106 protein-coding genes, 6 tRNA genes and 1 pseudogene (2 of these 113 running past the window's edge) are annotated in these 115,343 nt (G+C 37.2%); 52 read left to right on the top strand and 61 right to left on the bottom strand.

The window, feature by feature from the left end; genetic code table 11:
* Positions 1-88, top strand: the 3' end of a protein-coding gene (locus K6J66_RS04020) for a YkgB family protein (protein ID WP_005658466.1). 542 nt of this gene lie to the left of the window's left edge; 88 of the gene's 630 nt are visible here — the last part of the coding sequence; its start codon lies off the left edge, out of view; the stop codon is at positions 86-88.
* Between the two features lie 178 nt (positions 89-266).
* Here the strand turns inward: K6J66_RS04020 and K6J66_RS04025 are convergent, their stop codons facing one another.
* The 7 genes from K6J66_RS04025 to prlC form a co-directional block, all read right to left on the bottom strand.
* Positions 267-3,350 carry a type I restriction endonuclease subunit R gene (locus tag K6J66_RS04025; RefSeq protein WP_038439135.1) on the bottom strand — a complete coding sequence of 1,028 codons (3,084 nt, stop codon included), beginning with the start codon at positions 3,348-3,350 and terminating at the stop codon, positions 267-269.
* Between the two features lie 221 nt (positions 3,351-3,571).
* Positions 3,572-4,513 (bottom strand): Abi family protein, encoded by a 942-nt coding sequence (locus K6J66_RS04030; protein ID WP_005648766.1) that lies wholly within the window; start codon positions 4,511-4,513, stop codon positions 3,572-3,574.
* 6 nt (positions 4,514-4,519) lie between these two features.
* Entirely contained in the window at positions 4,520-5,707 is a 1,188-nt protein-coding gene (locus K6J66_RS04035; RefSeq protein WP_110442696.1) for a restriction endonuclease subunit S, read from the bottom strand.
* A 210-nt stretch (positions 5,708-5,917) separates the two neighbouring features.
* Positions 5,918-6,460 carry a hypothetical protein gene (locus K6J66_RS04040; RefSeq protein WP_038439130.1) on the bottom strand — a complete coding sequence of 181 codons (543 nt, stop codon included), beginning with the start codon at positions 6,458-6,460 and terminating at the stop codon, positions 5,918-5,920.
* Entirely contained in the window at positions 6,454-7,158 is a 705-nt protein-coding gene (locus K6J66_RS04045; RefSeq protein WP_038439129.1) for a DUF3800 domain-containing protein, read from the bottom strand. The genes K6J66_RS04040 and K6J66_RS04045 overlap by 7 nt, the downstream gene beginning before the upstream one ends.
* 17 nt (positions 7,159-7,175) lie before the next feature.
* Positions 7,176-8,720 carry a type I restriction-modification system subunit M gene (locus K6J66_RS04050; RefSeq protein WP_038439127.1) on the bottom strand — a complete coding sequence of 515 codons (1,545 nt, stop codon included), beginning with the start codon at positions 8,718-8,720 and terminating at the stop codon, positions 7,176-7,178.
* A 231-nt stretch (positions 8,721-8,951) separates the two neighbouring features.
* The gene (gene prlC / locus K6J66_RS04055; protein ID WP_038440226.1) at positions 8,952-10,991 is read right to left on the bottom strand and encodes an oligopeptidase A; all 2,040 of its coding nucleotides are present in this window, start codon (positions 10,989-10,991) and stop codon (positions 8,952-8,954) included.
* Positions 10,992-11,115: 124 nt separating this feature from the next.
* Between prlC and K6J66_RS04060 the strand changes: the two genes are divergently transcribed.
* Positions 11,116-11,478, top strand: coding sequence for a YbaN family protein (locus tag K6J66_RS04060; RefSeq protein WP_005653887.1), 363 nt, complete (start codon positions 11,116-11,118; stop codon positions 11,476-11,478).
* Positions 11,471-13,015, top strand: coding sequence for a peptide ABC transporter substrate-binding protein (locus K6J66_RS04065; RefSeq protein WP_005664364.1), 1,545 nt, complete (start codon positions 11,471-11,473; stop codon positions 13,013-13,015). The genes K6J66_RS04060 and K6J66_RS04065 overlap by 8 nt, the downstream gene beginning before the upstream one ends.
* Before the next feature lie 316 nt (positions 13,016-13,331).
* Here the strand turns inward: K6J66_RS04065 and ribA are convergent, their stop codons facing one another.
* Positions 13,332-13,982, bottom strand: a complete 651-nt coding sequence (gene ribA, locus K6J66_RS04070) for a GTP cyclohydrolase II (protein WP_005629111.1) — start codon at positions 13,980-13,982, stop codon at positions 13,332-13,334.
* Positions 13,983-14,051: 69 nt separating this feature from the next.
* Between ribA and K6J66_RS04075 the strand changes: the two genes are divergently transcribed.
* Complete coding sequence (locus K6J66_RS04075) at positions 14,052-14,777, top strand: phosphatase PAP2 family protein (protein ID WP_014550544.1); 726 nt, start codon at positions 14,052-14,054, stop codon at positions 14,775-14,777.
* A gap of 1,090 nt (positions 14,778-15,867) precedes the next feature.
* On the opposite strand, the gene K6J66_RS04080 is transcribed toward K6J66_RS04075, so the two are convergent.
* The 5 genes from K6J66_RS04080 to K6J66_RS04100 form a co-directional block, all read right to left on the bottom strand.
* Entirely contained in the window at positions 15,868-16,728 is an 861-nt protein-coding gene (locus K6J66_RS04080; RefSeq protein WP_038439124.1) for a Dam family site-specific DNA-(adenine-N6)-methyltransferase, read from the bottom strand.
* 1 nt (position 16,729) lies between these two features.
* A complete protein-coding gene (gene aroB, locus K6J66_RS04085) occupies positions 16,730-17,818 on the bottom strand; it encodes a 3-dehydroquinate synthase (RefSeq protein ID WP_038439121.1) in 1,089 nt (362 codons plus the stop codon).
* A gap of 19 nt (positions 17,819-17,837) precedes the next feature.
* The gene (gene aroK, locus K6J66_RS04090) at positions 17,838-18,380 is read right to left on the bottom strand and encodes a shikimate kinase AroK (protein ID WP_005658483.1); all 543 of its coding nucleotides are present in this window, start codon (positions 18,378-18,380) and stop codon (positions 17,838-17,840) included.
* 284 nt (positions 18,381-18,664) lie between these two features.
* Positions 18,665-20,476 carry an NAD nucleotidase gene (gene nadN / locus K6J66_RS04095; protein WP_005653867.1) on the bottom strand — a complete coding sequence of 604 codons (1,812 nt, stop codon included), beginning with the start codon at positions 20,474-20,476 and terminating at the stop codon, positions 18,665-18,667.
* A 22-nt stretch (positions 20,477-20,498) separates the two neighbouring features.
* On the bottom strand, positions 20,499-21,272 hold the full coding sequence (locus K6J66_RS04100) for a hypothetical protein (RefSeq protein ID WP_005648742.1): 774 nt from the start codon (positions 21,270-21,272) through the stop codon (positions 20,499-20,501).
* 291 nt (positions 21,273-21,563) lie between these two features.
* Between K6J66_RS04100 and rpsP the strand changes: the two genes are divergently transcribed.
* The 4 genes from rpsP to rplS are packed head-to-tail and all read left to right on the top strand — an operon-like array spanning position 21,564 to position 23,549.
* Entirely contained in the window at positions 21,564-21,812 is a 249-nt protein-coding gene (gene rpsP / locus K6J66_RS04105; RefSeq protein WP_005653865.1) for a 30S ribosomal protein S16, read from the top strand.
* A gap of 44 nt (positions 21,813-21,856) precedes the next feature.
* A complete protein-coding gene (gene rimM / locus K6J66_RS04110; RefSeq protein WP_005653863.1) occupies positions 21,857-22,384 on the top strand; it encodes a ribosome maturation factor RimM in 528 nt (175 codons plus the stop codon).
* Positions 22,385-22,421: 37 nt separating this feature from the next.
* The gene (trmD, locus tag K6J66_RS04115) at positions 22,422-23,162 is read left to right on the top strand and encodes a tRNA (guanosine(37)-N1)-methyltransferase TrmD (RefSeq protein ID WP_005661387.1); all 741 of its coding nucleotides are present in this window, start codon (positions 22,422-22,424) and stop codon (positions 23,160-23,162) included.
* A gap of 36 nt (positions 23,163-23,198) precedes the next feature.
* Positions 23,199-23,549, top strand: a complete 351-nt coding sequence (rplS, locus tag K6J66_RS04120) for a 50S ribosomal protein L19 (protein ID WP_005648735.1) — start codon at positions 23,199-23,201, stop codon at positions 23,547-23,549.
* A gap of 109 nt (positions 23,550-23,658) precedes the next feature.
* On the opposite strand, the gene selD is transcribed toward rplS, so the two are convergent.
* From selD to cuyB, 3 genes are all read right to left on the bottom strand, one after another.
* Entirely contained in the window at positions 23,659-24,699 is a 1,041-nt protein-coding gene (gene selD, locus K6J66_RS04125) for a selenide, water dikinase SelD (RefSeq protein WP_080281345.1), read from the bottom strand.
* A gap of 135 nt (positions 24,700-24,834) precedes the next feature.
* Positions 24,835-26,139, bottom strand: coding sequence for an anaerobic C4-dicarboxylate transporter (locus K6J66_RS04130; RefSeq protein ID WP_038439112.1), 1,305 nt, complete (start codon positions 26,137-26,139; stop codon positions 24,835-24,837).
* Between the two features lie 14 nt (positions 26,140-26,153).
* Positions 26,154-26,846 carry a cysteate racemase gene (gene cuyB, locus K6J66_RS04135; RefSeq protein WP_038439110.1) on the bottom strand — a complete coding sequence of 231 codons (693 nt, stop codon included), beginning with the start codon at positions 26,844-26,846 and terminating at the stop codon, positions 26,154-26,156.
* 229 nt (positions 26,847-27,075) lie between these two features.
* On the opposite strand from cuyB, the gene hypT reads away from it, so the two are divergent.
* On the top strand, positions 27,076-27,963 hold the full coding sequence (gene hypT, locus K6J66_RS04140) for a hypochlorite stress DNA-binding transcriptional regulator HypT (RefSeq protein ID WP_038439107.1): 888 nt from the start codon (positions 27,076-27,078) through the stop codon (positions 27,961-27,963).
* A gap of 1 nt (position 27,964) precedes the next feature.
* Here the strand turns inward: hypT and lpxM are convergent, their stop codons facing one another.
* The 7 genes from lpxM to seqA form a co-directional block, all read right to left on the bottom strand.
* Positions 27,965-28,921 carry a lauroyl-Kdo(2)-lipid IV(A) myristoyltransferase gene (gene lpxM, locus K6J66_RS04145; RefSeq protein WP_005661383.1) on the bottom strand — a complete coding sequence of 319 codons (957 nt, stop codon included), beginning with the start codon at positions 28,919-28,921 and terminating at the stop codon, positions 27,965-27,967.
* 46 nt (positions 28,922-28,967) lie between these two features.
* Entirely contained in the window at positions 28,968-29,735 is a 768-nt protein-coding gene (locus K6J66_RS04150; RefSeq protein ID WP_038439102.1) for a TSUP family transporter, read from the bottom strand.
* A gap of 17 nt (positions 29,736-29,752) precedes the next feature.
* Positions 29,753-30,613, bottom strand: coding sequence for a penicillin-insensitive murein endopeptidase (gene mepA / locus K6J66_RS04155; RefSeq protein WP_038439100.1), 861 nt, complete (start codon positions 30,611-30,613; stop codon positions 29,753-29,755).
* Between the two features lie 171 nt (positions 30,614-30,784).
* Positions 30,785-31,858: a chorismate synthase gene (aroC, locus tag K6J66_RS04160; RefSeq protein WP_038439098.1), complete on the bottom strand. Its 1,074-nt coding sequence runs from the start codon at positions 31,856-31,858 to the stop codon at positions 30,785-30,787.
* Between the two features lie 9 nt (positions 31,859-31,867).
* Entirely contained in the window at positions 31,868-35,188 is a 3,321-nt protein-coding gene (gene mscK / locus K6J66_RS04165; RefSeq protein WP_005688089.1) for a mechanosensitive channel MscK, read from the bottom strand.
* Between the two features lie 41 nt (positions 35,189-35,229).
* Positions 35,230-36,588, bottom strand: a complete 1,359-nt coding sequence (gene menE / locus K6J66_RS04170; RefSeq protein ID WP_038439096.1) for an o-succinylbenzoate--CoA ligase — start codon at positions 36,586-36,588, stop codon at positions 35,230-35,232.
* Positions 36,589-36,590: 2 nt separating this feature from the next.
* Positions 36,591-37,184 carry a replication initiation negative regulator SeqA gene (gene seqA, locus K6J66_RS04175; RefSeq protein WP_005648714.1) on the bottom strand — a complete coding sequence of 198 codons (594 nt, stop codon included), beginning with the start codon at positions 37,182-37,184 and terminating at the stop codon, positions 36,591-36,593.
* A gap of 70 nt (positions 37,185-37,254) precedes the next feature.
* Here seqA and K6J66_RS04180 point away from each other — a divergent pair, with 70 nt between their 5' ends.
* The 3 genes from K6J66_RS04180 (at position 37,255) to fur (ending at position 39,124) form a co-directional block, all read left to right on the top strand.
* Positions 37,255-38,037: an alpha/beta fold hydrolase gene (locus K6J66_RS04180; protein ID WP_038439095.1), complete on the top strand. Its 783-nt coding sequence runs from the start codon at positions 37,255-37,257 to the stop codon at positions 38,035-38,037.
* A 94-nt stretch (positions 38,038-38,131) separates the two neighbouring features.
* The gene (gene fldA, locus K6J66_RS04185) at positions 38,132-38,656 is read left to right on the top strand and encodes a flavodoxin FldA (RefSeq protein ID WP_005664331.1); all 525 of its coding nucleotides are present in this window, start codon (positions 38,132-38,134) and stop codon (positions 38,654-38,656) included.
* 27 nt (positions 38,657-38,683) lie between these two features.
* Entirely contained in the window at positions 38,684-39,124 is a 441-nt protein-coding gene (gene fur / locus K6J66_RS04190) for a ferric iron uptake transcriptional regulator (RefSeq protein ID WP_005671209.1), read from the top strand.
* Between the two features lie 107 nt (positions 39,125-39,231).
* On the opposite strand, the gene gdhA is transcribed toward fur, so the two are convergent.
* From gdhA to K6J66_RS04215, 5 genes are all read right to left on the bottom strand, one after another.
* Positions 39,232-40,581: an NADP-specific glutamate dehydrogenase gene (gdhA, locus tag K6J66_RS04195; RefSeq protein WP_038439093.1), complete on the bottom strand. Its 1,350-nt coding sequence runs from the start codon at positions 40,579-40,581 to the stop codon at positions 39,232-39,234.
* Positions 40,582-40,941: 360 nt separating this feature from the next.
* A complete protein-coding gene (gene tatC, locus K6J66_RS04200; RefSeq protein WP_050822847.1) occupies positions 40,942-41,712 on the bottom strand; it encodes a twin-arginine translocase subunit TatC in 771 nt (256 codons plus the stop codon).
* 9 nt (positions 41,713-41,721) lie between these two features.
* Positions 41,722-42,282 carry a Sec-independent protein translocase protein TatB gene (tatB, locus tag K6J66_RS04205; RefSeq protein ID WP_042594568.1) on the bottom strand — a complete coding sequence of 187 codons (561 nt, stop codon included), beginning with the start codon at positions 42,280-42,282 and terminating at the stop codon, positions 41,722-41,724.
* A gap of 3 nt (positions 42,283-42,285) precedes the next feature.
* Positions 42,286-42,513: a twin-arginine translocase TatA/TatE family subunit gene (gene tatA / locus K6J66_RS04210; protein ID WP_005648696.1), complete on the bottom strand. Its 228-nt coding sequence runs from the start codon at positions 42,511-42,513 to the stop codon at positions 42,286-42,288.
* A 211-nt stretch (positions 42,514-42,724) separates the two neighbouring features.
* The gene (locus K6J66_RS04215; protein ID WP_005671199.1) at positions 42,725-43,132 is read right to left on the bottom strand and encodes a MerR family transcriptional regulator; all 408 of its coding nucleotides are present in this window, start codon (positions 43,130-43,132) and stop codon (positions 42,725-42,727) included.
* A gap of 129 nt (positions 43,133-43,261) precedes the next feature.
* Here K6J66_RS04215 and K6J66_RS04220 point away from each other — a divergent pair, with 129 nt between their 5' ends.
* Positions 43,262-44,398 carry an S-(hydroxymethyl)glutathione dehydrogenase/class III alcohol dehydrogenase gene (locus tag K6J66_RS04220; protein ID WP_110442695.1) on the top strand — a complete coding sequence of 379 codons (1,137 nt, stop codon included), beginning with the start codon at positions 43,262-43,264 and terminating at the stop codon, positions 44,396-44,398.
* Positions 44,399-44,406: 8 nt separating this feature from the next.
* The gene (fghA, locus tag K6J66_RS04225; RefSeq protein WP_038439087.1) at positions 44,407-45,234 is read left to right on the top strand and encodes an S-formylglutathione hydrolase; all 828 of its coding nucleotides are present in this window, start codon (positions 44,407-44,409) and stop codon (positions 45,232-45,234) included.
* A gap of 184 nt (positions 45,235-45,418) precedes the next feature.
* Here fghA and K6J66_RS04230 read toward each other — a convergent pair whose 3' ends face one another.
* The gene (locus tag K6J66_RS04230; RefSeq protein WP_038439086.1) at positions 45,419-46,858 is read right to left on the bottom strand and encodes an alanine/glycine:cation symporter family protein; all 1,440 of its coding nucleotides are present in this window, start codon (positions 46,856-46,858) and stop codon (positions 45,419-45,421) included.
* Positions 46,859-47,041: 183 nt separating this feature from the next.
* Positions 47,042-47,956, bottom strand: a complete 915-nt coding sequence (nagK, locus tag K6J66_RS04235) for an N-acetylglucosamine kinase (protein WP_005648688.1) — start codon at positions 47,954-47,956, stop codon at positions 47,042-47,044.
* A 504-nt stretch (positions 47,957-48,460) separates the two neighbouring features.
* Here nagK and focA point away from each other — a divergent pair.
* The 4 genes from focA (at position 48,461) to K6J66_RS04255 (ending at position 53,050) form a co-directional block, all read left to right on the top strand.
* Complete coding sequence (gene focA / locus K6J66_RS04240; RefSeq protein ID WP_005648684.1) at positions 48,461-49,315, top strand: formate transporter FocA; 855 nt, start codon at positions 48,461-48,463, stop codon at positions 49,313-49,315.
* Positions 49,316-49,352: 37 nt separating this feature from the next.
* Complete coding sequence (pflB, locus tag K6J66_RS04245; protein WP_005653814.1) at positions 49,353-51,665, top strand: formate C-acetyltransferase; 2,313 nt, start codon at positions 49,353-49,355, stop codon at positions 51,663-51,665.
* Positions 51,666-51,795: 130 nt separating this feature from the next.
* Positions 51,796-52,536, top strand: coding sequence for a pyruvate formate lyase 1-activating protein (gene pflA / locus K6J66_RS04250; protein ID WP_005691531.1), 741 nt, complete (start codon positions 51,796-51,798; stop codon positions 52,534-52,536).
* A 31-nt stretch (positions 52,537-52,567) separates the two neighbouring features.
* Positions 52,568-53,050, top strand: coding sequence for a surface-adhesin protein E (locus tag K6J66_RS04255; protein WP_015701431.1), 483 nt, complete (start codon positions 52,568-52,570; stop codon positions 53,048-53,050).
* 79 nt (positions 53,051-53,129) lie between these two features.
* Here the strand turns inward: K6J66_RS04255 and K6J66_RS04260 are convergent, their stop codons facing one another.
* Entirely contained in the window at positions 53,130-53,918 is a 789-nt protein-coding gene (locus tag K6J66_RS04260) for an outer membrane protein assembly factor BamD (protein ID WP_038439081.1), read from the bottom strand.
* 107 nt (positions 53,919-54,025) lie between these two features.
* Between K6J66_RS04260 and rluD the strand changes: the two genes are divergently transcribed.
* A complete protein-coding gene (gene rluD, locus K6J66_RS04265) occupies positions 54,026-55,000 on the top strand; it encodes a 23S rRNA pseudouridine(1911/1915/1917) synthase RluD (RefSeq protein WP_038439080.1) in 975 nt (324 codons plus the stop codon).
* A 1-nt stretch (position 55,001) separates the two neighbouring features.
* Positions 55,002-55,736, top strand: a complete 735-nt coding sequence (pgeF, locus tag K6J66_RS04270) for a peptidoglycan editing factor PgeF (protein ID WP_038439079.1) — start codon at positions 55,002-55,004, stop codon at positions 55,734-55,736.
* A 43-nt stretch (positions 55,737-55,779) separates the two neighbouring features.
* On the opposite strand, the gene mnmA is transcribed toward pgeF, so the two are convergent.
* The 10 genes from mnmA to K6J66_RS04320 all read right to left on the bottom strand — a co-directional run bounded on the left by mnmA (position 55,780) and on the right by K6J66_RS04320 (position 64,879).
* Positions 55,780-56,931, bottom strand: coding sequence for a tRNA 2-thiouridine(34) synthase MnmA (gene mnmA / locus K6J66_RS04275; RefSeq protein ID WP_089503503.1), 1,152 nt, complete (start codon positions 56,929-56,931; stop codon positions 55,780-55,782).
* A 116-nt stretch (positions 56,932-57,047) separates the two neighbouring features.
* Entirely contained in the window at positions 57,048-57,308 is a 261-nt protein-coding gene (gene nqrM / locus K6J66_RS04280; protein ID WP_005660836.1) for a (Na+)-NQR maturation NqrM, read from the bottom strand.
* 2 nt (positions 57,309-57,310) lie between these two features.
* Positions 57,311-58,351 carry an FAD:protein FMN transferase gene (locus tag K6J66_RS04285; RefSeq protein WP_038439075.1) on the bottom strand — a complete coding sequence of 347 codons (1,041 nt, stop codon included), beginning with the start codon at positions 58,349-58,351 and terminating at the stop codon, positions 57,311-57,313.
* A 143-nt stretch (positions 58,352-58,494) separates the two neighbouring features.
* A complete protein-coding gene (gene nqrF / locus K6J66_RS04290) occupies positions 58,495-59,730 on the bottom strand; it encodes an NADH:ubiquinone reductase (Na(+)-transporting) subunit F (RefSeq protein WP_005660831.1) in 1,236 nt (411 codons plus the stop codon).
* Between the two features lie 12 nt (positions 59,731-59,742).
* On the bottom strand, positions 59,743-60,339 hold the full coding sequence (gene nqrE, locus K6J66_RS04295; RefSeq protein WP_110442694.1) for an NADH:ubiquinone reductase (Na(+)-transporting) subunit E: 597 nt from the start codon (positions 60,337-60,339) through the stop codon (positions 59,743-59,745).
* A 3-nt stretch (positions 60,340-60,342) separates the two neighbouring features.
* Positions 60,343-60,969 (bottom strand): NADH:ubiquinone reductase (Na(+)-transporting) subunit D, encoded by a 627-nt coding sequence (gene nqrD / locus K6J66_RS04300; protein ID WP_005648665.1) that lies wholly within the window; start codon positions 60,967-60,969, stop codon positions 60,343-60,345.
* On the bottom strand, positions 60,969-61,703 hold the full coding sequence (locus K6J66_RS04305) for a Na(+)-translocating NADH-quinone reductase subunit C (RefSeq protein ID WP_005658177.1): 735 nt from the start codon (positions 61,701-61,703) through the stop codon (positions 60,969-60,971). Before K6J66_RS04305 ends, nqrD begins: the two co-directional genes overlap by 1 nt.
* Positions 61,696-62,931 (bottom strand): NADH:ubiquinone reductase (Na(+)-transporting) subunit B, encoded by a 1,236-nt coding sequence (locus K6J66_RS04310; protein WP_038439071.1) that lies wholly within the window; start codon positions 62,929-62,931, stop codon positions 61,696-61,698. Before K6J66_RS04310 ends, K6J66_RS04305 begins: the two co-directional genes overlap by 8 nt.
* Positions 62,932-62,933: 2 nt before the next feature.
* The gene (locus K6J66_RS04315) at positions 62,934-64,277 is read right to left on the bottom strand and encodes a Na(+)-translocating NADH-quinone reductase subunit A (protein WP_005671165.1); all 1,344 of its coding nucleotides are present in this window, start codon (positions 64,275-64,277) and stop codon (positions 62,934-62,936) included.
* Positions 64,278-64,567: 290 nt separating this feature from the next.
* On the bottom strand, positions 64,568-64,879 hold the full coding sequence (locus K6J66_RS04320; protein WP_005668108.1) for a BolA family protein: 312 nt from the start codon (positions 64,877-64,879) through the stop codon (positions 64,568-64,570).
* A 93-nt stretch (positions 64,880-64,972) separates the two neighbouring features.
* Between K6J66_RS04320 and K6J66_RS04325 the strand changes: the two genes are divergently transcribed.
* Positions 64,973-65,572 (top strand): YajG family lipoprotein, encoded by a 600-nt coding sequence (locus K6J66_RS04325; RefSeq protein WP_038439066.1) that lies wholly within the window; start codon positions 64,973-64,975, stop codon positions 65,570-65,572.
* A 216-nt stretch (positions 65,573-65,788) separates the two neighbouring features.
* Entirely contained in the window at positions 65,789-67,159 is a 1,371-nt protein-coding gene (gorA, locus tag K6J66_RS04330; protein ID WP_038439064.1) for a glutathione-disulfide reductase, read from the top strand.
* A 108-nt stretch (positions 67,160-67,267) separates the two neighbouring features.
* On the opposite strand, the gene asd is transcribed toward gorA, so the two are convergent.
* Positions 67,268-68,137, bottom strand: coding sequence for an archaetidylserine decarboxylase (asd, locus tag K6J66_RS04335; RefSeq protein WP_038440225.1), 870 nt, complete (start codon positions 68,135-68,137; stop codon positions 67,268-67,270).
* Positions 68,138-68,294: 157 nt separating this feature from the next.
* On the opposite strand from asd, the gene yceD reads away from it, so the two are divergent.
* The 11 genes and pseudogenes from yceD (at position 68,295) to hflC (ending at position 77,423) form a co-directional block, all read left to right on the top strand.
* On the top strand, positions 68,295-68,819 hold the full coding sequence (gene yceD, locus K6J66_RS04340) for a 23S rRNA accumulation protein YceD (protein WP_005660861.1): 525 nt from the start codon (positions 68,295-68,297) through the stop codon (positions 68,817-68,819).
* A 22-nt stretch (positions 68,820-68,841) separates the two neighbouring features.
* Positions 68,842-69,012, top strand: a complete 171-nt coding sequence (gene rpmF / locus K6J66_RS04345; protein ID WP_005544470.1) for a 50S ribosomal protein L32 — start codon at positions 68,842-68,844, stop codon at positions 69,010-69,012.
* 22 nt (positions 69,013-69,034) lie between these two features.
* A pseudogene (locus K6J66_RS09605) lies at positions 69,035-69,157 on the top strand (phosphate acyltransferase PlsX); the annotation flags it as partial.
* A gap of 41 nt (positions 69,158-69,198) precedes the next feature.
* The gene (locus tag K6J66_RS04350) at positions 69,199-70,149 is read left to right on the top strand and encodes a beta-ketoacyl-ACP synthase III (protein ID WP_038439062.1); all 951 of its coding nucleotides are present in this window, start codon (positions 69,199-69,201) and stop codon (positions 70,147-70,149) included.
* Positions 70,150-70,722: 573 nt separating this feature from the next.
* Positions 70,723-71,661, top strand: a complete 939-nt coding sequence (gene fabD / locus K6J66_RS04355; protein WP_005660869.1) for an ACP S-malonyltransferase — start codon at positions 70,723-70,725, stop codon at positions 71,659-71,661.
* 16 nt (positions 71,662-71,677) lie between these two features.
* Positions 71,678-72,406 (top strand): 3-oxoacyl-ACP reductase FabG, encoded by a 729-nt coding sequence (fabG, locus tag K6J66_RS04360; protein ID WP_038439061.1) that lies wholly within the window; start codon positions 71,678-71,680, stop codon positions 72,404-72,406.
* A gap of 255 nt (positions 72,407-72,661) precedes the next feature.
* A complete protein-coding gene (gene acpP, locus K6J66_RS04365) occupies positions 72,662-72,892 on the top strand; it encodes an acyl carrier protein (RefSeq protein WP_005544465.1) in 231 nt (76 codons plus the stop codon).
* A gap of 203 nt (positions 72,893-73,095) precedes the next feature.
* Positions 73,096-74,427 (top strand): anaerobic C4-dicarboxylate transporter, encoded by a 1,332-nt coding sequence (locus tag K6J66_RS04370; RefSeq protein ID WP_110442706.1) that lies wholly within the window; start codon positions 73,096-73,098, stop codon positions 74,425-74,427.
* A 59-nt stretch (positions 74,428-74,486) separates the two neighbouring features.
* Positions 74,487-75,194 (top strand): 4'-phosphopantetheinyl transferase family protein, encoded by a 708-nt coding sequence (locus tag K6J66_RS04375; protein ID WP_038439059.1) that lies wholly within the window; start codon positions 74,487-74,489, stop codon positions 75,192-75,194.
* Between the two features lie 121 nt (positions 75,195-75,315).
* Entirely contained in the window at positions 75,316-76,536 is a 1,221-nt protein-coding gene (gene hflK / locus K6J66_RS04380) for an FtsH protease activity modulator HflK (RefSeq protein ID WP_038439058.1), read from the top strand.
* Positions 76,536-77,423, top strand: coding sequence for a protease modulator HflC (gene hflC, locus K6J66_RS04385; RefSeq protein ID WP_005648629.1), 888 nt, complete (start codon positions 76,536-76,538; stop codon positions 77,421-77,423). Before hflK ends, hflC begins: the two co-directional genes overlap by 1 nt.
* A gap of 41 nt (positions 77,424-77,464) precedes the next feature.
* Here hflC and K6J66_RS04390 read toward each other — a convergent pair whose 3' ends face one another.
* From K6J66_RS04390 to siaP, 4 genes are all read right to left on the bottom strand, one after another.
* The gene (locus K6J66_RS04390) at positions 77,465-77,899 is read right to left on the bottom strand and encodes a methyltransferase family protein (RefSeq protein ID WP_038439057.1); all 435 of its coding nucleotides are present in this window, start codon (positions 77,897-77,899) and stop codon (positions 77,465-77,467) included.
* Positions 77,900-78,060: 161 nt separating this feature from the next.
* The gene (locus K6J66_RS04395; protein WP_162626494.1) at positions 78,061-79,188 is read right to left on the bottom strand and encodes an N-acetylneuraminate epimerase; all 1,128 of its coding nucleotides are present in this window, start codon (positions 79,186-79,188) and stop codon (positions 78,061-78,063) included.
* Positions 79,189-79,363: 175 nt separating this feature from the next.
* Positions 79,364-81,214 (bottom strand): sialic acid TRAP transporter substrate-binding protein SiaT, encoded by a 1,851-nt coding sequence (gene siaT, locus K6J66_RS04400; RefSeq protein ID WP_110442704.1) that lies wholly within the window; start codon positions 81,212-81,214, stop codon positions 79,364-79,366.
* Between the two features lie 64 nt (positions 81,215-81,278).
* Positions 81,279-82,268 carry a sialic acid TRAP transporter substrate-binding protein SiaP gene (gene siaP / locus K6J66_RS04405; RefSeq protein ID WP_005691499.1) on the bottom strand — a complete coding sequence of 330 codons (990 nt, stop codon included), beginning with the start codon at positions 82,266-82,268 and terminating at the stop codon, positions 81,279-81,281.
* A gap of 347 nt (positions 82,269-82,615) precedes the next feature.
* On the opposite strand from siaP, the gene K6J66_RS04410 reads away from it, so the two are divergent.
* The 6 genes from K6J66_RS04410 to nagA all read left to right on the top strand — a co-directional run bounded on the left by K6J66_RS04410 (position 82,616) and on the right by nagA (position 88,492).
* Entirely contained in the window at positions 82,616-83,302 is a 687-nt protein-coding gene (locus tag K6J66_RS04410) for a putative N-acetylmannosamine-6-phosphate 2-epimerase (protein WP_005668144.1), read from the top strand.
* Between the two features lie 44 nt (positions 83,303-83,346).
* Positions 83,347-84,249 carry an N-acetylmannosamine kinase gene (locus K6J66_RS04415; RefSeq protein WP_110442703.1) on the top strand — a complete coding sequence of 301 codons (903 nt, stop codon included), beginning with the start codon at positions 83,347-83,349 and terminating at the stop codon, positions 84,247-84,249.
* Entirely contained in the window at positions 84,242-85,108 is an 867-nt protein-coding gene (locus K6J66_RS04420; RefSeq protein WP_075985625.1) for a MurR/RpiR family transcriptional regulator, read from the top strand. Before K6J66_RS04415 ends, K6J66_RS04420 begins: the two co-directional genes overlap by 8 nt.
* Positions 85,109-85,118: 10 nt before the next feature.
* Positions 85,119-86,000 carry an N-acetylneuraminate lyase gene (nanA, locus tag K6J66_RS04425; RefSeq protein WP_005654434.1) on the top strand — a complete coding sequence of 294 codons (882 nt, stop codon included), beginning with the start codon at positions 85,119-85,121 and terminating at the stop codon, positions 85,998-86,000.
* A 456-nt stretch (positions 86,001-86,456) separates the two neighbouring features.
* Positions 86,457-87,269: a glucosamine-6-phosphate deaminase gene (nagB, locus tag K6J66_RS04430; protein WP_061690403.1), complete on the top strand. Its 813-nt coding sequence runs from the start codon at positions 86,457-86,459 to the stop codon at positions 87,267-87,269.
* A gap of 77 nt (positions 87,270-87,346) precedes the next feature.
* On the top strand, positions 87,347-88,492 hold the full coding sequence (gene nagA, locus K6J66_RS04435; RefSeq protein WP_110442702.1) for an N-acetylglucosamine-6-phosphate deacetylase: 1,146 nt from the start codon (positions 87,347-87,349) through the stop codon (positions 88,490-88,492).
* 198 nt (positions 88,493-88,690) lie between these two features.
* Here the strand turns inward: nagA and K6J66_RS04440 are convergent, their stop codons facing one another.
* From K6J66_RS04440 to rnhA, 3 genes are all read right to left on the bottom strand, one after another.
* Entirely contained in the window at positions 88,691-89,794 is a 1,104-nt protein-coding gene (locus K6J66_RS04440; RefSeq protein ID WP_110442701.1) for a porin, read from the bottom strand.
* A 267-nt stretch (positions 89,795-90,061) separates the two neighbouring features.
* Positions 90,062-90,841, bottom strand: a complete 780-nt coding sequence (locus K6J66_RS04445; RefSeq protein ID WP_005692848.1) for a DUF3800 domain-containing protein — start codon at positions 90,839-90,841, stop codon at positions 90,062-90,064.
* A 163-nt stretch (positions 90,842-91,004) separates the two neighbouring features.
* Positions 91,005-91,469, bottom strand: coding sequence for a ribonuclease HI (gene rnhA / locus K6J66_RS04450; RefSeq protein WP_020910000.1), 465 nt, complete (start codon positions 91,467-91,469; stop codon positions 91,005-91,007).
* A gap of 60 nt (positions 91,470-91,529) precedes the next feature.
* Between rnhA and dnaQ the strand changes: the two genes are divergently transcribed.
* The 4 genes from dnaQ to der all read left to right on the top strand — a co-directional run bounded on the left by dnaQ (position 91,530) and on the right by der (position 94,494).
* Entirely contained in the window at positions 91,530-92,300 is a 771-nt protein-coding gene (gene dnaQ / locus K6J66_RS04455; RefSeq protein WP_032823865.1) for a DNA polymerase III subunit epsilon, read from the top strand.
* A gap of 87 nt (positions 92,301-92,387) precedes the next feature.
* Positions 92,388-92,464 (top strand) — tRNA-Asp (locus tag K6J66_RS04460).
* 23 nt (positions 92,465-92,487) lie between these two features.
* Positions 92,488-92,564 (top strand) — tRNA-Asp (locus K6J66_RS04465).
* A gap of 418 nt (positions 92,565-92,982) precedes the next feature.
* Complete coding sequence (gene der / locus K6J66_RS04470) at positions 92,983-94,494, top strand: ribosome biogenesis GTPase Der (protein WP_110442700.1); 1,512 nt, start codon at positions 92,983-92,985, stop codon at positions 94,492-94,494.
* 79 nt (positions 94,495-94,573) lie between these two features.
* Here the strand turns inward: der and K6J66_RS04475 are convergent, their stop codons facing one another.
* Genes K6J66_RS04475 through udk form a run of 4 tightly spaced genes read right to left on the bottom strand, consistent with a single transcriptional unit; the run spans position 94,574 to position 98,183 of the window.
* Complete coding sequence (locus K6J66_RS04475; protein WP_110442699.1) at positions 94,574-95,767, bottom strand: sugar transporter; 1,194 nt, start codon at positions 95,765-95,767, stop codon at positions 94,574-94,576.
* Positions 95,767-96,942: an AsmA family protein gene (locus K6J66_RS04480; protein ID WP_110442698.1), complete on the bottom strand. Its 1,176-nt coding sequence runs from the start codon at positions 96,940-96,942 to the stop codon at positions 95,767-95,769. The genes K6J66_RS04475 and K6J66_RS04480 overlap by 1 nt, the downstream gene beginning before the upstream one ends.
* 3 nt (positions 96,943-96,945) lie before the next feature.
* Entirely contained in the window at positions 96,946-97,533 is a 588-nt protein-coding gene (dcd, locus tag K6J66_RS04485; protein WP_038439041.1) for a dCTP deaminase, read from the bottom strand.
* Positions 97,534-97,541: 8 nt separating this feature from the next.
* Positions 97,542-98,183: a uridine kinase gene (gene udk, locus K6J66_RS04490; protein WP_038439040.1), complete on the bottom strand. Its 642-nt coding sequence runs from the start codon at positions 98,181-98,183 to the stop codon at positions 97,542-97,544.
* 165 nt (positions 98,184-98,348) lie between these two features.
* Here udk and K6J66_RS04495 point away from each other — a divergent pair, with 165 nt between their 5' ends.
* The 3 genes from K6J66_RS04495 (at position 98,349) to fbpC (ending at position 102,684) form a co-directional block, all read left to right on the top strand.
* Positions 98,349-99,389 carry an ABC transporter substrate-binding protein gene (locus K6J66_RS04495; protein ID WP_005668523.1) on the top strand — a complete coding sequence of 347 codons (1,041 nt, stop codon included), beginning with the start codon at positions 98,349-98,351 and terminating at the stop codon, positions 99,387-99,389.
* 163 nt (positions 99,390-99,552) lie between these two features.
* Entirely contained in the window at positions 99,553-101,610 is a 2,058-nt protein-coding gene (locus K6J66_RS04500; RefSeq protein ID WP_005665408.1) for an ABC transporter permease, read from the top strand.
* Between the two features lie 24 nt (positions 101,611-101,634).
* Positions 101,635-102,684 carry a ferric ABC transporter ATP-binding protein gene (gene fbpC / locus K6J66_RS04505; RefSeq protein WP_038439035.1) on the top strand — a complete coding sequence of 350 codons (1,050 nt, stop codon included), beginning with the start codon at positions 101,635-101,637 and terminating at the stop codon, positions 102,682-102,684.
* An 88-nt stretch (positions 102,685-102,772) separates the two neighbouring features.
* Here fbpC and K6J66_RS04510 read toward each other — a convergent pair whose 3' ends face one another.
* Positions 102,773-104,089: an NCS2 family permease gene (locus K6J66_RS04510; protein WP_038439033.1), complete on the bottom strand. Its 1,317-nt coding sequence runs from the start codon at positions 104,087-104,089 to the stop codon at positions 102,773-102,775.
* Positions 104,090-104,322: 233 nt separating this feature from the next.
* On the opposite strand from K6J66_RS04510, the gene K6J66_RS04515 reads away from it, so the two are divergent.
* The gene (locus K6J66_RS04515; RefSeq protein ID WP_038439032.1) at positions 104,323-104,853 is read left to right on the top strand and encodes an inorganic diphosphatase; all 531 of its coding nucleotides are present in this window, start codon (positions 104,323-104,325) and stop codon (positions 104,851-104,853) included.
* A 119-nt stretch (positions 104,854-104,972) separates the two neighbouring features.
* On the opposite strand, the gene K6J66_RS04520 is transcribed toward K6J66_RS04515, so the two are convergent.
* The 4 genes from K6J66_RS04520 to pgsA form a co-directional block, all read right to left on the bottom strand.
* A tRNA-Lys gene (locus tag K6J66_RS04520) sits at positions 104,973-105,048 on the bottom strand.
* Positions 105,049-105,098: 50 nt separating this feature from the next.
* Positions 105,099-105,185, bottom strand: a tRNA-Leu gene (locus tag K6J66_RS04525).
* A gap of 4 nt (positions 105,186-105,189) precedes the next feature.
* Positions 105,190-105,265, bottom strand: a tRNA-Gly gene (locus K6J66_RS04530).
* Between the two features lie 155 nt (positions 105,266-105,420).
* Entirely contained in the window at positions 105,421-105,978 is a 558-nt protein-coding gene (gene pgsA / locus K6J66_RS04535; RefSeq protein WP_005649617.1) for a CDP-diacylglycerol--glycerol-3-phosphate 3-phosphatidyltransferase, read from the bottom strand.
* Between the two features lie 274 nt (positions 105,979-106,252).
* Between pgsA and metC the strand changes: the two genes are divergently transcribed.
* From metC to K6J66_RS04550, 3 genes are all read left to right on the top strand, one after another.
* Positions 106,253-107,443: a cystathionine beta-lyase gene (gene metC, locus K6J66_RS04540; protein WP_038439030.1), complete on the top strand. Its 1,191-nt coding sequence runs from the start codon at positions 106,253-106,255 to the stop codon at positions 107,441-107,443.
* 477 nt (positions 107,444-107,920) lie between these two features.
* On the top strand, positions 107,921-109,282 hold the full coding sequence (mpl, locus tag K6J66_RS04545) for a UDP-N-acetylmuramate:L-alanyl-gamma-D-glutamyl-meso-diaminopimelate ligase (protein ID WP_038439029.1): 1,362 nt from the start codon (positions 107,921-107,923) through the stop codon (positions 109,280-109,282).
* Positions 109,283-109,394: 112 nt separating this feature from the next.
* A complete protein-coding gene (locus K6J66_RS04550; RefSeq protein WP_005653606.1) occupies positions 109,395-109,901 on the top strand; it encodes a DUF2301 domain-containing membrane protein in 507 nt (168 codons plus the stop codon).
* 49 nt (positions 109,902-109,950) lie between these two features.
* On the opposite strand, the gene znuA is transcribed toward K6J66_RS04550, so the two are convergent.
* The 3 genes from znuA to mltA all read right to left on the bottom strand — a co-directional run bounded on the left by znuA (position 109,951) and on the right by mltA (position 113,051).
* A complete protein-coding gene (gene znuA / locus K6J66_RS04555) occupies positions 109,951-110,994 on the bottom strand; it encodes a zinc ABC transporter substrate-binding protein ZnuA (RefSeq protein WP_110442697.1) in 1,044 nt (347 codons plus the stop codon).
* Positions 110,995-111,171: 177 nt separating this feature from the next.
* Positions 111,172-111,942 carry a tRNA cyclic N6-threonylcarbamoyladenosine(37) synthase TcdA gene (gene tcdA, locus K6J66_RS04560; protein WP_005658066.1) on the bottom strand — a complete coding sequence of 257 codons (771 nt, stop codon included), beginning with the start codon at positions 111,940-111,942 and terminating at the stop codon, positions 111,172-111,174.
* Positions 111,942-113,051 (bottom strand): murein transglycosylase A, encoded by a 1,110-nt coding sequence (gene mltA, locus K6J66_RS04565; protein WP_038439023.1) that lies wholly within the window; start codon positions 113,049-113,051, stop codon positions 111,942-111,944. Before mltA ends, tcdA begins: the two co-directional genes overlap by 1 nt.
* A 187-nt stretch (positions 113,052-113,238) precedes the next feature.
* On the opposite strand from mltA, the gene K6J66_RS04570 reads away from it, so the two are divergent.
* Positions 113,239-113,315: transfer RNA gene (locus tag K6J66_RS04570), tRNA-Met, on the top strand.
* A 130-nt stretch (positions 113,316-113,445) separates the two neighbouring features.
* On the top strand, positions 113,446-115,343 hold the 5' portion of the coding sequence (gene rlmKL, locus K6J66_RS04575; protein ID WP_038439021.1) for a bifunctional 23S rRNA (guanine(2069)-N(7))-methyltransferase RlmK/23S rRNA (guanine(2445)-N(2))-methyltransferase RlmL. The gene runs 238 nt beyond the window's last position; only the first 1,898 of its 2,136 coding nucleotides appear in the window; it begins with the start codon at positions 113,446-113,448; the stop codon falls past the right edge of the window.

A 115,343-nucleotide genomic window follows, 5' to 3' on the forward strand; every position in this document is an offset into this window, starting at 1 on the left:
TTTAGTGATTAAAGATATTATTATGATGGCAGGTGGCTTAACAGCTGCAGCAGAGTGTGCAAATCGAATTTTAGCACGTAAAAAATAAGTTTATCGATATAAAAATAAAACAGCTCCAAGTATAAATTGGCGCTGTTTTTATTATCACGACTAGTTAAATATTGACCAGTATGTTTTGTATTATTAATTCATAATTCATAATTCATAATTCATAATGCCTTTATGTCTTAATAAGGTGTCTAATTGTTGATATATTAAATTTAAATCTAAATCTTTCCACCAACCCCTTTAAATTTCTCTACAAATGCAGCAATTTTTTGGAAAATCGTCTGTTTTTTAGTGAGATATTGTGGATTAAGTGGACTCATTTTTGGCAATACTTCATTAAGTGCCGTGCCGTTTTCACTGGCATATTCGCGTTTTAATGAAGTGCTGATATAGCGTTTTGCTGCATCGACATTCAAATTTTCTTCTTGAATTAGGGCTTCTGCTTCTTTTTGTTGCTCATTCTGGGCAAAAAGGAAAAAGGCATCAATCAAGCTTGCTTTATCGGGAATATCATTTAAATTTGTTTGGTTGATAAAATCGACAATCAAGCTCTCTTTCGCACGGTTACCTAAACTTGAACGAACTGTACGGCGGATTTCATCAATTAACACCTCTTTGTCTTGGTTTTTCTTATGATGTTCGAAAATTAACGCAAGAATGTAATCCAAATTGATTTCTTGAGATTTTAATAAATCCACTTCAAACACGACATCATCCCAATTTATCGGCGAATTATCCTTATCATTCCCCTCTTTTCTTTGGCGTAACCAATCGCGAATATCATTATAAGTTGAACGATAATCTTGCTCTGTTCTTACTGGTAAAGTGGGTACTTCAAGCATTTCTGCAATTTGTTCATCATTCACATAATGTACTTGCTTGAATTTTTCCATTGCAATCGGATCATTTAAATCGACCGCTTGTAAGGCTTGCAATGCTGCAAATTCATCGTAATTTTGCAAAATATTTTCAATACGTAAATATTCGCCAAATAATTTTACAAACTCTTTTTTATCTTGCTCTGTTTCGATTTCTGTTGGATTAGGAAAGCGATTTTGCAGCTCTTGAACAACCTCTAAATAACCACGTTGATTGTCATCACCGTTAAAATAGCTGTCATAGCTTTTCTCTAGTACGACATTCTTCGTGTTTTTATCGCCAAATAGTGTGATTGCATCAACGGTATTTTGTTCCAAATCGCGGAAAGTAACAATATTCCCAAAGGTTTTAGTGGTGTCATAAATGCGGTTGGTGCGAGAAAAAGCCTGCATTAATCCGTGATAACGCAAGTTTTTGTCCACGAAAAGCGTATTCAACGTAGGGGCATCAAAGCCTGTTAAGAACATTCCGACCACAATCAGTAAATCCACTTCCTGATTTTTCACACGTTTGGCAAGATCGCGATAGTAATTTTGGAATGATTGACTATCTACGCCATAATTCGTGCCAAAGTAGTGATTGTAATCATCAATGGCTTTTGTTAAAAATTCTTTTGCCGTACTGTTTAGAGCAGTGGGTTCAAAGGTTTCATCTGGAATATCTCCAATCGCATCTTGTTCTTCATTTGCCGCAAAAGAGAAAATGGTGGCAATTCTTAACGGTTTTTCTTGTTCAGTCTGTAGATTTTGTAAAGTTTCGTAATAACGTTTTGCCGCTTCCACACTGCTTACCGCAAACATTGCATTAAAGCCCTTACCTGTGGCGTTCAAGCGGTGGGTTTTCTGTTTAAAATTGTTAAGCAAATATTGCGAGATTTCTTTAATACGCTCAGGGTGTAAAAAGGCTTGTTTCTGCTCAAGTGCGGTCAATTTTTCAGGATCTTTTTCTGTTTCTAAGGCTTTAAATTGTGGGCGGACATCGTTGTAATCGACCTTGAATTTCAGTACTTTGTCATCACGAATAGCATCGGTAATCACATAAGAATGCAATTCCGTACCGAATACACTGGCTGTGGTTTCCGCACCTAAGGCATTTTCAGAAAAAATTGGCGTGCCAGTAAAACCAAATTGATAGAATTTTTTGAATTTACGTTTTAGATTTTTTTGTGCTTCGCCAAATTGGGAGCGATGGGCTTCATCGAAAATAAATACGACTTGTTTTTGATAAATCGGCAAATTCTCTTCCGATTTCATCAAATTATTCAACTTTTGAATGGTGGTTACGATAATTTTGTTATCGTCTTTTTCAATATTGCGTTTAAGCCCAGCAGTACTTTCCGAGCCATTCACGCTATCAGGCGAAAAACGCTGATATTCCTTCATTGTTTGATAATCTAAGTCCTTTCTATCCACCACAAAAAAGACTTTATCAATAAAATCAAGTTCAGTCGCAAGGCGAGAGGCTTTAAAACTGGTAAGCGTTTTACCTGAACCTGTGGTATGCCAAATATAGCCACCACTTTCTTTGTTACTCCAATTTTTGGCGTGATATGAACTTTTGATTTTCCATAAAATCCGCTCTGTGGCGGCAATTTGATACGGACGCATAATCAATAGAGTGTCGGAAACATCAAACACGCAGTAATTTACCAACACATTGAGCAAAGTATTCTTTTGCAAGAAAGTCGCTGTAAAATCCTTTAAATCTTTAATTAAAGTATTTTTTGCCGTTGCCCAATTCATTGTGAAGTCGTAGCTGTTCTTATCGCGTTTGGTGGTATTGGCAAAATAGCGGGTATCCGTGCCATTAGAAATGACAAAAATCTGAATATATTTAAAGAGAGAATTTTCTTTATTGAAACTTTCTTTGCTGTAGCGATGAATTTGATTAAAGGCTTCACGAATCGCCACGCCACGTTTTTTTAATTCAATATGTACAAGCGGTAAACCATTTACCAAAATGGTCACATCATAACGATTGTCATAGCTGCCAGTTTGCTCAAATTGATTGATGACTTGCAGAGAATTATTGGCAAGATTTTTCTTATCTAGCAAATAGATATTCTGAATGCGTCCATTATCGAACACAAAATCATAAATATAATCATCGTGAATTTTTCGGGTTTTCTCAATCAGACTATCACTGGGTTTATCCAAATATTCTTCTAAAAAACGTTGCCATTCCGCATCGGAGAAAATAACATTATTCAACCGTTGTAATTGAACACGTAAGTTTTTAATCAGTTCATCGTGATTATTAAGCCCTTGTAAATACTCATAGCCTTGCGCCTGTAAATCACGAATAAACTCACGCTCAAGGCTCCCTTCCGTTTGATAACCAGCATTAGGTTCTTCCACAAATTTATTATATTGATCTAAAACGATAAAATTATTGGATTCAGCGATGGTTTTGTATTGGGTCATAGTTTTTCCTTAGTATATTTTTCAGTTATTCAGTATTATTGAATAACTTGAGTTATTATAAGTTATTGAATAATAAGATTATTTCTATTGGATATGTTTTCTAGTCGTAATTTTTATAGTTTAAATATTAATCAAGAAAACTTTAGTTTTAACTAAAGAACTTGACCTCGGATCCATATTTTTATACTATGCGTGCCAACAGTTCCCCTGGCTTTGCCAACTCAAGTGGTTGGATTCACAAGGCTAGGGGCCATTTTTTTCCATAGATTCCATTCTTTTAGGTCAATAACTAATCCTGTATCTTTTATTGAAATTGCATTATTTTGCACCTTAGGAAATTCATCAAGAACCGCTAAAAAACGTTCTCCCCACGTTGAATTTGGACAAATAATATCTAACATTCTTTTCATCAAACAAAAATATACGAATACTTGTTTTGTTGAAAGCATTTTCCACTGTGGGTCATTTAGCCCTTTTAATGTTGCATTTACAGGAATAGAACGATTCCATAATCTGCTATGATGTGCAGAAATGTTGCGAATGATGTTAAAAGCGTGAAGATGCGTTTGTAAATGTCTTCCACTTTTTAAATGATATATTTTAGCAATATGGTCTTTATCTTCCTCTTTCATTCCACTATAAAGTTTTGACATTGTGCCAAAATCCCAAACTTCACAGCATACCCAAATAGGCAGATCTTCATATTGTTCTAAATGATGTTTTACAAAACTTGTTTTTCCTTCTCGGCGAATTAAACTATCAAGTCTATCTAACCATTCTGAATGTCGGAAATTAGAATCAAAAAATTCACTTTTTTTGTGGGCGAGCGGATGATATTTTCCTAATTGATAAGCAATATTCACACGCATAGCGACTTCAATTCTTTCTAAAGCATCAAGTGCTAATTGTCGTAATTTTTTATCAAAAAGGTAAAGTTGTTTTACATCAGTAAAAGATGTATTTTCAATAAAGCGGTCTAATTTTTTCTCAGGATTACAAATATCTATTTGGCGAAAAGGATAAAGATAGCCACTAACACGATAATATCCAATGGTTTTTAAATAACCTAAGGCTTTTAAGTCATTCTCAATAACAAGCCCACGTGTTTTTAATTGCGAGAGTTGGTCATCAAAACTTTTCCATTCTTTTAATGTTTTTGGCATATTTTCTTATTGTTTAAAATTTAGTAATAATTCTCTGTAATATTCATACCGCTTTTGGCTTTGTTCAATCGCTAAAGGCAAGCCTTCGGTGATGGAATTGGTTAAGGTTTCAAATTTGTCTAAGATTGAAACGATGCGGTGTTGTTCCTCTAATGGGGGAATAGGAAGAATGATTTTAGCCATATCAGTTGCTGATACATCAATAACTTTTGTTCCTTTGGCATATTTACGTTTTTCATTTGTGAAAAATGATGTTTGCGTAAGATAAACAAAATATTTGCTTAGTATTTTTTCATGATTCGGTTTGAATATTGTTGCATGTCCACCAGTTACGGCTTGTTCTTTCCCTAAGTACACCATTGCTTTTCCAACATCCTCAAAGTTTTCACTGGTATTTGTTATTACAACATCACCACAATCTACTTTTTTCAATTTTTTAGCTAATTCAGGCGAAACAAAAGATTTGGTTTTCGTGGCAAATGTACCATAGTAGGTATAAATTTGACCATAATGAATGGCTGGAACGCCTGTTTCGGTAAAATCTTTCTTCTGTAATCCATTGCCACGAATTAACTCGCCCAAATCAATCAGTTTTATCCATTGGACTACCACCCCCGATAGCTCTAAACTATCAAAAGATAATAATTTTTCTCGATAGTATTCATACTGCTTCTGGCGTAGTATAAGCTCGCTGGTAAGCTCGCTGGTAAGCACTGTCAATGCGTCCAAAATTTTTACGATTTCTGTTTGGACGGAGAGTGGGGGGATGGGGATTGGAATTTGTTGCAGTTTAGCTTTTGTTAATTTTGCACGTTCCTTTCCAGCTAAGAATGGAATGAAATTCATATTAGTTAAATAATGGTATAAAAAACGATTATTTAATTTTTCTTTGCCATTTACTACATGGACGTGGTTATTTGCCCAAAATTTACCTACAGCCCATTGAATAGAGTAATTTTCTAGACTAGCAGAACCATCTTCAGCAATTAATACAAATTCGCCCTCGTGAGTATATCCTTCGACATAATCTTGGATATTATTAGCACCATAATATGGAATATTCCCTGACACTCGTGAGGATGATTTGACTGGTTTTCTTGCATTATTGACGATATTGGCAACTTCATCTAAAGGCTTCCACTCAACCTCAGCCCCATCTAATAATTTTTCTAAAAAAGTGCGGTTGTTTTTCATTGTGTTTTTTATTGTTCCTCGTAGGGTACAACTGTCAACGTTTAGTTGATAGTTGGATTTTAATTTGTCTTGAATACTATAAAATTTCAAACGTCAGAAAACGCTTGCAGAATTGTTGTGGAATAACTATAATCCCCACAGCTCACCTACTCTTTAGTAGAAAGAGGTAGCCGTTCGCCCGGCTTACAATAGGCGACCATTTCTCTATCATTAGAACCATTCGCATTCTTTCAAAGTTTCATCGCCATTTCGGTATTTTTCGTAGCGTTTCTGATAATCATCACGTTTTCCTTGGTGATCGATATAAAAACTTGTCACTAAAAATGAAGAGGATTTACCTAGTTTCTGTAAAATCACAACAAAATCATCTTTATAAGCCCATAAATATAAGCGAATATCTCGTTTTTTGTTACTTTCACGATGATAAAAAAGCTTAATTTTTTCATGAGTATGATTTTCTAGAATCTCCTTCACCCAGCCAATTCTTTCAGCCCGTCTATAATCAGGATAGCGACCACGTGAGCGAAATCTCTTTATACCATTTTCCCAATAGGTTTCTTTTTCTTCTCGTGAGATTAGATGCCAAAAGATTTTTTCTTTATTATCTTCTAAATCATGTGATTTAGGGTCTATATAAATTTTTCTGGCTAAATAAGTTCGATTTTTTACAAAGCTTGAATGGAAAATGGAATATAAATAATCAAATAAATTTTCACTTTCAATTTTATTTAAGTCTAATATCTCATCTAGCATCTTTTTCTTCCCTGTGGTTGCATACGGAAGATATTAAAATGCTTTTCCCAAGGTACAGTAGTGATGTCTAAAGGATGACATAGTTTTTGTTCCAAATATTCTACAAATTGTTGTTTTATCGCACTTTTATGGTCAATATCAGTTCGGTTCTTATAAGCGACAGCCCCGACTAATAAATCACAAAGTTGAATAATTTGTACCTGATAAGATTGCACAATGGTCACTTCTGCTTTTAAATCCCAGTTTGTACCATTTTGTAATACTTCGCATAATTTCTTAGATTTATCTGCACCTAATGTATCCATATAATCTAAATAAATGCGGTAAATATTTTTTTTCTCTAAGAAATCTCGTATTGTGTAATAGAGTACTTTATAGTAAAAATTATTGTGTGAGCCTTCATTGAACACTTTGTGATTTAAAGACTTTTTATTCATTACGACAGTAGTTTTAAAATGAATTTCTTCATTATCTAAAACGAGATCAATTAGATCGCGGTAAAGATTCCATTGTTGTTTATTTAGCTTACTCCATTTTAATTCTGGTAAGTAGTTATGTTTATGTCGTAATGCCTTAATTGATTTACTTAACTCAATTGCTTTCTCTGCTGTGCAGTGAATTGCTCCGATTGCCATAATATCAGAGCCATCATGTTCTAAATGACAACTTTCATCACAAAATATTTTATAAATAGCCATTCTATTTCCTTATCTTATTACCTTTCAATTTCTGCAACAATCTTATCAATCTCAGCACGCAAGCGGTCAATATTGGCTACAGTTTTACGAATTTCCGCATTGAGTTCATCAATATTAATTACTTCGCGAGTGTCTTTTTGTTCCACATAAGAGCTGACTGCAAGGTTGTAGTCATTTTGGGCGATTTCTTCAAAGGATATGGATTTTGCCAAATGCGGCACATCCTCTTTATCGGCAAACAGTTTTAGGATTTGCTCAATATGTTCCTCTTCTAAGATGTTGTTATTGGTGGCAGATTTAAATAAACCGCTGGCGTCGATAAATTGGGTTTGGGTATTGGGTTTGTGCTTGGAAAGCACCAAAATATTCACCGCAATACTGGTGCCAAAAAAGAGATTTGGCGCAAGCGCAATCACCGCGTCCACATAGTTATTATCCACCAAATATTGACGAATTTTTTGCTCGGCACCGCCACGATAAAAAATGCCAGGGAAGGAGACAATCGCCGCCCTGCCTTTGCCTGAAAGATAGCTTAATGCGTGTAAAATAAAGGCAAAATCCGCTTTAGATTTCGGTGCAAGCACACCGGCAGGGGCAAAGCGTTCATCGTTAATCAGTGTTGGATCGTCGGAGCCAGCCCATTTCACGGAGTAAGGTGGGTTAGAAACGATGGCATCGAAAGGTTTATCATCGCCAAATTGTGGTTCCATTAAGGTGTTACCTAAAGCAATATCAAACTTGTCGTAGTTGATGTTATGCAAAAACATATTCATACGGGCAAGGTTGTATGTGGTATGGTTAATTTCCTGCCCGAAAAAGCCTTCTTCAATAATATGTTCATCAAATTGTTTTTTGGCTTGAAGCAAAAGTGAGCCAGAACCTGCTGCAGGGTCATAAATTTTATTGACCGAGGTTTGCCCGTGCATTGCAATTTGAGCAATGAGTTTGGAAACACTTTGTGGGGTGAAAAATTCGCCACCAGATTTGCCTGCATTGGCGGCATAGTTAGAAATAAGATATTCGTATGCATCGCCAAATAAATCAATGTGGTTATCTTCAAATTTGCCAAAATCAAGTTCAGCCACGCCTTTCAAAACAGCCGTTAAGTGGTCGTTTTTATCTTTTACGGTGTTGCCTAGGCGATTGCTGGTGGTATCAAAATCGGCAAATAAGCCTTTAATATCTTGTTCAGACGGAAAGCCCGTCGCTGAGTTTTCAATATCAGTAAAAATCTGTTTTAAATTAGTATTCAAATTAGGATTGTTGCCAGCATTAGCCGCAACATTCTTAAATAATTGGCTTGGGTAAATAAAGTAGCCTTTCGTTTTAATGGCATCTGTTTTAATGTCTGGGGTAATGATTTCATCAGGTAATTGGGCATAATTTACGCTTTCATCGCCTGCTTCAATGTAATTGGCAAAATTTTCGCTAATAAAACGGTAAAAAAGTGTGCCAAGTACATATTGTTTGAAATCCCAGCCATCGACTGAGCCTCGCACATCATTAGCAATTTGCCAAATACGACGTTGAAGTTCGGCACGTTGTTGAATTGCAGCAGCCATAAAATCCTCAGAATATTTTGTGTAATGAGTTGAATAGATATGTGAAAAATTATACAGGAAATTAGTCTATTCTGCGTGAATTTCTATGCGTTTATCTTACAGCTATTTGTAAAAATAATGTCTCGTTTGTAGGTTTTGTTTGGATAAAGTGCGGTTAAAATTTACTATGTTTTTATGTCGAGAAAAATATTTGAGAAAGGGCATGTTGTGCATGCCCTATAGTTTGACGTATTAGTTCATAATTCCTTTATGTCTTAACAACGCATCTAATTGCGGTTCACGGCCACGGAAGCGTTTGAAGAGTTCCATTGGTTCTTCTGAGCCACCACGCGTGAGAATTTCATCTAAGAATGATTTGCCGGTGATTGGGTTGAAAATACCTTCTTCTTCAAAGCGTGAATAAGCGTCTGCTGATAATACTTCAGCCCATAAATAGCTGTAATAACCTGCGGCGTAGCCCCCTGCAAAAATATGGCTGAAGCTGTGTGGCGTTCTTGCCCAATCTACGCCTTTTATGACGGCAACTTGTGATTTCACTGATTTAAGTGTATCCAAAATTTGATTGGTTTTTTCCGCATCAAAGGTGTGATGCAAGCGGAAATCAAAAATCCCAAATTCAAGCTGACGTAAGATAAACATTGCAGCTTGGAAATTTTTCGCTTTTAATAATTGCGTGAGTTTTTCTTTTGGCAACGGCTCGCCTGTTTCGTAATGCCCTGAAATAAACGCCAAAGCCTCTTCTTCCCAGCACCAGTTTTCCATAAATTGACTTGGTAATTCCACAGCATCCCAAGGCACGCCATTTATACCCGCCACATCGGATACATCAATTTGCGTGAGCATATGATGGATTCCGTGCCCAAATTCGTGGAATAGCGTGGTGACTTCATTGTGAGTAAATAACGCTGGTTTATTCCCTATAGGGGCGTTGAAGTTGCAAGTTAAATAAGCCACAGGCGTTTCAATGCTGCCATCCAGTTTACGCTTACGTCCGATACAATCATCCATCCACGCACCGCCACGTTTATGTTCGCGCGCATATAAATCAAGATAGAAACTGCCTCGGAGTTGATCATTTTCATCGATTAAATCAAAGAAACGCACATCTTTATGCCAAGTATCCACGCCTTTGCGTTCCACTGCACGAATATTGAAAATGCGTTTAATTAATTTAAACAATCCTGAAATCACGCGATTTTCTGGAAAATATGGGCGAAGTTCTTCATCATTAATGGCGTATAAATGTTGTTTTTGTTTTTCGCTGTAAAAACCAATATCCCAAGGTGCAAGTTCCGTGACACCAAATTCTTTTTCGCAGTAATTTTTCAATTCTTGCAGTTCTTTTTCGCCTTGTGGTTTGGCACGTTCGGCAAGATGATCTAAGAAATCAAGCACTTGTTGTGGGTTTTCTGCCATTTTTGTGGCAAGTGAGAGTTCGGTGTAAGTATTAAAACCGAGTAATTTCGCCAATTCCACGCGTAATGTAAGAATTTCTTCCATAACTTTACTGTTGTCCCATTTGCCCGCGTTAGGGCCTTGTTCAGAGGCGCGTGTTGCATAAGCACGGTACATTTCTTCACGCAATGCACGATTTTCGCAGTAAGTCATCACAGGCAAATAACTTGGGATTTCTAACGTAAAACGATAACCTTTTAATCCTTTACTTTCGGCAGATTGTTGTGCTGCTTGCAGTGCGGATTCGGGTAAGCCAGCAAGTTCAGCTTCGTTTTCAATGAGTTTTTCCCAACCCATTGTGGCATCTAATACATTATTGCTGAATTGTGAATTGAATTCCGATAAGCGTGCCACAATTTCGCCATAACGTTGTTGTTTCTCTTCGGAAAGCCCGATACCTGAAAGTTCAAAATCACGCAGTGAATTTTCAATGGCTTTCTTTTGTGCAATAGAATAATCGGCAAATTCAGCACTATTTTTTAACGCTAAATAGGCATTATAAAGCCCTTTATGCTGACCAACCCAAGTGCTGTATTCAGAAAGTAACGGCAAGCACGTTTGATAGGCTTCACGTAATTCAGTGCTATTTTTTACTGAATTGAGATGAGAAACGGGCGACCAAGCACGATTTAGGCGATCATTAGTTTCCGTTAAAGGCAAAATGAAATTTTCCCAAGTAAAGTGTGGTTGTTTTAACACTTGTTCTATCGTATTGCGACAATCTTGAATTAATTTTTCAACAGCTGGTTGAATGTGTTCTGGCTTGATTTGTGAAAATGGCGGTAGGCCTTGAATGTTAAGTAATGGATTTGACATAGACATAAATGTTCCTTTTTTTGAAAACTGCTTTTTATGTGACGGCAAATTCTATAATATCAAGGTTGAAAAATCTAAAAAATCAGTAATAATAGTTTGCATTTTCTTTTTTATTAGGAACATTATGAAAATTATTTACATTATTTTAGGTTTTCTTTCACTTGCAATTGGCATCATTGGGATTTTTCTTCCTCTTTTGCCTACCACGCCTTTTTTATTACTTACTTTATTTTTCTTCACAAAAGGTTCAAAACGCTTAGAACAATGGTTTTTAGGCACAAGTATTTATCAAAAACATCTCAAGTCCTTTCATGAAAATCGATCATTAAAGAAAAATACCAAAATTTTTATTTTGACTTTTGCTACCACAATGCTACTAATTGGTTTTTATTTCACGCCAAGTGTAATAGGGCGTAGTGTTATTGTTGCGTTGATTTGTATTAAGTTTTGGTTCTTCTTATTTTGGATTAAAACCGAAAATGAATAATTTGTTCGCCTTGTGCCAACGAAGTGCGGTTATTTTTTCTATTATTTTTACGGTGGTGGCTTGTGATAAATTGGATAGTCCTAAGCCTATTTCGCCACAAATTGAGACACAAAAAAATACTCAATTAGAATCTAACCGAGTTGAATTAAAACGTGGCGTTTATAGCGATTTGACTTTGCAACCTTGGCAAGCACAAAGCGAAGAACAAACTCAATTATTACGAGATCTTTTTGAAGGATTAACAGCTTATGATGTGCAAGGTAATCTTGTTCCAGCTGTAGCAGAAAATTGGCAAACCGAAGACAATAAAACTTGGATTTTCACTTTGCGTGAAAATGCTAAATGGTCAAATGATGAGCCTATCACTGCATCAGATTTTGTACAATCTTGGCAAACACTTTCTCAATCTGAAAGCCCACTTAAAAATTATTTGGCTTTTATGAATCTGAAAAATGCGAAGGCAGTATTGGAAAAAGCGTTACCTGTTGAATCCCTAGGATTGTTTGCTGAAAATGACCGCACTTTACGCATTGAATTAGATAAAGCATCGCCATATTTACCTTCTATGCTGGCACATGTCAGTCTTTTGCCTCACTATGCTAAATCGACTGAAATATTTATCAGTAATGGCGCATATCAGTTACAAAGTCAGGCTGAAAATCAGCATATTTTAACTACCAATCCTTATTATTGGGCGAAAGAAAAAGTGATATTTCAGCAAGTGAAGTATCAAAAAATTTCCGTTGATGCAGATTTGTCTGATTTTGATGTTGTAATGAATCCGAAAAAAGTCGATCAGAATATCCAAGATTATCCGCAACTTTGTACTTACTTCTATGAGTTTAATCTTTCCGATCCTGTGTTACAAAAAAGTGCGGTAAGAAAAGCGATTGTTTCGATGATTTCTACCAATAATTTGGTTGCAGATATTGCTCATCTTTATCCTAACAATACTTTTTTGCCAAAATCTATGCTAGGTGAGCAAGAATCTGTTTGGGAGCCAGTTGTTGCAGAACAGCTCTTTTCCCAAAATCAAATTAGTGAAACTCGTCCATTGAAATTACGTATTCGTTATGATGATTCATCTCTGAATCAAACCATTGCAATGCGATTAAATCATCAATTATCACAATCTGATTTATTACGAGTTGAAAATCAAGGGATGAGCTGGCAAGAATTGCAAACGGCCCGCACAAAAGGCGATTTTCAATTAATTCGTTCTGGCTGGTGTGCTGATTTTAATGATCCTGCAGCATTTCTAAATTTATTCTATTCAAAAAGCCCAGATAACAAAAATGGCTATAAAAATGCGGAATTTGATCGTTTATTTGAAAGTGCAATGACGACGACATCCGAAAAAGTGCGGTTAGAAAATTACGCAAAATTAAAAGGGATAGTTCAACAAGAGCATTTAGTGTTACCCATTTTTCAATATAGTACGCCTGTTTATCTTGCACCGAGTATAATGGGTGATCAAGTAAATTCTGTCGGTGTCATTTACAGTAAAGATTTGTGGAGAAAGGTTCAAAGTCAATAATTGCCCTTGCAATCAAGGAAAGAATTCTTTAAGATTGGAGGCATTGGGGACAACTCCTACATCGTCCCCTTGCGATTATCTTAGATAACTGTACCTGAACAGCTAACTAAACAACAGATAATCAAGAAAATGAAAAAGAGCGTTTTTTTCATTTTACTTACTCCTGATAAGCCCCGATCTTTGGAATACGAGACGGGGTTTCTCGTTTTTAGCAATATGCTAAAAAATCCTTCGATTATTCCGTAACTGAGAGTTTAAATAAAAAAGCCACACTGTTCAATATAACAGTATGGCTTTTTTAACATGTGTTGTTTTATTAAATAATCTCTTCTTGGCAATGTGGACAGGTCATTAAATGTTGTTCATCATTGTTATGCACAATGTAATGCCCCATTTTTTTCGCTTTTGTATCAAGATATTTTGTGTTGTAGCGGTTTTCGCCTACATTAAGCGGTACTCGCTCAACCACGTTGATACCTGCTTTTTTCATGGTTTCTACTTTTTCTGGGTTGTTGGTCATTAAGCGAACTTTTTTTACACCAAGTAGCTCAAACATATCGGCACAGACTTCAAAGTTGCGTTCATCCGCTTTGAAACCTAAAGCAAGATTAGCTTCAATGGTATCCATTCCTTTATCTTGTAAAGAATAAGCACGGATTTTATTAATCAAACCAATTCCGCGACCTTCTTCACGATGATAAATTAAGACACCACGACCTTCTTCTTGAATTTGTTTCAATGCTGTCGCCAGTTGGAACCCACAATCGCATTTTAAGCTGTGAAGCGCATCGCCAGTTAAACATTCAGAATGGATACGTGCTAATACAGGTTCATCAGCATTAGAAATATCGCCCATCACTAAGGCTACATGTTCTTTTTTTGTATCTGGGAATTCAAATCCCACCATTTTGAAAATACCGTATTCAGTGGGTAAATTGGCTTGCGCAACTAGCTGAATTTTTGCCATAAAGTGATCCTTATTCGTAGTCATTTCTGTTAGAATGCGCGCGTTATTTTTTATTATCAAGGGGCGAGCATGTTCAAAAGGCTGTCATTATATACGTTATTACTTTGTCTTGTACCATTTTTTATTTGGGGTATTTCCTATCAGTGGCATGGTAATAGCCAATTAACTGAAGCTGATTATTGGCTTTATTTGCTCACTGAAACGGGTAGCGTACCTTATGCCTTAATCACCTGTGTGTTGTTTACGCTTTTGTTCGCGTTTTTATTTAAAAATCCAAAACAATGGCTATTAGGCGTAATTGTGATGGGGATTTCAGTTATTGCAACTCAAGCCGCAAAAACAGGGGCAAAAGCATTATTTGAAGAACCTCGTCCATTCACCGTTTATCTAGCTGAGCAAACTCATTCAACGCCTGAAAACTTTTATAAAAATGACCGCACTTTGCGTGCTGAAATAGCTAAGAATTTTTATTCGATGGATGCCATTACACCAGCTTGGTTAGTTCATCATTATGAAAATGAAACGGGGTATTCGTTCCCCTCTGGACATACGATTTTTGCGGCAACTTGGCTAATGCTTGCTGTTGGCTTTACCCAATTATTGGGTAACCGTTCTTTTAAAGCAAAATTGCTGGTGGCGGGTATTGCGGTGTGGGGCTTATTGATGTTGATTAGCCGTGTGCGATTAGGCATGCATTACCCAATAGATTTGTTGGTGGCGACATTGCTGGCATGGTTGATTAATAGCATTATTTTTGCCTTTTTGAAGAAAAAGGCGATCTTCGTCATGAAATAGTATTAGGTGCTGACTTATCTATACAAAATTGTGTGTTTCAAACCACCGCTCTATATTTTGAATAATAAATTGGGGAAATAATATTTCTTGTTCTAAGAAAGTTTTATCCATGATGAAATAATTCATGTTTTTTAGATTTATTTCTGAAGGTTTTCTTTGTTTCCCTAATAGGTAATAATAGGTTGTCCACAATACTGGTAAAGAACTATTATTCCAAATATCTTCATATCTTTGAATTGAAGCATCAAACCAAAATCTAAACCAGCAGTGGCGTTTATTTTTATATGTTCCTTTTTGGTTAGGACAGTCTGCTAATGTTAATAGAATATAAGGAATTTGATACTCTTCAAGTTTATCGTATTCCCAAATTTTTTGTTGATTAGCTAATATAATAAATTCAATAGGTTATAAGTTTTTTGCCAAAAAGCTAATTTGACGATAATATTTTTGCCAATTTTTTCTGAATGAATTTTTTAATTCAGTCCATGCGTTTTATTTGGTAATAATGGAAAATATGATTGGTATAAATTGCTTTAGTTTAATTTTATGGGGCAGAATTCGCTTTTTGGGTAATTAGAAAAATTGCTATTAGAGGATGGCACTGTATTGACATTTTTCTCAAATAAAACTTGAGCACAAATAGGGCAGTGGCATTTGGGTCTAGTATCTTTTAAACCTAACGCTTTATTACCAAATTCAATAATGTACTCCTTGACAGTGATTAAAATTTCTTTGCTTGGATGGTTTTGCTTTTTCCATTTTTATCCTATTTGTTATACACTAAAGAATAAAGCATAACAGGCTTAAATTTTGATGAATTATCCACAGTACAAATAAGGCGTTATTAAAATAATTTACATTCTACTATAGGATAATAATTATTCTGATGATTGGATGAGTTTTCTAGATAATCATTCTGATAAAACAAAAGGATTACAGGTAAAATTACAGACTTGTGAGTATTTGGGGTTAGTATCAAAAAAGTATATAGGTACTGTAAGAGATAAATGGTAATACACAATATATTATTTTATTGTGGTTTTAAAATTACGATTTTGGTACTTTTAGTATAAAGTAAGGGCTATTTTTATTATTTACGAGCACCAAATATCGCAATCAATTCTTTCACTTTTACGCGTTTTTCTGAATTCTGACTAATAGAACGTTGAACTTTTACCCGTTTAAATTTAGCACCGTTATAAATTTCACGGGTAAATTTAGTATCGTGATTAGAAATCAATATCGGAATTTGTTTTTCTTTTTGTATAGATTTCGCTAAATCTGCCAAAGCACGTTGCTGTATCAAACCAAACTCATTGCCCGCATAACCAGTAAAATTAGTATCCTGTTGTAGCGGAGCATAAGGCGGATCGCAATAAATCACCGAATCTTTATCTGCCAGTTCAAAAGTTTTTTGAAAATCACAACATAAAAACACCGCACTTTGCGCTTTATGAGCGAAATAACGTAATTCATCTTCTGGAAAATAATGAGTTTTGTAAGCCCCAAAAGGCACATTAAATTCATTTTTGTTGTTATAACGGCATAATCCGTTAAAACCAAAACGGTTCAAATATAAAAAAATAATCGAACGTTCGAAAGGATCCGTAGAAGCATTGAATTGACGACGTTTGGTATAGTAATAATCGGGTGTATTGGCATCATCAGCAAAAAAAATCGGTTTACAAGCTTCAATATAACCATCTACATTTTCTTTAATAATATTGAATAGATTGATTAAATCTGGGTTGATATCTGCCAAAATATAGCGTTCAAAATTAGAATTAAGAAATACTGCTCCAGCACCCACAAATGGCTCAATTAAGCAGTTTTTTTTGTTTGGAAAGGCTTTATTTATATCGTCCGTTAAGCGAAATTTTCCCCCCGCCCATTTTAAAAATGGACGGTGTTTTAACTTAGGTTTTAAAGATTGTTTTTTCGGACGTAACATCTTAATCCGTTTGAGTACAACGACGAATTGCATTTAACACGAGGGTATGATCGGTATCATTCGCCACATAAGCTTGACCTAGAGATTTGAGTAGCACCAGACGTAATTTACCCGCTAGAACTTTTTTGTCACGCATCATATGCGGTAAATAGTCCTCCGGCTGCATCGTATCCGGTGATACGGTGGGCAAATTAGCACGAGCAAGTAATTTTTCAAGGCGAGACACATCTGCAATAGAAATATCTCCAAGTTCTTCAGAAAGCGCCGCTGCCATCATCATTCCCGTTGAAACAGCTTCTCCATGAAGCCAGTTTCCATAACCTAAGTGAGTTTCAATGGCATGCCCAAAAGTATGTCCAAGATTGAGCAATGCACGATCGCCTTTTTCTGTTTCATCTCTCGCGACCACATTTGCTTTAATTTGGCAACAACGAGAAATACAATGTTGAAGTGCCTCAGGATGCAAAGCGACAAGTTCATCAATATGTTGCTCTAGCCATTCAAAAAATTCGTAATCTAAAATGGCACCATATTTGATAACTTCGGCAAGCCCCGCGTTTACTTCACGTTTAGGAAGCGTATTAAGCGTGAGCGTATCAATAATAACCATTGATGGCTGATAGAACGCGCCAATCATATTTTTGCCTAATTCATGATTAACCGCCGTTTTACCGCCCACTGAAGAATCCACTTGTGAAAGCAATGTGGTTGGAATTTGAATTAAACGCACGCCGCGCTGATAACTTGCCGCAGCAAAGCCAGCAACATCGCCAATTACGCCGCCGCCCAATGCAATAATCGTGGTATCTCGCCCATGATTACCTTGCAAAAGTGCGGTGAAAATTAAGTTTAAAGATTCAAGTGTTTTGTATTTTTCGCCATCTGGCAATAAAACATGATCGACTACGCAACCACGTTTTTCCAACGCATAGATGACTGTATCGAGATAAAATTGCGCAACTGTAGAATTCGTTACAATCATCACGCGATCCCCACGTTTAATCGGGTAACTACGTTCATCTTGTAACAATCCGCTACCAATTAAAATAGGATAGCGACGCTCTTGCAATTCCACATTGACGCACAACATAATTTATCCTTAGGTGTGTTTAAAGCGCACCATTTAATCCATTCATATTATCAATTAAATCAACAATTTGATTTACCATTACTTTGGCATTTTGTTCATCAGTTGGCAAAGTGATGTCCGCAATTTCTTCATAAAGCGGATTGCGAATTTTTGCTAAATCTTCCAATACTTGACGAGGATTCTCTGCATCTTGGAGCAATGGACGTTTTTTATCACGTTGAGTGCGTTGGAATTGTTTTTCCACCGTTGTTTCTAAATAAATCACAATACCACGTGCTGATAAATAATTACGGTTTTCCTTAGAAAGCACTGCTCCCCCACCAGTTGAAAGTACAATACCTTGCATTTGTGTGAGTTCGTTAATAATGCGTTCTTCACGTTTTCGGAAGCCGTCTTCGCCTTCCAAATCAAAAATCCAGCTAATATCCGCGCCCGTACGTTCTTCAATCACTGCATCGGAATCAATAAAATCCATATTAAGTTGTTGTGCTAATTGACGACCGATAGTACTTTTACCTGCACCCATTGGTCCTACTAAAAAAATATTACGTTTTTCCGCCATTGTTTTTTATCTAATTAAATTAAAAGTGAAATAAAATTCGATCATTTCTAATGAAAATAAACTGCGTAAAAATGCAGAAGATAGAAAGATCTCCCAAAAAATGGGGTAGATTATCGCAATAAATCACCCTATTTTTCAACCTTTATAGGGAATTTATTTTCCACGAGAAAGCATCTAAATATGGAATAGTTAAAATTCTTAATCATCTATGAAGTCTTCAAACCTAGGACTAATAACAAAAATAGCGCGTTAAATACGCGCTATTTTTAGCCTATTTTTCAATTTTATTTTTTAGGTAATGCATCAGTTGAAGCATTAAATTTCACATTTGATGAAGTGTAAGCCTCAAAGTGCGGATGTTTTTTCATAAATTTTATGAAACTTTCTGCATCAGGCAAGTAGGTATCAACGCCTTCATATTTTGGATCGTTAAATAATTTACCAAAGGTTTTATAACCGTCTTTACCGCCTGCAACATAAGCATTTGTTCCGACAAGATAACGTTTGTTATCATCAATCGGTTCCCATTGTTGGGTTTGTTTATTCAAGACTTCAACACTCACTAAACGTTTACCTTCCGCATTTGGTGTTTCATTCGCTTCATAACGAATACCTGCACCATAAGGGAATGCGCCTGTAGAGCCATCAACCAAAGCAAATTGCATCGCATCTTCAAGCACTTGTTTCACTAACGAACCTTCCATTTTATAGGTATATAACGTATTTCCGAAAGGTAAGAAAGTATAAGCATCATTAAAGGTTACATTGCCCGGTAAAATATCTGCGCGTACACCGCCAGCATTTTGAATAGTTAAATCCACTGTTTTGAGTTCGTTATACATTGTTTCTGCAATAAAACGCGTTGCAATAGAACCTTCTGGATTAGATCCTGCTTTATTTGGGATACGGTTTGCTGAACCACCCGGCATTGCAGAACCAGTGATAACGCCCACAATTTCTTGTGCTAAGCGATCTTTTTCACTTTTATATTTAGCAATAAGCTTATCGGTTTTTGCATCGTGATCATCAAGTGAAATACTTTTCATTGATTTTAAAGTATCAAGTGCTTTTTTACGTTCATCGCCAGTTAATTCAGCCCATTTACCTTCCGAATTTTTCACTTGAAGTTTATGAGAACTCATTAACACGTGAGGAATTTTACGAGTAATAGACGCTATACCTTCAGGGCTGAATTTAACACCTAAATCCCCCACCACGGCAGAATAAGCCCAGCCTTCCATTACAAATACAGGCTCTCCATTTGGATTTTTAAATTCAAGTGGATATTCATAGATTACTGGAAGTTTTAAACTACGTAATTCATCATTTCCGTATAAATAATGTGAATCGCCAGTAACGATCACATCAATATCATTTACTTTTTGAGCAATTTCGATATTTTTTTCACTACCTGCGTGTGAAAGTAGGATAATTTTATTAATTCCTTGCTGTTTTAGCGCATTTGCCATAATTTGTGCGGTAGCAATTTCATCATAGAACTTCACATCCTTACCTGGTGAAGAGGAATTCACTGTTTTATTCACGGTATCTAAACCGATGATGGCAATTTTTTCTCCATCCACAGTGAAAATATCGTAAGGTTTCCATTTGTTATACAAAATTGAACTTTTATCAGGAATCACATTAGCTGAAAGCACAGGGATTTTTAATGGTTCAAGCAGTTTTAATAACCCTTCATTACCCGCGTCAAATTCATGATTACCTAAAGTAAAATAATGAAAATTACCTGCGTTCATCACAGCTGCATCTGCAGAACCACCAAACAGCGTGAAGTAAAGCGTACCAGTAATGGCATCGCCTGCATGCAGTACTAATGGATTTTTGTATTTTTTACGCAATTTGTTAAGTTTTGCATTGACAGCAGAAAAACCACCAATATCCACTTTGGTTTGCTGACCATTTAAATTAATCCGTGTTTCGTGCGGTTCTAAATAAGAATGGTGATCATTGATGTGCAAAATACTTAATTCCACAGCTTTGTGAGCTTGTGGTGCCTCTTTGGCAAGAGCTACACTAGTGAAAAGCATCGCAAATGCACTGAGTGCAAAGGTAGCTGATTTTTTGGATAAAAGCATAAAAACTCCTATTGGTAAGGGATTAATTTAAACCTTCTAGCATTGCTTGAAAGGTTTTGTAACGAATTGCATCATTATTGTGCTGTAAATTTTCTCGAGGTTGATCTAAATACGAGAAATCATCAACTTCCACACCTTTAAATTGGCGATTGAACATCATATTTGCTAAAGCAAGGCGAGACTTAATTTCTGAAGAAGGAGTAATCAAACTAATACGATTTTCAGTAATCGAAAAAATAGTCTGATTCGGAAAATCTTGACGTATTTGTTCAATAATTTTTTGAAATATACCTTTGGCATTCAAAGACAGTAATATAATTTGATCTGCTTTTGCTCCCCGCTCCATTAAAGTCTGAACAAATTGCTCTGAATTATCTGTTTGACGAATATAAATTTTTGCCTGATCATTTGCTAAAAAAGACACCAGTAAGTTTTTCTTCATTTCCTGAATTAAATTAGCATCAACAGTATTTATTGGCTCAAAGTATAAGTAATCAAGAAATTTAGGCGTGAGATTTTTATCTGTTTTAAAAATGCGAGTGAGGATTTTTTCGCTTATTTGGATCTGATTATCAAGAAATTGGGGAGGTAAAGAAAAAAGTGCGGTAAGTTTTTTTTGTAAATTTGTAATTTGTTGTTTGTCTTGTTTAGCTAAAGCCATTGAAAATTGTTGCTTCAAAGCCTCAGCTGATTCAGTGGATATTGATTGATGAGAAGATGGACTAGCTATTACACCTTGTTGAACACCAATAAATGATGCTAATCCAATTAACACAGAATGAAAACTAATTTTCATAATAAACCTCATTTAACTGATATTTTATCAAGCTAAAATACCGCTATACGCGTAAATTTGACCTAAAACAGTTGGATGCCTCGTATTATATCGCAAAACAAAATAAATTGTGAATGATAATTAAAAGGAATACAACCTACTTTATGCATACAAAACTTGCAATTTTGCTTGAAAAGTATAAAATTCGCAGGCTTTTTGTCTATATATACAGAGAAAAAAGTAAGCTATATTCTCAAATCACTTTCGAATTTGAGAATATTCTTTTAGTAATTAAACATTTAGAGGAAGGTTATGGTAACCATTCGTTTATCTCGTGGCGGAGCTAAAAAACGCCCATTTTATCAAATCGTAGTCGCTGACAGTCGTTCACCTCGTGACGGTCGCTTCATTGAACGTGTAGGTTTCTTCAATCCAATTGCACAAGGTAATGCAGAACGTCTTCGCATTAATCTTGAGCGTGTAAATCACTGGGTTGCTCAAGGTGCTTCACTTTCTGATCGTGTTGCGAGCTTGGTAAAAGAAGCACAAAAAGCAGCATAATTTTGCTTTTTGATTTAGTTCTCAAACTAAGATAGGTGAAAAATATGGAACAACAACATATTGAAGTTGTGGGCAAATTAGGCTCAACCTACGGTATTCGTGGGTGGTTGCGTATTTATTCATCAACAGAACAAGCTGAAAGCATTTTTGATTATCAACCTTGGTTTTTAAAAATCAAAGGCGAATGGCAATCAATTGAATTAGAAAACTGGCGTTATCATAATCACGAAATCATCGTTAAATTAAAAGGCGTTGATGACCGTGAAGCTGCACAAATTTTAGCGAATGTTGAAATTGGTGTAGATTTATCTGTTTTCCCAGAACTAGAAGAGGGCGATTATTACTGGCACGATTTAATCGGTTGTACAGTCGTAAACTTAGAAGGTTATACAATGGGAACAGTAACAGAAATGATGGAAACGGGTTCTAATGATGTATTAGTGGTTAAAGCCAATACCAAAGATGCTTTTGGAAAACAAGAGCGGTTAATTCCGTTTTTGTATGAACAAGTAGTTAAAAGAGTCGATCTCACCACAAAAACAATTGAAGTGGATTGGGACGCTGGTTTCTAATCTCAAGTATGCACAAACGTAATGTAGTAGGCTTTTTATGTGGATAGGGGTAATTTCATTATTCCCCGAAATGTTTAAAGCGATTACGGAATTTGGGGTTACAGGTAGAGCCGTAAAACATAATCTTCTGAAAGTTGAATGTTGGAATCCAAGAGATTTTACATTCGACAAGCATAAAACCGTGGATGACCGCCCTTATGGTGGTGGTCCAGGAATGCTGATGATGGTGCAACCTTTACGGGATGCGATTCATACTGCAAAAGCTGCGGCAGGAGAAGGAGCAAAGGTGATTTACCTTTCGCCACAAGGACGTAAACTCGATCAAGGCGGCGTAACCGAGCTTGCTCAAAATCAGAAATTGATTTTAGTATGTGGACGTTACGAAGGGATTGATGAACGGTTGATTCAAACTGAAATTGATGAAGAATGGTCAATCGGCGATTACGTTCTAACTGGTGGGGAATTGCCAGCAATGACATTAATTGATGCTGTTGCGCGTTTTATTCCCGGTGTATTAGGCAAACAAGCCTCCGCAGAGGAAGATTCTTTTGCAGATGGTTTATTAGATTGCCCGCATTACACTAGACCAGAAGTGTTAGAAGGATTAACTGTACCACCTGTGCTGATGTCGGGACATCACGAAGAAATTCGGAAATGGCGATTAAAACAGTCGCTACAGAGAACGTGGCTCCGACGCCCTGAGCTCTTAGAAGGCCTAGCTCTGACTGACGAACAACGTAAGCTGTTAAAAGAGGCGCAAGCCGAGCATAACAGTTAGTTTCAGTTACATCTAGGATCAATAAAGGATCAAACAATGTCTAACATTATCAAACAACTTGAACAAGAACAATTAAAACAAAACGTACCTAGCTTCCGCCCAGGTGATACTTTAGAAGTTAAAGTATGGGTAGTTGAAGGTAGCAAACGTCGTTTGCAAGCATTCGAAGGCGTGGTTATTGCAATTCGTAACCGTGGCTTGCACTCAGCATTTACTTTACGTAAAGTATCTAACGGCGTAGGCGTTGAGCGTGTATTCCAAACTCACTCTCCAGCTGTAGATTCTATCGCAGTTAAACGTAAAGGTGCGGTACGTAAAGCTAAACTTTACTACTTACGTGAACGTTCAGGTAAATCAGCTCGTATTAAAGAGCGTTTAGGCGCATAATTCCATTATATTTAATGATAATCTAAAAAAACCTTGGGATATTCCAAGGTTTTTTGCTATGTGGCTCATGGTAATTTAATTAATCATTAGGATGATCGATTAAAATTCCTTATTTTACTTCAACAACGATATCGGATTCTGATTTAGGTTTCAATTTACCCACTTCATATAAATCAATGCCCGCATCTTTGGCTATGTCAATTACTGTTTGAACGCAATTAGACTCAACTGCCACTAATAAACCACCTGATGTTTGAGGATCACACAAAATCGCTTTTTGTTCTTCCGTCAATACGCCAATTTTATGTCCATAACTCTCAAAATTACGCCCTGTTCCACCGGGTACGCAACCTTGAGCAATATAATCTTTTACACCGTCCAAAGTTTTAATTTTGTCCGAAAAAACTACCGCACTTAGATTTGAACCTTCACAGATTTCAATTAAATGACCAAGTAAACCAAATCCCGTGACATCCGTCATTGCGGTGACGCCATCCACTTGGGCAAATTGACTACCAATAGAATTCATTTGGCACATAGCGGCAGTGGCTAAACCTTGATGTTCTGGTTTTAGTTTTCCTTTTTTCTCTGCTGTCGTCAAAATACCAATACCAATCGGTTTCGTCATATAAAGCTTACAACCTGATTTTGCAGACGTATTACGTTTCACTTTTTCAGTGTCAATCACACCTGTCACAGCTAGACCAAAAATAGGTTCAGGCGAATCAATGGAATGTCCACCCGCCAAAGCAATCCCTGCTTGATGGCAAGCAAAACGACCTCCCTCAACAATTTTCTGTGCAACTTCTGCAGGTAATACATTGGTTGGAAAACCTAAAATGGCAATTCCCATTATCGGCTTACCGCCCATAGCAAAAATATCACTGATGGCATTGGTTGCGGCAATTCGTCCAAAATCAAAAGGATCATCCACAATCGGCATGAAAAAGTCTGTGGTACTGATAATCGCAGTTCCATTACCCAGATCATACACCGCTGCATCGTCAGCAGTTTCATTGCCAACAAGCAGATTTGGATCATAAAATTTTTCCAGTTCTGAATGTAAAATTGTCCCTAACACCTTAGGCGAAATTTTACAGCCTCAACCTGCACCATGGCTGTATTGCGTCAGCCGAATTTTTTCTTCCATTTCTTATTTACCTTATTGAATATCCGTTTTCGAGAATATGCTCTTATATTTACCTGAGATATTATAAGACCTTCTATTATATTTTATCCAAAATAAAATAGGGAGGCTAACCTCCCTACCTAAAATTAGGTTACTTTATTTAACGATTATTGGTGCCCAAGCAAATCCAAATGCAACACCAGCTATAACACCTAATAATGCAGGCAACATAAATGGATGATTGAAAATATATTTACCCACTCTAGTAGTTCCTGTCGTATCCATTTCCATAGCTGCCAATGAAGTAGGATAAGTTGGTAAAAGAAAAATACCAGTAACTGCAACGAAAGATCCTAAAATAGCCCAATTAGGTACTCCTAGTGCAACTGCAAGAGGTATAATTAATGGAGTTGTAGAACCTTGGGAGTATAATAGTGCACAAGTAAAAAACAATACTGGTGCAAGTAGCATTGGGTATGTATGTAATACATCTCCTGCAATTTCTTTAATATTTCCTAAATGAGCATCAACAAATGTAATACCTAATGTAACGATCCCCAAAATAACTGCTACGGAGCTCATTCCTGATCTAAATGTTGAATTTGTAACAACGGCTTCGGGTTTCGTTTTACTTGTTACTAGCATCAAACAAGCCGAAGTGAGCATAACTACAACTATAATATCTCTTGTTCCCATAGCTTTACCACTTTCATACACAGGTCTTAAAGATGGTAGTGTTGCAAATAATACAATAACAACTGTAGCCAATAAGAAAATTAGCACTGAAATCTTAGCTGATTTAGGTGTATCACTTGTTTTATATTCTGTCTTAGAAACTAATCCATTTTTTAAACGTTGTAAATACACAGGATCATCTTTTAACTCACAACCTTGTTTAGAAGCTACAAATGCAGCTACCATTGAAGCCACAAAAGATACAGGTAAACAAACGACCATAACTTGGAAAAATGTAACAGAATTATTTTCCATAATAGTGATCATTGCTGCCATTGCTGCACTAATTGGTGAGCCTGCAACAGCTAGCTGAGATGATACAACCGCTCCCGATAAAACTCTGGATGGTCTAATTCCAGATTCTTTTGCAACTTCAGCAATGACAGGTAATGTAGAAAAAACAATAAATCCAGTACCTGCAAAAATGGTCATTAACCAAGTAATCATTGGCGCAATAAAATTTATATGTTTGGGATTTTTACGCATTAATCTTTCTGCATAATTAACTAAGAATGCCATTCCCCCTGTAGCTTGCAATGTTGCTGCTGAAAGAGATACAGACATTATGATCAAAATAACATCTATTGGAACAGATCCTATTGGTAGTCTTAAACCCAACGTTAAGATAGCAAGTCCAAGACCACCAAATAAACCAATGGCAATACCTCCAAATCTAAGGCCAAGTACAATAGAGGCTAGAACAACAAAAATTTCAACCCAGACCATAATCATCTCCTTAATCAATGAGTTTGATACCAACGAATAGCAGCTCTAACTAATGCTGCTGTAGAATCCTCATAAAGTATAGGTTGCTCTCTCATTGCATTTTTTAGGATCAATGGGATTTCCGTACACCCTAGAATAATTACTTCTGAACCGTGACGAATAAGTTCATCACGTTGTATTAACATTAATTCTTCAGCTTTTTGAATCTCTCCGCTCTTATATAAATAAATACTTTCCATGACCGATTTTTGATGTTCTTCATTGGGAAGAAGACAAATTAATCCATATTTTTCTAATGTTTTCTGATATAGCTTTGTTGCTAAAGTAGCATCAGTAGCAAGAATACCAATCTTTGTTTTACCCATTTGTAGAACTTCATTAATTGTTGAATCAATAATATTTAACATATCAACATGACATTTCTCTTTTAGTTCATCATACCAATAATGTGCAGTATTACAGGCAATTAGGATACATTTAGCACCCGCATTTTCTAACCCATAAATGCGTTCCTCCATTGCAAGTAGTGGTGATTCTCCTCCATGCAAAATGGAAGTTGTACGATCGGGAATATCAGGAATAGACGAAATAACAAGAGGAATATGTTCTTGATCACAATGAGCTGGTGTAAATTGAATAAATTTCTGAAACATATCTGCCGTTGCTGCTGGTCCCATTCCACCTAAAATACCAATAATGTTCTTCATAAGAAAAATTCTCCTATTTATCTTTGGGTTATTTATTTTTAACAAAATCTAATGAAATAAGAGAAATGCAACAAATCGCACGCCAATGCAAATATTGCATAGCATAAATTGCGCACATTACAAATGTACAAAATAATGATTAAAATCAATATGATAAAAAACAAAAAGTGATAAGCTATTACATATTTAAGAATAAGGTATGCAAAATTAGCATAGAGAGAAATAATAAATGAAAAATATTGAAACAAAATGGTTAGAAGATTTTTTAATACTGGAAGATACACGCAATTTTTCACAGGCAGCAGAACATAGAAATTTATCGCAATCAGCTTTTAGCCGGAGAATAATTTCTCTTGAAGAATCTATTGGTGTAAAACTCTTCGATAGATCCTCTGTCCCACTTCAACTTACAGAAGAAGGAAAATTATTTCATTCGCAAGCTAGAAACCTTTTAAAACAGTTACAGTATAATCTTGATGAATTATTAGGGCAGAATACACAAAAAAAACCGAATATAACTTTTGCAGCTGCACATTCCCTATCTTTATCTGTAATGCCAAAGTTAATTCATGATATTGGTCAATCACACCAGAACTTTATTTATTCCGTTGAAGCAATTGATGTTGATCAAACAGTAAAAACTTTGGTTGAAGGAAAAAGTGATTTTATTTTTTCATTTTATGATGATCTATTACGTCAAGAACCTTTTTTATCAAAAGAAATGTTAGAATCAAATCTATATCCTGTAAGTGCATTAAATAAAGATAAAGAACCTGAATTTTCTTTTTCTAAAGAAGAGACTCCGTTACTTAATTATACAAAAAATTCTTATATGGGAAGATTGGTAAATAGAAAACTAAATCTCTACTCACATCTTAATTTTAGAACGATTTTTGTTTCTTCTATGAGTGAGTTATTAAAAAATATGGTTTTAAACAAGCAAGGAATAGCTTGGTTACCAGAGTACTCAATAAAAGAGGAGCTAAGGCAGAATAAACTAGTTATTCTTGATGATAATGAACTGATTATTCCAATAAAGGCATATATCTATCGAATAAATACAAGATTAAATATGTATGCCGAGCAATTTTGGGAATCTCTAGATAATAGAAAATAATCTAATCGTAAAGATCTTCGCCATCTTTCCTTGTACGCAATAATTGCAAAATCCAAACATATTGCTCTGGAGATGGTGTAACAAAAGATTCTATTTCTTCGTTCATTGCTCGGGCTGATTGTTCAGGATCATCACTTAAATTCATTGCAGGATGAATTTCCATTTCATATTTGCCCGTTTCAGCGTTATAACGAGGAAACATTGGAATAACAACGGCTTTAGAAAGTTTTGCCATTTTATTTAACCCTGGCAATGTCGCTTTATAAGTCCCAAAGAAATCAACAAATACGCTTTGTTCCGCCCCAAAATCTTCATCTGGTAAGTAATAACCCATTTCGCCTTTACGAACATGATTTAAAAAAGGTTTAATACCATTTTGGCGTGCATGCATTTTTCCGCCGAAACGTTGGCGTGCAATCGTCCAAAGCCAATCCACCAATGGATTACGGTGTGGATTATACATAGAAGTCATTGGCATGCCTTGAGTGTGCAAAATAATGCCAGATGCATCAATCGCCCAGCCATGTGGCACCATAAGAATAATATTCTTTCCTTCAGCTTTTGCCTGTTCGATATGTTCAAGACCGATAAATTCGCTTCGTTTTTGCAAATGTTTCTTTGAACGGATTGCAATCTCACCAATTCCAAACATAACTTGTGTAACAACCGTAAACATTTTATCAATCACTTGCTCACGTTGTTGTTCAGTCCAATGAGGGAAACAATATTGCAAGTTAGTTTGTGCACGCGTACGCTGTTTCTTTGCTTTATGCCCAATCCAAATACCTAATTTTCCCGCAAATTTATCGCGCAGACGAAAAGGCACAAATGCTAACAACAATAAAAAGAAAATACCAAGCCAAATCCCCCAATATTGAGGCTTTAAATACGACCATGAAAAGTGCGCTTCATAGCCCACTCTCGCCGTCAAACGTAAATTTTGTTGATTATCCGACATAATAAAATGTAATTAATTTTAACCGCACTTTTGCGCGCTTTCCGAATTAAAAATGAAACCAACCCTGATCGTAAATCATTTTAGCCGTCATCATAAAAGACATGATAACAACCATCGGTCGAATCAAGGTTTTACCTTTCGTCATCACCATTTTGGCACCTAAATTTGCACCTAAAATGCTCCCAGCCATCATCACGAAACCCACTTCCCAAAGAATTTGTCCGCCCAATAAGAAAAGCGCAAAAGAAGCAAGGTTCGAAGTGAAGTTCATCACTTTTGCATGTGCCGTCGCTTTCGGGAGATTAAATCCTAGCAAAGTAACACAGGCTAAACTCATGATTGAGCCAGTCCCTGGCCCAAAGAAGCCATCATAAAAACCTAAAAATGGGCTAACTAAAAGACCAAATAACATGTAACTTAAACGCTGTTTTCGATCTTTATCACCTAATTTAGGGGTAAATAAAAAATATAGACCAATGGCTAAAATCAAAAAAGGCAGCATTTTTTTGAGAATCGTCACATCAATTGATTGAATTAATAATGTACCTAGGGCTGAACCTAAGAAAACCCAAATCAAAATAAACCAAATATCGCGTAAATTGACCGCTCTTTTTCGCAAGAAATAAAGGCTTGCGGATAATGCACCGCCCATAGCTTGCAATTTGTTAGTGCCTAACGCCATTGCCGGTGGCATGCCAGTCATAAGCAACGCTGGAATAGTAATTAATCCACCACCGCCAGCAATTGCATCGATAAATGATGCAACAAAACCAACACAAAACAATATTGCTAAAAGATCAATGCCGATATCCATATTGATTTACCTTAATACTATTCTAACCATTCACTCCGATTCGGGGAATTTAAAATTTGTTGGCACAAAAACGGCTCAGGCGGTGTAACTTTAGGTTTGCTCACTGAAGCACCTGGTTTTGGCGGTTCAAACCAAGAATATAATTCGTCTCCACAACCATCACCAGCAGGCACAGGCGCTTGATTTTCACAATAAGATGCATCTGCGGGGCAAGTTAAACGAACATGAAAATGAGAGTTGTGTCCATACCAAGGACGAACTTTGTGTAGCCAACTGCGATCATTGCCAGCGGTTTGACATAATTTTACCTTAATCGCAGGATTAACAAAAATACGTGTGACACTTGGATCTTGCGCAGCTAACTTGATTAAGGTCGCATGATTGCTATTCCATACTCGTTCATCCACTCGTTGCGCCTTTCTATCTACAACTAATAAACCTTTACCATCAGAATTCAGTGCATCGGCGTCTGACATTTCGCCCATTCTTAACCAAATATCCGCATCTAATCCCATCTGATGGCTAGCATGACCCGTTAAAAAACGCCCGCCACCCGGCATGGCAATATCGCCCACTAACATCGTTGGCAACCCAGCAGCTTTAACGCGTTGCCCCAAACGTTCAAGATACTGAATCATATTTGGATGACCATAATAACGATTGCGATTCATACGAATAACTTGGTAACCTTCACCTTTCGGCGGTAATGCTTGCGCTCCAATAATACACCCGTTGGTATAACTACCAATAGGACTTGCTTTACCATCTTCACTTGGAATAGGGCGTTTCACTTTTTGCCAATCTAGAGGAGACGCAACAACGTTCAGAGAGAAAAGTGCGGTAAAAATTATGGTTGTTTTTAATAAAATTTTATTCATTCTAAAGTTTTGCTGTAGGTAAATATATCCTAGGTTTTGCCGTGGGTAAGTATACCCACGGTTAGAAAAATAGTTCCCCTTTGGGGAACTTTACACTTACCCCAAAGGGGTAGCATCAAACTAACCTAGGGTATACCTACCCTAGGCAGAGACTCCCATCTTATACTAAGATTATTTACACTGAGCCTTAAAACGTAAGAGATGATCTAATAAGACAATCGCCACCATAGCTTCCGCAATTGGCACAGCACGAATCCCCACACAAGGATCGTGACGACCTTTTGTTACAACTTCTACGGGTTTACCATTAAGATTGATTGAACGACCAGGAATCGTAATGCTTGAAGTTGGTTTTAGTGCAATAGTGGCGATAATTGGCTGTCCTGAACTAATTCCGCCTAAAATACCGCCTGCATGATTACTTTCAAAGCCATTAGGTGTCATTTCATCACGATGTTCCGAACCTCGTTGCTCAACCACAGCAAAACCATCACCAATTTCGACTCCTTTTACTGCATTAATGCCCATTAATGCGTGAGCAAGATCGGCATCTAAACGGTCAAATACTGGCTCACCCAATCCTACAGGTACATTTTCTGCAATAACAGTAAGTTTTGCGCCAATAGAATCTCCTTCTTTTTTAAGTTCACGGATCAATTCATCGAATTTTTCTACCGCACTTTCATCAGGACAAAAGAATGGATTACTGTTTACCTTTTCCCAATCAATTTGTCCCACTTTCTGCGGAGCAATTTTTATATTACCGATTTGGCTTAAAAAACCTCGCACCTCAATGCCAAAATGTTCGCGTAAATATTTTTTCGCAATCGCTCCCGCTGCAACCCGCATCGCTGTTTCACGCGCTGACGAACGCCCACCGCCACGGTAATCACGGATGCCATATTTTTGCTGATAGGTAAAATCCGCATGACCTGGGCGGAAACGATCTTTAATGTCACCATAATCTTGCGAACGCTGATCACCATTTTTAATGATCATTCCAATACTTGTGCCTGTGGTTTTTCCTTCAAACACTCCCGATAAAATTTGAACTTCGTCATCTTCACGACGAGGCGTAGTATATCGAGATGTTCCTGGTTTACGGCGATCTAGATCTGGCTGAATATCTTTCTCGGATAATTCGAGATTTGGTGGCACGCCATCAACGATACAGCCTAATGCAATACCATGTGACTCCCCAAAGGTTGTCACACGGAAAAGTTGTCCAATTGTATTACCAGCCATAATTTCCCCTTATTTTTTTACATCAACGAAAGGAATTTCTTCACCTGTATCATTATTTTTGATAAATACATCTAATTGATTAAAGGCAATATCAATATTATGTTCTGCAAATAATTCATTAATACGGCGATTAAGGGCATCTGTAGTACTGGTGCGATCTCCAACTTGTTCTACATAAACACGTAACTCGTGATCCAGTGTACTTGCACCAAAAGTTAAAAAATAAGCAGATGGTTTAGGATCGCGTAAAATAGTCGGCTGTTCATCAGCTGCTTGAAGTAATAATTGGCGCACGAGTGTTAAATCAGAACCATAAGCAACACCAACGCTAATCACTAAACGTGTCATAGTGTTAGATAATGCCCAGTTGGTCACTTGACCTGTCACAAAAGATTTATTTGGCACAATCACTTCTTTGCGATCAAAATCAATCAATGTAATTGCACGGATACGAATTTTCGCTACAGTACCGCTCACTTCATTAATGGTAACCACATCGCCAACTCGGATTGGGCGTTCAAATAACAAAATGATACCTGACACAAAGTTTGCAAAAATCTCTTGCATACCAAAACCAAGACCAACAGAAAGTGCGGCGAATAACCATTGTAATTTTGACCAAGACATCCCTAAGGTTGCAAATGCCCAAGCACCACCAATGGCGATAAAAATATAAGTAAGTAGTGTCGTAATCGTATAAGGCGTACCTTGTGAAAGATTCACGCGAGAGAAAATTAATACTTCCAAAATGCCTGAAATATTACGAACCAACACATAAGTAATTCCTACGATAACCAAAGCAACAAGAAGATTAAATAAAGTAATGCTTTCCATTACAGTGCCAGCATCGGTTGTCGTGGTTTGTTGCCAAAGTGTAATTTCACGTAAATAGCTCACTACTGTGACTAAATCTGACCATACATAGTAGAAAATCCCTAATAATGCCGTCCAAATAAAGAGATCTACAAAACGTAATAATTGGCTACGCACATCATTTAACGCCAAACTTTCCTCTGGCTCTCCCACTGCAACCACATCATCAGAGGATATATTTTCATAATTATTTTCAAGTGCTTTTTGACGACGTTTTTCTGCTAAACGGCGATGTGCTAAACGACGAGAAGAAACCGTAATACCACGGTAAATCGTATTGCGTACTAACCACCATACACACCAAGCAATATAAGAATGAATAAAATGCTCAATTAAATTTAAAGCGGTGTAGTAATAGCCTAAAACAATAAGTACGATTAATCCCACAGGAATTAATCTCAAACCAATTTGTACAATTCTTATTAACCAATGATGTTTATTTGTTTCAGGTTCATAAGAGCGAAGTACTCGATTAAAACGAGGGGCAATAATCGCCGCACAGAAAATTAGAGCCGCAATAGTATTAATTTGACCTAACACATCATTAGCTAAACCTGCATCAGTGACATTGCTAAACACAGAAGTATTTAAAAGCAATACAACCACAATAATAATGCGCTGGATAACACCACGAAAACGTTGTGCATTCTCTTTTGAAGATTCAAAATGATTAACAAAAATACCATTTGGACGGAACAATGAAATCCAAAATGTAAAGAACCACCAATAACCCGCCATACTAAATGACCAATGCCAAAATTCTTCTGGATTTTTGAAGAAAAAGAAGCCGATCATTTGGCAAACTGCTAAAAACCAAAGTGTACTAGAAAGCGTTAAAAACGCTGTTAATAACAGGGCAAGTGGAGTACTCCACTGACTATCTGTATCTAAACGATGTATTTCACGATTAATTTTGTTTAATTGTTGTTTAATACGATTTTTAAATTTAAAAATTGCACCGCCTACAATAAATAACCCTAAGAAATACATCAGCAAATAAGGTAAATTGTCATAATTAGTTGGAAAACCTAATTTTTTCAACATACCATTAAACTGTTCAATTAAAGCTCTTGGCAGCATTTTTACCCAATCTAAATTAATAGGATTATTACTTTTCACCCAAAAACTTTGCTGCTCTAATTTAGATTGAATTTGATCACTGATTTGTGTAATTTGCAGTTGTGTTAATTCCAAAGAAATCGCGAGATTTAATTGATTATTTAAAGATCTAATCAGATCAGATGTCATTTTCCGACGCTCAGTTAATAGCGTTTTAACTTGCGTTCTTTCTGCCTCAGTAAATTGTTTTCCATCTTCACTTTCAACTTTATTAATATAGTTATCTAGATCATAAAGTTCATTGCGTTTTTGAGTAATGTCAAAAATATGTACACGCAAATCGGCAATTTGTTTTGATAAACCTTGGATATTTAAGTTAGTCGGTAATTTTTGTTTTTGTTGCTGGATAATACGTGAAAGAACTAACGTGCCTTGTAATGCACTAATTTGTTCATCAATAGTACGTTGAGTTTGAGTGAGGCTATCTAAAATATTCCGCATTCTTAACTCATCTTGAGTTAATGAATTCGCTTTTTCTGTTTGTTGTAATAAATACTGACCAAGCTGTGCATTGCGATCAAGTTCTTTTTGAATGTAATCATTTTGCACAGTTTTTTGCTGTTGCTGAGCTTGTTCTACTTGATTTTGTGATTGCTGAAGATTTTTTTGATTAATGACTTCTTGAATCGCAATAATATTTTGCTGCTGTACTTGCAAACGTAAATTCAATAGGTCATAACGGCTTTGATAGAGTAAAGAAAGCTGATCATTATTTTTTAATAAGTTTTGATTATAACTATTCTTTAAATCAATCAGTTGTAATTCAATCTGATATTGTTTTCGCAATATGCTACCAATATCATTATTGGCTAATTGTTGATTGATTTGCTGTGTGCGTACAACATTTTCTGTTAATGCCGCTTGTGCTCGTTCAGAAATAGAACTTTGCCCTGCCAATTGTGCATTTACTGTGCTTAATGCGTTTTGCGTATCTTGTAATTGATCATTTAACTTAGTGAGACTATTTTGTAAATAGTCCTGTGATTGCGCATTATAATCAGTACTTGTTGCCGTTTCTTGTTGTTTTTTTAATGCTTGAATTTCTGCATTATTCTTTCTAATTTCACTCTCTGAATGGCTTAATGTTGTTTGCAATGCATCATTGATTTTTTGTTGAGCTTGAATTTGCTGCAATAAATCAATTGATGTTTGTAATTCTGCTAACAACCTATTTTTTGCCTCCCCCTCACTCATTTTTTGAGCGTTAGCCAAATCGGCTTTAAGCGATTGCTCCGTTGGTAATACATTTGTTGAATTTGCCGCCAATACTCCTTGCGAAACGCTAAGGGTAAACATTGCCGAGGCAAAAAGTGCGGTAAAAAATGGAGGTATTTTCATAAGTTTCCTAATCATTATTTTTCCCTAATCTAAATGGTAAATTAATTTATCTCATCTCGCTTTGCCAGCCAATCAGCAAGCTGTTTACGTGAGATCTTAATGCCTTTCTCAAGTATCAGTGGCAAAGGATAATATGCAATAGGTTGTTTAAAACGTGCAAGTTTATCTTGTAAAAAAAACATTAAATTTTCAACCGCACTTTTGCTAAAGGGTTCATTAAAATCCACTAAAGCGACAGGACGCTGACCAAATTCTTTGTTTTTTTGTGGTAAAACAAACACTTGATTAACTGAAGAATGTTGAATAATCACTTGTTCAATTTCTTCTGGCTGAATATTTTCGCCACCTGAAATAAACATATTATCAAGTCGTCCGATAATAACCAGTTCGCCCTCTTGCCAAATGCCTTTATCTTTTGTCTGAATCCAGCCTTGGTTATTCGTTAATGGAACAATTTGTCGATCTTTCCAATAACCCATCGCCAAACCTGCACCTTTCAGCCAAATTTCATCATTTACTAAACAATACTCTCTACCTAAGAGCGGTTGCCCTACGCCTTGTTTTCCGTCAGATTTTTTAGCAAAAACTGTCGAAGCCATTTCCGTCATTCCGTAGCCAGAATACGTTTCGATACCGTATTTCACCATTTTTTGTGTAAGTTCTGTCGGAATATGCGCACCGCCCAGTAAAATATGACGCGTAGCAAATGAAATGCTCGGATTTTCCTGTAAATAATCTAATAAACGCTGTAATTGCGTTGGCACAAGAGAAACGTGGGTCGTCTTTAATAATGAAGCATAAAAATCATCTTCTGGGAAATGTAATTGTGCACCGCAATATAACCAACGCCAAACAATACCTTGCCCTGAAACGTGATATAAGGGTAATGAAAGTAACCAAGATTGATTACAATCAAACTTCATTAAGTTACATACCCCTTTTGCATTATCCAAATGCGCTTGGACATTATGCACAACTGCTTTTGGTAAACCTGTCGAGCCAGACGTGAGCGTCATTGTAGCTGGGCGAAAGAAATCAGCTTTTTGTATAACTACGTCAGCTTTTGGAAAATCCCTCAAATCTTCATCATAAAAACAAAAATCGATTTGATAAAACTCACATAATTTTGCAATTTTTTCTTGTGGAAAAGCAGGGTTTATGCCTAAAACTTTTGCACCAAGCTGAATTGTCGCCAGATATAAAAATAAAATTTTCTCTGAATTTTTTCCCACAAAAGCAACCGCACTTTCCGCATTTACGCCTTTTTTTTGTAAAAAAGCCATTGTTTGGTTAATCTTTGTAGTCAATTCTATCCAAGTAAGCGCATCGCCCTGCGTAGTACGCAAAGCGATTTTATTTGAGAAATTAGGTTGAATAGCAAAATCTTGCCAAGGATACATTATTAATTTACCGTGAAATATGATCGCACTTCATCAATCAATGTTTCAGGTAATTCCATAGATTGCATTGCGCCTTCTAGCATTAACATTTTTCGTCCACTATTTGTATTGGTAATAACCCAATAAGGCGTATCTGGAATTTGTTTTGGTTTAGTATGGTTACCCGCCATTAATAATGTCGCTTCATCACGAGCAAAATAAACCCGTGTACGTCCTTGTAAAGATTCCGTTGCTTGCGCAAAACTTTCAGGATTTGTACGATAAAGCACACGTAAAATCGCTAAGAAACGTACAACAGCCTTACTTTCTTCTTGAAATTCAGTTGAATTTAATAAAGTTTGGACTTTTTCTACAATCTGATTAATTGCGGTTATTGATTGCTTTTTTGTTGTTTTGATATTTACTTCTTTCACATTGATAGCCTGTTTTGGCTTTTGATCTGTTTCTGCTGAAGTAATAATTAAATCATTAACAATTGAAGTATGCACAGGTAAACTAAGCAAACGGCGTAAAATATCCGAAGCACTTTCTCCAATAGAGCGGGTTTGGCTCGCAATATATTGGTATAATTCTTCATCTACTTCAATGATCTTCATTTTTATCTCTCTGTTTGCTAAAATTTTTTTCAATTATAACGACTTCTTTACAAATTCTCACGTAAAAATTATGGCAAAATCATTACTCAATTATCAATTTCATCAAGTAAAACAAACGATTAATACACCTGTTTTAATTTTTATTCACGGTTTATTCGGCGATATGGATAATCTCGGCGTTATCGCGAGAGCTTTTAGTGAACATTACAGTATTTTACGTATTGATTTACGCAATCACGGCCATAGTTTTCATTCGGAAAAAATGAATTATCAACTGATGGCTGAAGATGTTATCGCAGTAATCCGCCACTTAAATTTATCCAAAGTGATATTAATTGGTCATTCTATGGGGGGAAAAACCGCCATGAAAATCACCGCACTTTGCCCAGAATTAGTCGAAAAATTAATCGTAATTGATATGTCCCCTCTGCCTTATGAAGGATTTGGTCATAAAGATGTGTTTAATGGCCTATTTGCGGTAAAAAATGCAAAGCCTGAAAATCGTCAGCAAGCCAAACCGATTTTAAAACAAGAAATTAATGATGAAGACGTTGTACAATTTATGTTGAAATCTTTTGATGTTAATTCAGCTGATTGTTTTCGTTTTAATCTTACCGCGCTTTTTAACAATTATGCCAATATTATGGATTGGGAAAAGGTACGTGTATTTACGCCAACTCTTTTTATTAAGGGTGGAAATTCCTCTTATATAAAAATAGAAAATAGCGAAAAAATTCTAGAACAATTTCCTAATGCAACTGCCTTTACGATTAATGGGAGTGGACACTGGGTTCACGCCGAAAAACCTGATTTTGTTATTCGTGCAATTAAACGATTTCTAAATAAGAATTAAGTGGTTTAAGTGAGAATGCTTTTATGATATAGTTCGCCGAATTTGGATAAGTCTTATAATCAATAGATTAAATTTAATATAAAAGGAAATAAAAATGGCAATAGTTGGTCTTTTTTATGGTAGTGATACTGGAAATACTGAAAACATCGCAAAACAAATCCAAAAACAATTAGGTAGCGATTTAATTGATATTCGTGATATTGCCAAAAGTAGCAAAGAAGATATTGAAGCATACGATTTCTTGCTTTTCGGTATCCCAACTTGGTATTACGGCGAAGCACAAGCAGACTGGGATGATTTTTTTCCAACACTCGAAGAAATCGATTTTACAGATAAACTTGTAGGTATTTTTGGCTGTGGCGATCAAGAAGATTATGCGGATTATTTCTGTGATGCTATCGGAACTGTACGCGATATTATAGAGCCACACGGTGCAATTGTGGTAGGAAATTGGCCAACAGAAGGCTATAATTTTGAAGCTTCAAAAGCCTTATTGGAAGATGACACTTTCATCGGATTATGTATTGATGAAGATCGCCAACCAGAGCTTACCGCAGAGCGTGTAGAAAAATGGTGTAAACAAATTTATGATGAAATGTGTTTAGCTGAATTGGCTTAACATTTTTGCATAATAGGAAGAAAAATTATGTCTGAAGAAAATATTAAATTACTCAAAAAAGCAGGATTAAAAATTACAGAGCCTCGCTTAACTATCCTCGCTTTAATGCAAAATCATAAAAATGAACATTTTTCTGCAGAAGATGTTTATAAAATTTTGCTGGAACAAGGTAGTGAAATTGGATTAGCCACAGTTTATCGTGTGCTTAATCAATTTGATGAAGCGCATATTGTAATCCGTCATAATTTTGAGGGAAATAAATCCGTTTTTGAGCTTGCTCCAACAGAACATCACGATCATATTATTTGTGAAGATTGCGGCAAAGTATTTGAATTTACTGATAACATTATTGAACAACGTCAGCGTGAAATCAGCGAAAAATACGGCATAAAATTAAAAACGCATAACGTATATCTTTACGGAAAATGCAGTGATATTAATCATTGTGATGAAAACAATTCAAAATAAATAATATCTAAGGCGACAAAATGTCGCCTTTCTTATATTCAAATTTTATCCGAAAAAATAACCGCACTTTATTACAGTGCGGTTATTTAATTTAACTTTTTTATCTGTTAATAAACGCCTTGAGCCAACATAGCATCAGCTACTTTAACAAATCCCGCTACATTTGCACCAACAACATAGTTAATGTTTTCTTGACCTTCAATTGTGCCGTATTTTTTACAGTTTGCGTGAATATCTAACATAATGCGATGTAATTGAGCATCCACTTCTTCCGCTGTCCAATATAAACGTTGTGAACTTTGTGCCATTTCTAAACCAGAAGTAGCAACACCACCAGCGTTGGCAGCTTTACCCGGGCCAAATAATACATCTGCAGCTAGTAATGCTTCTGTTGCTTCAATTGTTGTTGGCATATTGGCACCTTCAGCCACTAATTTCACACCATTTTTAATTAAAAGTTGTGCATCAGAAAGTTCTAACTCATTTTGAGTTGCACAAGGAAGCGCGATATCAACTTTCACTTCCCAAGGGCGTTTACCTTCAAAATATTGTAAACCAAACTGTTCCGCATAATCTTTCACACGCCCACGTTTTGTATTTTTAATTTCGAAAAGTGCGGCTAATTTTTCAGTAGTAAATCCATTTGGATCATAAACATAACCCGATGAATCAGAACAAGTTACTACTTTTGCACCAAGCGATAATGCTTTTTCAATCGCGTATTGTGCTACATTACCAGAACCAGAAACTGAAACTACTTTACCTGCAAAACTATCGCCTTTTTCAGCAAGCATTGCTTGAGCAAAATAAACTAAGCCATATCCCGTTGCTTCCGGACGAATTAAACTACCACCGAAAGAAAGACCGCGACCAGTGAAAACACAAGCTGATTGGTTTGATAATTTTTTCATATAGCCCGCTAAATAGCCAACTTCGCGCCCGCCAACACCTATATCGCCAGCAGGAACATCTGTATCAGCTCCTACGTGACGATAAAGTTCAGCCATTAATGCTTGGCAAAAACGCATAACTTCAGCATCAGATTTGCCTTTTGGATCAAAGTCCGAACCGCCTTTTGCTCCACCCATAGGCAATGTTGTTAAAGCATTTTTAAAGATTTGCTCAAAACCTAAGAATTTTAAGATAGATAAATTTACTGATGGATGGAAACGCATTCCCCCTTTAAATGGGCCTATGGCACTATTAAATTGTACACGAAATGCTCTGTTTACTTGCACTTGCCCTTTATCGTCAGTCCACGCCACACGGAATTGAAATGCACGTTCAGGCTCAACTAAACGCTCTAATAATGCTTCTGAACGATATTTAGGATTGGCTTCTAAAAAAGGCCAAATTGATGTGAATACCTCGCGAACCGCTTGTAAAAATTCAGGTTGATAACCATCGCGTTGAGCAACTTTTGTTAAAAATGCGTCTAAGGAAGCAACTTTTGACATAATGAATTTCCCTCTTTGTTGATGTTGTGTGTATTGTATTTTTATTGTATTCGCCTCGTGAGGCGCATAGACAATATGCAATGGCTAATTTAATCTTGCAACCATTTTTATAAAGGAAATTTAAAGAAAAGGAAAAAGTAAAGAAATTATCTAAAAAATATCGTATTTATTAGATAAAAAATAAAAAAACGACAGAAAACCATCAGGTAATGATATTTTCAATAAAAATATAGAGCAGACTACAAATCATATTTCTAGTAAATCACTACGAAAATATGTTTTATGAAAAAACAAAATTAGGGTTATATCAATATAATAAAAACGGGGGCAAAGCCCCCATACTATTAACAACTCAATTCATCATTGTGTTTTTTCTGATTCATCATTATTTTTAACCGCATTTTCGTCGTCTTTTGGTTGATAAAATCGAGCGACCAATAGACCGATCTCAAACAGCAAGCACATCGGTATGGCAAGCAAAGTTTGTGAAAAAACATCAGGAGGCGTTAAAAGCATTCCAATAAAAAATGCCGCAACAATAATATAAGGGCGTTTTTCGGAAAGAGCCTTTACAGTGGTAATACCAGTCCAGCAAAGTAGAATAATCGCAATTGGCACTTCAAAACAAACGCCAAAAGCTAAAAATAACGCTAAAGCAAAATCTAAATAACTACTAATATCTGTTGCGATGGTAACGCCTTCTGGGGCTGTTTGTGTAAAGAAGCTGAATACAAGAGGAAAGACGACATAGTAAGCAAAAGCAACACCGCAATAAAATAAAATCGTACTGGAAAATAACAACGGATAAATCATCCGTTTTTCGTGCTGATATAAAGCAGGTGCAATAAAAGCCCAAATTTGATAAAGCAAATAAGGGACAGAAATAAAAATTGCAACAATCGCAGTTAATTTAATTGGCGTAAAGAAAGGAGTTTGAATATTGGTTGCAATCATTGTTGTGCCTTTTGGCATAACAGCCGTTAAAGGTGCAGCAACAAAATGATAAATATCATTGGAAAAATACACCAAAGCAACAAAAACCAACACTACACAAATCACACAGCGTAATAAACGGTTTCTTAGTTCAACAAGGTGCGTAATTAAAGGTTGAGATTCATCCACATTACTCATAAAAACTCGCTATGATTTAGTTTTTGAAGATTGAGATTTTGACGCTGGAGCGATTTCAATATCATCAGGAGGATAATAGCTAGATAAATGTGTGTTCAGTTCTACTTTCTCGTGAGTTTCAAGTGCGGTCAAATCTGTAGGTGTTTTTTCTGCTTCAGATAAAGTTTCCGCAGCCTCCTCAACTGAGATTGCATTTTGAGGCTTTTCTGCATTTTCAGCCGCACTTTTGATTTCTTTGATTTGATCTTCCACCGTTGTACCAGCTTGAGCCGCTTTATCTTCTAGATCTGCTTTCATCTTATCTGCTTGAGCTTTTAATTCTTCCACCGTTTTACTCAATTCTGGTGAAAGGGCTTGCAAGTTAAGGGATTCCGCTTTTTTAATACTATCTTGTAATTCTTGCAATTTTAGCTCTTGTTTCAACTCATTTTGAACGTTAGCAGCTAAACCACGAATTGTTTTTACCCAATCCATTACAGTGCGAATTGCTATAGGCAAACGTTTCGGGCCTAATACAACTAATCCCAAAATCATTAGCAAAATAAGTTCTGAAAAACCAATATCAAACACGGATTAAGCCTGTTCTTTCTCTTTTATATTTTCTTTTTTTGCAGAAGCTGTTTCATTATCTATAGACTTAAATTCTGCATCTTTTACTTTTTCATCTTCTTTCATCGCTTTTTTGAAACCCTTCACTGCTGCGCCAAGATCTGAACCAGCATTTCTTAATTTTTTCGTGCCAAAAATCAATAAAATAACGACTAATAAAATAATCAGTTGAGCGGGGGACAAACCAAACATAATAAACTCCGTTCTGTAAAAAAGAAAAAATTTGGCTCGGAATATACTCTTTTTAGCCATTTAGAACAATAGCTATCGGAGATTATTTTTATGTTATCCTGATCTTGATCACAAAACCTGATTTTTAACTTATTTATGTAATAAAAAAGTTAAAATTTATCTCTCTAAAAGTTGGATTTGTCTTCTAACTCTGTGATTTAACCACTTTTTTTTAGCTTGTTTCAGGAATCTGCGGTAAATTCACGGCTTCCACCGAGCCTAATGCTTTCGCTTTTTGATAAAATGCTAACTTATATTCCAGTAAGTCTAAATAGCGTTTTAATTCGGCAATTTGACACTTCACATTTTCTGTTTGATTTTCAAATAAGGAAAGGCGTTCTTCAATAGTATCGTCGCCAATGATGGTACATTCCGCAAAGCGTTTGATGTCTTTTAAACTCATTCCTGTATTTTTCAAGCATTGTAATAAACTCAACCATTGCAAATCCTTGTCGGTAAAACGGCGATTACCGTATTCATCACGTCCGACATTAGGTAACAAGCCTTCTTTGTCATAAAAGCGTAAGGTGTAGGCGGAAATGCCTATTTTTTCAGCAGCTTTAGCGGTGGTGTAAGTCACTTTTTATTCCCTTTAAACAAAAATGGTAAAAAAACACTTGCTTTAGAGTGAACTCTAAAGTGTAAACTGTTGCTATCTTGCTTACGTAAGGCAACTTTGTCAATGAATAATGAATTAAGAGGAAAAACAATGGAAATTAAACAAATCAATTCAACCATCAAATCTCGTGCGGCGGTGGCATTCGCCCCAAATCAACCCTTACAAATTGTGGAAATCGACGTAGAAATGCCTCACAAAGGCGAAGTGTTAATCCGCAACACTCACACGGGCGTTTGCCATACTGATGCGTTTACGTTATCAGGAAGCGATCCTGAAGGGGTATTCCCTGTGGTGCTAGGACACGAAGGTGCGGGTGTGGTTGTTGCGGTTGGCGAAGGTGTGTTAAGCGTAAAACCGGGCGATCACGTCATTCCTCTTTATACTGCTGAATGTGGCGAATGTGAGTTTTGCCGCTCGGGTAAAACCAACTTATGCGTCTCAGTGCGTGACACGCAAGGTAAAGGCTTAATGCCTGATTGCACGACACGTTTTTCTTATCAAGGTCAGCCGATCTATCACTATATGGGCTGTTCAACCTTCAGTGAATACTCAGTTGTTGCAGAAGTTTCACTGGCGAAAATCAACCCAGAAGCCAACCACGAACAAGTGTGTTTGCTCGGCTGCGGTGTCACCACAGGTATTGGTGCGGTACATAATACAGCAAAAGTGCAAGAAGGCGACTCTGTTGCCGTGTTTGGCTTGGGGGCGATTGGTTTGGCGGTGGTGCAAGGTGCGCGTCAAGCCAAAGCAGGTCGCATTATCGCCATTGATACCAATCCTGCAAAATTTGAGTTGGCAAAACAGTTTGGTGCAACGGATTGTTTAAACCCTAATGATTACGATAAGCCGATCAAAGATGTGTTGTTAGATATTAATAAATGGGGCATTGACCATACCTTTGAATGTATCGGTAATGTAAACGTAATGCGTCAAGCATTAGAAAGTGCTCACCGAGGCTGGGGGCAATCCATTATCATCGGCGTAGCGGGTGCAGGACAAGAAATTTCAACGCGTCCGTTCCAATTGGTAACAGGCCGTGTTTGGAAAGGTTCGGCATTTGGTGGCGTGAAAGGTCGCTCTGAACTTCCGCAAATGGTGGAAGATTCAATGAAAGGCGACATCCAGTTAGAACCGTTTGTGACTCACACAATGCCACTTGATCAAATTAATGAAGCCTTTGAATTAATGCACGAAGGCAAATCAATCCGTACTGTTATTCACTACTAAGGTACGCTATGAAACTAATTGAACAACATCAAATTTTTGGCGGTTCGCAGCAAGTTTGGACACATAATGCCCAAACACTTCAATGTGAAATGAAATTTGCCGTTTATTTGCCAAATAATCCGGAGAATCGACCTCTTGGCGTGATTTATTGGCTTTCTGGCTTAACTTGTACAGAACAAAATTTCATTACCAAATCAGGCTTCCAGCGTTATGCGGCAGAACATCAAGTGATTGTGGTTGCGCCTGATACTAGCCCTCGTGGAGAGCAAGTGCCGAATGATGTGGCTTACGATTTAGGGCAGGGAGCGGGCTTTTATCTTAATGCGACCGAGCAGCCTTGGGCGACGAATTATCAAATGTATGATTATATTTTGAATGAATTGCCTGATTTGATTGAAGCAAATTTCCCTACCAACGGCAAACGTTCCATTATGGGACATTCAATGGGTGGACACGGTGCATTGGTATTGGCACTGCGAAACCAAGAACGTTATCAAAGTGTTTCTGCTTTTTCGCCCATTTTGTCGCCAAGCCTTGTGCCTTGGGGAGAAAAAGCCTTTTCTGCCTATTTAGGGGAAGATCGTGAAAAATGGCAGCAATATGATGCTAGCTCGCTCATTCAACAAGGCTATAAAGTGCAAGGTATGCACATTGATCAGGGCTTGGAAGATGAGTTTTTACCGACACAATTGCGTACCGAAGATTTTATCGAAACCTGTCGCGTGGCAAATCAGCCGCTCGATGTACGCTTCCATAAAGGCTATGATCACAGCTATTACTTCATCGCCAGTTTTATTGGCGAGCATATTGCCTATCATGCGGAATTTTTGAAGTAAGCTAAAGAGCGGTCAGTTTTCAAAGCAGTTTGGGATAGCCGGCACGAGGGCGGTAAAAAGTGCCGGCAATAGTTTATTCAGTCTGAACTAGAAGAACCAAGCCTGAAACAATATCAAAAAATTTCTTTAAATAATAATCTAACTCTTTGGAAAGGTAGATAATCTCTTTCTAGTCATTTTATCTTTATTTCCAAATGCGGGAATCAAATATTTTCTTACGTAATTCAGGGTATTCATCAATTTTAAACTCTGGCGTTTTTCCTTCTTTAAGCTGGCGTTGATAATCCTTCATTAATTTCCATACGATTGGCGACAACATCAAAATTGCGATCAAGTTAATAATTGCCATGACTGCCATTACCGTATCTGCGAAATTCCACACCACATTGCCAGAGCGAACCGCACCGAAATACACGAAAAATAGCACCATTAAACGGAACAAAAATACAAACCAAGGTTTATTTTTTATAAAACGGATATTGCTTTCCGCATAAGCATAGTTACCAATAATAGAAGAATAAGCGAATAACAATAAGATAAACGCTAGGAAATGCACCCCAAATTCACCTATGTGATATTGCAAAGCATTTTGCGTAAGAGAGATACTTTTGAGCGTTTCGCTACCATAATTATTCGAAAGCAAAATAATGACGGCAGTACAAGTACAAACGATCATTGTATCAACAAACACACCGAGCATTTGCACTAAACCTTGGCTAACTGGATGTTTAACGTGAGCTGCTGCAGCCGAATTAGGCGCAGATCCCATTCCCGCTTCGTTTGAGAATAAACCACGTTTAATCCCCATCATCATTGCTTTCGATACCAATGCACCAAACATTCCGCCAGCGGCAGCATCAAAACTAAATGCACTTTGAACAATACGATGAATCACGGAAGGGATCATATCAATATGCATGCCAAGAATAATCACTGCCATAATCAAATAGAAAAGTGCCATCATTGGTACAAGGTTGCTCGAAATAATCGCAATACGCTTAACGCCACCGAAAATAATAAGTGCGGTAAAAATTACTAATGAAATACCGACATATTCCCCTTTCCAATTCCACGCATTACTCGTCGCTTCAACAATGGAGTTCGCCTGCACCGAATTAAAAGCAAAACCAAATGTAAAAATTAATGCAAGCGCAAAAGCCACTGCCATACAACGTGATTTTAAACCTTGCACAATATAATAAGCAGGGCCGCCACGGAATGATCCATCTTTATCTTGAATTTTAAATAATTGAGCAAGGGTAGATTCAGCGAAAGCACTCGACATACCAATAAATGCCGTTACCCACATCCAAAACACTGCGCCTTCGCCCCCTAAGGCGATTGCCGTTGCAACCCCACCAATGTTACCCACACCAACGCGACTCGCAAGACCTGTCGTAAACGCTTGGAAAGGTGTTAATGAACTTCCCTCCACCGAACGACCAAACCACATTTCACGAAGGCTTGCAGGGAATAAACGGAACTGCACAAATCCTGTTGTAATGGTAAAAAATAGACCAGTTCCAAGCAAAATAATAATGGTGGCATCCCATAAAGGTCCATCAAGGTGTGCGACTATCCAAGTTAGCACTTCTTCTAACATTTTTGAAAATTCAAATTCCATAATCATCCCTCAAGCGATAAATAATTTGATTGTATGGCTTTTCAATGAAAAGGCGAGATTTTTTAATAATTTCTCTAGAGAAAAGAAACACAAACAAGAAAAAATCTAATAAATTCACAATATTCTAAATATTTTCCAAAATAAAGGGCGTATTATTTGAATACGCCCCACTAGTTTGTTGAATTATTTGGTTAAAAACAACGCTGCCGCACCACGCACACCACCAGAATCGCCGTGTTTCGCTTTTTTAATTGGCGGAACTTTTGCTGTTCGCATCAAGTGAGGCGGTAATGCTTTTGGTAAGGTCTCATAAAGATAGTCAAAATTAGATAATCCACCGCCGAGTACAATCATATGCGGATCAAATGCCGTAATGATATTGCCAATAGAAATCGCCGCCAACTCAACAAAAAGATTCACAAAATCTACCGCACTTTCATTGCCTTGATAGAACAAATCAATAATTTCACGAGCAGATAATGTTTCGCCTTTCAAATCTCGATAAAGCATTTCAAAACCGCGACCAGACAGATAATTATCCAAACAAGCCTTGTTGCCGCAACCGCATTGATAAATTGGGGCGTTATCCCATCCCAATAATTTCAAAGCATGATAATTTAATTGTAAATGACCAAGCTCTCCCGCCATTCCCACTTGACCTGAATGAACTTTACCGTTTAAGACAAAGCCACCACCAAAACCAGTCCCAAGAATTAAACCAAGTACAGTCGAATATTGCTGATTTTCCGTATCCCATGCTTCAGATAACGCAAAACAATTTGCGTCATTTTCTGCCCGCACTTCACGGCCCAAACGCGTAGACAAATCGCATAAAATTGGTTTATTATCTGCCACACGAATATTGGCAATTTCGGCTAATCCAGTTTGTTGATTAACAAAACCAGGTACGCCCAAACCTACGGTGCCCGCCTCACCAAACTTTTCATCAGCACGATTCACTAAATCCACAATCGTGTTAAGCCATTCTTCATAGTCGGTTTTAGGTGTTGGCACCCGTTCAGAATATAATTTTTCTAATTTTTCATTGAATACGGCAAGCTCTATTTTCGTGCCACCAATATCTAAACCATAATACATAATCTGCTCCTGTATAAAGAAGTGCACTTAAAATTAACCAAAATTTTAACCGCACTTAAATCATTATTTTATGACAAAGATCGCCTTTTTCTTCAAAAAGATCAAAATAATGCTATTAATTACTCAAAATAGCAAGTCTATACACTTAATCTGGTTCGTTTGAAAAAATTCTGAATTTGCCTGTTGTGAATAATCAAGGTTTTGGAAAAGTGGATGATTATCTGGGGGAATTCACGGTATTATGCGAATAAAACAAGTTTCAAATTAAGTGCTTTACTTACTCTGAATGTATGAAATTGAGCGAATATTAATATGGGAATTTTGTCTTTAATTAAACAAACCTTGCAAAATATCAAAGTTTGTTGAAATAATTTTTGCTTTTCTTTGCAATGAAAGGGGAGGAGAGTAAAATAGTGCCAATTATAGAAGTATTTGTAGTCGTAAACTTGTTAAAAGTATTAAATTTTCATCAACTTTTTCAATGTCAATAGTTGGAGTTTGATTATGGCATCAGAAAATCAAAAACTATCTTCTGTTGCACTCACACCTGTTGAAGCAACGGATTATGCAGAAAATACAGCAACTTATAAAGCAAATAAACGTCCATTTTTATCGTTTATGTCTGGTATTAGTGCTGGTGCTTGTATTGCCTTAGCCTTTGTATTTTACACGACAACACAAACTGCTAGTGCAGGCGCACCTTGGGGATTAACCAAGTTAGTAGGTGGGTTAGTATTCTCATTAGGTGTAATTATGGTGGTGATTTTAGGATCTGAATTATTCACTTCTTCTACTTTAACTTTAGTCGCCAGAGTGGGCGGTAGAATCACCACGACACAAATGATTCGAAATTGGATCGTAGTATATTTGGGCAACTTCGTTGGTAGTTTATTTATTGCGGCTGTTATTTGGTTTAGTGGACAAACAATGGCAGCAAATAGCCAATGGGGTTTAACAATTCTTGCAACCGCCCAACATAAAATTCATCACACTTGGTTTGAAGCTTTTAACCTAGGTATTTTATGTAACATTATGGTGTGTGTGGCGGTTTGGATGTCTTATTCTGGTAAGACTGTTACAGACAAAGCATTTATTATGATTATGCCGATTGGTTTGTTTGTTGCATCAGGATTTGAACACTGTGTGGCTAATATGTTTATGATTCCGATGGGAATTATTACCGCACATTTTAGTACACCTGAATTTTGGCAACAAATCGGCGTTGATCCGATGAAATACGCAGATTTAGATTTGTACCATTTCATCGTGAAGAATTTAATCCCTGTAACGTTGGGAAATATTGTCGGCGGGGCAATTTGTATTGGTGTATTCCAACGTTATTTAACCAAAACGCATTAAAGACTTACTTATTTATTAATTAACAAAGGAAATGACTATGTCAGAACTTAATGAAATGCAAAAATTGGCGTGGGCTGGTTTTGCTGGTGGCGATTGGCAAGAAAATGTCAATGTACGTGACTTTATCCAAAAAAACTATACCCCTTATGAAGGCGATGACTCTTTCTTAGCAGGTCCAACCGAAGCAACAACAAAGCTTTGGGAATCTGTAATGGAAGGAATTAAAATTGAAAACCGTACTCACGCGCCATTAGATTTTGATGAACATACACCATCTACCATTATCTCTCACGCACCCGGTTACATTAACAAAGATTTAGAAAAAATCGTTGGTCTTCAAACTGATGAACCTTTAAAACGTGCCATTATGCCATTCGGTGGTATCAAAATGGTGGAAGGTTCTTGTAAAGTTTATGGTCGTGAACTTGATCCAAAAGTGAAAAAAATCTTCACTGAATACCGTAAAACACATAACCAAGGTGTATTCGATGTTTACACGCCAGATATTTTACGTTGCCGTAAATCTGGGGTATTAACTGGTCTTCCAGATGCTTATGGTCGTGGTCGTATCATCGGTGACTACCGTCGTGTAGCACTTTATGGTGTAGATTTCTTAATGAAAGATAAATACGCACAATTCTCTTCTTTACAAAAAGATTTAGAAGATGGCGTAAATCTTGAAGCAACAATTCGTTTACGTGAAGAAATCGCAGAACAACACCGTGCATTAGGTCAATTAAAACAAATGGCAGCAAGCTATGGTTATGATATTTCTAACCCAGCAACTAATGCTCAAGAAGCCATTCAATGGATGTACTTTGCTTATCTTGCTGCAATAAAATCACAAAATGGTGCAGCAATGTCATTCGGTCGTACCGCAACCTTTATTGACGTGTACATTGAGCGTGATTTAAAAGCAGGGAAAATTACTGAAACTGAAGCGCAAGAATTAGTTGACCACTTAGTTATGAAACTTCGTATGGTTCGTTTCTTACGTACACCTGAATACGATCAATTATTCTCTGGTGACCCAATGTGGGCAACTGAAACCATCGCTGGTATGGGTTTAGATGGTCGTACATTAGTAACCAAAAATACATTCCGTATTTTACACACTCTTTACAACATGGGTACTTCTCCAGAACCAAACTTAACCATTCTTTGGTCTGAACAATTACCTGAAAACTTCAAACGTTTCTGTGCAAAAGTATCGATTGATACCTCATCAGTTCAATACGAAAACGATGATTTAATGCGTCCAGACTTCAACAACGATGACTACGCAATCGCATGTTGTGTATCACCAATGATTGTGGGTAAACAAATGCAATTCTTCGGTGCTCGTGCAAACTTAGCGAAAACATTGTTATACGCAATCAACGGTGGTATCGATGAAAAATTAGGTATGCAAGTAGGTCCGAAAACTGCACCAATTACTGATGAAGTATTAGATTTTGATACAGTAATGACCCGTATGGATAGCTTTATGGATTGGTTGGCAAAACAATATGTGACTGCCTTAAACGTAATCCACTATATGCACGATAAATATTCATACGAAGCCGCATTAATGGCATTACATGATCGTGATGTATACCGTACCATGGCTTGTGGTATAGCGGGTCTTTCTGTTGCGGCTGACTCACTTTCAGCAATCAAATATGCGAAAGTTAAACCAGTTCGTGGCGACATCAAAGATAAAGATGGCAATGTTGTTGCAACTAACGTAGCAATCGACTTTGAAATCGAAGGTGAATATCCACAATATGGTAACAACGATAACCGTGTTGATGACATCGCTTGTGACTTAGTTGAACGTTTCATGAAGAAAATTCAAAAACTTAAAACTTACCGCAATGCAGTGCCTACACAATCTGTATTAACCATTACTTCTAACGTAGTTTATGGTAAGAAAACTGGTAACACCCCTGATGGTCGTCGTGCTGGTGCACCATTCGGACCAGGTGCGAACCCAATGCACGGTCGTGACCAAAAAGGTGCGGTAGCATCATTAACTTCTGTAGCTAAACTTCCATTTGCTTATGCGAAAGATGGTATTTCTTATACCTTCTCAATCGTACCAAATGCGTTAGGTAAAGATGCCGAAGCACAACGCCGTAATCTTGCTGGCTTAATGGATGGTTACTTCCACCACGAAGCAACAGTTGAAGGTGGCCAACACTTAAATGTGAACGTGTTAAACCGTGAAATGTTGTTAGATGCAATGGAAAATCCAGATAAATATCCACAATTGACTATCCGTGTATCTGGTTACGCAGTACGTTTCAACTCTTTAACTAAAGAGCAACAACAAGACGTAATTACTAGAACTTTCACAGAGTCAATGTAAAAACATTTTTATTTTTGACCGCACTTTAGCGGGAATATAATATGTATGAGCCTGATTTAAATCAGGCTCATTTTTTATAGACTAAATATTTGGTAAAATTTAGCTATATCTAATTTTAGGAAATTTATGTATGTCAGTTCTTGGACGAATTCACTCTTTTGAATCCTGTGGCACTGTAGATGGGCCAGGTATTCGTTTTATTTTATTTATGCAAGGCTGCTTGATGCGCTGCAAATATTGCCACAATCGTGATACTTGGGATCTTGAAGGTGGTAAAGAAATCAGTGTCGAAGATTTAATGAAAGAAGTCGTGACTTATCGCCATTTTATGAATGCTACTGGCGGTGGTGTCACAGCATCTGGTGGCGAGGCTGTGTTACAAGCAGAGTTTGTACGCGATTGGTTCCGTGCTTGTAAAGAGGAAGGGATTAATACTTGCTTAGATACAAATGGTTTTGTACGTCATTATGATCATATTATTGATGAATTATTAGATGTAACAGATCTTGTTTTACTCGATTTAAAAGAACTTAATGATCAAGTTCATCAAAATCTTATTGGGGTGCCAAATAAACGTACCCTTGAATTTGCAAAATATTTGCAAAAACGTAATCAACATACTTGGATTCGTTATGTTGTGGTTCCTGGTTATACTGATAGCGATCACGATGTGCATTTATTAGGTCAGTTTATTGAAGGTATGACCAATATTGAAAAAGTTGAACTTCTTCCTTATCATCGATTAGGTGCACATAAATGGAAAACCCTTGGGTTAGATTATGAGCTTGAAGATGTATTACCGCCAACTAAAGAATCCTTAGAGCATATTAAAACAATTCTAGAAGGTTATGGACACACTGTAAAATTCTAGAATAAATGTCAGCTAACATAAGGAGCAAATAATGAAAAAAATTATTTTAACATTATCACTTGGGTTACTTACCGCTTGTTCTGCTCAAATCCAAAAGGCTGAACAAAATGATGTGAAGCTGGCACCGCCGACTGATGTACGAAGCGGATATATACGTTTGGTAAAGAATGTGAATTATTACATCGATAGTGAATCGATCTGGGTGGATAACCAAGAGCCACAAATTGTACATTTTGATGCAGTGGTGAATTTAGATAAGGGATTGTATGTTTATCCTGAGCCTAAACGTTATGCACGTTCTGTTCGTCAGTATAAGATTTTGAATTGTGCAAATTATCATTTAACTCAAATACGAACTGATTTCTATGATGAATTTTGGGGACAGGGTTTGCGGGCAGCACCTAAAAAGCAAAAGAAACATACGTTAAGTTTAACACCTGATACAACGCTTTATAATGCTGCTCAGATTATTTGTGCAAATTATGGTAAAGCATTTTCAGTTGATAAAAAATAAAAAAATCTGCACCTTAATTAGTTTAAATTTTATTCAACTTTTAGGGTGCAGAGAGTATTCGATTTTTCTGCAGTTATTGCTATTTTACTGCTGGCACTTTTAAGTCTGGCTCGTTTGGTTTTTCAATTGGTGCAAAAGTTTTATCTTTATTCGCATCAATAATTTTTTGAGTATCATTTGCTAATGCGGTTAAACCCATTTTTTCATAAGCTGCCTGCATCAGAAATAATCCTTCATAAGTTGCTTTAGTATCAGGATATTGTTTTAACATTCCTACCACACGATTTGCAACTGCTACCCACGCTTTACGTTTTGCATAGAATTTTGCAATCTCTAATTCGTGACGAGCCAGTGCATCTTTAATATAAGCCATACGAGCTAAAGCATCTTGTGAGTAAGGGCTATTAGGGAATACACGAACTAAGTTTTGGAAATTAGAAAAAGCGGTACGCATAGAGGTTGTTTCACGTGTAGCACGGTCAATTCCAAAAAAATCTTGAATGAAATTATCGCCTGTTGCTGCATTAGTTAAGCCAGCCATATATACCGCATAGGCTTGATTTGGGCTTTGTGGAAATTGATGTAAAAAGCTATCTACCATCAATAATACTTGCGTATAATCTTGAGTTTTATAATTTGCATAAATTAAATCTAACATTGCTTGTTCTTGATAAACGCTACCTGGAAAACGCTCAGTCGTCGCTTTTAAATAGCGAATGGCTTCAGAGTAACTACCTTCTTGTAATGATGTTGTACCTTTTGTGTATAATTCATTTACCGATGCTTGTTCAACATCTTTTGAACCACTTGAACATCCAATAACCAATGCTGCCACGGCAAGCAATGCCAAAGATTTTATTTTACGCATTGTTTTTTCCTTAATTTTTACGAAAACCAATAAATAAGATACAATTGTCCGCTATTGTATAGAACATTAATCAATAAGCCAACTTTTAAAATTTTTGAGAGCTATTTATGCCACAAATTACCCTTTCGGCTGAAGTGCAGCCAGAACAAATGGGACAACGTTTAGACCAAACACTTGCAGAGTTGTTCCCTGAATATTCTCGTTCCCGATTAAAAACATGGATTGAAGCCGATCTCGTAAAACTTAACGACCGCATTACTAATATTCCGCGTGAGAAAGTGCTTGGAGGAGAGAGGATAGAGATTATTGTTGAAGTGGAAGATGAAACACGTTTTGAAGCAGAAAATATTCCATTGAATATCGTGTATGAAGATGATGATATTATTGTGATTAACAAACCAAAAGATCTTGTGGTACACCCCGGTGCTGGCAATCCAAATGGAACTGTACTCAATGCGTTACTCTATCATTATCCACCGATATCAGAAGTACCTCGTGCAGGAATTGTGCATCGATTAGATAAAGATACAACAGGTCTAATGGTTGTTGCTAAAACCATTCCAGCACAAACTAAGTTAGTGCGAGACTTACAAAAACGCAAAATTACGCGCGAATATGAAGCAGTCGCTTCAGGCATTATGACTAAAGGCGGCACAGTAGATCAACCTATGGCTCGTCATGCAACCAAACGTACTTTAATGGCTGTTCATCCAATGGGAAAACCAGCTGTCACCCATTATCGTATTATGGAAAATTACCGTAACTACACCCGTTTACGTTTACGTTTAGAAACGGGGCGCACGCATCAAATCCGCGTTCATATGGCTCATATTGCCCATCCATTGCTAGGCGATCAAACCTATGGCGGACGCCCTCGTCCACCCAAAAATGCGAGTGAAGACTTTATGGAAGTATTGCGTAATTTCAAACGCCAAGCTTTACATGCGGTCATGTTACGCTTAGCTCATCCAATTACAGGGGAAATGATGGAATGGTATGCGCCATTACCAGATGACTTTGTTGAATTGCTTAATGCCCTCAAAGCCGACTATCTCGAACATAAAGATGAGTTAGATTATTAACATGCAAGCGATTAACCCCAATTGGAATGTTCCAAAGAACATTCATGCCTTTACCACTACTCGTGAAGGGGGTGTGAGCTTAGAGCCTTATTTGAGTTTCAACTTAGGCGATCATGTCGGTGATGATAAAAGTGCGGTAAAAACTAACCGCACTTTATTAGTCGAAAAATTTGGCTTACCACAAAAACCTATATTTTTAACGCAAACACACAGCACTCGAGTACTTCAATTACCTTATTCAGGACAAAATCTTGAAGCGGATGCAGTTTATACAAATGTTCCCAATCAAGTTTGCGTTGTTATGACTGCAGACTGTTTGCCAGTTCTATTCACTACAACATCTGGCAATGAAGTGGCTGCAGCACATGCTGGCTGGCGTGGTTTATGCGATGGCGTACTAGAAGAAACAGTGAAATATTTTCAAGCTAAACCTGAAGATATTATCGCGTGGTTTGGCCCTGCAATAGGTCCAAAGGCCTTTCAAGTTGGGATTGATGTTGTAGAAAAGTTTGTTGCAGTAGATGAAAAAGCCAAACTCGCCTTTCAACCTGATGCAATCGAAGAAGGTAAATACTTGAGTAATCTTTATCAAATTGCAACTCAGCGATTAAACAATCTAGGTATTACGCAAATTTATGGTGGAAATCACTGTACATTCAACGAAAAAGAAAAGTTCTTTTCTTATCGCAGGGACAATCAAACGGGACGAATGGCGAGTGTCATTTGGTTTGAATAAATAGTTTAAAAGCGCATTTTACGCGCTTTTAGTAATCTTTGTTTTATATTCTTTCTGCGATAATACCGCCACCCAAACAAACTTCGCCAAGGTAAAATACGGCAGATTGCCCTGGGGTTACTGCTGATTGAGGTTCATCAAAAATAACTCGAATGATTTCATCATCAATTGGTTCAATCACACAAGGAATATCTTGTTGGCGATAACGCGTTTTCACCGTGCAACGTAATGACTCTCGAATTGGTTCGCGATCAACCCAATGTAATTGGCTGGCAATCAATCCTTTTGAAAATAAACGAGGATGATCGTGACCTTGCGCGACAATAAGTTCATTATTTTCTACATCTTTATCTACTACATACCAAGCCTCATCTCCCGCATTTTTTAGACCACCAATGCCTAATCCTTTGCGTTGTCCCAACGTGTGATACATCAAACCATCATGGCGACCAATAATTTCATCATTTACAGTGCGAATATTACCTGGTTGAGCTGGTAAATAGCGTGCTAAGAAATCCTTAAATTTACGCTCACCAATAAAACAAATACCGGTAGAATCTTTTTTCTTCGCCGTAATTAAGCCAAGATCTTCAGCAATAGCACGAACAATGGGCTTCTCGATTTCACCAACGGGGAATAAACTTTGCCCCACTTGTTTATGGCTTAAAGTATAAAGAAAATAACTTTGATCTTTATTGGCATCTAAACCACGTAATAGTTTTGCATTTTCATTATCTCCCGCTCTACGTACATAATGCCCTGTTGCAATATAATCTGCACCGAGATCTTCAGCTGCATATTCTAAAAATGCTTTAAATTTAATTTCTTTATTACACAAAATATCTGGGTTCGGCGTGTGCCCTGCTTTATATTCAGTTAAAAAATGCTCAAAGACATTATCCCAATATTCTGCCGCAAAATTAATTTTATGTAGTTTGATCCCTAATTTATCGCATACTGCTTGAGCATCTGCAAGATCAGCTGCGGCAGTGCAATAATCTGTATCGTCATCTTCTTCCCAGTTTTTCATAAACAGGCCTTCCACCTGATAGCCTTGCTGTTGAAGAATAAAAGCTGACACAGAAGAATCCACGCCACCAGACATACCACAAATCACTTTTTTTGTCGCATTTCTCGCAAGCTGTTCTTGCGTCAGTTGAGGAAAGTGTTGATTATAAGTATTTGAAATTAACATAGTTCTCCCGTAACTTCGGTTAAGGCGAAGCACATTGGTCATTGAATTAGAAAACGGCAAAATAATTTTGCCGTTAATTTTATTTTGCACATAAAGTGCGGTCAGTTTTGAGCAAGTTATTTCACTTCATAAAATTGCGAGTTATCATCTTTTTTCGCAAATTTTTGCTCATATTCAGCTTTTGCTTGTTCATCGCCTGCATCTAATTTTGATTGAAGCGTGTCGCAAGGTTTATCACAATCACAAGCTTTGTCAATACCAAGGCTAGATAAACCACCGCAGCTGCCTTTTAAACTTTGTTTTTTGATAATAAAGCCGATAGACATCAACAATATAATTGCGACGAAAGCGATTAAAGTAAAAAATAAAGTTTGCATAACTATTCTTTTGTTTCTGTTAATTTTTTGAAAGCAGAGGATGATTTGGTAACAAAACCATTATCTGTTCTAATGATTAAATAAACGGCAAGATTATTTTTCTCAGCCACTTCTAACGCCTTGTCTTCCCCCAGCACAAATAACCCTGTAGATAAGCCATCTGCAGTCATTGAGGTTGGTGCAAGTACCGTAATTGAGGCTAAATGATGCTGAATTGGATAACCTGTTTTCGGATCAATTTCATGAGCAAAGCGTTTGCCATTTTCTTCAAAGTAAATACGGTAATCGCCAGAACTTGCCATTCCCATATTGTTTAATCCAATGACAGCTTCAGCCGCTCTTTCGCCTGTTGTAGTTGGTTTTTCAATGGCAATCTGCCAAGGTTTACCTTCAATATTTTTTCCTTTCGCACGAATTTCACCGCCGATTTCAACCATGTAATTCTGAGCATTTAGTTGTTCTAACTTTTCAGCCACCTGATCAACGCCAAAACCTTTAGCAATTGACGATAAATCTACGTAAACTTGAGGAAGTGCTTTGCTTAATGTCGGTTTTGCACCACTCATATCAAGGGCAATTTTATCAATGCCAACCCAGGCTTGGCGTTCAGCTAATTGTTCTGGTGTAGGTTGCTTTTCGGGGCGTTTTTCAGGACCAAATCCCCATAAATTTACAACTGGACCAACAGTTACATCCAACGCGCCTTCGGTCACTTTATTTAAACGAATCGCTTCAGCTAATACTTTGGCAAAATCTGCTGAAATCTCAATCGGTGTGTTCACTTGGGTATTTTGATTGAAGCGGCTCAATTCCGAATCTTTTTTGTAAGTGGACATTTTCGCATTCACATCTTTTAAGATTGCTTCAATTTCTTCATGCGTCTTTTCAGATGTTGCTTTTATTGAACCATCATCAAGGTATTTAACATGATAAGTTGTCCCCATTGTTTTACCGCTTAAAGAGATAACTTTTGTTTCTTTTTGACAAGCAGCAAGACTTAATGCTATTGCTACCGCTATGATACCGCTTATTAATTTTTTCATCTGGATTTCCTAAATTTGTGAATTACTGGCAAACTCAACAAAACTTACCTGTAATCATAGAAAATTTTTAAAAACATCTTAAATTTTGACCGCACTTTATCACAAAGTGCGGTCAGCTTTTATGATGAATTGATTAACTAAAATCAGCCACCAAAGTCATCTAATAAAATGTTTTCATCTTCAACACCAAGATCTTTCAACATTTTAATTACAGCTGCATTCATCACTGGAGGCCCACACATATAGTATTCACAGTCTTCTGGTGCTTCATGATTTTTCAAGTAGTTTTCATAAAGTACATTGTGAATAAAGCCTGTATAGCCAGTCCAATTATCTTCAGGCAATGCATCTGAAAGTGCCACGTGCCATACAAAGTTTGGATTTTCAGCTTGTAATTGGTCAAAGTCTTCTTGATAGAATATTTCACGTTTAGAACGTGCACCATACCAGAACGACATTTTACGTTTAGAATGTAAACGTTTTAATTGGTCGAAGATATGTGAACGCATTGGAGCCATACCCGCACCACCACCGATAAATACCATTTCTGCATTAGTTTCTTTCGCGAAGAATTCACCAAATGGACCAGAAATTGTGACTTTATCTCCTGCTTTTAATGACCAAATGTAAGAAGACATTTGACCAGGAGGCGCATCAGGTTGGCGTGGTGGTGGAGTCGCAATACGAACGTTAAGCATAATGATACCTTTCTCTTCAGGGTATGAAGCCATTGAGTAAGCACGGATAATATGCTCGTCCACTTTAGAGACATAACGCCATAAATCGTATTTATCCCAGTCTTCGTGGTATTCTTCAGGAATATCGAAATCTTTATAGTTCACCACATGTGGCTCAGCTTCGATTTGGATATAACCACCTGCGCGGAAAGGCACTTCCTCGCCTTCAGGGATCGCTAATTTAAGTTCTTTAATAAAAGTTGCTTTGTTATCGTTAGAAATAACAGTACATTCCCATTTTTTCACGCCGAAGATTTCTTCTGGAAGTTCAACTTCCATATTACCTTTTACATTAACTTGACAAGCTAGACGATAACCTTCTTTTGCTTCACGTTTGTTAATGTGAGAAAGTTCGGTTGGAAGAATTTCTCCACCGCCATTTTTCACTTTAACAATACATTGACCACAAGAGCCACCGCCACCGCAAGCAGAAGACACGAAAATACCTTTACTTGCTAAAGCCCCTAATAATTTGCCACCTGCAGGTAATGTGATCGCTTTTTCAGGATCGTCATTGATGTCGATAGTAATATCACCAGAATCGACTAATTTTGATTTCGCAAATAAGATGATTGCCACTAACACTAATACAATAACCGTGAATGCGGCAATACCGAGTGCAAGAATTACTGAATCGCTCATTGATTACACTCCTTATAATTGAATACCAGAGAAAGACATAAAGCCTAGTGCCATTAAACCAACAGAGATAAAGGTAATACCTAAACTTTTTAATCCAGCAGGAATATCAGCGTATTTCATTTTTTCCGTTAAGCCAGCAAGCGCTACAATCGCTAACATCCAACCTAAACCTGAGCCGAAACCATACACGATAGATTCAGGGAAATTGTAATCACGTTGAACCATGAAAGATACCCCACCAAAGATCGCACAGTTTACTGCGATTAAAGGTAAGAAAATCCCTAATGCGTTATAAAGAGATGGCATAAATTTATCTAACACCATTTCAAGAATTTGCACTAAACCAGCAATAACCCCAATGAAAGTGATGAAGTTTAAGAATGATAAATCTACACCTTCAATTAAAGCATTTTCTTTTAGTACATTTGCATAAATTAATTGGTTTACTGGCACTGCGATACCAAGAACGAAAGTTACCGCAATCCCAAGACCAAACGCAGTGGACACCTTTTTAGATACCGCTAAGAAAGTACACATTCCTAAGAAGAAAGAAAGTGCCATATTTTCAATGAAGACTGCCTTAACAAATAGGCTAATATAATGTTCCATTGATTACTTCTCCTGTTGTTCTGGTTTCCAAGTTCTTAATCCCCAGATCACAAATCCGATGATAAAGAATGCACTTGGTGCAAGTAGGAATAAACCATTTGCTTGATACCAGCCACCATTTTGAATAGTTTCGAAAATAGTCATACCAAATAATTTACCTGAACCGATAAGTTCACGGAAAAATGCTACGATAATTAACATCGAACCATAACCTAAGCCATTTCCGATACCATCTACAAAACTTTCAACTGGAGGGGATTTCATCGCAAATGCTTCAGCACGCCCCATTACGATACAGTTAGTAATAATCAAACCAACGAATACTGAAAGTTGTTTAGATAAACCATAAGCATAGGCTTTTAGAATTTGATCCACTACGATAACAAGCGAAGCGATGATTGCGAGCTGTACAATAATACGAATGCTGTTAGGGATATAATTGCGGATTAGGGAAACAAATAAGTTTGATAATCCAGTTACTAAGGTAACTGCAATCGCCATAACAAAAGCAGTTTCTAATTTTGTTGTTACAGCTAATGCAGAACAAATCCCTAAGATTTGCAATGCAATAGGGTTGTTTTTAGCAATTGGCGCTAACAACAGATCTTTATAACTTGTTTTTCCAGACATTAGTTTGCTCCTGAATGAAGTTTTTCAAGATATGGACCAAAGCCATCTTTGCTGAACCAATAATTAAAGGTACCTTGAACACCATTACCTGTTAAAGTTGCACCAGATAAACCATCAATGCTATGTTCATCTTGTGGAGCTTGACCTTTCACAATACGAATGGCAGGTTGATGTTGCTCATCAAATAATTTTTTACCTTTAAATAGACTTGCCCAGTTTGGATTTTCAATTTCTCCGCCCAATCCCGGTGTTTCTCCGTGTTGATAGTAAGTGATTCCATTAATAGTATTACCATCTGGTTGAACAGATACTAAGCCATACATCACTGACCACAAGCCAGTGCCATAAATTGGTAAAATAACTTGTTGAGTTTGACCCTGTTCATCTTTTACAAGATAAACTTCAGTTGTTTTGCTACGAGAACGAATACGTGCTTTATCCGAATCAGCAGGAATTGCTTGTTGGCTATCATCTGCTTGTTGTGTGTATTCACCCGTTGCTAAATCAACGAAACGCGGCTCAATAAATTTTGCATAAGTTTCTTTTACATTCGTATTTGCTTGTAAAAGACCAGCTACATTTAAAATATTTTTTTGTTTATCGAGCAATTTTTGTTCTTCTTGTGCAGGCTTTAACATTACTGCGGAACCAGCAACAATAATGGAACAAACCAAACTCAGTAGTAGCACAACAAGGATTGTGCCGCCTACGCTGTCTTTATTAAACTTAGCCATTTGTTCTTGCTCTCCGACGTTTGATGTTTGCTTGAACAACGATGTAGTCGAAAATCGGTGCAAATAAGTTTGCAAATAAAATCGCTAACATCATTCCTTCTGGATAGGCTGGGTTTACAGTACGAATTAATACAGCCATTACGCCAATTAATGCACCGTACCACCATTTACCAGTATTAGTAAAAGATGCTGAAACAGGATCGGTCGCCATAAATACCATACCCAATGCAAATCCACCTAAAACAAAGTGCCAATGCCAAGGCATTGAGAACATAGGGTTAGTCTCTGAGCCAATTAGGTTAAACAAGGTTGAGGTTGCAATCATGCCAATCATCACACCAGCAATAATGCGCCAAGCTGCAATGCGAGTGAATACAATAACAGCACCGCCAATTAAAATTGCAAGGGTAGAAACTTCCCCCATTGAACCAGGTAAGTTACCAACAAAAGCATCCATCCAAGTAATTGGAGCGCCTGTTACGGTATGTTGCAATGCACCTTGACCACCTTGTGACCACTGTGAAAGTGCGGTTGCACCAGAGAAACCATCTGCGGCAGTCCAAACCGTATCGCCTGAAATTTGAGCTGGATATGCGAAGAATAAGAACGCACGACCAGCAAGTGCAGGGTTCATAAAGTTACGACCTACGCCACCAAAAATTTCTTTTGCAACAATGATACCAAAAGTAATACCTAATGCGGCTTGCCATAGTGGCAATGTTGGTGGAACGATCAAGGCAAATAAAATGGTTGAAACGAACATTCCTTCATTTACTTCGTGACCACGAACCACAGAGAATAACAATTCCCAAATAGTACAAACGGTAAATACCACTAAGTAAATTGGTAAAAAGAAAATTGCTCCAAGAGCCATTTTAGAGCCCCAAGTTGCATTGGCAGTTAAATCTAAACCTAATGAACTTGCAAGAGCATAGTGCCAATCGTTAGCAATTAGTTGATCTAAATTGCCTAATTGATTTAACGCTGGAATCGCTTGGTTACCCACATTGTACATCCCATAGAAAATCGCAGGGAACAACGCAAGGAAAACCGTAATCATCATACGTTTTGAATCTAACGCATCACGAACGTGAGTGTTTTTGTGCGTTACCGTACCTGGTGTATAAAGCAAGGTATAAATCGATTCAAAGATCGGATAAAGCTTGCTGTATTTACCACTGGGTAAAAACGCGGGTTCCATTTTTTCAAAAAGATTTTTCAAACCCATTTTTAACCTTCCTTCTCAATCTTATCTAAGACTTGACGCAAGATTGAACCGTATTCATATTTGCCTGGACAAACGAAAGAACATAACGCCAAGTCTTCTTCGTCTAATTCCAGACAACCTAACTCTTGAGCGCCATCGGTATCGCCCACGATTAAATCACGTAATAATAATGTAGGTAAAATGTCCAACGGCATGACGCGCTCATAGCTACCGATTGGCACCATTGCACGTTCGCCACCATTTTCTGAAGTAGTAAAATTAAACAATTTTTTACTGAAGTGGCCTAATACGGTACGAGTCACAGAATATTTATTGGCTTGTGGCATAATCCAACCAAAAAATTCTTTTTCATTACCTTCAGCGATTACTGATACTTGCAAAGCATAGCGACCTAAATAATCATGTGAATCTTTTGCTATTTGACCACAAAGAACTGAGCCAGAAATTACACGATTTTTACCCGCACTTAATTCATTTTGGGTTAATTGAGAAAGATTAGCACCGATTATTGTACGTACTAAACGAGGTTCTTTCACTTGAGGACCTGCAAGAGAAATTACTCGTTCTGAATAAAGTTCGCCTGTTGTAAATAATTTACCTACAGCGATCACATCTTGATAATTGATATGCCATACAGTTTTTTGAATACCGACAGGATCAATAAAGTGAATATGCGTCCCTACAAGACCAGCTGGATGAACACCAGTAAAATCATGAATCTGTAAATTTTCAAGATCAGCAGTGGGAATATTAGAATCGCCCGCTTTACATAAGTGTAATGGTTTTGAAGGGAATAGACGACTTAATACGGTTAAACCGTTAGTGAAGTCTTGCGAATATTCTTTTAATACGACAGAGGGATCGGCTGCTAATGGATTGGTATCCATCGCGTTTACAAAAATAGAAGATGCTTCACTTTCAATGGATGGAACTTTACTAAATGGACGAGTACGTAATGCCGTCCATAAGCCAGATTCTATCAAGTTTTGTTTTACTTGTTCAGAAGAAAGTGTATTCAATTGTTCTGTGCTATATTTTGCAAAAGTGATTTTTTCATCACCTTCTACATTAATAACAACAGATTGTAATACCCGTTTTTCGCCACGATTGATTGCAGTGATGGTACCGCTTGCAGGGGCTGTAAAAATTACACCAGGATTTTTTTTGTCTTCAAAAAGTACTTGACCTTTTTTCACAACATCGCCTTCGCGTACCTTCATTGAAGGACGCATCCCCACATACTCCTCACCTAGAATCGCAACTTGATTCACAGCGTTGCCGCTATGGATTACTTGTGCTGGTTTTCCCGCAATTGGGAGATCCAAACCTTTCTTAATTGTAATCATACTATTTGCACTACTTTTCAAGGTTAAAAATACAATTGCTAATATAGTAAAAATACCCTAGAAGCAATCTCACGTTTGAGTGTGACAAACCGCTAAAAAAACATTAATGTCACAAAATAAAAAACTCAAATGGATTGATTTCACAGTTAATAATTTTACCGAGAAATCGAATTTGGACTAAATTAAACGCCTCATTCTAGCGAAAATCTCTGTTTTTCGCTACTTAAACAGAGGGTTTTTTGTTAGAACTTTTTGCGATATATCAAAAATGTTACATTTTTATAACAAAATTAACGCCCAATACCTGCACATTTTGTTGAGTGCGGTACAGTTTCATTTTGTGCTTTCCATTCTTCTGGAGTGAATAAATGTAATGCTAATGCGTGAATACTATGATTTAATTCTTCGTTCAATAATTGATAAATACGCTGATGACGTTGTACTTTTCGAATATTTTTAAAGTCTGCGCTGACAATAACGCATTTAAAATGTGATTCAGAACCTCGATTAGAGTGATGTAAATGGCTTTCATTTTCTATTGCTAAAAAGTGCGGTTGAAATTCTTTTTGAATTTTTTGCTCAATAATTTGTTGAATTGACACTATAAGTTCTCCACAAAAACTAAAATGAAACGCTATACATTAATAAGGAAGTTTGTAAGAATAGCACAATTCTAATTGATTTATGGGGAAATTATGGCATTAGTAAACAAAATTAAAACATTATCATCAGTAGGTATTCTAGCTGCTACATTATTTCTTGCAGGCTGCCAAGCACAATCAAATATATTAGCATTTACACCGCCTGTGCCAAGTGCTTCAATGAATGTTAATCGAACTGCCGTTGTATCTGTTACAACAAAAGATAGCCGCACAATACAAGAGATTGCGAGTTATACGAAACACGGGGAACTGATTAAATTAAATGCATCCCCAAGTGTTACACAATTATTTCAGCAAGTGATGCAGCAAAATTTAATTAGTAAAGGCTTTAGAATTGGGCAATTAAATGGTTCAAATGCGTGGGTAACTGTAGATGTGCATGAATTTGGTACGCAAGTAGAACAAGGTAATCTTCGTTATAAACTTAATACTAAAATTCAAGCGACAGTTTATGTACAAGGTGCGAAAGGTTCGTATAATAAATCATTTAATGTCACGCATTCACAAGAGGGCGTATTTAATGCGGACAATGATGAAATTCATAAAGTGCTATCTCAAACTTTTAATGATATTGTGAACAATATTTATCAAGATCAAGAAGTTGCGGCTGCGATTAACCAATATTCTAATTAATCACATATCTACAGTGAGGAAGATTGAACAATCTTCCTCTTTTTCTATCACGCTATTTCATTCTACATACTAGGCTTCACATAAAATTATTTCAAACTAATCATCTGTTCAAAAGAATAAAAAATATTCATAAAACCAATTAAATCAATTTATAGCATTCTTTATAAAAATTAGGCAAAATACGGAAAATTTTTGAGTTCAAAAAAGGATCAAACTATGACTAAACATTATGATTATATTGCTATTGGCGGTGGCAGTGGCGGTATTGCGTCTCTAAATCGAGCAGCAAGCTATGGAAAAAAATGTGCAATCATTGAAGCAAAACATCTTGGCGGCACTTGTGTAAATGTAGGTTGTGTACCTAAAAAAGTAATGTTTTATGGCGCGCATATTGCAGAAGCAATCAACAATTATGCGCCAGATTATGGTTTTGATGTTGAAGTGAAAAAATTTGATTTTTCAAAACTGATTGAAAGTCGCCAAGCCTATATTAGTCGTATCCATACATCTTATAATAATGTATTAGCGAAAAATAATATTGATGTAATTAACGGTTTCGGAAAATTTGTCGATGCCCATACTATTGAAGTAACACTTGCTGATGGTACAAAAGAGCAAGTAACCGCAGATCATATTTTAATCGCAACAGGTGGCCGCCCATATCGTCCAAACATTAAAGGACAAGAATACGGCATTGATTCAGATGGTTTCTTTGCATTAACCGAATTACCAAAACGTGCTGTTGTTATTGGTGCAGGCTATATTGCTGTTGAACTTTCTGGCGTATTAAACAGCTTAGGCGTGGAAACACATTTATTAGTGCGTCGCCATGCGCCAATGCGTAATCAGGATCCATTAATCGTAGAAACATTAGTGGAAGTGCTTGCACAAGATGGAATTCAATTACATACCAATTCTACCCCATCTGAAATTGTAAAAAATGCAGATGGTTCACTTACTGTAAAATGTGATGGTCAATCTGATGTTACCGTAGATTGCGCTATTTGGGCGGCAGGTCGTGTTCCAGCGACAGATAAAATTGGCTTAGAAAATGCAGGTGTAGAAACAAATGAACACGGCTATGTCAAAGTAGATAAATATCAAAATACTAATGTGAAAGGCATTTATGCGGTAGGCGATATTATTGAAAACGGCATTGAATTAACACCAGTTGCAGTTGCAGCAGGTCGTCGCCTTTCTGAGCGTTTATTTAATAATAAACCGACTGAATATTTAGATTACAGTTTAGTTCCAACCGTTGTATTTAGCCATCCGCCTATCGGCACTGTAGGTTTAACTGAACCGCAAGCGATTGAGCAGTACGGCGCAGAAAATGTTAAGGTATATAAATCTTCTTTCACAGCGATGTATACTGCGGTAACTCAACATCGCCAACCGTGCAAAATGAAATTAGTTTGTGTGGGTAAAGATGAAAAAGTTGTGGGTTTACATGGTATTGGTTTCGGTGTAGATGAAATGATTCAAGGATTTGCAGTAGCAATCAAAATGGGCGCAACAAAAGCTGATTTTGACAATACGGTGGCAATTCATCCAACAGGTTCAGAAGAATTTGTAACAATGCGTTAATTGTTCAAATGAAAGAAGAAAAAGGCAGTAAGGTTATACTGCCTTTAAAGAAGTGAGAAATATCTATTTTCAGGATTTGTTTCTGTCATTTATGGAAATAAATCCTGTTTATTTTTTATATGCCAAGATTTCGCCCATGCGAACAGGTTCATTTACGCTTAAATGATCAGCCAAACGCACTTGATTGGCTTGGAATAAATTAATTACTGTTGAACCAAGTTGGAACCAACCCATTTCTTGACCTTTCAATAATTTGACCGCACTTTCGCCTTCATAAGTCCAAGTTTTCACTTCGTTGTGGCGTGGTGGATTAATTACGCCTGCCCAAGTTGTGCCAATACTTGCAGTGATGGTTGCACCCACTAAAATTTGTACCATTGTGCCAAATTCAGTATCAAATACACAAATCACACGTTCATTACGCGCAAATAAATTTGGTACATGTTGGGCTAAAAATGGATTCACAGAGAATAAATCGCCTGGCACATAAATCATCTTACGTAGCGTGCCATCGCACGGCATATGTACTCGGTGATAATCACGAGGAGAAAGATAAGTAGTGGCAAATTCCCCATTTTTAAAGGTTTCCACTAATTCTTTATCTTCTGCCAATAAGTCTTCTAGGCTGAAAAAATGCCCCTTAGCTTGCAATAAAAGATTATCGTCAATATGACCGCACTCACTAATGCGACCGTCTGCTGGTAAACAAAGTGCGGTTGGATTTTGATTAATTGGACGTGCGTTTTCTTTTAACGGGCGAGTAAAAAATTCATTAAAGCTTGCGTAATCAGAAAATTGTTCTTTTTGCGCAATGCTCATATCAATGTTGTATTTTTTCGCAAAAGCTTTAATTACAAAATGTGTTGTTTTGCCCCATTTTTGTTTAGCAAACCAGCCAGCAATTTGAGTTAAATAAATTTGCGGCATGACATATTGAAATGCCACTTTTAAGCGTTGCCAATAAGAATTTGAAGTCATCATTATCTTTCCTTGTTAAAAAAAGAGGCGTGATTATAGCAATTTTTATCAAAGTGCCAACTTTTTTGATAATTAGAAATTTTTCTCTCGTTATTATCCAATAAAAATGTGATTTCCCTTTGACTATCTTCGCAACAACGGGTAATATTCACGCCCTATGCAAAAGGTAAAACTACCCCTAACCGTTGATCCGGTAAAAGATGCTCAAAGACGGCTTGATTATGTTGGTTATTATTCGGCAAATCAGCTTGAGCGTTTGGCGGAATCAGTGGTAAACGTGCTCAGCGATGCACAGGTAACATTATCGTTTTATGTTGATCCACAAAAATTAGTGGTGATGAAAGGTAAAGTACAGATTGATATCGAGCTTGAATGTCAGCGTTGTAACGAACCTTACAAACAAACATTGGAATGTGAGTTTACTTATAGTCCAGTGGCTAATTGGGATCAGGCTGATGACTTGCCCGAAATTTATGAGCCAATCGAGTTCAATGAGTTTGGCGAAATAGATTTAATTGGCACGGTGGAAGATGAGCTAATTTTAGCTTTGCCGCTTGTACCAATGCATTCATCTGAACACTGTGAAGTGTCCGCGCAGGAACAGGTTTTTGGCGAATTGCCTGAAGAATTGGCAAAAAAACCGAACCCGTTCGCTGTATTAGCTAATTTAAAGCAAAAGTAAATTAAATTTAGGAGTATAGCCAATGGCTGTTCAACAAAACAAAAAATCTCGTTCACGTCGTGATATGCGTCGTTCACACGATGCTTTAACAACTGCTGCTGTATCAGTAGATAAAGCAAGCGGTGAAACTCACTTACGCCACCACGTAACTGCAGACGGTTACTATCGTGGTCGTAAAGTGATCAATAAGTAATTTTTTACTTATAGGTGTTCACTTGAACCGTCTAACCTTGGCGTTAGATGTGATGGGCGGGGACGTTGGTCCCCGTATTACTATCTGCATTCCATTAACATCGGAAAATAATCCGGTGTCGTCTTATCTCTTACTTGGCGATAGTCCATAGATTTTTTTCCTTTTTAATCGCTTATCTTATTGAGTATGAATAGTAGAATTTTATCCACCGGTAGCTATCTGCCGAGTCATATTCGCACAAATGCGGATTTAGAAAAAATGGTTGATACATCAGATGAATGGATTGTCACTCGTTCTGGTATCCGTGAACGTCGTATCGCAGCGGCAGATGAAACTGTTGCAACAATGGGATTTGAAGCGGCAAAAAATGCGATCGAAGCTGCTCAAATTAATCCTCAAGATATTGAACTGATTATTGTTGCAACTACAAGTCACTCACATGCTTATCCAAGTGCGGCTTGCCAAGTGCAAGGTTTATTAAATATTGATGATGCGATTTCTTTTGATTTAGCCGCAGCTTGCACAGGCTTTGTCTATGCTTTGAGCGTAGCTGATCAATTTATTCGTGCAGGCAAAGTGAAAAAAGCCTTAGTGATAGGCTCAGATCTCAATTCTCGTAAATTAGATGAAACAGATCGCAGCACTGTTGTGCTATTTGGTGATGGTGCGGGTGCTGTAATTTTAGAAGCGAGTGAACAAGAAGGAATTATCTCCACCCATTTACACGCTTCAGCAGATAAAAATAATGCTCTTGTTTTAGCTCAGCCAGAACGTGCTATAGAAAAATCTGGCTATATCGAGATGCAAGGTAACGAAACGTTCAAATTGGCAGTTCGTGAACTTTCAAATGTGGTGGAAGAAACACTTTCAGCCAATAATTTAGATAAAAAAGATTTAGACTGGCTTGTGCCACACCAAGCAAATTTACGTATTATTACAGCGACAGCTAAAAAATTAGAAATGGATATGTCGCAAGTGGTGGTAACGTTAGATAAATACGCTAATAACAGTGCAGCAACTGTTCCTGTCGCTTTAGATGAGGCTATTCGAGATGGCCGTATTCAACGTGGGCAGTTACTATTATTAGAAGCCTTTGGCGGTGGTTGGACTTGGGGTTCAGCGTTAGTGAGATTTTAGTTGATTTGATATAATTATTGATGATTTTAAAGTGCGGTAAAAATTGACCGCACTTTTTGTGTTAAATGTCAGGGGTTCGCCTGACGGCGACCTACTTTCTTTTACTCGTGTAAAAGAAAGTAGGCAAAGAAAACACGCCCCAGTTAAATCGCTGTTCTTTGCTTTGTTTCAATTTTCTTAACGGCAATTTGCTGAACTCGCTACGCTCAAACAGACGCAAATTGCCTAAAAATTGAAAGTCGCAAAGGCGATTTATATGGGGCCCCGAATTTATCAGAGCATTATTTAAAAAGTGCGGTTAATTTTAAATTCATTTTAAGAACAAAAAATATTTTGAGTTTTGACCGCACTTTAAATCGGATAAAGAACAAATTGGGTTCCCTTCTTTTCCACCTTTGTGGAATTGAATTTGTAGGAAATTTTCGTCTGTTTGAGCGTAGCGAGTTCAGAAAATTTCCGTTAAGCAAATTCAATGGAACAAAGGAAACAAGGAAAAGTAAGTCGCCATCGGCGAAACCCGATTTTAATTACCGAAGAAGAATTTTCAATTAAAAAACAATAGGACAAAACATAATGAAAAAATTCGCAATGGTCTTCCCAGGTCAAGGCTCCCAAGCTGTCGGTATGCTTGCTGATCTTGCCACTGAATATCCAATCGTTATTGAAACATTTAAACAAGCATCTGATGCGCTTGGTTATGATTTATGGTATCTTGTTCAACAAGGTCCAGCTGAAGAACTTAATAAAACATGGCAAACTCAGCCCGCACTTTTAGCGGCATCGGTAGCCATTTATCGCGTATGGCAAGAGAAGTTTCCTCAATTAAAACCAGAAGTGATGGCAGGCCATAGCTTGGGTGAGTATTCTGCCTTGGTTTGTGCTGGGGTGTTGGATTTCCAAGATGCGATTAAATTAGTGGAATTGCGCGGAAAATTAATGCAACAAGCTGTGCCTGAAGGCACTGGCGCAATGTATGCAATCATTGGTTTAGATAATGAAGCAATTATTAATGCTTGCAAACAAGCAGAGGAAGGCGAAGTCGTATCTGCGGTGAACTTTAACTCACCGGGTCAAGTAGTTATTGCGGGTGCGAAAGCTGCAGTTGAGCGTGCGGCTGCATTATGTAAAGAAGCAGGGGCGAAACGTGCATTGCCGTTAGCTGTGAGCGTACCTTCTCACTGTGCATTAATGAAACCTGCAGCCGAGCAATTAGCGGTAACACTTGATAATATTCAAATTAATACACCAACAATATCGGTATTAAATAACGTTGATGTGAAAGCTGAAACTGAAGGCACCGAAATTCGTACCGCACTTGTTCGTCAGTTATATAGTCCAGTTCGTTGGACTGAAACAGTTGAAAAAATGGCGCAAGATGGTGTTTTAGCGCTTGTTGAAGTGGGGCCAGGTAAAGTATTAAATGGTTTAACCAAACGCATTGTGGGTGATTTACAAGCAATATCTGTAAATGATGTTGCATCATTCAATGCGGTAGAAGAATTTTTAGCGTAAGTAAAAGGAAGAAAAAATGCAAGGTAAAATTGCTTTAGTGACAGGGGCTAGCCGTGGTATCGGTCGTGCGATTGCAGAAGAACTTAGTTCAAAAGGTGCATTTGTAATTGGTACAGCAACTTCTGAAAAGGGTGCAGAGGCGATCTCGGCTTATTTAGGGGATAAAGGTAAAGGTTTAGTTTTAAACGTCACGGATAAAGAATCTATCGAAACCTTACTTGGACAAATTAAAAATGATTTTGGCGATATTGATATTCTCGTGAATAACGCAGGTATTACTTGCGATAATTTATTGATGCGTATGAAAGATGAGGAATGGTTTGATATTATGCAAACTAACTTAACTTCTGTGTATCATCTTTCTAAAGCCATGTTACGTTCAATGATGAAAAAACGTTTTGGTCGTATCATCAATATTGGTTCAGTGGTTGGTTCAACGGGTAATCCAGGACAAACTAACTATTGTGCGGCAAAAGCGGGTGTGGTTGGTTTTTCTAAATCTTTAGCGAAAGAAGTAGCTGCACGTGGTATTACTGTAAATGTGGTTGCACCAGGTTTTATTGCAACAGATATGACAGAAGTGCTTACGGATGAACAAAAAGCGGGGATCTTATCTAATGTTCCAGCTGGACGTTTAGGCGAAGCAAAAGACATAGCTAAAGCTGTTGCTTTCTTAGCTTCTGATGATGCAGGTTATATCACGGGTACAACGTTACACGTGAATGGTGGCTTATACTTAAGCTAAAATTTGACATTGATTTATGGGGGATTTCTAAGCAATAAAATCATAGCCAAAGATTTTAGATAATGCTAAAATCCGACTCGCAATGTAACTTGGTTACGCCTTGAGCGTATGCAAAGGTACGTAACTATATTTGATGTGTGTGTTCACATTGCCTATTTTGTGGTGCGACCAGACCATAAAATAGTTGCAAGTTACTAAAAAATACATACACTAACAGCTCTTTTATGAGTTAAAACTAACAAATAGGAAAAACAAATGAGTATTGAAGAACGCGTGAAAAAAATCATCGTTGAACAATTAGGTGTTAAAGAAGAAGATGTTAAACCTGAAGCTTCTTTTGTTGAAGATTTAGGTGCAGATTCATTAGACACAGTTGAATTAGTAATGGCTTTAGAAGAAGAATTTGATATTGAAATTCCTGATGAAGAAGCTGAAAAAATTACCACTGTTCAATCTGCGATTGATTACGTGCAAAACAATCAATAATTTTAAGTTGGGCGACGTTTTAAGTCGCCTAATTTTTTTCTAATAATCCTCTTTAAAATTACCGCACTTTTTATTTTTCCCTTTCATAAACATTGATCTAAATTATCTTTTACTTAAAATCTTGGTTTAAATTTTAAAAAATAATTTAGTTATATGCCTAAAAAGAAGTATTATTTGCATAGTTTTTCATTTTTGAGGTGTTTATGCTTTACTTAGAATTTTTATTTTTACTATTAATGCTCTATATCGGTAGCCGTTACGGCGGTATCGGATTAGGTGTTGTTTCTGGTATCGGTCTTGCTATCGAGGTTTTCGTATTTCGTATGCCAGTGGGGAAAGCACCGATTGATGTTATGCTTATCATTCTTGCAGTGGTGACTTGCGCATCCGTACTTGAAGCAGCTGGCGGTTTGAAATTTATGTTACAAATTGCTGAACGCATTCTCCGTAAAAATCCAAAACGTGTCACTTTACTCGGCCCATTAGTCGTCTATTTATTAACCTTTATGCTTGGTACTGGTCACTCTGTTTACACAATTATGCCAATCATCGGCGATGTTGCATTGAAAAACAAAATTCGTCCAGAACGTCCAATGGCAGCGTCTTCGGTAGCATCGCAATTAGCCATCACATCAAGCCCACTTTCTGCAGCTGTTGTATTTTATCTAGGTAAAATTACAGCAATGCCCACTTTTGAGCATATTAGTTTATTAGATATTATTTGTGTAACCGTTCCTGCTACTTTAGCGGGTACGATTGTGCTTTCTTTATACAGTATGCGTCGTGGTAAAGAGTTAGAACAAGATCCTGAATATCAACGTCGTTTACAAGATCCAGTATGGCGCGAACGTATTTTAAATACTACCAGTACAACATTGAATGAAACCCTTCCGCAAGGGGCAAAAAAATCTGTTTACCTATTTTTACTTGCTTTAGTTGTGATTGTTGCGATTGCGATGATTCCTGAAATTCGCACTATCGGTAGCGGAAAAGCAATTTCAATGTCACTTATCATTCAAATGATGATGCTTTGCTTTGGCGGTGTGATTTTACTCGCAACGAAAACAAATCCTCAAATCGTGCCAAATGGCGTGGTATTTAAGTCAGGTATGGTAGCAGCGATTGCAATTTATGGCATTGCGTGGATGAGCGACACTTACTTCAAATATGCAATACCTGAATTTAAAGCTGCGATTACTGATATGGTGCAAACTTACCCTTGGACATTCGCATTGGCGTTATTTGCAGTCTCTGTTGTAATTAATAGCCAAGCTGCCACTGCTGTAATGTTATTACCTGTGGGTATAAGTTTAGGTATTCCTGCGCCAATCTTAGTTGGTTTAATGCCTGCAACTTATGCGTATTTCTTCATTCCAAATTATCCGTCAGATATTGCAACAGTAAACTTTGACGTAACGGGTACAACAAAAATTGGTAAATATTATTTTAACCACAGTTTTATGGTGCCAGGTTTAATTGGGGTTGTTGTTGCTTGCTTGGTCGGTGTTTCTGTGGCGGAATTAGTGATTCGCTAATTTACACACAAACTAAATCCTTTTAATATAAAAGCACCTTTGAATGGTGCTTTTATTTTATGACAACCTACATCGCCTACGGCAATATAAATCAACCTTTTTCTTTGGAATCCTTACCCGATGAACTGATTCCAGAAAATCTATATCAAATTGAAACGGATAGCTCGCGTGTTTTTCAGCGTCATCAGTGTCGTCGGCTTGCCCACTTATTACTTTTCCAACTTCTAAAAATAGCAGGAAAATCCACCGCACTTTTATCTCAAATTCATCGTACTGAAAGTGGCAGACCTTATTTTCTTGATGAGCGAATAGATTTTAATATTAGCCATTCTGGTAATTGGGTGGCGGTAATATTAGATATTAGAAAAGAAGAAAAAAGTGCAGTGGGAATTGATATTGAATTTCCTAAAATAAGAAATTTTACGGCGTTGATGGAGCATATTGCACCAAAAGAAGAAATTGATTGGTTTCATCATCAGCAGGATTCTTTGAACGCTTTTTATCGTTGTTGGTGTTTGAGAGAGGCTGTATTGAAATCTCAAGGATTTGGGATCGTAAAATTATCCAATGTTCGTCATTTTCCTGAACAACAAAAAATTTTTTCAGATTATTGTCCGCATGGTCAGTTATGGTTTACTGATGAACTCCCTATTTATTTAGCCGCTTTTGTCAATCATCAAGAAAAATTACCGCACTTTTATGAATGGAATAGAGAAAGTTTACAGATAAAAGAACTTGAAAAATATGTTCTTTATGAAGTGAATTAATCAAAAAAATCCTTATATAAAATCAAGGATTTTTTATTGCCTAAAAAGCCTTGTATTTTCATAGACGTGCCCCATTTATTTAGCTAAACTCTTAACAATTTTTTGACAAATGGAGAATGAAATGTCACAGAACGGTTCAGATCGCGATCCTTGGAGTAAACCAGGGCAAAGCAACGACCAACAGCCGGGAAATTCATCCAATAATAATGGATGGAATAACAATCAAAATCGTGGAAATCAAGAGCAATCTCCGCCAGATATTGAGGAGATTTTTAATAATCTGCTTAAAAAATTAGGTGGTGGAAATAAAAAGAGCGGTCAAAATAATGGCAGTTCTCAAGGCAATACGCCATTTCATTTTGGCAAAGTTATTCCACTTGCTGTAGCGATTGGTGCGATTATTTGGGGCGTAAGCGGTTTTTACACCATTAAAGAGGCTGAACGCGGTGTGGTGCTTCGTTTTGGCGAGTTACATTCTATTGTTCAACCCGGTTTGAACTGGAAACCAACATTTTTAGATAAAGTATTGCCAGTAAATGTGGAGCAAGTAAAAGAGTTGCGTACACAAGGTGCAATGCTGACTCAAGATGAAAATATGGTAAAAGTGGAAATGACAGTGCAATATCGCGTGCAAGATCCTGCAAAATATCTTTTTAGCGTAACAAATGCAGATGATAGTTTGAATCAAGCGACAGATAGTGCATTACGTTATGTTATTGGGCATATGTCTATGAATGATATTTTAACCACAGGTCGTTCTGTCGTGCGTGAAAATACTTGGAAAGCTTTGAATGAAATTATCAAATCCTATGATATGGGACTTGAGGTTATTGATGTGAACTTCCAATCTGCGCGTCCACCTGAAGAAGTAAAAGATGCGTTTGATGATGCAATTAAAGCACAGGAAGATGAACAACGTTTTATTCGTGAAGCGGAAGCCTATGCACGTGAGAAAGAACCGATTGCACGCGGTGATGCGCAACGTATTCTTGAAGAAGCAACAGCTTATAAAGATCGTATCGTGTTAGATGCAAAAGGTGAAGTGGAACGTTTGCAACGCTTGTTGCCAGAATTTAAGGCTGCGCCAGATTTACTGCGTGAGCGTTTATATATTCAGACGATGGAAAAAGTGATGGCAAATACCCCAAAAGTAATGCTTGATGGCAATAATGGTAATAATTTAACTGTGTTACCGCTAGAGCAAATTATGGGCAAAAAATCGGTAACAAGTGCGCCAAGTGCGGTCAATTCTTCGCCTGCTTTTACTGCGCCAGAACGTCAAAATTCTTATCAGCCTCAGCCGACTACCGTTGCGCCGATTCGTCAAGGGAGATTTAACTAATGCGTAGATTTTTATTACCTGTTATTTTCGTGATTGCGGCAGTCGTTTATTCTAGTATCGTCGTTGTAACGGAAGGTACCCGTGGCATTATGTTACGATTTAACAAAGTACAGCGTGATGCTGATAACAAAGTGGTTGTATATGAACCGGGCTTGCATTTTAAAGTGCCTTTAATTGATAGCATCAAAGTTTTAGATGCACGTATTCGTACTTTAGATGGCTCTGCAACACGTTTTGTTACTGTTGAGAAAAAAGATTTGCTAGTGGATTCTTATGTGAAATGGAAAATCAGTGATTTTGGTCGATTCTACACATCTACTGGCGGTGGCGATTATGCTCAAGCTGCAAATTTATTAAGTCGTAAAGTAAACGACCGTTTACGTTCTGAAATTGGTTCACGCACGATTAAAGATATTGTTTCTGGTACACGTGGAGAATTAATGGAAGGGGCAAAAAAAGCTTTAAGTTCAGGACAAGACAGTACGGCAGAATTAGGTATTGAAGTGATCGATGTGCGTGTAAAACAAATTAATTTACCAGATGAAGTCTCTTCTTCGATTTACCAACGTATGCGTGCAGAACGTGATGCAGTGGCGCGTGAACATCGTTCTCAAGGGAAAGAAAAAGCAGCATTTATTCAAGCTGATGTAGATCGCAAAGTGACGTTAATTCTTGCTAATGCAAATAAAACTGCACAAGAATTACGAGGTTCAGGCGATGCAGCTGCAGCAAAATTATATTCAGATGCTTTTGCTCAAGAACCAGAATTCTTTACTTTTGTGCGTAGCTTAAAAGCCTATGAAGCGAGTTTTGCAAATTCTGACAATATAATGATTTTAAAACCAGATAGTGATTTCTTCCGCTTTATGCAGGCACCGAAAAAATAGAGTTTAATTTGATAAAAACACCTTCCTCGTGAAGGTGTTTTTTATAGCCAACGTCTTACTTTTTGTTTGTAACGACGATATTCATCGCCAAATTTATTTTCCAAATAGGCTTCTTCTCGGGCTATTTGAAAGCGATTCATCACTAGTATAAAGACAATCACGCCTAACCAAGCTAAACTATTACCTAACCAAAGCGTCCAAGCAAGCAAAATTAACAGCAAACTTAAATACATTGGGTTACGGCTAAATCGAAATATGCCTGTGGAAACTAATTTTGTTGTGCCTTTAAAGTCACGAGGATTAATGGAGGTTTTACATATAAAGAATTGCATAACGCTGCTTAAAGCAATCAAAAATGAAAGGGAAATAACAAAAACAATCACTGAAAAATGGACAGAATAACTAGCAATCTTTGGCAAAAAATACATTGCTATGGCAATGAATAAACAGAGTAGTGGTGGTGGAATAAATAACATCGCTAAATCTTATTAATAAAAATGCCAGCTCTTTATAGAGCATTTAAAGTGCGGTCAAAATTTGTGTTAATTTTGCTTTAATTACTTTTATTTTGCATAAAGCGGCGATAAATTTCGCCGCTTTTGATTATTATAAATTTTATGCACTATTCTGTGATAAATTATTCGATGGTTAATTTTTTACCGTCATAGCTTATTGCTTTGACGCTAGTTAAAGCCTTACCTCCATCAGTTTCACCGCCAATCAGTAAAACTTTATTGTTGTAAGATACAGAAAAACCATAACCAATATTCATTGGTAATTCCCCAACGATGCGCCATTTACCATTATTCAACGTATAAACTTCGTTATGCCAAGATTTGCTTAAACCTTTATGTGCGTGAAGTTTTCCTTCTTTGAATTGTTTGATTGAACCCGGAAAATTTGCGCCACCAGTGACTAAATAATGACCGTTACTATAGCCTGAAAGTGCACCAGCTAAACCATCTTGTGATTTGCCTTTTGGTGCGGGCAAGTCAGGTAAGTTTTTCCATTGCACACCTTTAGCAGTGAATTTACCTTGATGGGTTTCAGCGGTGCGAAGTCCAGGTTTAATTTCGCCATTGACAACCACGAGATCATTACCTTGAATTGTAAAGGCTGCACCAGCACGACCAGAGAATGGAATGCGACCTTCATTGCGCCATTTGTTGGTTGATGGTTCATAGCTCAATAATTCTGTTGTAAAGAAATAATCTTCTGGACGTTGATCGAAATAAGCTGCTGCGATTTCATCTTTTTTCTCTTTATCTTCTCCTGCTGCCACAGTGTCTTGGAAGAAACCATTAAATATAGAGAGATTAGAGCCGCCTAAAATATAAACTTTATCTCCGTGAGATGCGCCACTTGATCCTACTAAACCACGGGGAGAACGAGTAGGAAGTTTCATCCAAGTATTATCGCTTGGGTTATAGCGATAAGCGTCATTAACGAGTTGAAGTTCGCCTTTTTCATTTTTTTGTAAACCACCGAATACATAAAGTTTTCCATCCACTGCGGCTGCAACAGGTTGATTGCGTTCGCCACCTGGAAATGTAGCAATTTCTTTCCATTGTGCTGAAGGATCTTTTAGGTCTAAGGTATAGAATTTATCGCCACCAGAACCTAATCCCACATAAACTGTGTCGCCAATTAATGCACCTGTTCCTCCTTTGATCCCCACTGGCAAATCAGGATAAGTTTGTGCGTTCGCTGAAAAAGTAAAGGTAGCAAAAAGTGCGGTACATAATGCTGTTTTAGTTAGTTTCATAATAAACCCCATTTTGAGTTGTGTTTACAGTTTTCTATTCATTAAACGGCATTGAATAGGCGTTGATAAAGTGCAGTTATTGCACCCTTTTGTATTGTAAGGTACAGCAGATGTAACTTACGAAAACGATGAAAGCGCGGTTAAAAAATTTAATGTTTTTCAACCGCACTTTTTATTATGGTATCAATAGATTTGGCACAAATGTGATGATTTGTGGGAAAATCGTGATTAATACTAATGTGACGAAAACGGGAATCAAGAACGGTAATACGCCTTTGGTTACCGTGGAAACTGACATATTTCCTACACGAGCAACAACAAAGAGAGCCATTCCCATTGGTGGGGTAAGAATACCAATCATCATATTTAATGTGGTCATTACACCAAAGAAGATTAAGTCAATATTGAATTGCATTGCGATAGGAATAAGCATTGGTAATACTAAAAATTGTAATGCTAGGGCATCAATGAACATTCCAAGAAAAAGTAACAGTGCGTTAATCATTACCAATACGGTTAAAGGCGAATCGGCAACGGCAACAAACACATTAGCAACACGCATTGCGACTTGTTCACGGGCAATCATATCGCCAAAGAAAGTCACGGTCATAATCATTAAGGCGACTACGCCCGTAATTGCCATTGCTTCTATGCAACTATTAAATAAGCTTTTTAAGGTTAATTCTTTATACACAAATTTACCAATAATTACAGAGTATGCGGCTGCAACAATGGCAGATTCTGTTGGACTGAATAAGCCTGAAAAAATACCACCGATAATTAATAACGGCGTTAAGATTGCCCAAAAAGATTGTTTAAAGCTACTGCAAAGTTGTTCTCTCGTAGCTTTTGGTGTTCGTGGATAACCTCGTTTTTTGGCAATGCGATAATTCATTGCCATTAAAGCTAAAGTAATTAATACACCTGGAATAAAACCTGCAATAAAGAGTTTTGCGATAGATTCATTGGCAATTACACCGTAAATAATCATTGCAATACTTGGCGGAACTAATGGCCCAATAATACAAGAAGCAGCAGTAATTCCTCCGCAAATATCATCGTCATAACCAGCATCACGCATTGATTTGATTTCTAATTGACCTAAGCCCCCAGCATCAGCAAGTGCTGAACCTGACATACCAGAGAACAATAAACTTGCACCGATATTAACGTGTCCCATTCCTCCTGTGTAATGACCGAGTAAGGCTTTAGCGAAATTAAAAATACGTTCGGTAATCCCACCTGTATTCATTAGAATGCCCGTTAAAATATAAAACGGCACGGCAAGTAATGGGAAGCTGTCTAGGCTATAGACTAATTTTTCAGTTGCGGCATTTACGACATTCCAACGTGTCATAGAAAAATAAAGTAGAGTAGCAATAAATAAGGACCAACCTACAGGGACACCGATAAACATAATGATGAGCCAAACGAGTAAGGCGACATAGACTGAACTTGAACCGAGTTTTATATAATTGCTAATACGCAATACTTTGAACCAATCTGGCGCGAAAAATAAAATCGCAAATAAAATGACCGCACTTATGATAAAGAAAGTCGCAGGTAAATAGCTTTTCCCTGTCTTAAAGTTTAGGGTTTGCGCTTGGATAAAGCGAAACATCATTAATATTGCGATAACAGGCAGTGCTGCGAAAATCCATTTTTCAGAAATGCCTCCTAAGGCATCAATAGGGAATGATGCGCCGTTAAAAGTACGAATACCGAAATGAATAAATAAGAAAATACATATAAAGACTAATAATTGTACAAACGTATTTGTAAATTTTCTGATTTTTTCGGGCATTAGATTAGTTAAAAAATCAATAAATACGTGTTCTTGTTTTCTCACAGCAACGCTGATACCCAACATACCCACGTAAACAAATAAGAGCTTGGCGAGTTCTTCACTCCAAATTAACGGAGAATGAAAAACTTGGCGTGAAAGAATTTGAGCGATAAGAATACCGAAAATGGCAATAAATAATGTGCCACCCAGCCATTCTTCAAGCTTATTAATATATTTCATACTTCACTCCGTTTAATGAAGAATAAGGGAATGTAGTGTGCCATTACAGCACACTAAAGAGGGATTATGGATTGATTGCTTCAATTTGTTTTAAAGCTGCTTCACCTTTTTGACCAGTTTGTTTTACAAACTCAGCATAATACGGCTTCATTGATGCTTTAAATGGGACAAGATCAGGATGTGTAATTTTCACGCCTTGTTTTTCAAAGAATGTGACTAAATCTTTTTCTCCATCTACGAATAATTTAGTGTGATATTTTGCTGCATTTTCGGCAGCATCTTTTACGACTTTTTGAAGATCTTCAGGGAGTTCTTTATAAGTCTCGTTGCTTACTAAATAAAGTTGGTCATTCAAAATATGATTAGTCATTGCTAAGAACTTTTGCACTTCATAGAATTTTTGTGCTTGCACCGCTGCTAACGGGTTTTCTTGACCATCGACGGCATTGGTTTGTAACGCAAGATAAACTTCAGAAAATGCCATTGGTGTTGGTGATGCGCCAACATATTTAGCATAGGCTAAGTTTGTTGCTGCATTTGGTACACGAAGTTTTAAGCCTTTCATATCTGCAATACTGTTGATTGCACGATTTGAAGTCGTTTGGCGAGTTCCGTTATAAGCTTGGGAAAGTAAAGTCACGCCAAGATCTTTATCCATTTTTTTAATTAAATCTTTACCGAATTCTGTATCGAATAAGGCTTTTTGTGCAACATTGTAGTTGCTAATAACATAAGGTAAGGCAAATACTGCCGCTTCAGGGTAAAACAGCTGGAAGCGAGCAGATTCTGCAAAGGTAAAGTCGAGAGAACCGTCTTTTAATTGTTTTAACATTGCACGGTCATCACCTAATTGTGAACTTGGATAAAGTGAAATTTCAATTTTACCCTGTGATTTTTCTTTGACTTCTTTGGCAAACATTTCTGCCGCTTTATATTCATTTGATGAAGTTCCAGCATTCATACCGAATTTCAAGTCATAATCAGCGGCAAGAACAGCAGAAGATACGCCTAAAGAAATGGCGGTGGCAAGGAAAAGTTTTGTCAATTTCATCATATTCGCTCCTGTGTGAACTTATGTTGGAAAGGGGAATATTAACCCCATAATATGAGAATCAATTTAGGCAAAAAATGTATATTTTCTCCCCAAAAATAGGATTCGAGAGCAATTCTAAGAGTAAAAAAACAAATTTAAAATAGTTTTACGAGTTTTATTTCAAAAATGAGAAGTTGATCACATTTATGAAAAAACACTTCAAAAATATTCTTTAAAATGGCATTTCTTTTTCATATAATAAGGTTAAATGATGAAAATATAAGCATATTACAACTTATAAAAGATTGTTTTGTGTGGATTAAATTAATTTTAAAGTGATTTATTCAGATTTAAATGAGGGGTGTTATATGTCTAAATTATCTTATCAAGAAGTGCTTTCTCAAATTCAATATGGTCTTATTTCTTCTTGCCAACCTGTCGATGATGGCCCAATGGATAAACCTGAAATCGTTTCTGCGATGGCTCAGGCTTCAGTTATGGGCGGAGCTTCTGGCTTACGTATTGAGGGTGTTGATAACCTTAAAGCAACCCGTCCTTTTGTGAATGTTCCGATTATCGGAATTGTAAAACGTGATTTGCCTGATAGTCCCGTGCGTATTACGCCGTTTTTACAAGATATTGAAGATCTAGCCAATGCTGGTGCGGATATTATTGCAGTAGATGGCACTAAACGCCCACGTCCTGTGGATATTGAAAGTGCGGTGAAAAAAATCCACGAAATGGGCTGTTTGGCAATGGCAGATTGTTCTAATTTAGAAGAAGGCTTGTATTGTAAAGCACTTGGTTTTGATATTGTCGGCAGTACGATGTCGGGTTATACAGGTGGTGCAGTGCCAGAAGAACCAGATTATCAATTAGTGAAAGATTTAAAATCAGCGGGTTGTTTTGTGATGGCTGAGGGGCGTTATAACACGCCAGAATTGGCAAAAGTGGCAATTGAAATTGGTGCAGATTGCGTGACTGTAGGTTCAGCCTTAACTCGTCTTGAACATATTGTGAGTTGGTTTGCTAATTCAGTGAAATCTGCAAGATAGTCGTAAGACGTGTGAGAAAAGACTTTACACTATAAGGATAAGTTATGCGTTGTTTAGCACTAGATATTGGTGGGACAAAAATTGCAGCGGCGATTGTAAAAAATGGCGAAATTGAGCAACGTCAGCAAATTCATACACCACGTGAAAATGTCGTGGAGGGAATGCACCAAGCGTTAGGCAAATTGCTTGCTGATTATGAAGGGCAGTTTGATTATGTAGCGGTAGCATCTACGGGGATTATCAATAATGGTATTTTAAGTGCATTAAATCCGAAAAACTTAGGTGGCTTGGCGGAATTTCCACTTAAAGCGAGTATTGCAAAACATACGGATAAACCGATTGGTTTATTAAATGATGCACAAGCTGCGACTTATGCGGAATATCAATTGCAAAATTCTGAACAGGTATCAAATTTTGTTTTTATTACCGTTTCAACAGGAGTTGGCGGAGGGATTGTGCTGAACCAAATTTTGCAGACAGGTTCTCGTGGTATTGCTGGGCATATTGGTCATACATTAGCTGATCCAAATGGTACGATCTGTGGTTGTGGGCGTCGAGGTTGTGTCGAAGCGATTGCTTCAGGGCGAGCAATTGAAGCAGTTTCTTCCCAATGGGAAGATCCGTGCGATCCAAAAGAAGTGTTTGAACGTTTTAGAAAAAATGATGAAAAAGCGACCGCACTTGTCGAGCGTTCTGCGAAAGCCATTGCTAATTTAATTGCTGATTTAGTGATTAGTTTAGATATTCAAAAAATCGCAATTGGTGGCAGTGTGGGATTAGCTGAGGGATATTTATCTTTGGTTGAAAAATATTTACAAGATTTTCCTTCGATATATTGTTGTGAAATTGAAACCGCTAAATTTGGACAAGATGCAGGTTTAATTGGCGCAGCTTATTGGGTAAAAGATGTTTTACTGGATAAGCCTGAAGGAACAATTTATGGCTAAATTGGGAAATGTGTTAAACAAAATTGGCTCACTTTACCAGAGTTTAACTAAATCAGAGAAAAAAATTGCCGATACGATTTTGCGTTCGCCTGATTTGGTCTCTCAATGCTCCCTTTCAGAAATCGCTAAACATTTGCAAGTTGGAGAAGCTACGCTCGTCCGTTTTTGTCGAACCATTGGTTTTAAAGGTTTCAGCGAGTTCAAACTAGAGCTTTCTATTGAACTTGCGACGAAAGATAATCAAGATGAAAGCGTACTTGAAACAGAAATTATGCCAAGTGATGATTCGCTCACTATTGCACAAAAATTGCAAACGGCGGTTGCTAATGTCATGGAAGAAACGATTAATTTACTTGATTTAAAACAGCTTGAAGAAGTCGTTAAAGTACTTAAAAAAGCACGCCGTATTTTTTTATTTGGTGTGGGTTCATCTGGCGTAACGGCTGAAGATGCTAAAAATAAGCTGATGCGTATTGGTTTTCAAGTGGATGCAACAGGCAATAATCATTTTATGTATATGCAGGCGGCGTTACTTACGTCTTCTGATGTGGCAATTGGTTTAAGCCATTCTGGTTATTCTGCTGAAACGGCACATACCATCAAAATCGCAAAACAAAATGGTGCAACAACAGTGGCATTGACGCATAGTTTGCGTTCCCCCGTGACAGAATATGCTGATTATGTTTTGGTAAATGGTAATAAACAAGGCAAGTTACAAGGCGATTCTATTGGCACCAAAATTGCACAGCTTTTTGTATTAGATTTAATTTATGCTTTGTTAGTGCAGGGCGAAGAAGATATTGCCGCTCAAACTAAACAAAAAACTCTCAATGTAATTCTTGAACAACGTATAAAATAGGAGAAAACTTATGCGTGATTTAAAAGGTATTTTCAGTGCATTATTAGTGTCATTTAATGAAGATGGCACCATTAATGAAAAAGGTTTACGCCAAATTATCCGCCATAATATCGACAAAATGAAAGTTGATGGCTTATATGTGGGCGGTTCAACAGGCGAAAACTTTATGCTTTCAACGGAAGAGAAAAAAGAAATCTTCCGCATTGCAAAAGATGAAGCAAAAGATCAAATCGCACTAATTGCTCAAGTGGGCAGCGTAAACTTAAAAGAAGCAGTGGAATTAGGTAAATATGCAACAGAATTAGGCTACGACTGCTTATCTGCAGTGACGCCATTCTATTACAAATTTAGCTTCCCTGAAATTAAACATTATTACGACACCATCATCGCTGAAACAGGCAACAATATGATCGTGTACTCTATTCCCTTCTTAACTGGCGTGAATATGGGCATTGAACAATTCGGTGAACTTTACAAAAACCCGAAAGTATTAGGGGTAAAATTCACAGCAGGTGATTTCTACTTATTAGAACGTTTGAAAAAAGCTTATCCAAACCACTTAATTTGGGCAGGTTTCGATGAAATGATGCTACCGGCAGCCTCACTTGGGGTAGATGGTGCAATTGGTTCAACCTTTAACGTAAATGGCGTTCGTGCTCGTCAAATTTTTGAATTAACCAAAGCAGGTAAACTCAAAGAAGCCTTAGAAATCCAACACGTAACCAACGATTTAATCGAAGGCATTTTAGCGAACGGTTTATATTTAACCATCAAAGAATTGCTTAAATTAGAAGGGGTGGATGCAGGTTATTGCCGTGAACCAATGACATCAAAAGCAACAGCAGAACAGGTTGCAAAAGCAAAAGACTTGAAAGCGAAATTTTTGTCATAAAGATAAAAAATTACTGCACTTATCATGATCCTTTGCCGTAGGGTGGGCTTTAGCCCACCATATATCCAATAAGATTGGTGGGCTAAAGCCCACCCTACGATATGAATAGGATCATTACGGTCAATAATAAAGGAAGGCTAATATGCGTTTTATTCCGTTACAAACAGAACAGCAAGCCAGCAAGAACTTGCCTTCCTCTGTTTATTCCGTTACAAACAGAACAACAAGTCAGCAAGCACTTGCCTTCCCCTGTTTACGGGGGAAGGTGCCCGAAGGGCGGAAGGGGGCAACTTCTATTGCTTTGTGGTAAATTATTGGAGCAAAAGAATTTCTTTTTAAAAACAAGATAGAAAATTACTGCACTTATCATGATCCTTTGCCGTAGGGTGGGCTAAAGCCCACCCTACGATATGAATAGGAGCATTGATTTGTGGCTAATAATAAAGGAAGGCTAATATGCGTTTTATTCCGTTACAAACAGAACAACAAGTCAGTTGTTGGGCTGCACAACATATCATCAATCGTATCAACGATTTTAAACCTACCGCCGAGCGTCCTTTTGTATTGGGGTTACCTACTGGCGGTACACCACTAAAAACTTATCAAGAACTGATTCGACTTTATCAAGCAGGCAAAGTAAGTTTCAAACACGTAGTGACTTTCAATATGGATGAATATGTGGCTTTACCAGAGGAACACCCTGAAAGTTACCACAGCTTTATGTATAACAATTTTTTCAATCATATCGATATTTTACCTGAAAATATCAATATTCTTAACGGCAATACCGATGACCATAATGCAGAATGCCATCGTTATGAAGAAAAAATTAAATCCTACGGCAAAATTCATCTGTTTATGGGGGGGGTTGGCGTAGATGGACATATCGCATTTAATGAACCAGCTTCTTCATTAAGTTCTCGCACCCGTATTAAAACGCTAACGCAAGATACATTAATTGCAAATTCACGCTTCTTTAATAACGATGTTACTCAAGTGCCGAAATATGCTTTAACCATTGGTGTCGGCACATTATTAGATGCAGAAGAAGTGATGATCTTAGCAACAGGACATCAAAAAGCACTGGCAGTGCAAGCTGCCGTTGAAGGCAGTATTAACCATTTATGGACAGTCAGTGCATTACAAATGCACCGTCATTTCTTGCTTGTTTGTGATGAAGCTGCCCAACAAGAGCTAAAAGTGAAAACCGTGAAATACTTTACCGAATTAGAAGGTGCGGTAGTTGGTACGGATTATCAGGATAAATAGAGATCTATTCTTGATCTTTATGTAGGGGCGAATTACATTCGCCCTATAATCACTGATGTTTATATTAGGAACAAAATATGAAATACGCATTAATTAATTGTGTAATTTACACAAAATATGATGTTTTACGTGATTTTGCTGTAATTATTAACGGTGAAATTATTGAAGCAGTGATCCCCCAAGCTGAATTAGAAACAGGTATCAAAACCATTGATTTACAAGGTAATAATTTAACTGCTGGTTTTATTGATCTGCAATTAAATGGCTGTGGTGGCGTGATGTTTAACGACCAAACTAGCGTTGAAACCTTGGAAATTATGCAGGAAACTAACTTAAAATCAGGTTGTACAAGTTTCCTTCCCACTTTTATTACCGCGCCTGATGAAAATATAAAAAGTGCGGTAAAAATTATGCGTGAATATTTAAACAAGCATAAAAACCAAGCTCTTGGTTTACATATTGAAGGGCCTTATCTCAGCATTGAAAAAAAAGGGGTACACCGCCCTGAATATATTCGTGAAATTACGCCTGAAATGAAAGATTTTCTCTGCGAAAATGGTGATGTGATTACAAAAATCACCATTGCCGCAGAAAACCCAACCATTAACTATACGCCTGATTTTGTGAAAGCGGGCATTATTGTCTCTGTAGGCCATTCTAATGCCACTTATGAAGTGGCTAAAGCCGCATTCCACAAAGGTGCAACTTTTGCGACTCACTTGCATAATGCAATGTCGCCAATTAGTTCTGGACGTGCAATGGGCGTAGTGGGTGCAGTATTAGATTCTGATGTTTACACTGGCATTATCGTGGATGGTGTGCATATCAATTACGGCAATGTTCGCATTGATAAAAAAATCAAAGGCGACAAACTTTGTATTGTGACTGACTCTATTGCAGCGGCAGGCGCACCGCCAGAACTAGAAAGTTTTACCTTTGAGGGAAAAACAATTTATATCAAAGAAGGGCGTTGCTATGATGCGAATGGCACAATTGCAGGGGCATCAATCACAATGATGGAATCTATTAAAAATGCGGTAGAATATGTTGAAATTCCTCTTGCGGAAGCCATTAGAATGAGTAACCTTTATCCTGCACGAGCAATTGGTATAGATGATCGTTTAGGTTCGGTAGAAAAAGGTAAGATAGCAAACTTAGCCGTGTTTACGCCAAATTACCAAGTAATCGGCACAGTAGTAAACGGAAAGTGGAAAGAGAATTAAGAGTAAACACTTAAATAGTTAATTGATTTAAAAATCTGTGATATATGTCACAGATTTTTTATTAATATTTTGTTACTTATAAAATAGCCTAAATATTTATACACTTTCAACTTAATCATTTTTTAACTTGATTTTAAGCAAAAAAAAAGCGAATCTTTCGATTCGCCTTGCTTTTAATAATGTATTTCTAACAAATAATTAGAAGTAAACGCGTAAACCTACACCCACTGATTTTTCTTTTTCAGTTTTTTCGGGTTGACCTTTCTCATTTGTTTTAGTTCTTGCGTAAGCACCTTCAATATAGGTTAATACTTGTTTGTGAAGTTTATGATCTACACCGAATAATACTGCTTGTTCATGTGTTTTTTTACCTTGATCTGAAGAATTGCGTTCATATTTGAAGTTGCCATACACATTAGTATCTTCCATTAATTCATATTGGAAACCTGGAGATACGAAATAGCGTTTTTCGTCGTATGCTGCTGCTGCTGGTTTGTGTTGTTTATGGTTTTTAGTTTTTGCATAGCCACTATCTAGCGACACTAATAAGCCTAAATCACTAAAACGATAGCCTAAAGTTGAAAGCACACCCTTTAATTGTTCTTTTCTTTCTGAGGCATTGGACACATTATTTTCTTTATAATTTGTACGACCAAAAGCAATAGCGGCAACAATGTTGTTTGCATCATATTTTGCACCAACCTGAACGCCATTGCTGATTGATTGTTTCTGAACTTCTCCGTTGTTGACGCCAGCATTGTCATACTTTTGTGCTAATAAATAATTCGCGCCTAATACTAAACCATCGATACCTTTAAAAGTATAGCCAGCGGTATTACCATTAGTAGGGACATATTTGCTATTGTTGAGAACACCATATTCTTTATCTTCTGCACTTGTGATGCCATCAGCAATCGTTTTCGCACGACCAAGTTTTACTTCACCCAATGCTTTATTTCCTAAAGTAACATAAGCATATTTGGTTGTAATATCACCGAAGCCATCTCTATCTTCGTGAGTGAAGCCATTGGGACTTGTAACTAAACGAGTTTCTAAATAACCCTGTGCATAGAAACCATCACCGAAGTTATGCGTTGCTTTAATGTGGAAACGTGAACCTTGATTGCGTAATGCACCGTGTTGCTGTTTTTGATCCTTTACAGTGGTATTACTTTGTTCTGCGATAACGCTTAAACGACCACCTAATTCTACCTTAGTCCCTTCGTTGTTATAAACAACAGCCGCGTTTGCTGCTGAAGCTGCGAATGCACCAACGATTAATGCTGCAAGTGTTTTTTTCATAATTTGTATTCCTTATGGTTGTTACTATCTATGATTGAACTTTTTTCCAATAGAATTGTCTTTCAATTGTCTTCCAATAGAATTGTCTAATCACCAAACAAAATAGGCGAGCGACGTGCTGCATCTTCGCAAAAAAAATTTTTTATGTCAATACTCCAAAATTTTAATTTTCTTGAAATCTCATCAAGATCACACTTTTTAAATAAATTTGATTGTTTTTTGTTCTTTTTTTGATTGGTTGTGATTAGATAAATTAAGTTTTAATCTTTACAAAGAGGCGTTTGGAAACGGATACCCTTGGTCATTAGCATTTTCTAGTAGCTCCTTTCTTGTTTCTTCAGAAATATGTTCAATAAGCCCAATTTTGTGCTTGGCATATTGGTAAATATGTGGACTGATTAAATTAAATCCTCTATTGTCTTTGCTTTGGTAATAACGATATATCCAATAGGCGACTAAATCAGCTAGCTGAATAATCCTTGATGCTTTAGAATCAATAAACATTGGAACTTCTGCAAAATTTCTTAGTTTGTCATCCCCTTTGCCTATATGTTTATAGGTGTAGGATAAATCTTGTATCATTCTTTCTGATGTTGAATTATCAAAAATCATAATACCTCTTTGTTTTTGGCTTTGATTTTTGTAATAAATATTTTTTAAAAAACTATCAAATGCAAAAGCAATATCTTTAAATGCTGTTGGAATAATTTTGCTTCTATCGCTGAAAAGTGATTTTTCTATAACTGAAATAAAAATAGGGATTTTACCGTGTTCATGGTCAAGTAAATCTAAAGAATCTACAACAGCTTGAACTCGTTCTGGTACGCTTGCTGCTAACTTCCATCCATCTCGACCACTAAACATTGGGCTGCCGTGTAATTCGCAATGCCTTTCTCCAAAATATCCACTAAAGCGATTTGCGATACTTTCAAGTTTATTATCAACCCAATGTGTTTGACGTTCAAATAAGCAACATCCAGCTAAAACAAAGAAATCACCATTAGGATCATCTATCGATCCTGATTCATCAGCGTATAATAAATACATAAATTTCTCCTTAAAAAAACCCAATAAATTATAAAAATAATCTATTGGGTTAAATTCGGTGAGTTAGGTGAGTCAATCGCTCAGCGTTCTGCATATTATAAAGTCCAGCACTCCTAACTCTTTTGCTAATATAGTCATTTTATGAAAAAAAATCAAGTATGTTTTATTCTTCAAAATACCCCATATCTTCCAATGTCGGATTTCCTGCCCCTTTTTTTGCTAATTCATCGCAAATTTCATTTTCTCTGTGTCCTGCATGACCTTTTACCCATTGCCAATTAATTTTATGACGTTGGATGGATTCATCTAAGGCTATCCATAAATCTTGGTTTTTTACAGGCTTTCCAGAACTTGCTTTCCAATTATTTTTTTTCCAGTTAAAGATCCATTTTGTTATGCCGTTTTTCATATATTGGCTATCACTATAAAGCGTGATCAAGCAAGGTTCTTTTAATGTATTTAATGCTTCAATGACAGCGCGTAATTCCATTCGATTATTGGTGGTTTTGAAATAACCTTTGGAGAGCATTTTTTCATGTTGTTTATAACGTAATACGGCGCCAATTCCCCCTGCCCCTGGATTACCTAAGCAAGATCCATCAGTAAAAATTTCAATCTGTTTTTGCATAACAAAAAGGTTGTTGTGTAGAATGGCAGGTATTTTAATGGAAAGAGATAGGTTGAACAAATGATTAATCCCAATCGCCAAATTGTGTTAGATACTGAAACTACAGGTATGAGTCAGCTCGGTGCGCATTATGAAGGACACTGCATTATTGAAATTGGTGCAGTTGAATTAATAAATCGTCGTTACACAGGTAATAATTTCCATATTTATATTAAGCCAGATCGCCCCGTTGATCCTGATGCGATTAAAGTTCATGGTATTACTGATGAAATGTTAGCGGATAAACCTGAATTCAAAGACGTAGCCCAAGATTTTTTGGATTATATTAATGGTGCGGAATTGCTTATTCACAATGCCCCCTTTGACGTTGGATTTATGGATTATGAATTTCGTAAACTTAACCTTAATGTGAAAACTGACGATATTTGTTTGGTGACAGATACGCTACAAATGGCGCGTCAGATGTATCCTGGAAAACGCAATAATTTGGACGCACTTTGTGATCGTTTAGGTATTGATAATAGCAAACGTACTTTGCACGGTGCGTTACTGGATGCCGAGATCTTGGCGGATGTTTATTTGATGATGACGGGGGGGCAAACAAATTTATTCGATGAAGAAGAATCTGTTGAGTCTGAAGTTATCCGTGTTGTGCAAGAAAAAACGGCGGAAGAAATAAAAAGTGCGGTAGATTTTTCGCACAATTTAAAATTACTTCAACCTACTAATGATGAGCTACAAGCGCATTTAGAATTATTAAAGATGCTTAATAAAAAAAGTGGAAATAATTGTCTTTGGGATAAACGCTTTGGCAATAATAATGTGCATTAATCGTTTGGAATTTAAGCAGGTAAGTAAAATTTAATAAAAAAAGATTGACGAGATTTGTGTTCATCATTAAGATACGCAGCACTTAGCGGAGTGGTAGTTCAGCTGGTTAGAATACCTGCCTGTCACGCAGGGGGTCGCGGGTTCGAGTCCCGTCCATTCCGCCAATTTAAAATCAATATCTTATCTCGGAGTGGTAGTTCAGCTGGTTAGAATACCTGCCTGTCACGCAGGGGGTCGCGGGTTCGAGTCCCGTCCATTCCGCCAATTAAGATAAATAAAGATAGCACCTAAGGGTGCTTTTTTTGTATCTGAAATTTATTCATCCTTGACAAAAATAAAGTAAACTTTTAAGATTTGAAGAACTAGGGAGCTGCTACTCCCTAGTATGTTGTCTTATTAGTAAGCGGTCTGGCTCACTAACAATAAAATGACAACAAGGATAATGAGTTTAATCATTTTCTTATCCTCTTCAAACGTTGCGAAAAAGCGCAACACTCGCTTTCAAGCTGAATCCTTGAAAGCGAGATTATTATAACGTTAAGTTATAGATAAATAAACAGTATTTAGAAAGCCATAGGATTGTATCCTGTGGCTTTTTCTTTTCCTTGTTGAAATCATTTTTTACCAATCCTTTAACTTCCGATATAATAGCCGCCATTTTTGACAAAATAAGAGATTTTTTATGGCAACTCCAGTCGTCGCCCTTGTTGGTCGCCCGAATGTGGGAAAATCCACATTATTTAATCGCCTTACTCGTACGAGAGATGCGTTAGTCGCTGATTTTCCAGGTTTAACTCGTGATAGAAAATATGGTCACGCACATATTGCTGGCTATGATTTTATTGTTATTGATACTGGCGGTATTGATGGAACGGAAGAGGGCGTAGAAGAAAAAATGGCGGAGCAATCTTTGCTTGCTATTGATGAAGCGGATATTGTTCTTTTCCTTGTGGATGCTCGTGCAGGTTTAACGGCAGCTGATATTGGTATTGCTAATTATTTACGCCAACGTCAAAACAAAATTACTGTGGTGGTGGCAAATAAAACCGATGGTATTGATGCGAATTCTCATTGTGCTGAATTTTATCAGTTAGGTTTAGGAGAAATTGAGCAAATCGCAGCCTCACAAGGCCGTGGTGTCACTCAGTTAATGGAACAAGTACTTGCGCCTTTTGCGGAAAAAATGGAAAACGCCGATGAAAATGACCGCACTTCTGAGGAAGAACAAGACGAATGGGAACAAGAATTCGATTTTGATTCAGAAGAAGATACGGCATTAATTGATGAGGCTTTAGAGGAATCGGAAGAAGAACAAGATAAAAATATTAAGATTGCCATTGTTGGTCGTCCAAATGTGGGTAAATCTACTTTAACCAATCGTATTTTAGGCGAAGATCGTGTAGTGGTTTTTGATATGCCAGGTACGACACGCGATAGTATTTATATTCCAATGGAGCGTGATGGACAGCAATATACCTTGATTGATACGGCTGGTGTGCGTAAGCGTGGTAAAGTGCATTTGGCAGTGGAAAAATTCTCTGTGATTAAAACCTTACAAGCGATTCAAGATGCTAATGTTGTATTGCTGACTATTGATGCGAGAGAGAACATTTCTGATCAGGATTTATCTTTGCTCGGCTTTATTTTAAATGCAGGGCGTTCTTTGGTGATCGTCGTGAATAAATGGGATGGCTTAGATCAAGATGTGAAAGATCGTGTGAAATCTGAGCTTGATCGTCGTTTAGATTTTATTGATTTTGCGCGCGTGCATTTTATTTCAGCCTTGCACGGAAGTGGTGTGGGTAATCTTTTTGATTCGATTAAAGAAGCCTATGCTTGTGCCACTCAAAAAATGACGACTTCGCTTTTAACTCGTATTTTGCAAATGGCAACGGATGAGCACCAACCGCCGATGATTGGCGGTCGTCGCATTAAATTAAAATATGCTCACCCAGGTGGTTACAATCCGCCGATTATAGTAGTTCACGGTAACCAAATGGATAAACTACCAGATTCTTATAAACGTTATTTATCTAATTATTATCGTAAGAGCTTAAAAATTATTGGTTCACCCATTCGTCTGCTTTTCCAAGAAGGGGCTAACCCATTTGCAGGACGCAAAAATAAACTTACTCCGAACCAATTGCGTAAACGTAAACGTTTGATGAAGTTTATTAAGAAAGCAAAACGTTAAACGCAAGATAAATAAAACTTAGCAAGATTTAACCGCACTTTTAAAACTCTTTTTGGAGAACTAAAGTGCGGTTATTTTTTTATTTGTTTTGTAGTAGAAGAAAGGTATGGCGATATTTTAAGTGCGTTGTAATAAAAATGATGAGACCGATTAAACCTAATGTTGCGCCTGTATAACCAATTTCATTTAATCCTAAATAGGTTGTCGCAAGGTTTCCAAATAATGCGCCTGCGCCAATTCCTGCATTGAAAATGCCCGAGTAAATAGCCGTAGCAATATCGGTTGCATCTGGTGCAAGTTTTAGTACGCGCATTTGTAGGGAGAGTCCGATACAAGAAATGCCAATCCCCCAAATAAACACAAGACAGAACATTGCTATCATTGTTTCGGTAGAGAAGAGTAGTAGCAATAGTGAGAACATCAATAAGCTCATCGAAACAATAATAAATTTTGTCGGCGCAAATCGGTAGAATCTGTTAAATAATAGACTTGCGGCAATACCAGAGAATCCAAAAACTAATAAAACCACAGTGGCAAAATTTGGATCTAAATGCCCAATATCAATCATAAAGGGTTCGATATAAGTATAAGCGGTAAAGTGTGCTGAAATGACGATTGCCGTTGTTACATAAAGCCAAAGTAATAATGGGCGTTTTGCAAGCAAGGGTAAACTTGCAATAGAGCCAGCATTTTTACTGGGTAAATTTGGCAATAGTCGAATAATTAAAAACATAATGGATAATGCCAGTACTGCAATAATGCCAAAAGTGACCCGCCAACCGACGAGCTGTCCGACAATTCGTCCAATCGGTAATCCTAAGATGGTGGCAAGTGCGGTGCCAATAGCGAGCATTCCTAATGCTTGAGTTTTCTTGTGTTTAGGTGCGATGCGCATCACAAGTGAAGCGGTAATGGACCAAAACACTGAATGGGCTAATGCAATACACATTCGAGCGAGAAGTAATATCCAGAAATTCCAAGCAATGACCGATAAAATATGCCCAACGATAAATATAATGAAAAGTTTGATTAGCAGGCTTTTACGTTCCATATTGCCGGTGGCAAGCATGGCTGGTAAAGACATAATTAGCACCGTCCAAGCATAAACTGTCATCATTAAACCAGTATCGGCGGTTTGCATATTAAAACTTTGTGCAATATCGCTTAACATTGCAACGGGTACAAATTCTGTAGTATTAAAAATAAATCCTGCGCAAGCCATAATAAACACGCGCCACGATTGAATTTTTTCAGCTTTTAAATATAACGACATTAACGTAACTTTTCTTTAATCGCATCAATTAATTGATGGCGGAATTTCTTCGTAAAATTAATTTTGTATTGTGGAGAATTGCAGTTACCAAAAAAATTGATTGGCAGGGTTAAATTTTGATAGCGTTGATCCGTAGAATTTAAATTAATATCCACATTGCATTCCATTCGATTTAAATCAATGATTCCTTTCCCTTGCCCCAAAAGTGCGGACGTTTTTAATTCAATTTTTTCAGCAATAAGTTGATTTTGTTGGAGAAATAATTGTAAGTGAAATTGTTCAAAGCGAGTGTTTAACTCTTTGTTTTTTAACAAATCATTGTTGTAATTAATCGGGAAATATTGCGCTACCATATCCAATAGATTCACGCCAAGAATTTCTCCATTTTGCGCTAAAAAATTTAATTTGCCTTGAATAAGCGAGGAAGATGAAAAGCTGAAATCAAGATCAAAATCAGCGTGTCCACTTAACATTTCTGGCAAATTTAATAGTGCGAATAAGCGTTTAACGGGGAAAGTTTTGCCTGAAAAATTGACCGCACTTTGGTTGCCAATTTGTTGATATTTCAATACAGCTAAACAATCGTTATCGCGTTGTGGTTTTATATAAGTCACTATTTGTTGGTGGGCTGTGTGGGTTTCAATATAACCGATAGGCTGATTGTTTAGGTTTGCATCTACAAATTGAAGTAGGGCTGATTCTGATGTTGAGAAGTCTAAATTTGCTTTGTGGAAAGAAAAATGGAAAGTTTTTGTTTTTCCATAAATAGGTTTATTAAATTCAATGCGAATATGGTTTTCGCCATTCAATATTACTTTTTTTGATAAAAGCTGTTTTAACGAAAAAGGCGAAACCTCTATGGATACATTGACAGGATTTTGTGTGTTTTGAGTTAATTTGAGCTGTTGAATATTCAGTGAATGAAGTGCGGTATTACCATACAAAAGAGGCAAAAAATTAAATTTAGCTTCAATTTTTTGAGCTGAAAATTGCGTAGTTTTTATATTTTCAAGGGAAAGTGCGGGAGAAAATAATGATAAATTGACGGATTGAACGGCAATGTTTTGTTGTGCCAGTTGTTCACTAATGGCACTTTGCACTCGATAAAGTTGAATATATAAAAAAGAAAAGATCGCCAAAGCGACGATCCCTACGACAAGCACGAACTTTTTCATTGATTATTCCTTGTCTTCGTCAATTCGACTGGCTACCGCACTTTGTTGATTTTTATATTTTGCATCTTTGCGGCTACTGTATGGTCGTTTTGCTTCGCCACTTAATACTTCAAAACTTAACGCACCAATGACCATATTTGGGCGTAATGCTAATGGTAATTTCCCTGAATTATAAAATTCCAGCACGATTTTTCCTTCCCAACCTGGGTCAATGCGGTGTGCGGTTACGTGTACCATTAAACCTAAACGCGCTAAAGAAGATCGACCATCTAACCAACCGATAATATTGGCGGGTAATTTCACGGATTCAAGTGTGGTTGCTAACGCTAAAGTACCAGGATGCAAGAAAAATGCTTCCCCGTCTGGGATAATAATTTCATCGCTCATTACCGATTCAAGCTGAGCGGATACTTCTTCTTTCGGGCCGCTTAAATCAATGAAAGGCGCAGAGTGTTCACGAAATACGCGGAAAGAATTACCCAAGCGAACATCAATTGTCGCACCGTTGATCTTGTCATTATTTGGACGAGGTGTTAAAGAAATAATGCCATCATCGAGATAGCGTTCAATATCAGTATCGCAAAGACGCATAAGATTTCCTATTTTTGATTCAATAAATGAAGGATTTGAGCTTTTAACATATTGATTGCAATACGGTTTTTACCACCACGAGGAATGACAATATCCGCATATTGTTTAGATGGCTCAATAAATTGTAAGAACATTGGACGCACAGTTGCACGATATTGATCAATCACTGATTGTAGAGAGCGACCACGTTCTTCCATATCACGTTGTAAACGGCGGATAAAGCAAATATCAAGTGGTGTGTCTACGAATACAGAAATATCGGCTAATTGGCGTACTCTTTCGTCTGTGAGCAATAAAATCCCTTCTAAAATTACGATTCGTTTTGGTGTGAAATGCGTTGTTTCGTTGGTGCGAGTATGTTCTACATAGCTATAAACAGGCACATCTACTGCACTGCCATTTTTTAGATTTTTTAAATGTTGGATAAGTAAATCGCGATCCATCGAGTTTGGATGATCGTAATTCGTTTTTACGCGTTCAGTCATTTCTAAATGACTTTGATCTTTATAGTAACTGTCTTCAGTAATAATACCAATTTCTTGGCAGCCTAATTCATTACAGAGCTCTTTGTGAACAGTGGAAGAGATAGAACTTTTGCCTGATGCAGATGCACCTGTGATGGCGATAATGATACAAGAGGGATTTGACATAATCGTGTTTCGATGTAAGGAAAATTCTTGTAATTATAAAGAAAAGTGCGGTGAATTTCACGTTTATTTTTTCACTTGAATTTTAAAAACTGTGAACTTCATCACTGTATTATTTCTATTTTTTAAGTAGGATTTGAGCATTTTATCCAATAAGGAGTATGTATTATGAAATTCAACAAAATTTCTCTTTCTGTTTCTGCCGCACTTTTAGCTGCTGGCTTGGCTATTTCTGGTTCTGCTAATGCTAAAGGTCGTTTAGTTGTATATTGTAGTGCAACCAATATTTTGTGCGAAACCACCACGAAAGCATTTGGCGAAAAATATGATGTGAAAACATCCTTTATTCGCAATGGTTCAGGCAGTACTTTTGCTAAAGTTGAAGCTGAAAAAAATAATCCTCAAGCGGATGTTTGGTTCGGCGGTACTTTTGATCCTCAAGCTCAAGCGGCTGAATTAGGGTTAATTGAGCCTTATAAATCCAAACATATTGATGAAATTGTAGAACGTTTCCGTGATCCAGCGAAAACGAAAGGTCACTATGTTTCCTCAATTTATATGGGGATCTTAGGTTTTGGTGTGAATACTGAACGTTTGGCAAAATTAGGCATTAAAGAAGTGCCAAAATGCTGGAAAGACTTAACCGATCCACGCTTAAAAGGCGAAGTTCAAATTGCAGACCCTCAAAGTGCGGGTACTGCTTACACTGCATTGGCAACTTTCGTTCAATTATGGGGCGAAAAAGAGGCATTCGATTTCCTAAAAGCGTTACATCCTAATGTTTCTCAATATACCAAATCTGGTATCACGCCATCACGTAACTCTGCGCGTGGCGAAGCGACAATTGGGGTAGGTTTCTTACACGATTATGCTTTAGAAAAACGCAATGGTGCACCGTTAGAATTAGTAGTGCCGTGCGAAGGAACGGGCTATGAATTAGGTGGCGTGAGTATCTTAAAAGGTGCACGTAATATTGATAATGCAAAATTATTCGTCGATTGGGCGTTATCAAAAGAAGGCCAAGAATTAGCTTGGAAACAAGGGGATTCTTTACAAATCTTAACTAACACGACCGCAGAACAATCGCCAACTGCATTTGATCCAAATAAACTCAAATTGATCAATTATGACTTTGAAAAATACGGTGCAACAGAACAACGTAAAGCCTTAATTGAAAAATGGGTTCAAGAAGTTAAATTGGCGAAATAGTTTTCGTAACAATCATAGTCGTGAGTAAGACCCACGGCTAATTATCGTAATAGTAGTTCCTCTTTGGGGAACAGCTTTTTACTCCCCAATAGGGGGGGACTGTAATTATCCTAGGGTATATTTACCCTAGGCGAAAGTCAGGTTTTCTTTACTGCGAGGTTGTATGAACGCAAAAAAACTTTCCATAATGCATTCTGCTTATTTTTGGATTATTTTATCCTTGTTGGCGTTTGCGCTTCTGCCTTCCAATGCTCTTGATTACGGTTTGTTTGAAAGTACTTCAGATGAATATTTAGAGGCAATGGGCTGGGCTTCTTTCAATTTAACTTGGGCTTGGTTCCTGCCTGTAATTGTGTATGGTGCTTTGCCGTTATTGAGATTGCCACAGCAAACCCAAGCAAAAACAGAGCTATTTTTGACCGCACTTTCTGTACTGTTTATGTTTATCAGTGCGACGGTGTACAAAATTAGTATGGGTTATTCTGTGATTGTGTTACTTGTGGGATATACCGCATTAGCAACACTTTCATTGGCAAAACTTAAAGTAATGCAAGGGGATAAGTTTATTATCGCTTCTTTACTTTGCATTATTTTGTTGATTTTCTTCTTTATCGTTTATCCAACATTGGCGATTTTCGTTTCAATGTTTTATGACGGCGATACCTTTGCGCCACAACAAGTGATGCGAATTTTAACGCAGAGCTATATTGTTCGAGTAATTACCAATTCGCTTTTCTTATCGGGCTTTGTGGGCATCGTTTCTACTGTATTTGGTTTAGCCTTTGCACTTTATACTACGCGTATCGCGCGTAGAACGGCATTTATCGGAAAAATTTTCTCTATTTTGCCAATTGTGACGCCCCCATTTGTTGTAGGACTTGGGGTTACTTTAATGCTCGGACGTTCTGGTTATGTAACAGAATTTTTAAGTGAATATTTTGGTTTTTCTAGTCATAATTGGCTTTATGGTTTTAATGGAATTGCGATTGCTCAAATTCTCGCATTTGCCCCTATTTCTTTTATGATTTTAGATGGCGCATTAAAATCAGTTCATCCTTCAATTGAAGAAGCCTCTTATACGTTGCGTGCTAATCGTTATCAAACGTTCTATCAGATTATTTTTCCGTTACTGCGTCCAGCATTAGCAAATTCTTTCTTAATTGTGTTCATTCAATCATTGGCGGACTTTAGTAATCCGTTAGTGTTGGGTGGAAGTTTTGATGTAATTGCCACACAAATTTATTTCTATATTGCGGGTTCACAACTTGATTATGCTTCAGCCAGTACTTTGGGGTCGATGTTATTAATTTTCTCGTTGGCGATTTTTATCATTCAATATCTTTGGATTGGTAACCGCTCTTATGTCACTGTTTCGGGGAAATCTTATCGTGGTGATGTGCAAGAGCTGCCAAATGGCTTGAAATATACCATCATTGGCATGCTTGGCTTCTGGGTAATCTTTAACATGGCACTTTACGGTAGTATTTTCTACGGAAGTTTCACTGTAAACTGGGGCGTAAATTACACGTTAACCTTGAAAAACTATGCCATGTTATTCGGGCAAGGATTGAGCGATGGAGCGTGGCCGTCACTGATCAATACCTTAATTTATGCAGGTATTGCCGCACCATTGACCGCATTCTTTGGATTATTGATTGCGTACATTGTGGTGCGTAAAGATTTCCAAGGTAAAAAATCCCTTGAGTTCTTAACGATGCTTTGTTTTGCTGTGCCGGGTACTGTGGCGGGGGTCTCTTACATTTTAGCCTTCAACAATGCACCACTTTATATTACGGGTACGGGCATTATCGTGATTATTTCAATGGTTATGCGTGACTTACCAATTGGTATGCGAGCAGCGATTGCAGGGTTAGGACAGCTTGATAAATCCCTTGATGAAGCATCGCTTTCTTTAAAAGGGAGTTCGTGGAAAACATTGTGCTTTATCGTATTGCCATTATTAAAACCTGCGTTGCTTTCTGCTTTAGTGACTAGTTTCGTTCGTGCAATGACGACGGTAAGTGCAATTATATTCTTAGTGACTGCAGATACTCGCGTTGCTACCGCATATATTTTAAATCGTGTGGAAGACGGAGAATACGGCATTGCGATTGCATACGGTTCTATTTTAATTGTTGTGATGATGGCAATTATTTTGTTTTTCGACTGGATTGTAGGCGATACGCGTATTTCCCGTTCTAAAGCGAAAAAAATGAATTAACTCGTTAAGTTGTAGGTAAAAATTATGAGTAATAATGATTTCTTAGTATTAAAAAATATCACAAAAGCATTTGGTAAAGCGGTCGTCATTGATAATTTAGATTTAACGATCAAACGTGGCACAATGGTAACATTGTTAGGGCCATCAGGCTGTGGTAAAACCACCGTATTACGTTTAGTGGCAGGATTAGAAAATCCAACATCAGGTCAAATATTTATTGATGGCGAAGATGTAACAAAATCCTCTATTCAGAATCGAGATATTTGTATTGTTTTCCAATCTTACGCGCTTTTCCCGCATATGAGCATTGGCGATAACGTGGGCTACGGCTTAAAAATGCAAGGCATTGGCAAAGAAGAACGCGCTCAGCGTGTAAAAGAGGCTTTAGAGTTGGTGGATTTAGTGGGCTTTGAAGAGCGTTTCGTGGATCAAATTTCTGGTGGGCAACAACAACGTGTCGCATTGGCTCGTGCTTTGGTATTGAAACCAAAAGTCTTATTGTTTGATGAACCATTAAGTAATTTAGATGCAAACTTACGCCGTTCAATGCGTGAAAAAATCCGTGAATTGCAACAACGTTTAGGCATTACTTCGCTTTATGTGACACACGATCAAACAGAGGCCTTTGCGGTATCTGATGAAGTGATTGTGATGCATAAAGGTAAAATTATGCAAAAAGCACCAGCGAAAGAGCTTTATCTCCAACCAAATTCTCTGTTTTTGGCTAACTTTATGGGTGAATCCAGTATTTTCGATGGAAAATTAGAAAATGGCGTGGCGGATATTAATGGTTACTCTGTGCCTTTAAAAGATGCTGTGCAGTTTAATTTACCCGATGGCGAATGTTTAGTGGGTATTCGCCCAGAAGCAATTTATCTTGCTGTAGAGGGCTGCGATGCTCAGCGTTGCGAGATTAAAAGTGCGGTTTATATGGGCAACCATTGGGAAGTGGTTGCAAACTGGGCGGGCAAAGATTTACTGGTAAATTGTAAACCAGAGGATTTTAATGCCAATTTAAAACAAGCTTATGTAAATTTATCTGATCACGGTATTTTCTTATTGAAGAAAGAGTAATCCAAGTATAAAAAAGTGCGGTAAAATTTCACCGCACTTTTGTGATTAAAATTAAGGGGAAGGCTTTTCCCTTTTCTTATTTCTGTTACTAAATCGCCCAACCGCCTGCATAGAATGCAACAAGTACGATTGCAATAATCACAGTACCTACATTTAAGCGTTTAATATCGCCACTCACTATTCTTCCAATTACTAATGCCGCAAAACCTAACATAATGCCTGTTACGATGTTAGCGGTAAGTACGATAAACACTGCACAGATTAATCCGCTCATTGCGCCAACGAAATCATCGAAATCTAATTTGCTTACATTGCCTAACATTAATAAACCAACATACATTAATGCTGGGGCAGTTGCGTAGCCTGGTACTAAGAAAGCTAATGGTTGGAAGAAAAGCATTAATAGGAATAACACACCAACAACGATAGCAGTAATACCTGTTTTACCGCCTGCTGCTGTCCCTGCTGCTGACTCAATATAAACGGCAGCTGGTGCTGTACCGAATAAGCCTGAGAATAAGCTACTGATTGAGTCTGAAGTTAAGGCTTTACCGCCATTGATAATTTGGCCATCCTTATCAAGCAAGTCTGCTTGACCTGCAACTGCGCGAATAGTTCCCGTTGCATCAAATACGGCAGTCATCACCAAAGCAAATACCACAGGCAAGATTGCGGGTTGTAGTGCGCCCATAAAGTCTAATTGTAAGAAGAGAGAATTTTCACCAAAGGTTGGCATTTTGAAAATCTCTCCGCCAAATTTTACATTTGGATCAAAAATTAAACCTACGATAGTAATAGCGATAATTACCCATAAAATGCCGCCTTTAATTTTCATTTTTTCAAGACCAATAATTAACGCTAAGCCAATCAAGGACATCATGACTGGGAATGAAGTGAAATCGCCTAATTTTACTGGTAAGCCAGCTTGGTTGCTGACGACTAAACCAACACCGTTTGCGGCAATTAAAAGTAAAAAGAGTCCGATACCAATGCCTGCTCCGTGAGCGATATTGGATGGTAAATTACGCAAGATCCATGCACGGATACCTGTGGTAGAAATTAAGGTAAACACAACCCCCATTAAGAATACTGCGCCTAGCGCAACGGGAATGGCGACCTTTTGACCAATCACTAAGCTAAATGCTGTAAAAGCAGTAAGAGAAATTGCACAACCAATTGCCATTGGTGCATTTGCCCATAAGCCGATTAAGATAGAGCCTAATCCTGCAACTAAACAGGTGGCAATAAAGACAGATTCCGCAGGAAAACCTGCAGCACCCAGCATATTGGGTACCACGATGACAGAATAAACCATTGCTAAGAACGTGGTTAAACCCGCGATAATTTCTTGACGAACAGTTGAACCACGTTGTTTGAGCTCAAATGTTTTTTCTAAAGTTGGCATAGTGTTCCTTGAAGTTAAGTAAAAAATTGGAAGTAATAAGGTGTGCTATTTTACATCATAAAAACGATAAGTAAACGTTTGCGTGAGTTTTATTTAGGATAAAGTGCGGTCAAAATTATGAATAGTTATGAAATAATCTATTTGCTGATTTTCTCTACAAATGAGACTGCGAGTTCGCAGAAAAACTGCTATACTTGTCGCGTTTTTTAACTTGATAAAATGAAGGAAACAAAATGGCTGATTTTAATCAAATTTTAACGCCAGGCAATGTAGATGCTGGCATTATCAATGTAGTAAATGAAATTCCAGAAGGTAGCTGTCATAAAATCGAATGGAACCGTAAAGTTGCGGCATTCCAGTTAGATCGTGTTGAGCCAGCAATTTTTGCAAAACCAACTAACTATGGCTTCATTCCACAAACTTTAGATGAAGATGGCGATGAGTTAGATGTGTTATTAATCACTCGCCAACCATTAGCAACAGGTGTATTCCTTGAGGCTAAAGTAATTGGTGTCATGAAATTTGTTGATGATGGCGAAGTGGATGATAAAATCGTTTGTGTTCCTGCAGATGATCGTGATACAGGAAATGCTTACAATTCATTGGCAGATTTACCGGCAAACTTAATTAAACAAATTGAGTTCCATTTCAATAACTATAAAGCGCTTAAGAAACCTGGCTCAACGAAAGTAACGCATTGGGGCGATGTAGAAGAAGCGAAAGACGTGATTCGTGAGTCTATTAAACGTTGGAATGAGCGTTAATTAATTAAAGACGTTTGATTGTAAAAGTCCCTGATTCTTTGAGTCGGGGATTTTTTATATGAGTTTCAGAGATTTAGATAATAAAAAAACACCTTTCGGTGCTTACTTTATTTTTAAAGTGGTGGGTCGTGAAGGATTCGAACCTTCGACCAACGGATTAAAAGTCCGCTGCTCTACCGACTGAGCTAACGACCCAATTAGATGATTTTAAAATAAATTTTCAAATCTTTTGATTGGTGTTTAAATGGTGCCCGAAGCCAGACTTGAACTGGCACGCCTCGAAAGGCGAGGGATTTTAAATCCCTTGTGTCTACCGATTCCACCACTCGGGCAAATTGGAGCGGGAAACGAGGCTCGAACTCGCGACCCCGACCTTGGCAAGGTCGTGCTCTACCAACTGAGCTATTCCCGCATTTATCACTAATCAGCACTGCTGCGTGACAACGGGGCGTATTTTACGGATTTATATATTGCTGTCAAACGAAAAAAATAAAAAATATTTTATTTGATTAAAAATAACTCAAATATAGATGGTTATCATAAAAAATAACTGTGTTTTATTTAAATTTATAATTGAATATTATCTAGCAAGCTTCCTTTTGCTACTTGTAAATATTGGATCATTGACCATATAGTTAAAATAGCGGCGATATAAAGTAAGATAATTGCTGCTATTTCCATATAGTTGTTATAACGCCATAATAATCCGCCTAGTGCTAACATTTGCGCTGTGGTTTTCCATTTTCCCCACCAAGAGACTGCGACTTTGCTACGTTCCCCAAGCTCTGCCATCCATTCACGTAATGCGGAGATGATAATTTCACGAGAAATCATAATAATGGCAGGAATGGTTATCCAAAATGTATGTTGATGTTCGACAATTAAAACTAGTGCAGCCACTACCATTACTTTATCAGCAACAGGATCAAGAAATGCGCCAAAGCGCGTGGTCTGTTTCCATTTACGAGCTAGATAGCCATCTAGCCAGTCAGTGACACCTGCAATAAAAAAAATGAGCGTTGTGATGAAAGGAGATGATTCAATGGGTAAATAAAATGCAATCACGAAAAAAGGAATCAAAATGACTCGAAAGATCGTTAGGAAAATTGGGATATTGAATTTCATAGAAAAATTGACCGCACTTTAGCTAAAGATGGTTTATTCTAAATTATCTCTGATGATAAAAAAAGCCACCTAAGGTCGCTTTTTATAAATAATTGATAAAATTAAAGCTCGTTAGCATCTATTTTAGGGATTCTGTGTAGACGTCAGAATTATTTGTTGTTTTCTCTTTATTTTTTCCATTGCCTAATACCGCAGATGAAGTAAAATCAGGTGCGGATAGGAATTGAAACCATAGTTATTTTTGCCCTATAAGTTAATTTAAATAAGGAAATATATGCAAACAAAATATGATCTTTCAACAATGTTTATTCATTCTGGTCGTCAAAAACGTTTTTCACAAGGATCGGTAAACCCTGTTTTACAGCGAGCTTCTTCATTACTATTTGACAGTATTGAAGATAAAAAACACGCTACTCAACGTAGAGCAAAAGGCGAATTATTTTATGGCAGAAGAGGGACGCTAACACATTTTGCTTTACAAGATTTAATGTGCGAAATGGAGGGGGGGGCAGGTTGTTATCTTTATCCTTGTGGTACAGCAGCAGTAACTAATTCGATTCTTTCTTTTGTTAAAACTGGCGACCATGTGTTAATGAGTGGCGCAGCTTACGAGCCAACCCAATATTTCTGTAATATTGTGCTGAAAAAAATGCAGATCGATATAACTTATTACGATCCTCTTATTGGTACAGATATTGCAACGCTTATTCAACCGAATACAAAAGTACTTTTCTTAGAAGCACCGAGTTCTATTACAATGGAAATTCCCGATATTCCGACTATTGTGAAGGCTGCAAGAAAGGTGAACCCTAATATTGTGATTATGATTGATAATACTTGGTCGGCAGGTGTTCTATTTAAAGCGTTAGAGCATGATATTGATATTTCTATTCAGGCGGGTACGAAATATTTAGTGGGTCATTCAGATATTATGATTGGTACTGCCGTTGCGAATGCGCGAACTTGGGATCAACTTAGAGAACATTCCTATTTAATGGGGCAAATGGTTGATGCAGATTCTGCTTATACGACTGCTCGTGGTATCCGTACATTGGGGGTACGATTAAAACAACATCAGGAAAGCAGTATTAAAGTGGCAAAATGGTTGAGTGAGCAACCCGAAGTAAAAACTGTGTACCATCCAGCTTTACCAAGTTGCCCTGGTCATGAATTCTTTTTACGTGATTTTAGTGGAAGCAGTGGTTTATTTTCTTTTGAATTAACCCAGCGATTAACTTCAGAGCAAGTATCAAAATTTATGGATCATTTTCAACTGTTCGCTATGGCTTATTCATGGGGAGGATTTGAGTCTCTAATTCTTTGTAATCAACCAGAAGAAATTGCACATATTCGTCCAAATATTAAACGTAATCTTACAGGTTCATTAATTCGTGTGCATATTGGTTTTGAAAATGTGGATGAACTAATTGCAGATTTGAAAGCTGGTTTTGAGCGAATTGCTTAAAAGTGCGGATAAAAAAATGCCTGTTTTACACAGGTATTTTTTATAGGATTATTTTTGTTCTGACACTAAGCCAATTTTGGAACCGTCAGCAAAATGAATTGAAGTCCCAATAATATCGACTTGAATACTTTTTCCTTGTTGTAAGTGAGGACGAATTTGAGAAAGCACGGCTTCTTCATCGGTTGATAAGGTAACGACTTCATTTGCTTTTGGTGCAACTGTTTTTCCAAATTGTAATGCAGGAAGATTTGCTACATAGAACGGCTGATTATTTTCTTTGTAAATAGTGAGCCATTGTGCTTCTGAAATTGCTTTATCGCTTAAATTTAATTGTTTATTCCCATTGAAGTGGTTAAATAATGGTTCAGTGGCGTTAATTATAGATCATATAGTTTGGTATGGCAGTCTTTTCTTTTGAAAGTTCATAGAAGTTGTTTTATCATATTTTTTGTTTTCCTTAATCAACAGAGAAATACAATGAAACATATTCATATCTTAGGTATTTGTGGCACATTTATGGGCGGTGTGGCGATGATTGCTAAACAAATGGGCTATCACGTAACGGGTTCCGATACTAATGTTTACCCTCCAATGAGTACTTTTTTAGAAGAGCAAGGTATCGAGATTATTCCAAATTATGATGTTGCACAATTACAACCTGCGCCTGATATGGTAATTGTTGGTAATGCGATGAAGCGTGGTAATCCTTGCGTAGAATATGTGTTGGAAAATAATTTGAAATATACATCTGGCCCTCAATGGTTACATGATCATTTATTGCGAGATCGTTGGGTATTGGCGGTTTCAGGTACGCATGGAAAAACAACGACAACAGGTATGCTAACGTGGATCTTAGAACAAAATGGCTTAAAACCAGGTTTTTTAATCGGAGGAATTGCGGGTAATTTTGGCATTTCTGCCCGTTTAGGCACAAGTCCTTATTTTGTTATTGAAGCTGATGAATATGATACAGCTTTTTTTGATAAACGTTCTAAATTTATCCATTACAATCCACGTACACTTATCGTAAATAACATTAGTTTTGACCATGCAGATATTTTTGATGATCTCAAAGCGATCCAACGCCAATTTCATCATATGATTCGAACTATCCCAGCCAGTGGCTTGGTATTAAGTTCGGCGAGTGAACAAAGTGCAAAAGAAACTTTGGCATTGGGATGTTGGTCTCAACAGCAATTTTTAGGCAAAGATAACGAGTGGTTTGCTGAACGTATTACAAATGATGCTTCACATTTTGCTGTCTTCCATCATGGAGAAAAAGTGGCAGAAGTAAAATGGAATGTAGTGGGACAACATAATATGCATAATGCTTTAATGGCGATCGCTGCGGCTCATCATACTGGCATTGCTATTGAAGATGCGTGCAAAGCATTGGGATCTTTTGTGAATGCTAAACGTCGTTTAGAAGTGAAAGGCGAAGTTAATAGCATTACGGTTTATGATGATTTTGCGCATCATCCAGAAGCTATTTTGGCGACTTTAACTGCATTGCGCGATAAAGTGGGTGGTGGAGTTCGTATTCTTGCAGTGCTTGAACCTCGTTCTAACACAATGAAAATGGGGGTTCATAAAGATGACATCGCGCCTGCGCTTGGCCGAGCTGATGAAGTGTTTATGCTTCAACCTGAACAACTTTCTTGGGAAGTGGCAGATATTGCAAACCAATGTGTACAACCTGCTTATTGGAATGCAAATTTAGATCGATTAGTGGATATGATTGTTGCAAAGGCTCAACCTACGGATCATATTTTAGTGATGTCTAACGGCAGTTTTGGTGGCATTCATCAAAAAATTCTTGATAAGCTAAAACTGAAATAATAAAAGTGTGGTTAATTTAGAACCTGTTTTTAAATTGACTGTACTTTTTATTTCTGACTTTTAGGCTATATTTATTTTTAATTTGTAATTCATAAAAAGGAAAATTTATACAATGGCTGATCCACATATTAAATCACCGATGGATTTTTTAGATTATCTGACTGTTATTATTTACCGCACTGGTTTTGTGATAGCGGCGTTGGCTGTTCTTACCGTAAGCTGGTATCCAGATTTATCACTCACATTTATATTAATTGCGGCGACTTGCTGTGCCTCTTCATTACATATTTATCTCAAATCCTTCCGATTGCTTTTTCAATTTGCTACTTGGATAGGATTACTTTTTTATATTAATCATTATCCTGCGTTGGCTCTTGGCGGCGCGTTACTTACTTTAGGTGGTTTGTGTTTTAAAGAATATTTTTGTTTCCGCGTGCCTTTGCTAAATTTACAGCCGATATTTGTGGCTTGCTTGTGGTTTTCGTGGGTGTTAAATAATCTTATTGCACTACGCATTTTTTCTATTATTTCTGGCGTATTACTTTTAGTTTTAGCGATACAAAAATGGCGAATGCCTTTGCATTTTGATATTGGAGATAAAACTAAATATCAAATTTAGCAAAGAAAATGACCGCACTTTTATATGCGGTCATTGTTTTTAGAAAGATTTATTTAGCTAAACATTCCATGTAGCTATCTGCAGTAGATTGCAAGAATGTTGCATAAGAATTTTTACCTAAAGTAACTTTATCGCCAATTGGGTCGAGCTGTCCTACATTGACTTTAGTATTTTTCGCTAAAGACTCAATCACTTTTGGCGTAAATTGAGGCTCTGCGAATAAGCAATTTACTTTATGTTCATCAATTTCTTCTTTAATGTGCGCTAAAGTTTTTGCACCCGGTGCTACTAATGGATTGATGGTAAAGTAACCCGTTTGTTTTAAACCATAAGCATCGTTGAAATAACCATAAGCATCGTGGAAAACGTAGAAACCTTTGTCTTTAACATTTGCAAGTTGTGCCGTAATTTTTTCACTTTGTTCTGCCAAAGTGCGGTTAAAATCTGAAAGATTTTGTGCAATTAACGCTTTTTTATCTGGGAATTGTGCAGTTAATTTATCCGCTACTTTTTGTGCAACAATTTTGCTGATAGCGGGAGAATACCAAACGTGCCAGTTTGTTGTTAAACCCTCGTGATGATCGTGATCATGATGTTCGTGATCGTGTTTATGTTCGTGTTTATGATCATGATCGTGGTTGTGTTTATGCTCGTGTTTATGATCATGATCATGGTCATGGTCATGATCATGTTTGTGTTCGTGTTTATGGTCATGATCATGATCGCCATCTTCATGGAAATGCTCGTGGTGAGCTTTACTTAATAAAGGTTTTACATCCGCAAGATCGGCAATGGTAATCACTTTTTTACGTTCAATTTGGCTAATTGGTTTGTCTAAGAATGAATCAATGTCTTCACCAATCCATACAACTAAATCTGCAGATTTTACTTTTTGAATATCAGATAATTTCAAATTGTAATCATGCGGAGAGGCGCCTGCAGGAACAAGGACTTGTGTACCAGTTACGCCATCTGCAATAGATGAAACAATAAAGCCTAAAGGTTTTACTGATGCTAATACATCGGCATTCGCCATCATTGGCGCACTTAAAAGTGCGGCAGAAACGGCACTAATTTTTAAAAGTTTTTTCATATTTATGTTTCCTTACTTGTTAGTAGTAATTCTCAAAAGGAAAAAAGAGTACGCCTTTTTATATAAATTGCAACGATTTTATAGTAAAAAGAGGGAAAATTTTTCATTTTCAAAGTCAATAGGTTTCATTCAATAAAAAATGCACATTTATGGTCAATGTGCATTTTTAAGAGGTGATTAAGATTTTTTCTTTAGTAATTTATCTATTACACGAGAAACGGCAAAAAAACCAAAGGTTGCCGTAATCATTGTGGCTGCGCCAAACCCATTTGCGCAATTCATTGTGGCTGAAATAGAACAGTCTTCTGTCATTTGTGGGAATATTAAAGGTTGTGTTGAAAATATCGCATCGATACTAAATTTGCGCTTTGGATTTTGGCTAAAATTGTAATCCTTGCGTAAAACTGACCGCACTTTGGCGAGCAGTGGATCTTGAATGGTTTTACTGAGATCGGCAATTTGAATTTGGGTTGGATCAGTTTGACCGCCAGCACCACCAATAGTAATCACATTAATTTTGTTACGTTTACAATAAGCAATCAGCGACGCTTTAGTTTTCACATTGTCAATGGCATCAATCACATAGTCATAGCCTCGGTTGAGATAATCCGATTGATTCTCTGGCGAGATAAAATCATCAATAATATTGACGGTACATTCTGAGTTAATTAATTTTACTCGCTCTGACATGACTTCAGTTTTTAATTTGCCGATTGTGCCGCTCATCGCAGGAAGTTGGCGATTGATATTTGTGACACAAATATCATCCATATCAATTAATGTGAGTTCACCAATGCCAGATCGTGCTAAGGCTTCCACGACCCAAGAGCCGACACCGCCAATGCCAATCACGCAAATATGCGCTTGGCGTAAGCGTGCTAAGCCATCAGGCGTATAAAGTCGCCCAATGCCACCAAAGCGTTGTTCGTAATTATCTATTCTAGCCATTACCGTAATACCCATACTCTACCGTAGTGTTTTGAAAGCCCTGCAATATGTCCCGCTCTAGCACCGATACCACGATATAAGTCAAAGTGATGACCTTTCACTGCGCCGCCTACATCAAGTGCAACCATTAAGTGTAATTTGTGTGTGCCAATCCAGTTTCCGTTATTATCAATGTCGGGTACTTCGACTAAAAGCACAGAACCAGATGGGATAATATTGTGATCTGATGCCACTGAAGCCATTGCTACAAGAGGAACGCCCGAAGAGCCTTTCACTTTGCCACTTGGATCATTTTTAAAGAATACATAAGCTTCATTGCGTTCTAACAAGCTTTGTACACGAGAGGGATTACGATTACTCCATTCTCGAATTGCTTGAATAGACATTTTTTCTTTTGGAATTTCGCCATCTTCTACTAATAAACGCCCGATAGCCGTGTAAGGGTAACCATTTTGTCCTGCGTAAGCAAAATAGTTAAGATTACCATCGCCAAAATCTACATAGCCACTGCCTTGTACACCAAGTAAAAAGTTTTCTAACATTGAATCGCTATATGCTAACTCTAATCCTTTTCCCGCTAATGCTCCCGCATAAATTTGTGCTCGACTTAGACGTTTTTTTACAGGCATACGATAAATTGGATTTTTAAATTGACCTTGTGGGGAATGACGAACATAAAGTATAGGCGAATAATAGCCTGTCATCAGCACATTTTGAAATCCATCAAAGCCACGCATAATTTGTGGTTGGATATTAAATTGAGTGAGTTCATTAATATTTGCTCCAGAAAGAACCCAATTTGTAATCTTTTCATAATTATCGTAAAAATTTGTGGAAAGTTTACTTGAATAATTTTTTATATTGGAAAGCTGTGTTAAAAAATCGCCTTGATTTATTACCGCACTTTGGTTTTCTATATAGGAAACAGGCACAAGAGCGGTTTGCTGATAAGTTCGATTGGTATATTTTGCACCGAATTGTTGAGGATCACTTCCATTTGAGGTGGTTGGAATCTGAGTGTTTTTTGTGTTAGAGGTACAAGCTACCAAAAGTGCGGTAATAATTGAGATAGAAAAAGTTTTGAACCAGAAAGGTTTAAGCATCGACATTTTTTAATTCTAAAGTAAGCTACAATAGGGCTGCATACGCTATCAAAATTTACTGAAAACAACCAGTGTTATTTAGCGGGGTTGATTAATAAAACCACATATTGAACATTTTATTAACAAACAATACATCAAGTTTTGTTTAATTCTTGCAATTCAATTTTAAGCGAGTATAGTACGCCTCATCAGACGCGGGGTGGAGCAGCTTGGTAGCTCGTCGGGCTCATAACCCGAAGGCCGTCGGTTCAAATCCGGCCCCCGCAACCAACAAATTCTAAAGCCCTGATTTAAGAAAATCGGGGCTTTTCTTTTTACAGTTTAACTCGCTATGATGATCTCAATTAGATCATCTTTTTCTATGCTATAATCCCTCAAAATTTTCAAAATCGGTACCTAAATGAAACAATTATTTGCAACGACTTCTCGTGGCTTTGAAGAATTATTAAAAGTTGAACTCACTGAACTTGGCGCGCAAGAGGCAAAAGTGGTTCAAGGTGGCGTTCATTATCAAGCTGATGACGAAACTTTATACCGCACTTTGCTTTGGTCACGCCTTGCTTCACGCATTTTATTTCCTTTGATTGAAACCAAAATTTACAGTGATTTGGATCTTTATGCGGCTGTTTCAGGCTTTAATTGGTTAGCGCAATTTGATGAACGAGTTACATTCTTTGTCGATTTTAATGGAACCAACCAAGAAATTCGTCATACTCAATTTGGTGCGATGCGCGTTAAAGATGGAATTGTCGATTACTTTGAACGTCAAGGTAAAACTCGCCCTGATGTAGATAAAATTCAGCCAGACGTACGTATCCATGCTTATTTGAATCGTGAAAATTTAGTAATTTCTTTAGATTTAAGTGGGGAAGCATTACATTTGCGAGGCTATCGTGAAGATGCAGGTCAAGCGCCTTTACGTGAAACTCTCGCGGCGGCAATTGTTATGCGTTCAGGTTGGCAAGTGGGTTCTCCATTAGTAGATCCAATGTGTGGTTCAGGTACGCTTTTAATTGAAGCAGCACAAATAGAAGCTAAAATTGCACCGCAACTTTATCGTTTACATTGGGGATTTGATTTTTGGAAAGCGCATAATCAATCGGCTTGGGAAAAAGTAAAAAATGAAGCAATTGAATTAGCAGAAGAAAAACAACGTGAAATTCAACCGCACTTTTATGGATTTGACCTCGATCACCGCGTATTAAAAAAGGCGCAGAAAAATGCACAAAATGCAGGTGTTTCACATTTAATTAAATGGCAGCAAGCTGATGTGGCAGCGTTAAAAAATCCTCGTTTAAATGAAGTTGGCACGGTTATCTGTAATCCACCTTATGGCGAACGTTTAGGAACAACACCAGCTTTAATCGCGCTCTATTCTGTATTTGGGCAACGACTTAAAAAAGAATTTTGCGGTTGGAATGTTTCTGTTTTTAGTAGCGAATCCACATTGCTTGATTGTTTGAGAATGCGTGCCAGCCGACAGTTTAAAGCAAAAAATGGCCCACTAGATTGTGTGCAAAAGAATTATCAAGTTTCAGAACGAAAATCTGACGCAATTACAGATGAAAAGGAATTAGAATTTAACCGCACTTCGGAGGTCGCCCCCGATTTTGCTAATCGATTACAAAAAAATATTAAGAAAATTAGCAAATGGGCAAAGCAACAAGGATTAGATGCTTATCGTTTATATGATGCTGATTTGCCAGAATATAATTTAGCTGTTGATCGTTATGCAGATTACATAGTTGTACAAGAATATGCAGCGCCGAAAAATATTGATGAAAATAAAGCGCGTCAGCGTTTGTTAGATGCCGTTACTGCAACTTTGCAAGTGACAGGTGTGGAAACAAATAAGTTGATCCTCAAAGTTCGTCAGAAACAAAAAGGTACAAATCAATATGAGAAGTTAGCCAATAAAGGCGAATACTTTTATGTGAATGAATATGGCGCGCAACTTTGGGTAAATTTGACAGATTATTTAGACACTGGATTATTCTTAGATCACCGTTTAACAAGAAAAATGATTGGTGAGTTGGCAAAGGGTAAAGATTTCTTGAACTTATTTGCTTATACAGGTTCTGCAACTGTTCATGCAGCACTTGGTGGCGCTAAATCGACAACCACCGTAGATATGTCAAATACTTATCTTAATTGGGCGGAACAAAATCTTATTTTGAATGATATTAAAGGTAAACAACATAAATTAATTCAAGCAGATTGCCTTCAATGGTTAGAAAAATGTGATCGTCAATTTGATTTGATATTTGTGGATCCACCGACGTTTTCAAATTCTAAACG

Source organism: Haemophilus influenzae, assembly GCF_019703545.1.
In the GTDB taxonomy this organism is placed as follows: domain Bacteria; phylum Pseudomonadota; class Gammaproteobacteria; order Enterobacterales; family Pasteurellaceae; genus Haemophilus; species Haemophilus influenzae_E.

Bases quoted from the DNA above. Each gene is read 5' to 3' on its own strand.
- K6J66_RS04025 (WP_038439135.1), bottom strand. From the start codon at position 3,350: ATGACCCAATACAAAACCATCGCTGAATCCAATAATTTTATCGTTTTA.
- K6J66_RS04030 (WP_005648766.1), bottom strand. From the start codon at position 4,513: ATGCCAAAAACATTAAAAGAATGGAAAAGTTTTGATGACCAACTCTCG.
- K6J66_RS04035 (WP_110442696.1), bottom strand. From the start codon at position 5,707: ATGAAAAACAACCGCACTTTTTTAGAAAAATTATTAGATGGGGCTGAG.
- K6J66_RS04040 (WP_038439130.1), bottom strand. From the start codon at position 6,460: ATGCTAGATGAGATATTAGACTTAAATAAAATTGAAAGTGAAAATTTA.
- K6J66_RS04045 (WP_038439129.1), bottom strand. From the start codon at position 7,158: ATGGCTATTTATAAAATATTTTGTGATGAAAGTTGTCATTTAGAACAT.
- K6J66_RS04050 (WP_038439127.1), bottom strand. From the start codon at position 8,720: ATGGCTGCTGCAATTCAACAACGTGCCGAACTTCAACGTCGTATTTGG.
- prlC (WP_038440226.1), bottom strand. From the start codon at position 10,991: ATGTCAAATCCATTACTTAACATTCAAGGCCTACCGCCATTTTCACAA.
- K6J66_RS04060 (WP_005653887.1), top strand. From the start codon at position 11,116: ATGAAAATTATTTACATTATTTTAGGTTTTCTTTCACTTGCAATTGGC.
- K6J66_RS04065 (WP_005664364.1), top strand. From the start codon at position 11,471: ATGAATAATTTGTTCGCCTTGTGCCAACGAAGTGCGGTTATTTTTTCT.
- ribA (WP_005629111.1), bottom strand. From the start codon at position 13,982: ATGGCAAAAATTCAGCTAGTTGCGCAAGCCAATTTACCCACTGAATAC.
- K6J66_RS04075 (WP_014550544.1), top strand. From the start codon at position 14,052: ATGTTCAAAAGGCTGTCATTATATACGTTATTACTTTGTCTTGTACCA.
- K6J66_RS04080 (WP_038439124.1), bottom strand. From the start codon at position 16,728: ATGTTACGTCCGAAAAAACAATCTTTAAAACCTAAGTTAAAACACCGT.
- aroB (WP_038439121.1), bottom strand. From the start codon at position 17,818: ATGTTGTGCGTCAATGTGGAATTGCAAGAGCGTCGCTATCCTATTTTA.
- aroK (WP_005658483.1), bottom strand. From the start codon at position 18,380: ATGGCGGAAAAACGTAATATTTTTTTAGTAGGACCAATGGGTGCAGGT.
- nadN (WP_005653867.1), bottom strand. From the start codon at position 20,476: ATGCTTTTATCCAAAAAATCAGCTACCTTTGCACTCAGTGCATTTGCG.
- K6J66_RS04100 (WP_005648742.1), bottom strand. From the start codon at position 21,272: ATGAAAATTAGTTTTCATTCTGTGTTAATTGGATTAGCATCATTTATT.
- rpsP (WP_005653865.1), top strand. From the start codon at position 21,564: ATGGTAACCATTCGTTTATCTCGTGGCGGAGCTAAAAAACGCCCATTT.
- rimM (WP_005653863.1), top strand. From the start codon at position 21,857: ATGGAACAACAACATATTGAAGTTGTGGGCAAATTAGGCTCAACCTAC.
- trmD (WP_005661387.1), top strand. From the start codon at position 22,422: ATGTGGATAGGGGTAATTTCATTATTCCCCGAAATGTTTAAAGCGATT.
- rplS (WP_005648735.1), top strand. From the start codon at position 23,199: ATGTCTAACATTATCAAACAACTTGAACAAGAACAATTAAAACAAAAC.
- K6J66_RS04130 (WP_038439112.1), bottom strand. From the start codon at position 26,139: ATGGTCTGGGTTGAAATTTTTGTTGTTCTAGCCTCTATTGTACTTGGC.
- cuyB (WP_038439110.1), bottom strand. From the start codon at position 26,846: ATGAAGAACATTATTGGTATTTTAGGTGGAATGGGACCAGCAGCAACG.
- hypT (WP_038439107.1), top strand. From the start codon at position 27,076: ATGAAAAATATTGAAACAAAATGGTTAGAAGATTTTTTAATACTGGAA.
- lpxM (WP_005661383.1), bottom strand. From the start codon at position 28,921: ATGTCGGATAATCAACAAAATTTACGTTTGACGGCGAGAGTGGGCTAT.
- K6J66_RS04150 (WP_038439102.1), bottom strand. From the start codon at position 29,735: ATGGATATCGGCATTGATCTTTTAGCAATATTGTTTTGTGTTGGTTTT.
- mepA (WP_038439100.1), bottom strand. From the start codon at position 30,613: ATGAATAAAATTTTATTAAAAACAACCATAATTTTTACCGCACTTTTC.
- aroC (WP_038439098.1), bottom strand. From the start codon at position 31,858: ATGGCTGGTAATACAATTGGACAACTTTTCCGTGTGACAACCTTTGGG.
- mscK (WP_005688089.1), bottom strand. From the start codon at position 35,188: ATGAAAATACCTCCATTTTTTACCGCACTTTTTGCCTCGGCAATGTTT.
- menE (WP_038439096.1), bottom strand. From the start codon at position 36,588: ATGTATCCTTGGCAAGATTTTGCTATTCAACCTAATTTCTCAAATAAA.
- seqA (WP_005648714.1), bottom strand. From the start codon at position 37,184: ATGAAGATCATTGAAGTAGATGAAGAATTATACCAATATATTGCGAGC.
- K6J66_RS04180 (WP_038439095.1), top strand. From the start codon at position 37,255: ATGGCAAAATCATTACTCAATTATCAATTTCATCAAGTAAAACAAACG.
- fldA (WP_005664331.1), top strand. From the start codon at position 38,132: ATGGCAATAGTTGGTCTTTTTTATGGTAGTGATACTGGAAATACTGAA.
- fur (WP_005671209.1), top strand. From the start codon at position 38,684: ATGTCTGAAGAAAATATTAAATTACTCAAAAAAGCAGGATTAAAAATT.
- gdhA (WP_038439093.1), bottom strand. From the start codon at position 40,581: ATGTCAAAAGTTGCTTCCTTAGACGCATTTTTAACAAAAGTTGCTCAA.
- tatC (WP_050822847.1), bottom strand. From the start codon at position 41,712: ATGAGTAATGTGGATGAATCTCAACCTTTAATTACGCACCTTGTTGAA.
- tatA (WP_005648696.1), bottom strand. From the start codon at position 42,513: ATGTTTGGTTTGTCCCCCGCTCAACTGATTATTTTATTAGTCGTTATT.
- K6J66_RS04220 (WP_110442695.1), top strand. From the start codon at position 43,262: ATGGAAATTAAACAAATCAATTCAACCATCAAATCTCGTGCGGCGGTG.
- fghA (WP_038439087.1), top strand. From the start codon at position 44,407: ATGAAACTAATTGAACAACATCAAATTTTTGGCGGTTCGCAGCAAGTT.
- K6J66_RS04230 (WP_038439086.1), bottom strand. From the start codon at position 46,858: ATGGAATTTGAATTTTCAAAAATGTTAGAAGAAGTGCTAACTTGGATA.
- nagK (WP_005648688.1), bottom strand. From the start codon at position 47,956: ATGTATTATGGTTTAGATATTGGTGGCACGAAAATAGAGCTTGCCGTA.
- focA (WP_005648684.1), top strand. From the start codon at position 48,461: ATGGCATCAGAAAATCAAAAACTATCTTCTGTTGCACTCACACCTGTT.
- pflB (WP_005653814.1), top strand. From the start codon at position 49,353: ATGTCAGAACTTAATGAAATGCAAAAATTGGCGTGGGCTGGTTTTGCT.
- pflA (WP_005691531.1), top strand. From the start codon at position 51,796: ATGTCAGTTCTTGGACGAATTCACTCTTTTGAATCCTGTGGCACTGTA.
- K6J66_RS04255 (WP_015701431.1), top strand. From the start codon at position 52,568: ATGAAAAAAATTATTTTAACATTATCACTTGGGTTACTTACCGCTTGT.
- K6J66_RS04260 (WP_038439081.1), bottom strand. From the start codon at position 53,918: ATGCGTAAAATAAAATCTTTGGCATTGCTTGCCGTGGCAGCATTGGTT.
- rluD (WP_038439080.1), top strand. From the start codon at position 54,026: ATGCCACAAATTACCCTTTCGGCTGAAGTGCAGCCAGAACAAATGGGA.
- pgeF (WP_038439079.1), top strand. From the start codon at position 55,002: ATGCAAGCGATTAACCCCAATTGGAATGTTCCAAAGAACATTCATGCC.
- mnmA (WP_089503503.1), bottom strand. From the start codon at position 56,931: ATGTTAATTTCAAATACTTATAATCAACACTTTCCTCAACTGACGCAA.
- nqrM (WP_005660836.1), bottom strand. From the start codon at position 57,308: ATGCAAACTTTATTTTTTACTTTAATCGCTTTCGTCGCAATTATATTG.
- K6J66_RS04285 (WP_038439075.1), bottom strand. From the start codon at position 58,351: ATGAAAAAATTAATAAGCGGTATCATAGCGGTAGCAATAGCATTAAGT.
- nqrF (WP_005660831.1), bottom strand. From the start codon at position 59,730: ATGAGCGATTCAGTAATTCTTGCACTCGGTATTGCCGCATTCACGGTT.
- nqrE (WP_110442694.1), bottom strand. From the start codon at position 60,339: ATGGAACATTATATTAGCCTATTTGTTAAGGCAGTCTTCATTGAAAAT.
- nqrD (WP_005648665.1), bottom strand. From the start codon at position 60,969: ATGTCTGGAAAAACAAGTTATAAAGATCTGTTGTTAGCGCCAATTGCT.
- K6J66_RS04305 (WP_005658177.1), bottom strand. From the start codon at position 61,703: ATGGCTAAGTTTAATAAAGACAGCGTAGGCGGCACAATCCTTGTTGTG.
- K6J66_RS04310 (WP_038439071.1), bottom strand. From the start codon at position 62,931: ATGGGTTTGAAAAATCTTTTTGAAAAAATGGAACCCGCGTTTTTACCC.
- K6J66_RS04315 (WP_005671165.1), bottom strand. From the start codon at position 64,277: ATGATTACAATTAAGAAAGGTTTGGATCTCCCAATTGCGGGAAAACCA.
- K6J66_RS04325 (WP_038439066.1), top strand. From the start codon at position 64,973: ATGGCATTAGTAAACAAAATTAAAACATTATCATCAGTAGGTATTCTA.
- gorA (WP_038439064.1), top strand. From the start codon at position 65,789: ATGACTAAACATTATGATTATATTGCTATTGGCGGTGGCAGTGGCGGT.
- asd (WP_038440225.1), bottom strand. From the start codon at position 68,137: ATGACTTCAAATTCTTATTGGCAACGCTTAAAAGTGGCATTTCAATAT.
- yceD (WP_005660861.1), top strand. From the start codon at position 68,295: ATGCAAAAGGTAAAACTACCCCTAACCGTTGATCCGGTAAAAGATGCT.
- rpmF (WP_005544470.1), top strand. From the start codon at position 68,842: ATGGCTGTTCAACAAAACAAAAAATCTCGTTCACGTCGTGATATGCGT.
- K6J66_RS04350 (WP_038439062.1), top strand. From the start codon at position 69,199: ATGAATAGTAGAATTTTATCCACCGGTAGCTATCTGCCGAGTCATATT.
- fabD (WP_005660869.1), top strand. From the start codon at position 70,723: ATGAAAAAATTCGCAATGGTCTTCCCAGGTCAAGGCTCCCAAGCTGTC.
- fabG (WP_038439061.1), top strand. From the start codon at position 71,678: ATGCAAGGTAAAATTGCTTTAGTGACAGGGGCTAGCCGTGGTATCGGT.
- acpP (WP_005544465.1), top strand. From the start codon at position 72,662: ATGAGTATTGAAGAACGCGTGAAAAAAATCATCGTTGAACAATTAGGT.
- K6J66_RS04370 (WP_110442706.1), top strand. From the start codon at position 73,096: ATGCTTTACTTAGAATTTTTATTTTTACTATTAATGCTCTATATCGGT.
- K6J66_RS04375 (WP_038439059.1), top strand. From the start codon at position 74,487: ATGACAACCTACATCGCCTACGGCAATATAAATCAACCTTTTTCTTTG.
- hflK (WP_038439058.1), top strand. From the start codon at position 75,316: ATGTCACAGAACGGTTCAGATCGCGATCCTTGGAGTAAACCAGGGCAA.
- hflC (WP_005648629.1), top strand. From the start codon at position 76,536: ATGCGTAGATTTTTATTACCTGTTATTTTCGTGATTGCGGCAGTCGTT.
- K6J66_RS04390 (WP_038439057.1), bottom strand. From the start codon at position 77,899: ATGTTATTTATTCCACCACCACTACTCTGTTTATTCATTGCCATAGCA.
- K6J66_RS04395 (WP_162626494.1), bottom strand. From the start codon at position 79,188: ATGAAACTAACTAAAACAGCATTATGTACCGCACTTTTTGCTACCTTT.
- siaT (WP_110442704.1), bottom strand. From the start codon at position 81,214: ATGAAATATATTAATAAGCTTGAAGAATGGCTGGGTGGCACATTATTT.
- siaP (WP_005691499.1), bottom strand. From the start codon at position 82,268: ATGATGAAATTGACAAAACTTTTCCTTGCCACCGCCATTTCTTTAGGC.
- K6J66_RS04410 (WP_005668144.1), top strand. From the start codon at position 82,616: ATGTCTAAATTATCTTATCAAGAAGTGCTTTCTCAAATTCAATATGGT.
- K6J66_RS04415 (WP_110442703.1), top strand. From the start codon at position 83,347: ATGCGTTGTTTAGCACTAGATATTGGTGGGACAAAAATTGCAGCGGCG.
- K6J66_RS04420 (WP_075985625.1), top strand. From the start codon at position 84,242: ATGGCTAAATTGGGAAATGTGTTAAACAAAATTGGCTCACTTTACCAG.
- nanA (WP_005654434.1), top strand. From the start codon at position 85,119: ATGCGTGATTTAAAAGGTATTTTCAGTGCATTATTAGTGTCATTTAAT.
- nagB (WP_061690403.1), top strand. From the start codon at position 86,457: ATGCGTTTTATTCCGTTACAAACAGAACAACAAGTCAGTTGTTGGGCT.
- nagA (WP_110442702.1), top strand. From the start codon at position 87,347: ATGAAATACGCATTAATTAATTGTGTAATTTACACAAAATATGATGTT.
- K6J66_RS04440 (WP_110442701.1), bottom strand. From the start codon at position 89,794: ATGAAAAAAACACTTGCAGCATTAATCGTTGGTGCATTCGCAGCTTCA.
- K6J66_RS04445 (WP_005692848.1), bottom strand. From the start codon at position 90,841: ATGTATTTATTATACGCTGATGAATCAGGATCGATAGATGATCCTAAT.
- rnhA (WP_020910000.1), bottom strand. From the start codon at position 91,469: ATGCAAAAACAGATTGAAATTTTTACTGATGGATCTTGCTTAGGTAAT.
- dnaQ (WP_032823865.1), top strand. From the start codon at position 91,530: ATGATTAATCCCAATCGCCAAATTGTGTTAGATACTGAAACTACAGGT.
- der (WP_110442700.1), top strand. From the start codon at position 92,983: ATGGCAACTCCAGTCGTCGCCCTTGTTGGTCGCCCGAATGTGGGAAAA.
- K6J66_RS04475 (WP_110442699.1), bottom strand. From the start codon at position 95,767: ATGTCGTTATATTTAAAAGCTGAAAAAATTCAATCGTGGCGCGTGTTT.
- K6J66_RS04480 (WP_110442698.1), bottom strand. From the start codon at position 96,942: ATGAAAAAGTTCGTGCTTGTCGTAGGGATCGTCGCTTTGGCGATCTTT.
- dcd (WP_038439041.1), bottom strand. From the start codon at position 97,533: ATGCGTCTTTGCGATACTGATATTGAACGCTATCTCGATGATGGCATT.
- udk (WP_038439040.1), bottom strand. From the start codon at position 98,183: ATGTCAAATCCCTCTTGTATCATTATCGCCATCACAGGTGCATCTGCA.
- K6J66_RS04495 (WP_005668523.1), top strand. From the start codon at position 98,349: ATGAAATTCAACAAAATTTCTCTTTCTGTTTCTGCCGCACTTTTAGCT.
- K6J66_RS04500 (WP_005665408.1), top strand. From the start codon at position 99,553: ATGAACGCAAAAAAACTTTCCATAATGCATTCTGCTTATTTTTGGATT.
- fbpC (WP_038439035.1), top strand. From the start codon at position 101,635: ATGAGTAATAATGATTTCTTAGTATTAAAAAATATCACAAAAGCATTT.
- K6J66_RS04510 (WP_038439033.1), bottom strand. From the start codon at position 104,089: ATGCCAACTTTAGAAAAAACATTTGAGCTCAAACAACGTGGTTCAACT.
- K6J66_RS04515 (WP_038439032.1), top strand. From the start codon at position 104,323: ATGGCTGATTTTAATCAAATTTTAACGCCAGGCAATGTAGATGCTGGC.
- pgsA (WP_005649617.1), bottom strand. From the start codon at position 105,978: ATGAAATTCAATATCCCAATTTTCCTAACGATCTTTCGAGTCATTTTG.
- metC (WP_038439030.1), top strand. From the start codon at position 106,253: ATGCAAACAAAATATGATCTTTCAACAATGTTTATTCATTCTGGTCGT.
- mpl (WP_038439029.1), top strand. From the start codon at position 107,921: ATGAAACATATTCATATCTTAGGTATTTGTGGCACATTTATGGGCGGT.
- K6J66_RS04550 (WP_005653606.1), top strand. From the start codon at position 109,395: ATGGCTGATCCACATATTAAATCACCGATGGATTTTTTAGATTATCTG.
- znuA (WP_110442697.1), bottom strand. From the start codon at position 110,994: ATGAAAAAACTTTTAAAAATTAGTGCCGTTTCTGCCGCACTTTTAAGT.
- tcdA (WP_005658066.1), bottom strand. From the start codon at position 111,942: ATGGCTAGAATAGATAATTACGAACAACGCTTTGGTGGCATTGGGCGA.
- mltA (WP_038439023.1), bottom strand. From the start codon at position 113,051: ATGTCGATGCTTAAACCTTTCTGGTTCAAAACTTTTTCTATCTCAATT.